This window comes from Mesorhizobium sp. P2_F5 (genome assembly GCF_056403715.1).
Genome location: NZ_JBFUEY010000014.1, coordinates 1 through 111,710 on the forward strand (window position 1 = coordinate 1; position 111,710 = coordinate 111,710).

111 protein-coding genes (1 of these 111 running past the window's edge) are annotated in these 111,710 nt (G+C 63.3%); 64 read left to right on the forward strand and 47 right to left on the reverse strand.

The window, feature by feature from the left end; genetic code table 11:
- Window positions 1-248: 248 nt before the first annotated feature.
- The 3 genes from AC1DYO_RS19240 to AC1DYO_RS19250 all read right to left on the reverse strand — a co-directional run bounded on the left by AC1DYO_RS19240 (window position 249) and on the right by AC1DYO_RS19250 (window position 3,415).
- Window positions 249-815 carry a DUF6101 family protein gene (locus tag AC1DYO_RS19240; protein WP_192256257.1) on the reverse strand — a complete coding sequence of 189 codons (567 nt, stop codon included), beginning with the start codon at window positions 813-815 and terminating at the stop codon, window positions 249-251.
- A gap of 185 nt (window positions 816-1,000) precedes the next feature.
- Window positions 1,001-2,431, reverse strand: a complete 1,431-nt coding sequence (locus AC1DYO_RS19245; RefSeq protein ID WP_477265913.1) for an FAD-binding oxidoreductase — start codon at window positions 2,429-2,431, stop codon at window positions 1,001-1,003.
- An 18-nt stretch (window positions 2,432-2,449) separates the two neighbouring features.
- Window positions 2,450-3,415 (reverse strand): L-threonylcarbamoyladenylate synthase, encoded by a 966-nt coding sequence (locus AC1DYO_RS19250; protein WP_477265915.1) that lies wholly within the window; start codon window positions 3,413-3,415, stop codon window positions 2,450-2,452.
- 161 nt (window positions 3,416-3,576) lie between these two features.
- Here AC1DYO_RS19250 and AC1DYO_RS19255 point away from each other — a divergent pair, with 161 nt between their 5' ends.
- Window positions 3,577-4,047 carry a hypothetical protein gene (locus AC1DYO_RS19255; protein ID WP_477265917.1) on the forward strand — a complete coding sequence of 157 codons (471 nt, stop codon included), beginning with the start codon at window positions 3,577-3,579 and terminating at the stop codon, window positions 4,045-4,047.
- Between the two features lie 146 nt (window positions 4,048-4,193).
- Window positions 4,194-4,586, forward strand: coding sequence for a hypothetical protein (locus AC1DYO_RS19260; RefSeq protein WP_477265919.1), 393 nt, complete (start codon window positions 4,194-4,196; stop codon window positions 4,584-4,586).
- 110 nt (window positions 4,587-4,696) lie between these two features.
- Here the strand turns inward: AC1DYO_RS19260 and AC1DYO_RS19265 are convergent, their stop codons facing one another.
- From AC1DYO_RS19265 to AC1DYO_RS19275, 3 genes are all read right to left on the reverse strand, one after another.
- Window positions 4,697-5,029 carry a hypothetical protein gene (locus AC1DYO_RS19265; RefSeq protein ID WP_477265921.1) on the reverse strand — a complete coding sequence of 111 codons (333 nt, stop codon included), beginning with the start codon at window positions 5,027-5,029 and terminating at the stop codon, window positions 4,697-4,699.
- A gap of 121 nt (window positions 5,030-5,150) precedes the next feature.
- A complete protein-coding gene (gene glyS / locus AC1DYO_RS19270) occupies window positions 5,151-7,739 on the reverse strand; it encodes a glycine--tRNA ligase subunit beta (protein ID WP_477265923.1) in 2,589 nt (862 codons plus the stop codon).
- A 69-nt stretch (window positions 7,740-7,808) separates the two neighbouring features.
- Window positions 7,809-8,210, reverse strand: coding sequence for an endonuclease domain-containing protein (locus AC1DYO_RS19275; protein ID WP_477265925.1), 402 nt, complete (start codon window positions 8,208-8,210; stop codon window positions 7,809-7,811).
- Between the two features lie 222 nt (window positions 8,211-8,432).
- On the opposite strand from AC1DYO_RS19275, the gene AC1DYO_RS19280 reads away from it, so the two are divergent.
- A complete protein-coding gene (locus AC1DYO_RS19280) occupies window positions 8,433-8,603 on the forward strand; it encodes a hypothetical protein (protein WP_477265927.1) in 171 nt (56 codons plus the stop codon).
- On the opposite strand, the gene AC1DYO_RS19285 is transcribed toward AC1DYO_RS19280, so the two are convergent.
- Together AC1DYO_RS19285 and AC1DYO_RS19290 are read right to left on the reverse strand one after the other, a co-directional pair.
- The gene (locus AC1DYO_RS19285) at window positions 8,600-9,286 is read right to left on the reverse strand and encodes a DUF4328 domain-containing protein (RefSeq protein WP_477265929.1); all 687 of its coding nucleotides are present in this window, start codon (window positions 9,284-9,286) and stop codon (window positions 8,600-8,602) included. The genes AC1DYO_RS19280 and AC1DYO_RS19285 overlap by 4 nt on opposite strands.
- Window positions 9,287-9,363: 77 nt before the next feature.
- Window positions 9,364-10,284 carry a glycine--tRNA ligase subunit alpha gene (locus AC1DYO_RS19290; RefSeq protein ID WP_454586910.1) on the reverse strand — a complete coding sequence of 307 codons (921 nt, stop codon included), beginning with the start codon at window positions 10,282-10,284 and terminating at the stop codon, window positions 9,364-9,366.
- Between the two features lie 300 nt (window positions 10,285-10,584).
- On the opposite strand from AC1DYO_RS19290, the gene AC1DYO_RS19295 reads away from it, so the two are divergent.
- Window positions 10,585-11,046: an N-acetyltransferase family protein gene (locus AC1DYO_RS19295; protein WP_477265931.1), complete on the forward strand. Its 462-nt coding sequence runs from the start codon at window positions 10,585-10,587 to the stop codon at window positions 11,044-11,046.
- A gap of 63 nt (window positions 11,047-11,109) precedes the next feature.
- Here AC1DYO_RS19295 and AC1DYO_RS19300 read toward each other — a convergent pair whose 3' ends face one another.
- The 5 genes from AC1DYO_RS19300 to AC1DYO_RS19320 all read right to left on the reverse strand — a co-directional run bounded on the left by AC1DYO_RS19300 (window position 11,110) and on the right by AC1DYO_RS19320 (window position 16,015).
- A complete protein-coding gene (locus tag AC1DYO_RS19300; protein ID WP_477265933.1) occupies window positions 11,110-12,888 on the reverse strand; it encodes a tetratricopeptide repeat protein in 1,779 nt (592 codons plus the stop codon).
- Between the two features lie 190 nt (window positions 12,889-13,078).
- Window positions 13,079-13,495 carry a DUF1284 domain-containing protein gene (locus AC1DYO_RS19305; RefSeq protein WP_477265935.1) on the reverse strand — a complete coding sequence of 139 codons (417 nt, stop codon included), beginning with the start codon at window positions 13,493-13,495 and terminating at the stop codon, window positions 13,079-13,081.
- 5 nt (window positions 13,496-13,500) lie between these two features.
- Complete coding sequence (locus AC1DYO_RS19310; protein ID WP_477265937.1) at window positions 13,501-14,088, reverse strand: biotin transporter BioY; 588 nt, start codon at window positions 14,086-14,088, stop codon at window positions 13,501-13,503.
- A gap of 151 nt (window positions 14,089-14,239) precedes the next feature.
- Window positions 14,240-14,908, reverse strand: a complete 669-nt coding sequence (locus tag AC1DYO_RS19315) for a GntR family transcriptional regulator (RefSeq protein WP_477265939.1) — start codon at window positions 14,906-14,908, stop codon at window positions 14,240-14,242.
- A 90-nt stretch (window positions 14,909-14,998) separates the two neighbouring features.
- The gene (locus AC1DYO_RS19320) at window positions 14,999-16,015 is read right to left on the reverse strand and encodes a polyprenyl synthetase family protein (protein ID WP_477266248.1); all 1,017 of its coding nucleotides are present in this window, start codon (window positions 16,013-16,015) and stop codon (window positions 14,999-15,001) included.
- Between the two features lie 199 nt (window positions 16,016-16,214).
- On the opposite strand from AC1DYO_RS19320, the gene AC1DYO_RS19325 reads away from it, so the two are divergent.
- The 7 genes from AC1DYO_RS19325 (at window position 16,215) to AC1DYO_RS19355 (ending at window position 20,557) form a co-directional block, all read left to right on the forward strand.
- On the forward strand, window positions 16,215-16,439 hold the full coding sequence (locus AC1DYO_RS19325; protein ID WP_181058375.1) for a putative signal transducing protein: 225 nt from the start codon (window positions 16,215-16,217) through the stop codon (window positions 16,437-16,439).
- Entirely contained in the window at window positions 16,439-17,233 is a 795-nt protein-coding gene (locus AC1DYO_RS19330; protein ID WP_477265942.1) for a tRNA1(Val) (adenine(37)-N6)-methyltransferase, read from the forward strand. The genes AC1DYO_RS19325 and AC1DYO_RS19330 overlap by 1 nt, the downstream gene beginning before the upstream one ends.
- Window positions 17,234-17,412: 179 nt before the next feature.
- Window positions 17,413-18,270, forward strand: coding sequence for a S49 family peptidase (locus tag AC1DYO_RS19335; RefSeq protein WP_477265944.1), 858 nt, complete (start codon window positions 17,413-17,415; stop codon window positions 18,268-18,270).
- An 83-nt stretch (window positions 18,271-18,353) separates the two neighbouring features.
- A complete protein-coding gene (locus tag AC1DYO_RS19340; RefSeq protein WP_023668475.1) occupies window positions 18,354-18,539 on the forward strand; it encodes a membrane protein in 186 nt (61 codons plus the stop codon).
- A gap of 26 nt (window positions 18,540-18,565) precedes the next feature.
- A complete protein-coding gene (locus AC1DYO_RS19345) occupies window positions 18,566-19,459 on the forward strand; it encodes a 4-(cytidine 5'-diphospho)-2-C-methyl-D-erythritol kinase (RefSeq protein WP_477265946.1) in 894 nt (297 codons plus the stop codon).
- Complete coding sequence (moaB, locus tag AC1DYO_RS19350) at window positions 19,446-20,000, forward strand: molybdenum cofactor biosynthesis protein B (RefSeq protein ID WP_477265948.1); 555 nt, start codon at window positions 19,446-19,448, stop codon at window positions 19,998-20,000. The genes AC1DYO_RS19345 and moaB overlap by 14 nt, the downstream gene beginning before the upstream one ends.
- A gap of 128 nt (window positions 20,001-20,128) precedes the next feature.
- Window positions 20,129-20,557: a GFA family protein gene (locus tag AC1DYO_RS19355; RefSeq protein ID WP_477265950.1), complete on the forward strand. Its 429-nt coding sequence runs from the start codon at window positions 20,129-20,131 to the stop codon at window positions 20,555-20,557.
- Here AC1DYO_RS19355 and AC1DYO_RS19360 read toward each other — a convergent pair.
- Both AC1DYO_RS19360 and AC1DYO_RS19365 read right to left on the reverse strand, forming a co-directional pair.
- Window positions 20,547-21,521, reverse strand: a complete 975-nt coding sequence (locus tag AC1DYO_RS19360; protein WP_477265952.1) for a hypothetical protein — start codon at window positions 21,519-21,521, stop codon at window positions 20,547-20,549. The genes AC1DYO_RS19355 and AC1DYO_RS19360 overlap by 11 nt on opposite strands.
- 154 nt (window positions 21,522-21,675) lie before the next feature.
- Entirely contained in the window at window positions 21,676-22,179 is a 504-nt protein-coding gene (locus tag AC1DYO_RS19365; RefSeq protein ID WP_477266250.1) for a glycosyltransferase, read from the reverse strand.
- Between the two features lie 148 nt (window positions 22,180-22,327).
- On the opposite strand from AC1DYO_RS19365, the gene AC1DYO_RS19370 reads away from it, so the two are divergent.
- Together AC1DYO_RS19370 and AC1DYO_RS19375 are read left to right on the forward strand one after the other, a co-directional pair.
- Window positions 22,328-23,482, forward strand: a complete 1,155-nt coding sequence (locus AC1DYO_RS19370) for a PA0069 family radical SAM protein (protein ID WP_352584514.1) — start codon at window positions 22,328-22,330, stop codon at window positions 23,480-23,482.
- 153 nt (window positions 23,483-23,635) lie between these two features.
- Window positions 23,636-24,331, forward strand: coding sequence for a ribonuclease HII (locus tag AC1DYO_RS19375; protein ID WP_477265954.1), 696 nt, complete (start codon window positions 23,636-23,638; stop codon window positions 24,329-24,331).
- A gap of 294 nt (window positions 24,332-24,625) precedes the next feature.
- On the opposite strand, the gene AC1DYO_RS19380 is transcribed toward AC1DYO_RS19375, so the two are convergent.
- From AC1DYO_RS19380 to AC1DYO_RS19410, 7 genes are all read right to left on the reverse strand, one after another.
- Window positions 24,626-25,117: a F0F1 ATP synthase subunit B gene (locus tag AC1DYO_RS19380; RefSeq protein ID WP_477265956.1), complete on the reverse strand. Its 492-nt coding sequence runs from the start codon at window positions 25,115-25,117 to the stop codon at window positions 24,626-24,628.
- A gap of 10 nt (window positions 25,118-25,127) precedes the next feature.
- Window positions 25,128-25,727: a F0F1 ATP synthase subunit B gene (locus AC1DYO_RS19385; protein WP_477265958.1), complete on the reverse strand. Its 600-nt coding sequence runs from the start codon at window positions 25,725-25,727 to the stop codon at window positions 25,128-25,130.
- Between the two features lie 92 nt (window positions 25,728-25,819).
- On the reverse strand, window positions 25,820-26,044 hold the full coding sequence (locus AC1DYO_RS19390) for a F0F1 ATP synthase subunit C (protein ID WP_006206606.1): 225 nt from the start codon (window positions 26,042-26,044) through the stop codon (window positions 25,820-25,822).
- A 66-nt stretch (window positions 26,045-26,110) separates the two neighbouring features.
- The gene (locus AC1DYO_RS19395) at window positions 26,111-26,869 is read right to left on the reverse strand and encodes a F0F1 ATP synthase subunit A (RefSeq protein ID WP_477265960.1); all 759 of its coding nucleotides are present in this window, start codon (window positions 26,867-26,869) and stop codon (window positions 26,111-26,113) included.
- A 63-nt stretch (window positions 26,870-26,932) separates the two neighbouring features.
- Window positions 26,933-27,325 carry an AtpZ/AtpI family protein gene (locus AC1DYO_RS19400; protein ID WP_477265962.1) on the reverse strand — a complete coding sequence of 131 codons (393 nt, stop codon included), beginning with the start codon at window positions 27,323-27,325 and terminating at the stop codon, window positions 26,933-26,935.
- Between the two features lie 265 nt (window positions 27,326-27,590).
- Window positions 27,591-28,775, reverse strand: a complete 1,185-nt coding sequence (locus tag AC1DYO_RS19405) for a cell wall hydrolase (RefSeq protein ID WP_477265964.1) — start codon at window positions 28,773-28,775, stop codon at window positions 27,591-27,593.
- Between the two features lie 129 nt (window positions 28,776-28,904).
- On the reverse strand, window positions 28,905-30,203 hold the full coding sequence (locus AC1DYO_RS19410) for an MFS transporter (RefSeq protein WP_477265966.1): 1,299 nt from the start codon (window positions 30,201-30,203) through the stop codon (window positions 28,905-28,907).
- A 118-nt stretch (window positions 30,204-30,321) separates the two neighbouring features.
- Here AC1DYO_RS19410 and AC1DYO_RS19415 point away from each other — a divergent pair, with 118 nt between their 5' ends.
- On the forward strand, window positions 30,322-31,236 hold the full coding sequence (locus tag AC1DYO_RS19415) for a LysR substrate-binding domain-containing protein (protein WP_477265968.1): 915 nt from the start codon (window positions 30,322-30,324) through the stop codon (window positions 31,234-31,236).
- Between the two features lie 234 nt (window positions 31,237-31,470).
- On the opposite strand, the gene der is transcribed toward AC1DYO_RS19415, so the two are convergent.
- Window positions 31,471-32,904, reverse strand: a complete 1,434-nt coding sequence (gene der, locus AC1DYO_RS19420; RefSeq protein ID WP_477265970.1) for a ribosome biogenesis GTPase Der — start codon at window positions 32,902-32,904, stop codon at window positions 31,471-31,473.
- Between the two features lie 59 nt (window positions 32,905-32,963).
- Window positions 32,964-33,626 (reverse strand): tetratricopeptide repeat protein, encoded by a 663-nt coding sequence (locus AC1DYO_RS19425; protein ID WP_477265972.1) that lies wholly within the window; start codon window positions 33,624-33,626, stop codon window positions 32,964-32,966.
- Between the two features lie 192 nt (window positions 33,627-33,818).
- Here AC1DYO_RS19425 and AC1DYO_RS19430 point away from each other — a divergent pair, with 192 nt between their 5' ends.
- Window positions 33,819-34,823, forward strand: coding sequence for a polysaccharide deacetylase family protein (locus tag AC1DYO_RS19430; RefSeq protein ID WP_477265974.1), 1,005 nt, complete (start codon window positions 33,819-33,821; stop codon window positions 34,821-34,823).
- A gap of 27 nt (window positions 34,824-34,850) precedes the next feature.
- On the opposite strand, the gene sbmA is transcribed toward AC1DYO_RS19430, so the two are convergent.
- The 3 genes from sbmA to AC1DYO_RS19445 form a co-directional block, all read right to left on the reverse strand.
- Window positions 34,851-36,131 carry a peptide antibiotic transporter SbmA gene (sbmA, locus tag AC1DYO_RS19435; protein WP_477265976.1) on the reverse strand — a complete coding sequence of 427 codons (1,281 nt, stop codon included), beginning with the start codon at window positions 36,129-36,131 and terminating at the stop codon, window positions 34,851-34,853.
- Window positions 36,132-36,246: 115 nt separating this feature from the next.
- A complete protein-coding gene (locus AC1DYO_RS19440; RefSeq protein WP_477265978.1) occupies window positions 36,247-37,401 on the reverse strand; it encodes a YbfB/YjiJ family MFS transporter in 1,155 nt (384 codons plus the stop codon).
- 85 nt (window positions 37,402-37,486) lie between these two features.
- Entirely contained in the window at window positions 37,487-37,690 is a 204-nt protein-coding gene (locus AC1DYO_RS19445) for a hypothetical protein (protein WP_477265980.1), read from the reverse strand.
- A 94-nt stretch (window positions 37,691-37,784) separates the two neighbouring features.
- Between AC1DYO_RS19445 and AC1DYO_RS19450 the strand changes: the two genes are divergently transcribed.
- The 3 genes from AC1DYO_RS19450 to AC1DYO_RS19460 all read left to right on the forward strand — a co-directional run bounded on the left by AC1DYO_RS19450 (window position 37,785) and on the right by AC1DYO_RS19460 (window position 40,420).
- Window positions 37,785-38,699, forward strand: coding sequence for a LysR substrate-binding domain-containing protein (locus AC1DYO_RS19450; RefSeq protein ID WP_477265982.1), 915 nt, complete (start codon window positions 37,785-37,787; stop codon window positions 38,697-38,699).
- A gap of 86 nt (window positions 38,700-38,785) precedes the next feature.
- A complete protein-coding gene (locus AC1DYO_RS19455) occupies window positions 38,786-40,042 on the forward strand; it encodes an aminopeptidase (RefSeq protein WP_477265984.1) in 1,257 nt (418 codons plus the stop codon).
- Between the two features lie 21 nt (window positions 40,043-40,063).
- Window positions 40,064-40,420, forward strand: a complete 357-nt coding sequence (locus tag AC1DYO_RS19460; protein WP_477265986.1) for a DUF488 domain-containing protein — start codon at window positions 40,064-40,066, stop codon at window positions 40,418-40,420.
- Between the two features lie 210 nt (window positions 40,421-40,630).
- On the opposite strand, the gene AC1DYO_RS19465 is transcribed toward AC1DYO_RS19460, so the two are convergent.
- Complete coding sequence (locus tag AC1DYO_RS19465) at window positions 40,631-40,969, reverse strand: ArsC family reductase (RefSeq protein WP_477265988.1); 339 nt, start codon at window positions 40,967-40,969, stop codon at window positions 40,631-40,633.
- A 167-nt stretch (window positions 40,970-41,136) separates the two neighbouring features.
- Here AC1DYO_RS19465 and AC1DYO_RS19470 point away from each other — a divergent pair, with 167 nt between their 5' ends.
- Genes AC1DYO_RS19470 through AC1DYO_RS19480 form a run of 3 tightly spaced genes read left to right on the forward strand, consistent with a single transcriptional unit; the run spans window position 41,137 to window position 42,538 of the window.
- Entirely contained in the window at window positions 41,137-41,706 is a 570-nt protein-coding gene (locus AC1DYO_RS19470) for a dihydrofolate reductase family protein (protein ID WP_477265990.1), read from the forward strand.
- Window positions 41,706-42,002: an ArsR/SmtB family transcription factor gene (locus tag AC1DYO_RS19475; protein WP_477265992.1), complete on the forward strand. Its 297-nt coding sequence runs from the start codon at window positions 41,706-41,708 to the stop codon at window positions 42,000-42,002. Before AC1DYO_RS19470 ends, AC1DYO_RS19475 begins: the two co-directional genes overlap by 1 nt.
- A gap of 56 nt (window positions 42,003-42,058) precedes the next feature.
- A complete protein-coding gene (locus AC1DYO_RS19480; protein WP_477265994.1) occupies window positions 42,059-42,538 on the forward strand; it encodes an SRPBCC family protein in 480 nt (159 codons plus the stop codon).
- Window positions 42,539-42,620: 82 nt separating this feature from the next.
- On the opposite strand, the gene AC1DYO_RS19485 is transcribed toward AC1DYO_RS19480, so the two are convergent.
- The 9 genes from AC1DYO_RS19485 to AC1DYO_RS19525 form a co-directional block, all read right to left on the reverse strand.
- Window positions 42,621-42,974, reverse strand: a complete 354-nt coding sequence (locus tag AC1DYO_RS19485; protein ID WP_477265996.1) for a SnoaL-like domain-containing protein — start codon at window positions 42,972-42,974, stop codon at window positions 42,621-42,623.
- A gap of 134 nt (window positions 42,975-43,108) precedes the next feature.
- Window positions 43,109-43,690 (reverse strand): 2'-5' RNA ligase family protein, encoded by a 582-nt coding sequence (locus AC1DYO_RS19490; RefSeq protein ID WP_477265998.1) that lies wholly within the window; start codon window positions 43,688-43,690, stop codon window positions 43,109-43,111.
- A 183-nt stretch (window positions 43,691-43,873) separates the two neighbouring features.
- A complete protein-coding gene (locus tag AC1DYO_RS19495; RefSeq protein WP_477266000.1) occupies window positions 43,874-45,301 on the reverse strand; it encodes an aldehyde dehydrogenase family protein in 1,428 nt (475 codons plus the stop codon).
- Between the two features lie 40 nt (window positions 45,302-45,341).
- Window positions 45,342-46,427: an ABC transporter ATP-binding protein gene (locus AC1DYO_RS19500; RefSeq protein ID WP_477266002.1), complete on the reverse strand. Its 1,086-nt coding sequence runs from the start codon at window positions 46,425-46,427 to the stop codon at window positions 45,342-45,344.
- Window positions 46,417-47,025 carry a cupin domain-containing protein gene (locus AC1DYO_RS19505; RefSeq protein WP_477266004.1) on the reverse strand — a complete coding sequence of 203 codons (609 nt, stop codon included), beginning with the start codon at window positions 47,023-47,025 and terminating at the stop codon, window positions 46,417-46,419. Before AC1DYO_RS19505 ends, AC1DYO_RS19500 begins: the two co-directional genes overlap by 11 nt.
- A 287-nt stretch (window positions 47,026-47,312) precedes the next feature.
- Window positions 47,313-48,401, reverse strand: a complete 1,089-nt coding sequence (locus AC1DYO_RS19510) for an ABC transporter substrate-binding protein (protein ID WP_477266006.1) — start codon at window positions 48,399-48,401, stop codon at window positions 47,313-47,315.
- Between the two features lie 30 nt (window positions 48,402-48,431).
- Window positions 48,432-49,256: an ABC transporter permease gene (locus tag AC1DYO_RS19515; RefSeq protein WP_477266008.1), complete on the reverse strand. Its 825-nt coding sequence runs from the start codon at window positions 49,254-49,256 to the stop codon at window positions 48,432-48,434.
- Window positions 49,253-50,140, reverse strand: a complete 888-nt coding sequence (locus tag AC1DYO_RS19520; RefSeq protein ID WP_477266010.1) for an ABC transporter permease — start codon at window positions 50,138-50,140, stop codon at window positions 49,253-49,255. The genes AC1DYO_RS19515 and AC1DYO_RS19520 overlap by 4 nt, the downstream gene beginning before the upstream one ends.
- Before the next feature lie 96 nt (window positions 50,141-50,236).
- Complete coding sequence (locus AC1DYO_RS19525) at window positions 50,237-51,520, reverse strand: NAD(P)/FAD-dependent oxidoreductase (protein ID WP_477266252.1); 1,284 nt, start codon at window positions 51,518-51,520, stop codon at window positions 50,237-50,239.
- 186 nt (window positions 51,521-51,706) lie between these two features.
- Here AC1DYO_RS19525 and AC1DYO_RS19530 point away from each other — a divergent pair, with 186 nt between their 5' ends.
- The 7 genes from AC1DYO_RS19530 to AC1DYO_RS19560 all read left to right on the forward strand — a co-directional run bounded on the left by AC1DYO_RS19530 (window position 51,707) and on the right by AC1DYO_RS19560 (window position 59,890).
- Entirely contained in the window at window positions 51,707-52,864 is a 1,158-nt protein-coding gene (locus tag AC1DYO_RS19530; protein WP_477266012.1) for a fumarylacetoacetate hydrolase family protein, read from the forward strand.
- Window positions 52,865-53,002: 138 nt separating this feature from the next.
- Entirely contained in the window at window positions 53,003-54,547 is a 1,545-nt protein-coding gene (locus AC1DYO_RS19535; protein WP_477266014.1) for a sugar ABC transporter ATP-binding protein, read from the forward strand.
- Window positions 54,544-55,572 (forward strand): ABC transporter permease, encoded by a 1,029-nt coding sequence (locus AC1DYO_RS19540; RefSeq protein WP_477266016.1) that lies wholly within the window; start codon window positions 54,544-54,546, stop codon window positions 55,570-55,572. The genes AC1DYO_RS19535 and AC1DYO_RS19540 overlap by 4 nt, the downstream gene beginning before the upstream one ends.
- A 322-nt stretch (window positions 55,573-55,894) precedes the next feature.
- Window positions 55,895-56,827 carry a substrate-binding domain-containing protein gene (locus tag AC1DYO_RS19545; RefSeq protein WP_477266018.1) on the forward strand — a complete coding sequence of 311 codons (933 nt, stop codon included), beginning with the start codon at window positions 55,895-55,897 and terminating at the stop codon, window positions 56,825-56,827.
- 117 nt (window positions 56,828-56,944) lie between these two features.
- A complete protein-coding gene (locus tag AC1DYO_RS19550; protein WP_477266020.1) occupies window positions 56,945-57,931 on the forward strand; it encodes an ABC transporter permease in 987 nt (328 codons plus the stop codon).
- A gap of 3 nt (window positions 57,932-57,934) precedes the next feature.
- Window positions 57,935-58,729, forward strand: coding sequence for an ATP-binding cassette domain-containing protein (locus AC1DYO_RS19555; RefSeq protein WP_477266022.1), 795 nt, complete (start codon window positions 57,935-57,937; stop codon window positions 58,727-58,729).
- Between the two features lie 138 nt (window positions 58,730-58,867).
- Window positions 58,868-59,890: a LacI family DNA-binding transcriptional regulator gene (locus AC1DYO_RS19560; RefSeq protein ID WP_477266254.1), complete on the forward strand. Its 1,023-nt coding sequence runs from the start codon at window positions 58,868-58,870 to the stop codon at window positions 59,888-59,890.
- A gap of 471 nt (window positions 59,891-60,361) precedes the next feature.
- On the opposite strand, the gene AC1DYO_RS19565 is transcribed toward AC1DYO_RS19560, so the two are convergent.
- Window positions 60,362-60,943, reverse strand: a complete 582-nt coding sequence (locus AC1DYO_RS19565; protein WP_477266024.1) for a TetR/AcrR family transcriptional regulator — start codon at window positions 60,941-60,943, stop codon at window positions 60,362-60,364.
- Window positions 60,944-61,186: 243 nt separating this feature from the next.
- Between AC1DYO_RS19565 and AC1DYO_RS19570 the strand changes: the two genes are divergently transcribed.
- From AC1DYO_RS19570 to AC1DYO_RS19580, 3 genes are read left to right on the forward strand one after another with little or no spacing between them, the layout of a single operon-like run.
- Window positions 61,187-61,429: a hypothetical protein gene (locus AC1DYO_RS19570; RefSeq protein ID WP_477266026.1), complete on the forward strand. Its 243-nt coding sequence runs from the start codon at window positions 61,187-61,189 to the stop codon at window positions 61,427-61,429.
- Window positions 61,423-64,608, forward strand: a complete 3,186-nt coding sequence (locus tag AC1DYO_RS19575; RefSeq protein WP_477266028.1) for an efflux RND transporter permease subunit — start codon at window positions 61,423-61,425, stop codon at window positions 64,606-64,608. Before AC1DYO_RS19570 ends, AC1DYO_RS19575 begins: the two co-directional genes overlap by 7 nt.
- A 14-nt stretch (window positions 64,609-64,622) precedes the next feature.
- The gene (locus AC1DYO_RS19580) at window positions 64,623-65,777 is read left to right on the forward strand and encodes an efflux RND transporter periplasmic adaptor subunit (RefSeq protein ID WP_477266030.1); all 1,155 of its coding nucleotides are present in this window, start codon (window positions 64,623-64,625) and stop codon (window positions 65,775-65,777) included.
- Between the two features lie 62 nt (window positions 65,778-65,839).
- On the opposite strand, the gene AC1DYO_RS19585 is transcribed toward AC1DYO_RS19580, so the two are convergent.
- Window positions 65,840-66,760 (reverse strand): LysR substrate-binding domain-containing protein, encoded by a 921-nt coding sequence (locus AC1DYO_RS19585; protein WP_477266032.1) that lies wholly within the window; start codon window positions 66,758-66,760, stop codon window positions 65,840-65,842.
- Window positions 66,761-66,861: 101 nt separating this feature from the next.
- Between AC1DYO_RS19585 and AC1DYO_RS19590 the strand changes: the two genes are divergently transcribed.
- The 9 genes from AC1DYO_RS19590 to AC1DYO_RS19630 all read left to right on the forward strand — a co-directional run bounded on the left by AC1DYO_RS19590 (window position 66,862) and on the right by AC1DYO_RS19630 (window position 79,083).
- Window positions 66,862-67,650 (forward strand): HalD/BesD family halogenase, encoded by a 789-nt coding sequence (locus AC1DYO_RS19590; protein WP_477266034.1) that lies wholly within the window; start codon window positions 66,862-66,864, stop codon window positions 67,648-67,650.
- A gap of 107 nt (window positions 67,651-67,757) precedes the next feature.
- Window positions 67,758-68,444: a GntR family transcriptional regulator gene (locus AC1DYO_RS19595; protein WP_477266036.1), complete on the forward strand. Its 687-nt coding sequence runs from the start codon at window positions 67,758-67,760 to the stop codon at window positions 68,442-68,444.
- Between the two features lie 31 nt (window positions 68,445-68,475).
- Entirely contained in the window at window positions 68,476-69,579 is a 1,104-nt protein-coding gene (locus tag AC1DYO_RS19600) for a mandelate racemase/muconate lactonizing enzyme family protein (RefSeq protein ID WP_477266038.1), read from the forward strand.
- A gap of 1 nt (window position 69,580) precedes the next feature.
- Window positions 69,581-70,765 (forward strand): mandelate racemase/muconate lactonizing enzyme family protein, encoded by a 1,185-nt coding sequence (locus AC1DYO_RS19605; RefSeq protein WP_477266040.1) that lies wholly within the window; start codon window positions 69,581-69,583, stop codon window positions 70,763-70,765.
- 310 nt (window positions 70,766-71,075) lie between these two features.
- Window positions 71,076-72,740, forward strand: a complete 1,665-nt coding sequence (locus AC1DYO_RS19610; protein ID WP_477266042.1) for an ABC transporter substrate-binding protein — start codon at window positions 71,076-71,078, stop codon at window positions 72,738-72,740.
- A 131-nt stretch (window positions 72,741-72,871) separates the two neighbouring features.
- Entirely contained in the window at window positions 72,872-75,214 is a 2,343-nt protein-coding gene (locus AC1DYO_RS19615) for a molybdopterin guanine dinucleotide-containing S/N-oxide reductase (protein ID WP_477266044.1), read from the forward strand.
- A gap of 11 nt (window positions 75,215-75,225) precedes the next feature.
- Complete coding sequence (locus AC1DYO_RS19620; RefSeq protein ID WP_477266256.1) at window positions 75,226-76,179, forward strand: ABC transporter permease; 954 nt, start codon at window positions 75,226-75,228, stop codon at window positions 76,177-76,179.
- Window positions 76,176-77,051 (forward strand): ABC transporter permease, encoded by an 876-nt coding sequence (locus AC1DYO_RS19625; protein WP_477266046.1) that lies wholly within the window; start codon window positions 76,176-76,178, stop codon window positions 77,049-77,051. The genes AC1DYO_RS19620 and AC1DYO_RS19625 overlap by 4 nt, the downstream gene beginning before the upstream one ends.
- A complete protein-coding gene (locus tag AC1DYO_RS19630) occupies window positions 77,044-79,083 on the forward strand; it encodes a dipeptide ABC transporter ATP-binding protein (protein WP_477266048.1) in 2,040 nt (679 codons plus the stop codon). Before AC1DYO_RS19625 ends, AC1DYO_RS19630 begins: the two co-directional genes overlap by 8 nt.
- A 106-nt stretch (window positions 79,084-79,189) precedes the next feature.
- Here AC1DYO_RS19630 and AC1DYO_RS19635 read toward each other — a convergent pair whose 3' ends face one another.
- Window positions 79,190-80,098 carry a LysR family transcriptional regulator gene (locus AC1DYO_RS19635; protein ID WP_477266050.1) on the reverse strand — a complete coding sequence of 303 codons (909 nt, stop codon included), beginning with the start codon at window positions 80,096-80,098 and terminating at the stop codon, window positions 79,190-79,192.
- Between the two features lie 115 nt (window positions 80,099-80,213).
- Between AC1DYO_RS19635 and AC1DYO_RS19640 the strand changes: the two genes are divergently transcribed.
- The 4 genes from AC1DYO_RS19640 to AC1DYO_RS19655 all read left to right on the forward strand — a co-directional run bounded on the left by AC1DYO_RS19640 (window position 80,214) and on the right by AC1DYO_RS19655 (window position 85,845).
- The gene (locus tag AC1DYO_RS19640) at window positions 80,214-81,869 is read left to right on the forward strand and encodes an ABC transporter substrate-binding protein (protein WP_477266052.1); all 1,656 of its coding nucleotides are present in this window, start codon (window positions 80,214-80,216) and stop codon (window positions 81,867-81,869) included.
- Window positions 81,870-81,976: 107 nt separating this feature from the next.
- Entirely contained in the window at window positions 81,977-82,861 is an 885-nt protein-coding gene (locus tag AC1DYO_RS19645) for a DUF427 domain-containing protein (RefSeq protein ID WP_477266054.1), read from the forward strand.
- A gap of 144 nt (window positions 82,862-83,005) precedes the next feature.
- Window positions 83,006-84,328, forward strand: a complete 1,323-nt coding sequence (locus tag AC1DYO_RS19650) for an NAD(P)H-dependent oxidoreductase (RefSeq protein ID WP_477266056.1) — start codon at window positions 83,006-83,008, stop codon at window positions 84,326-84,328.
- Between the two features lie 20 nt (window positions 84,329-84,348).
- Window positions 84,349-85,845, forward strand: a complete 1,497-nt coding sequence (locus AC1DYO_RS19655; protein ID WP_477266058.1) for a xylulokinase — start codon at window positions 84,349-84,351, stop codon at window positions 85,843-85,845.
- A 122-nt stretch (window positions 85,846-85,967) separates the two neighbouring features.
- Here AC1DYO_RS19655 and AC1DYO_RS19660 read toward each other — a convergent pair whose 3' ends face one another.
- Window positions 85,968-86,930, reverse strand: coding sequence for a sugar-binding transcriptional regulator (locus AC1DYO_RS19660; RefSeq protein WP_477266060.1), 963 nt, complete (start codon window positions 86,928-86,930; stop codon window positions 85,968-85,970).
- 272 nt (window positions 86,931-87,202) lie between these two features.
- On the opposite strand from AC1DYO_RS19660, the gene AC1DYO_RS19665 reads away from it, so the two are divergent.
- The 8 genes from AC1DYO_RS19665 (at window position 87,203) to AC1DYO_RS19700 (ending at window position 96,965) form a co-directional block, all read left to right on the forward strand.
- Entirely contained in the window at window positions 87,203-88,186 is a 984-nt protein-coding gene (locus AC1DYO_RS19665) for an ABC transporter permease (RefSeq protein ID WP_477266258.1), read from the forward strand.
- Between the two features lie 112 nt (window positions 88,187-88,298).
- Window positions 88,299-89,237 carry a sugar ABC transporter substrate-binding protein gene (locus AC1DYO_RS19670; protein ID WP_352584436.1) on the forward strand — a complete coding sequence of 313 codons (939 nt, stop codon included), beginning with the start codon at window positions 88,299-88,301 and terminating at the stop codon, window positions 89,235-89,237.
- 29 nt (window positions 89,238-89,266) lie between these two features.
- Window positions 89,267-90,775, forward strand: coding sequence for a sugar ABC transporter ATP-binding protein (locus AC1DYO_RS19675; RefSeq protein ID WP_477266062.1), 1,509 nt, complete (start codon window positions 89,267-89,269; stop codon window positions 90,773-90,775).
- A gap of 109 nt (window positions 90,776-90,884) precedes the next feature.
- A complete protein-coding gene (locus AC1DYO_RS19680; RefSeq protein WP_477266064.1) occupies window positions 90,885-91,649 on the forward strand; it encodes an SDR family oxidoreductase in 765 nt (254 codons plus the stop codon).
- Window positions 91,650-91,660: 11 nt separating this feature from the next.
- On the forward strand, window positions 91,661-92,446 hold the full coding sequence (locus AC1DYO_RS19685) for an SDR family oxidoreductase (RefSeq protein ID WP_477266066.1): 786 nt from the start codon (window positions 91,661-91,663) through the stop codon (window positions 92,444-92,446).
- Between the two features lie 422 nt (window positions 92,447-92,868).
- Complete coding sequence (locus tag AC1DYO_RS19690; RefSeq protein ID WP_477266068.1) at window positions 92,869-93,843, forward strand: ABC transporter substrate-binding protein; 975 nt, start codon at window positions 92,869-92,871, stop codon at window positions 93,841-93,843.
- Between the two features lie 72 nt (window positions 93,844-93,915).
- Entirely contained in the window at window positions 93,916-94,989 is a 1,074-nt protein-coding gene (locus AC1DYO_RS19695) for a quaternary amine ABC transporter ATP-binding protein (protein ID WP_477266070.1), read from the forward strand.
- Window positions 94,986-96,965 (forward strand): ABC transporter permease, encoded by a 1,980-nt coding sequence (locus AC1DYO_RS19700; RefSeq protein ID WP_477266072.1) that lies wholly within the window; start codon window positions 94,986-94,988, stop codon window positions 96,963-96,965. The genes AC1DYO_RS19695 and AC1DYO_RS19700 overlap by 4 nt, the downstream gene beginning before the upstream one ends.
- A 6-nt stretch (window positions 96,966-96,971) precedes the next feature.
- Here the strand turns inward: AC1DYO_RS19700 and AC1DYO_RS19705 are convergent, their stop codons facing one another.
- Window positions 96,972-97,562 carry a hypothetical protein gene (locus AC1DYO_RS19705; protein ID WP_477266074.1) on the reverse strand — a complete coding sequence of 197 codons (591 nt, stop codon included), beginning with the start codon at window positions 97,560-97,562 and terminating at the stop codon, window positions 96,972-96,974.
- Window positions 97,563-97,585: 23 nt separating this feature from the next.
- On the reverse strand, window positions 97,586-98,944 hold the full coding sequence (locus tag AC1DYO_RS19710) for an NAD(P)-binding domain-containing protein (RefSeq protein WP_477266076.1): 1,359 nt from the start codon (window positions 98,942-98,944) through the stop codon (window positions 97,586-97,588).
- Between the two features lie 342 nt (window positions 98,945-99,286).
- Here AC1DYO_RS19710 and AC1DYO_RS19715 point away from each other — a divergent pair, with 342 nt between their 5' ends.
- Window positions 99,287-100,003: a helix-turn-helix domain-containing protein gene (locus AC1DYO_RS19715; protein ID WP_477266078.1), complete on the forward strand. Its 717-nt coding sequence runs from the start codon at window positions 99,287-99,289 to the stop codon at window positions 100,001-100,003.
- A gap of 155 nt (window positions 100,004-100,158) precedes the next feature.
- A complete protein-coding gene (locus AC1DYO_RS19720; RefSeq protein WP_477266080.1) occupies window positions 100,159-100,530 on the forward strand; it encodes an endonuclease domain-containing protein in 372 nt (123 codons plus the stop codon).
- Window positions 100,531-100,667: 137 nt separating this feature from the next.
- Here AC1DYO_RS19720 and AC1DYO_RS19725 read toward each other — a convergent pair whose 3' ends face one another.
- From AC1DYO_RS19725 to AC1DYO_RS19740, 4 genes are all read right to left on the reverse strand, one after another.
- The gene (locus tag AC1DYO_RS19725; RefSeq protein ID WP_477266082.1) at window positions 100,668-101,708 is read right to left on the reverse strand and encodes a heme-dependent oxidative N-demethylase family protein; all 1,041 of its coding nucleotides are present in this window, start codon (window positions 101,706-101,708) and stop codon (window positions 100,668-100,670) included.
- 91 nt (window positions 101,709-101,799) lie between these two features.
- The gene (locus AC1DYO_RS19730) at window positions 101,800-102,765 is read right to left on the reverse strand and encodes a PDR/VanB family oxidoreductase (protein ID WP_477266084.1); all 966 of its coding nucleotides are present in this window, start codon (window positions 102,763-102,765) and stop codon (window positions 101,800-101,802) included.
- A complete protein-coding gene (locus tag AC1DYO_RS19735; RefSeq protein WP_477266086.1) occupies window positions 102,762-103,358 on the reverse strand; it encodes a dimethylamine monooxygenase subunit DmmA family protein in 597 nt (198 codons plus the stop codon). Before AC1DYO_RS19735 ends, AC1DYO_RS19730 begins: the two co-directional genes overlap by 4 nt.
- Window positions 103,359-103,399: 41 nt before the next feature.
- Window positions 103,400-104,533 carry an aminomethyl transferase family protein gene (locus AC1DYO_RS19740; protein WP_027041338.1) on the reverse strand — a complete coding sequence of 378 codons (1,134 nt, stop codon included), beginning with the start codon at window positions 104,531-104,533 and terminating at the stop codon, window positions 103,400-103,402.
- Between the two features lie 287 nt (window positions 104,534-104,820).
- Between AC1DYO_RS19740 and AC1DYO_RS19745 the strand changes: the two genes are divergently transcribed.
- The 10 genes from AC1DYO_RS19745 to glnT form a co-directional block, all read left to right on the forward strand.
- Window positions 104,821-105,108 carry a hypothetical protein gene (locus AC1DYO_RS19745; RefSeq protein ID WP_142869882.1) on the forward strand — a complete coding sequence of 96 codons (288 nt, stop codon included), beginning with the start codon at window positions 104,821-104,823 and terminating at the stop codon, window positions 105,106-105,108.
- Between the two features lie 12 nt (window positions 105,109-105,120).
- A complete protein-coding gene (locus AC1DYO_RS19750) occupies window positions 105,121-105,498 on the forward strand; it encodes a hypothetical protein (protein WP_023668545.1) in 378 nt (125 codons plus the stop codon).
- A gap of 45 nt (window positions 105,499-105,543) precedes the next feature.
- The gene (locus AC1DYO_RS19755; protein ID WP_477266089.1) at window positions 105,544-105,705 is read left to right on the forward strand and encodes a hypothetical protein; all 162 of its coding nucleotides are present in this window, start codon (window positions 105,544-105,546) and stop codon (window positions 105,703-105,705) included.
- Window positions 105,706-105,719: 14 nt separating this feature from the next.
- On the forward strand, window positions 105,720-107,126 hold the full coding sequence (locus AC1DYO_RS19760) for an APC family permease (RefSeq protein WP_477266091.1): 1,407 nt from the start codon (window positions 105,720-105,722) through the stop codon (window positions 107,124-107,126).
- A 42-nt stretch (window positions 107,127-107,168) separates the two neighbouring features.
- Entirely contained in the window at window positions 107,169-107,858 is a 690-nt protein-coding gene (locus AC1DYO_RS19765; protein ID WP_477266093.1) for a hypothetical protein, read from the forward strand.
- Window positions 107,855-108,172 carry a hypothetical protein gene (locus tag AC1DYO_RS19770; protein WP_477266095.1) on the forward strand — a complete coding sequence of 106 codons (318 nt, stop codon included), beginning with the start codon at window positions 107,855-107,857 and terminating at the stop codon, window positions 108,170-108,172. Before AC1DYO_RS19765 ends, AC1DYO_RS19770 begins: the two co-directional genes overlap by 4 nt.
- An 85-nt stretch (window positions 108,173-108,257) precedes the next feature.
- On the forward strand, window positions 108,258-109,154 hold the full coding sequence (locus AC1DYO_RS19775; RefSeq protein ID WP_477266097.1) for a class II glutamine amidotransferase: 897 nt from the start codon (window positions 108,258-108,260) through the stop codon (window positions 109,152-109,154).
- Window positions 109,155-109,158: 4 nt separating this feature from the next.
- Window positions 109,159-109,887 (forward strand): GltB/FmdC/FwdC-like GXGXG domain-containing protein, encoded by a 729-nt coding sequence (locus tag AC1DYO_RS19780; RefSeq protein WP_477266099.1) that lies wholly within the window; start codon window positions 109,159-109,161, stop codon window positions 109,885-109,887.
- A gap of 6 nt (window positions 109,888-109,893) precedes the next feature.
- Window positions 109,894-111,222 (forward strand): FMN-binding glutamate synthase family protein, encoded by a 1,329-nt coding sequence (locus AC1DYO_RS19785; RefSeq protein WP_181058446.1) that lies wholly within the window; start codon window positions 109,894-109,896, stop codon window positions 111,220-111,222.
- A gap of 37 nt (window positions 111,223-111,259) precedes the next feature.
- Window positions 111,260-111,710, forward strand: the beginning of a protein-coding gene (gene glnT / locus AC1DYO_RS19790) for a type III glutamate--ammonia ligase (protein ID WP_477266101.1). The gene runs 857 nt beyond the window's last position; the window shows 451 of its 1,308 coding nt (coding positions 1-451); the start codon lies at window positions 111,260-111,262; the stop codon falls past the right edge of the window.

The window sequence follows — 111,710 nt, forward strand, 5'->3', positions numbered from 1 at the left end:
GCTTGCGGCCCAGGCGACTGTTCGGGTTCGATGGAACGGCGGACGAAGAACCAAGCTCTCCCACGGGCTTCCTGGCCCAAAGATGCGTCGGCCTCTCGTCCGCCACCGCATCCGCCATCATAACGGATTCGGCAAATGACAAGTTACAAAGGTAAAGCGTCGGCGCCCGGCCCTTCGCAGGCTCAGGGCGCTCGAAGCTCGAAAAGCCAAGCAATTGGCTTTTCGTCCGCTGTCGCGGACCGCTTCTCTCACTCCCGCGAAATGATCTCTTCGCCGTCGATGACCAGTCGCAGGCCGAGATCGCCGGCCCTGCGGCGGGCGAGGAAGCGCGGACGGCGCGTGGTCGATACACGGCCCTTGCGGCGATCCTTGGCCGGCAACGCCTTGATGGCGGCGCCGAGCGATTCTTCCAGCGTGCGGGCAATGCCGTCGGATTCGATCAGCAGCATTTGCAGCCGGTAGGCATCGGCCCAGGCGCGCCAGTCGGCGGCGACATCGTCGAGATCGTCGGCCACCAGCAGCGGCACCGACAGCATCGGGTCGTTGTGCAGGAGTTCCAGGGTTACCGTGACATTGCCTTCCGGATCCTCCATCGCGCGGGCGGCGACGCCGCGAAACGCATTGGCGGGCAGCGCAATGATCGCCGGCACGCCGCTCATCTCGAGCGTGCGGCGGATGACGGCGCCACGCTGGTCGATGGTGAAGGTAACGTCGCCATAATCGTCGCGGGTGGCATAGCTGACCACTTGCGGCAGGCGGAATGGGTCGAGACGCATGTTGCGCCCGGCCCAGACGGGCTTCAGTACACTGTTCATCTACTGCCTTCCTGTGTTTCTCCTGAGAGCCGTTTTCACGGATCCCACCGGGCCAGTTTTCCCGGCCTCGTTATGCGAAACAGTAGCGCGGGCTCCTTACCGCTGCGCTTAAGAAAGTCAGTTAAATTTTGCTGATCTCAGGGGATGGTTATCGGAATGAGACCAGCCACAAGATGTTGAAAGGATCAGATAACCTTACCGGGATTCATGATCCCCGCCGGATCGAAAGCCGCCTTCACACGGCGCATCAGATCGATCGCCATTGGCGGCGCTGTCGCGATCAGTTCGTCGCGCTTCAACTGGCCGATGCCGTGCTCGGCCGAGATCGAGCCATGGAAGGAGCGCACGACATCGTGCACGGCATGGTTCATAGCGTGGTAGAGGCCGAGAAACGCTTCATCATCGCCACCTTCCGGCCGGGAGATGTTGTAGTGGAGATTGCCGTCGCCCATATGGCCGAAGCACACGACGCGCGCCTGCGGGCTGACCGAGGCGACAGCGCCGGCGGCCTTGGCGATGAAGGCCGGGATGGATGCCACCGGCACCGAAATGTCATGCTTGATCGAGGCGCCTTCGGGCTTCTGCGAATCCGGCAGCACCTCGCGGAAATTCCAGAAGGCGTCGCCCTGCGCCAGGCTTGCGGCGATCACCGCGTCGCCGACAATGCCTTGCTCGAGGCCTTCCGACAGCACTTCCTCGATCAGCCCTCTGGCGTCCTCGGCGGAGCGTCCGGAAGACACTTGCATCAGCACATACCAGGGCCAGTCCTCGGCCAGCGGCCGGTTGACGCCCTGCGCATGGCGCAGCGTGAAGTCGTAGGGGCGTTGGCCGATCAGTTCGAAGGCGGTGAGCGCGGCCCCTGCCCGGTCCATCGCCAGGCTGAACAGCGACAGGGCCGCCTCCGGCGACGACAGGCCGGCAAAGGCGACTTCGCGCCCCTTGGGCTTGGGAAACAGTTTCAGCACCGCGGCGGTGATGATGCCGAGCGTGCCTTCGGCGCCGACGAACAGGTTCTTCAGATCGTAACCGGTGTTGTCCTTCTTCAGTTTGCGCAGATCGTCGAACACCTCGCCGGTCGGCAGCACCACTTCGACGCCGAGGCAGAGTTCGCGCGCATTGCCATAGGCAAGCACCCCGGTGCCGCCGGCATTGGACGAGAGATTGCCGCCGATCTGGCAGGAGCCTTGCGCGGCGAGCGACAGCGGAAACAGCCGGTCGGCGGCGTCGGCCGCTTCCTGCAGCGTTTGCAGGATGACGCCGGCCTCCACGGTCACCGTGTTGGAGAAGACGTCGATCTCGCGGATGCGGTTCAGCCTCGACAGCGACAGCACGATCTCGCGGCCGGACGCGTCGGGCACTTGCGCGCCGACCAACCCGGTGTTGCCGCTCTGCGGCACGACAGGCGTTGCCGTCTCGCTCGCCAGCCGCATGATGCGGCTGACCTCGTCGACGCTGCCGGGACGCAGCACCAGCGCCGTCCTGCCGTGCCACAGCCCGCGCCGCTCGGTGAGGTAAGGCGCGATATCGGCCTGGTCGCGCAGCGCATATTTATCGCCTACGATTGCAGCGAAGCGGGCGATGAGGGTGGGATCGAGATCGAAGGGAGCGTCGTTCATGGGCAGAAACTATGGCGCTCAGTCGAGCTTGTCACGTGGGGCAGCGGCACGAAACAGCCGGTCGTTGATCGCCTCGCCCAGCCCATCAACCGGGATCGGCTCGACGGCGATCATCGCCGCACCGCTGCGGTCGAGCTCCTGCAGATAGGCGAAGAGATTGCTTGCCGCTTCGCGCAGGTCGCCAGACGCGGACAGGTTGCGAAAGGCGACAGCCGCTTGCCAGCCTTCCACGCGCTTGTCGCCAAAGGCCAACAAGGCCTCGCCTTCGGCCACGCTTTGCGCATTGAGCCGCACCGATGCGCCTGGCGCATAGTGCGACGCAAGCATGCCTGGCGCCTCGATGCCCTCTGTCGCGCCGCGCAGCAACTTCACGCCGACGGCCGCTTCGATGTCGGCGGCAGCAATGCCGCCCGGCCTCAGCAGCCGCACTTTATCGCCTTCAACCTTGACGATGGTCGATTCCAGCCCAACCGGGGTCGCACCGCCGTCGACCACCAACCGGATTTTGGCGCCGAGATCGGCCGCCACGGCTTGCGCGGTCGTGGCGCTGATCTTGCCCGAAGAGTTCGCGCTGGGCGCGGCCAGGGGACGGCCGAGTCTTGCGATCAACTCGCCGCCGAACCCCTTCGGCATGCGCAGCGCAATCGTGTCCAGCCCGGCGGTGACCAGCGGATGGATGCCGTTGCCGGTTTGCTGCGGCAACACAAGCGTCAGCGGCCCAGGCCAGAACGCCTCGGCCAGCCGCTTCGACAGCGGATCGAAAGTCGCGATGCGCTCGGCCATCGCCAGATCGGCGACATGGGCGATCAGCGGGTTGAAGCGCGGTCGGCCCTTGGCTTCGAAGATGCGGGCGACGCCAACGCCATTGGTGGCATCGCCGGCCAGTCCGTAGACGGTCTCCGTCGGAATGGCGACGACGTCGCCGCCCTCAAGCAGCGCCAGCGCCCGCTCCATCGCTTCGCCGACGGGTAGTATCTCAGCCAATTGCATCACCTCACAGGCGCCGGACCTAATACGGCAGCGATTTTCGAGCAAGTGCGGGCGTTGGTGAATTATCAATGCCTAAAATGCTATGTTTCCCTGCAAGCCGGCATCAATCCACTGGGGTTAAGGCTACCGGCTTGTTGGGTAAGGGGACGGTTGCGATGTCGATGCGTGTGCTTGCGGCGCTTGGTTTCACCCTGGCGGCAATGACCGGTGGGGCACAGGCCTCGTCGATCGTCTTTCTCGGCGTCTCGAAATCCACGCCATCGGTGATCAAGGTCGGCGAACCCGAACCGATGAAGATCGCCTCGACGCCATCGATCGTGGCGGTCGGCGATGCCCAGCCCGACGTCACCTATGAAAAGGTCGCGGCGATCCCCGAGAAGCCCAGGCACGGCAACCAGAACCCGATGATCATTCGCGGCGGCATCGTCGGCGGCGCCTTCGCCACACCGGCTCCCGCCAAGGCGAGCGCTGCAGCAGCGCCGGCAGCGGAGACGAAGCCTGGCGCAGAGACCGCACCAGCCGGAACTGCTACGGCATCGAACGGCAAGCCTGAGTCGCAGCCGGCGGCGCCCAAGCCGGCGGCTACACCGCAGCAGCCGATCCAGGGCGTCGGCAAAGCTGAGTAAGCCATTCAGCCAAAACAGTCGGCCAGTCCATTCCGCTTGACGCCGATCGGCGCCCCGGCGCACGATCGGCCTGTCGGCGGCGGCCCCAATTTCGCCAATCGGTTTTGGCATGAGCGCGCCGGGTTTCAAGTGAGCAAGGGGGTATCATGAACAGGGCGAAATCATTGACCGTTGCCGGCCTGTTGCTGGCGTCATTTCTGGGCGTCGGCAACGCGCAGGCCGGTGACGACATGCTGGGGTCCTATGTCGCGCGCATTTCCGATCGCGACCACCATGCCAGCGACGGCTACGAGCTGAGCAGCGCGGCACAGATGGTGCGGCAGGACCGCGCCAACTGGCACAAATTCCACCGCCGCGACGCCGACGACCAGGGCGACGACTGGTTCGGCAGCAATGATGATCGCGCGTATCTGGAACGCATGCTGAAGCGCGGCGGCGCGATGAGTTCCTCGACACGGAACGCTATCGTCAATGGCGAGCCGCTGATCCAGGTCGACGTCTATTCAGACAGCGTGCATGTCAGCATCCTTGAGGACTGACAATGTCAGCCTCGGAGAGGACTGACGGAGTCAGTTTCCGGGAGTCCTGGAAACAAGAGGGGCGGCGTGTGAACGCCGCCCTTCTTCATTGATGTCGATCGACTGAAAGCTCAGGCGGCTTCTTCCTTGTCGTCGCCGTCTTCGGACTCTTCTTTCTCGTCCTCGTCGTCGGATTCTTCTTCGTCAGCGTCGCCGGCTTCGGCCTTCACGCTGTCGTCGTCTTCTTCGTCCTCATCGTCGTCCGAAGAGGCGGTGGTTTCTTCGCCTTCTTCATCACCCGATTCGTCGCTGTCTTCGTCGTCGCCGTCCTCGTCATCCGACAGGTCGGCGGCCTCGACCGCCGTGGCGGCGGCATGGTCGAGAATGTTTTCGGAAGCGGATTCAAGCGCCTCGGGAGTGCCCGAGGTTTCTTCTGTCACTTCGATGTCGTGAGCGGAATTCATGGAAGCCTCCGTGGGGGTTGGGAACATGTCCTTTTTGCCACGGAGAGATCATCGTCATATGACTGTAAGCCGGCTCGAACGGCTGGCGGCCAAGATATTTTTCTTCGCTTTTCTCGGCCCTTTAGCCAGCTATTCTGGAGAAGTCGGCGACCTGGTCGGTGGCCGCGCGGATGCGGGCGAGCAGCGCCAGACGGTTGGCGCGCACGGCCTGGTCTTCATCATTCACAAGAACGCGTTCAAAGAATGAATCAACCGGTTCACGCAACACGCTAAGTGCCAGCATGGCGGCGGAAAAGTCTTCGTTTTGAATCGCTTCGCCGGCTTGCTTCTCAGCCTGATTCACCGCCGCAAACAGTGATTTCTCTGCCTCATCGCGAAACAGCGCCGGCTCAACAGTCTCGGCGATGACCGTTTTCTTCTTCTCCTCGGCAGCCAGAATGTTGGCCGCGCGCTTGGTGCCGGCGAGCAGGTTCTTGCCGTCCTCGGTGTCGAGGAAGGAGCCGAGCGCTTCGACGCGTCGGACGATCTGCAAGAGGTCGTCGTTCGATGATTGGCCGATCTCCCCCCTTGTGGGGGAGATGCCCGGCAGGGCAGAGGGGGGCGCGCCAGAATGAGAGGTCGACGGGACAGCGCCCCCCTCTGTCGGCTTCGCCGACATCTCCCCCACAAGGGGGGAGATTGGCGCGCTTCCGCCACCTGCCAGCWCGGCATCAATTAGATCGTGGCGGGCGCCCTGATCGCGGAGGTAGACCTTCAGGCGGTCGTGGAAGAAGGCGAGCAGGTCGGCGATGAACGGCGACAACGATGCCTCCAATTCCATCATGCGCTGGCCATCGAAGAACTCGCGTTCCTGGTCGGTCGAGCCAAAGGTTTGTGAATGTGCCTTGGCCAGGCCACCTTTCAGCAAGTCGGAAATCAAGCTTGCTTCCGACAACAGCTGACTTGTTCCCTTATAGTCGCGAATACGGGAATCGAGCATCGCGACCACTCCGCGGCTCTCCGCCCCTTCGCCTTTTTGTTCGTATGCGGCGAGTGCAGCGGAGACCGCGGCCGCAATGGCGATGCCCAAGGAAAGCTTGAGCTTGTTTTCCAGGATGATCCTCACAACGCCCAGTGCAGCGCGGCGCAGCGCATAGGGGTCTTTTGATCCCGTCGGCTTTTCATCGATCGCCCAGAAGCCGACCAGCGTATCGATTTTGTCGGCCAACGCGACGGCGATCGACACGGGATCGGTCGGCACGCGGTCGGATGGACCCTGCGGCTTGTAGTGCTCCTCGATAGCTGCGGCCACGGATGGATGCTCGCCCTGCAGCAGCGCATATTTGCGGCCCATGGCGCCCTGCAGTTCGGGAAACTCTCCGACTGCTTCGGTTGTCAGATCAGCCTTGGCCAGCACGGAGGCTCGCCCCGCGCGCTCGCGCAGGTATTTTTGCTCGGTGCTCAGGTCGTTCGCCGACAGAAGCTTGCCGTCGAAGAATTTCGGCTGCTTCGACAAGGTGTCGGCGATCTCTTCGGCCAGCCGCTTGATCCGCTCCACCCGTTCGCCTTGCGTGCCGAGCTTGGCGTGGAAGGTGACGTTGAGATGGTCGAGGCGGGCCATGCGCTGGTCGAGCGGCTTTTTCAGATCGAGCCCAAACTTTTTTGCCGATGCCTCGAGCTGCTCCAGATCGGGCAGGTCGCCCTGGTCCGTCTTCCAGAAATAGAGCGCGTCCGACAGGCGGGCGCGCACCACCTTGCCGTTGCCGTGCGCGATCTCCTTGCCGCCATCCTTCGCCTCGATATTGGCGGTGAGGATGAAGCGGTTGGAGAGGTTTTCGCCATCGCCATGCGGCCGCGTGACAAAACATTTCTGGTTGGCGCGAATGGTCAGCCGGACCACTTCAGGCGGAATGGCGAGAAATGCCTGCTCGAACTCACCCATCAGCACAACCGGCCATTCGACAAGGCCCGACACTTCTTCCAGCAGCCCTTCGTCCTCGACCAGATCGAGCCCGTTGGCGAAGGCGAGGTTTCGGGCGTCGGCCAGGATGATCTCCTTGCGGCGGTCACCGTCGAGCACGACCTTGGCCGCTTCCAGCTTGGTCACGTAGTCGTCGAACCGGCGTACGGTTATTTCACCCGGCGCCATGAAGCGATGGCCGTAGGTGACGTTGCCGGAACGAATGCCGTCGATCTCGAAATCGACCACCACCGGCTCCTCGGTCTCCGGGCCGAACGTGCACAGGATCGTCTGCAGCGGCCGCACCCAGCGCAGCGAGCCGGGCTTGGCCGAAGCCGGCCCCCAGCGCATCGATGTCGGCCAGGGGAAGCTGCGGATGATGGGCGGCACCAGTTCGGCTATGATCGCCTCAGTCGCCCTGCCCGGCTTGGAAATATGGGCGACGTAGAAATCGCCCTTCTTCGGATCGGAATGGACGTGCGCCTCGGCAACCGAGGCAAGGCCTGCCTTGCGCAGAAATCCCTGCACCGCCTGTTCCGGCGCCGTCGTCGACGGCCCCCTGATCTCCTCGTGTATGTCCTTCGAGCGCGCGGTCAGGCCCCTGATGTCGAGCGTGAGCCGCCGCGGCGTCCAGTATTCGCGCGCCGCGTCATAGGTCAGACCCGCCTCGACCAGACCGTCGGTCAGCATCTTCCTGAGATCGCCCGCCGCCTTGCGCTGCATGCGGGCCGGTATTTCCTCGGAGCGAAGTTCTAAGAGCAGGTCAGGCATGGTTGGGCTCCCCACCCTCCCCTTGATGGGGAGGGTCGGCGCGTAGCGCCGGGGTGGGGTGGCGACCTCTCAGCCGCCGATACCTTCGGCATCATCGCGCAAACGCAGGTGTGATTTTCGTTCTTCCACCGCCGCATAGATTGTATCGAGCACGGAATCCAGTTCGTTTTTGATTTCATGGTTCCAGAAGCGGATGACGCGGTAGCCTTGGCTCTCAAACCATTGCGTTCGACGTTCGTCATGGCGTTGCTGGTCATCGAAGCTGTGATGGACACCATCCACCTCAACGATCAGCTTCAGCCGGTGTGAGACGAAATCAGGGAAGTAGACCCCTACCGACGCCTGTCTGCGAAAGTGCGTGCCCTCGACTGGAATGCGCCAGAGATGCCGCCACAAGACGCGTTCCTCGTCGGTCATTGCCGCGCGAAGCCTTTGAGCAGACTGCAGCTTGAACCGATCGAGTTTTGGCATGAGAAGTCGCGCCGTCACCCCCACCCGCCGCTTCGCGGCGACCTCCCCCATCTAGGGGGAGGTAAGAGAGCATAGCAACTCGGCAGGCCGCTGTTTCCAGAAATTTTGACCGCCCTGTCGGGACGAACCGACCCTGCCCGTCCTTGGGTCAAAGATTTCCATGAACCAAACGCAGCGCTGAAGCGACCAACGCTCAGGCAGGGACCTATTGGTTGAACGACCATGAAAACGGCATCGAGACTTCTCCAGATACTCGCACTCAGCGCCTGTTTCGCCGCGCAGGTGCATGGCGCCTTCTCGATGCCGGGCGTGCGGCAGGCCATGCGGACCATGGCCGGATCGACTGGCCAGAGCACGCCTGATGTAACCTACACCGTTTCCCTTTCCACCTAGGTGGGGTCTGGCTGCTCCGAGGTCTCCTCCAAAGCTGCCGCCGGCTGGGCCGTCTGCCGTCGCGAGATCTCTTTGACGACCTCCAGAAAGGCCAGACTCAAAAACACGCTGGCGACATCGGAGGCCATCATCGCCAGACTTGCATTCTGCAGCTCCGGGATTTCCTCCGCTTTCATGGTGAGCCGAAATGCGATCCGGTCGAATATGTTGGAGGCGAGCCAGACGAACCACCAGATCGCCAATATACCCGGCGCAGACTCTGTCTTCCAGCTTTTCGATCCGCCGCTCCCTCGCCAGATCTCAGCCATCGCCTGATACGGCTTCCAGAGATTGGCGACCGGGATGAAATACCAGCCGATCGCCCAATTGGGCGTGAACTCCATATCCGTGGCGCCGAGCGCCCTGGCGTTCTTGTTGGCCAGCCTTATCCAGGCAAGGATGCTTATTCCCGCCACCAGCCAGAGAACGACCTGGATGATGCCGACAATCCTCTGCCTGTTGTCGCTCGAATCGGCCGCCGCCGAAACGTCGTAACCAAGGCTTCCAGTTCCGTTGCCGATGTCGACCAGTAGCTGGAACTCGAAATAGCCGGACACGACAGCGATGACATCGACCACTATGAGGACCCACAAAATGCGGGTCACCCAAGTGGTGCTTGCCGAAAAATCCCTAAAGATGCTCACGTCAGCCCGCTCCTCATCCGCGCCCTGAACAAGCTAGACGCGCAAAGGCCGACGCTCAAGCAGTCAGCACCGATCGGTCAGGCCGCCAGTCCGCCGGCCTGGGTCATCAGGAACGCCTCACCGCAGGCTTTCGCCAGGTTGCGCACCCGCAGGATGTAGCTCTGCCGCTCGGTGACGGAAATCACGCCGCGCGCGTCGAGCAGGTTGAAGACGTGGCTGGCCTTGATGCACTGGTCATAGGCCGGAAAGACCATGCGGTGCATCGGCAGATTGTCGTTCGAGGCCGGGGCGCCGGCGGCGAGCAGCGCCTTGCATTCGGCCTCGGCGTCCTCGAAATGCCGGAGCAGCATCGCGGTGTTGGCATATTCGAAATTGTGCCTGGAATATTCCTGCTCGGCCTGCAGGAAGACCTCGCCATAGGTGACTTTTTCGGCGCCTTCGCGGCCGTTGAAGTTGAGGTCGTAGACATTGTCGACGCCCTGCACATACATGGCCAGGCGCTCCAGGCCGTAGGTCAGTTCCCCCGCCACCGGCGCGCATTCGATGCCGCAGACCTGCTGGAAATAGGTGAATTGCGACACCTCCATGCCGTCGCACCAGCACTCCCAGCCAAGACCCCAGGCGCCCAGCGTCGGGCTTGCCCAGTCGTCCTCGACGAAGCGGATGTCGTGCAGCAGCGGGTCGACGCCGATCGCCTTGAGCGAGCCGAGATAGAGCTCCTGCAGGTTCGGCGGATTGGGCTTCAGGATCACCTGGTACTGGTAATAATGCTGCAGCCGGTTGGGGTTTTCGCCATAGCGCCCGTCCTTGGGCCGGCGCGAGGGCTGCACATAGGCGGCGTTCCAACCCCGGGGACCGAGCGCGCGCAGCGTGGTCGCCGGATGAAAGGTGCCGGCGCCGACTTCCATGTCGTAGGGCTGCAGGATGACGCAGCCATAGGCGGCCCAGTAATTGTGCAGGGTCAGGATCAGCCCCTGGAACGAGCGGCTGGGATGCATATGGTCTGGCGTCACGGCGGCCTCGCAAAGCGCGAAAAAGAAGACATTCCCTGCGCCGAATATTTCAGGTCGAATCGACCTGAAATATTCGGCTCAAATTCAAGGAGAAGAGCATGATGTCGTCCGAAAACCGCTTCACACTTTTCGGCATCATGCTCTAGTTGCCGGGCCGGCGAGCGTCAAGGCAGCGCCTTTCGCTGCCCGACCCGAGAGGTTGAATGCTTTGCTTCGGGCTGGCCCATTGCCGGACGGCGCCGGCGGCCGTTTGCTCAGCTCAGTTCCACTGACAAAGGTTCAGCCATGTCCGGCCAGTCCATCGTGCGCCCCATCACCCGCCAGGATTTCGAGCAATGGCTGCCGCTGTGGGACGGCTACAACGCTTTTTACGGCCGCTCGGGCGAGACCGCCCTGCCCCGCGAGATCACCGACATGACATGGTCGCGCTTCTTCGATGCCTATGAGCCGATGCATGCACTGGTGGCCGCGAGCGAAGGCAAGCTTCTGGGTCTCGTCCACTTCCTCTACCACCGCACCACCACGGCGATTTCGCCGAACTGCTATCTGCAGGACCTTTTCACCACCGAAGCATCGCGCGGCAAGGGCGTCGGCCGGGCGCTGATCGAAGGCGTGTACGAACGTGCGAAAGCCGCCGGCTCGGGTCGCGTCTATTGGCTGACGCACGAGACCAACCACACGGCGATGAAGCTTTACGACAAGATCGGCGAGCTTTCGGGGTTCGTGGTCTACCGAAAGCTGTTTTGATGCCGTTCTGAAACGAAAACGGGGCTCCAAGGAGCCCCGCTTAAGCGAGTATCAGCTGCCCAATCAGCCTTTCGGCGCAGGCGCCGGAGCGACAGGCTTGACCTTCGGGGTTTCCTGCGCGGTGTTGGATTCGATCGACGGCAAGCCCTTCATCAGCTTCTGCTGCAAGATGGCAAGCACATCGGGATCCGGCTTCAGGTCGCGCGCCTGGTTCCACTGGAAGGTGGCTTCGAGCTTGCGGCCGACGCGCCAATAGGCATCGCCGAGATGGTCATTGAGCACCGGATCTTCCGGCTTCAGCGACACGGCGCGCTCCATTTCGCGCACGGCGTCATCGAACCGCCCCATGCGGAAATAGGCCCAACCCAGAGAATCGACGATGTAGCCATCGCTCGGCCTGAGGTCGACGGCCTTCTGGATCATCGCAAGGCCTTCCTTGAGGTTCATGTTCATGTCGACCCAGGAATAGCCGAGATAGTTCAGCACCTGCGGCTGGTCGGGGAACAGTTCCAGCGCCTTGCGGAAATTCGGCTCGGCCTTCGGCCATTCCTTCAGCCGCTCATAGGCGATGCCGCGCTGGTAATAGATGTTCCAGTTGGCATTGGTCGGCGTCTTCAGCACCGCGGCCGCCTTGTCGTAGAGGGTGGCGGCGGAACGGAAATCTTCCTTGGAGGCATAGACCCCGCCCAGCGCCAGATAGGCGCGCATGTCGTCGGGGTGGGCGTCGACGAAGGCCTTCAGGTGGGCGATCGCCTCATCGTGACGGTTAAGATCGGCAAGGTTGAGGCCGAGCTGCAGGTCGGAAAGCTCCTTCAGCGGCGAGGAGGCCGGAATGCGGCGGTAGAGCGCAATGGCGCCTTCGCCGTCCTTCAGCTGCTCCGCAACGGCGGCAAGCTGCACCAAAGCGGCGTCGCTGTCGGGCTTCAGGGCCAGCGCATATTGCAGATAGAGGCGCACGAATGGCTCGCCGCCGCCGCGATTGAGCGCGATGGCGAGGTCAAGCAGGATTTCGGAGGCGCCTTCCGACGGGCTGGAGACGAAGGGCTCGATCTTGTCGCCCTTGCTGATCCTGTCGCGAAGCGCCTGGATGTCCAGCTTGCCCGGCGCGAACGCCTCGGCCTTGTCGAGCACGTTGAGCGCCTTGTTCTTGTCGCCCTTGCGAGCCAGGAAAGACGCATAGGCCTGGGCGTTGCGCATCCACGTCTCGGGCGCAGCACCTCCGGCCGTGATGTCGGTCAGGGTCGCGTCATAAAGCGCATCGGCCTTGTCCGACATGCCTGAGGCATCGGCGATCAGCGCGCGGTGGAAGGACTTGAACAGGCCGAACCAGTCGGGACCCTGCAGCTTGTCGATGGAGGCCATCGCCTCGGTGGCGCTGCCGGCGCCCTCTTGCGCCCAGCCGGACATGACGCCGGAAATCAGCCGGTCGAGATCGGATTCGAGCGACAGCTTGAGCCAGTACTGCGCCTTGGTGAAATCCTTCTTGTGGAAAGAATCGACCGCCAGCGCCAGCCGCGAGAAGCGCTCGACGTCGGGAACTTCCTTGAGCTGGTCAGCATAGACCAGCGATTCCTCGAAGCGGCCCTGCGCGATCAGCGACAGCATCAGGCTTTGCTGCAGCGAGGTATCGCCGGGATTGAAGGCCAGCGCCTGCTTGTAATAAGCGATGGCGTTGTCGAGGTCGTTGTCGCCTTCAGCGATGCGGGCGGCGAGATATGCGCCCGAGAAGGATGAGATCTTGACCGGGTCGGTCGATTCCTTGGCGTAGGCGGGCAGCGGAGAAATCGCCATGCCTGCCACAATTGCCAGCCCCGCGAGCCAGCGCGCACGTCCTTGCCGCATCGTATCCCTTTCAGCCAGACGCGACCCGCACATAAGCGGGACCGCCATAGACTCGATGTTTCCGGACAAAGCATGGCCTTTTTGGGGTCAGGCTTCAATCCGGGCCGAATTCACAATCGGGTCACCCGATTAACAAACCATGGCGACGCACACACTGTCGGTTGGGATAATAGCAGATCGGGGTTGGGAGCTACAGCCTGACGTCGCGATATCCGCCTGCCGCGACAGTGGTGCACAGGTCGGCCCACTCGCAACCCTGGCAGGCCTCACGCGTCACACCGGCTGCAAAGGCGGCGCGCAGGCCGGCAAGCGTTGTCGCGTCGAGGCTGAGACGAACGCCGGTCCGGATCGGCCGGGCCAGCAGTTTGCCGACATCGCGTGCCGCCAGCTCGTCCCGACCGGCGGCACTTTCGCGCAAACAGTGGGGCTCGGCTTCGCCGAGCAGCGGCTGGCAGATGTCGTCTGGGCCGGAGACGATCAGAATATCCTCGCCCCGGCCAAGACGTTTCGCGATCGCGTCGTAGTTGGCGACGAAGGCTGCGCTATACCCCTTGCCGACATAGGTCAGCAAGCAAAGCAGATGATGGGAGCGCAGCCTGACGGTCATCGGTTTTAGGCCGGGTCTGCCTTGTTGCCCGAAAACAGCTTGAGCGTCGCGGCACCGAGCGCTGACTTCAGCAGTCCGCCGAGGACGAAGGGCAGGAAACCGAAGGTGACGGCCTGTTCGAGGCCGATCATGACGGCGAGCCAGGCCGTGCCGAGAACCAGGCAGGCGAGATTGCCGAGGACCATGGCGGCGAAGGCAAGCACGACCTTGTTGCCGTTCCAGCCGCGCTCAGCCAGCCAGCCGACAAGCGCGCCGACAAGCGGGAAGGCGAAGAGATAACCACCCGTCGGCCCGACGAAATGCTGGATGCCGGCGGCACCGCCCGATAGCACCGGGAAGCCCACGGCGCCCTCAACAAGCCAGGCAATGATGGTGATGGCGCCAAGCCGCCAGCCATAGAGCGCGCCGATCAGCGTCACCGCGAAGGTCTGCATGGTTACGGGCACCGGCACCATCGGCACTTCGATGTAGGACGACAGCGCCAGAAACAGCGTGCCGAGGACGACGGCTCCGACCTGCCAGCCAAGCGAGCGGGTCTGCAGGCGCAGCGGGCTGAAGGACGGTTTTGTGGACGAGAATGCGATGTCGGTCATGGCGGCTTCCCTGCTGGTTTCAAATTATAGATAATTTTGTTATTCGATCTATTATCGAATCCATATTTACGCAGAGATGGCAACCCCTCCCCCTGAGAAAGGCTGGGAGCCATCCGAAATAGCAATGATCTTAGGGCCGCGTCTCGCGCGGCTAGCCGACGATGGCGAAGGCTTCGCGCATTTTGCCGGAGGCGGTCCTGACCGGTTTCTGGCCGATCCATTGCACGTGTCGGCCAAGGGTGGCGGCGGCCGATTCGGTGTTGCCTTGCCTAAGCGCGCTCAGGATTGCGCGATGGTCCTGGTCGGTGCGGATTTCCCATTCCGAGCGCCAGGCGGCGAACAGGAAGCGGGCGCTTGCCGCGTGCAGATCGTCGATGGTGGCGATGAGCCGCGGCATGCCGCAGGGCGCCAGGATCAGCCGATGGAAGGTGCGGTTGGCCTCCTCCCAGGAGCGGACATCGCGGGATTTGTCGCCGGCCTTGGTGGCTTCCTCGGCACGGTCGAGAATGGCCGCTGTCAGGTGTGGCGCGGCATTGCGCAGCGCCAGCACTTCGAGCGCCGCCCGCATTTCGGCGACTTCCCTGACCTCGCCGAGGTCGAAGGCGGCGACGCGAACGCCTCGCCTGGGCTCGCCGATCGCCAGCCCTTGCGCCTCCAGACGGCGGAAGGCCTCGCGCACCGGAACATGGCTGGTCTGGAATTCCTCGGCGATGTGATCCTGCCGCAGCCGAGCCCCAGGTTCGATCACGCCCGATATGATGCGGTCGGCCAGCACCTTGCTGATGCGCATGGCGATGGTGTCGTCTGCGGTCTTTGCCATGTTTTATAGATAATTTGCGGCGCAGCCGATTGTCGAGCGGTCTTTGCCCGATTTTGCGTGCAAAATTCGCGTCGGCGCACCAGGCGCCGGTCAGCTCACCCGGCTGATGCAGAAGTCGATGACATCGATCAGCGCCGATTTCTGCGGCGTCGCCTCCAGCGGCGCCAGCGCGTCGCGGGCGATCTCGCCGAAATGGCGGGCGCGGCCGATGGTGTCGGCGATGGCACCGTGGCGGGTCATCAGGCCGATCGCCTTTTCCAACCCGGCATCGTCGGTGACATTGTCCTCGATGGCGCGCTTCCAGAAGGTGCGCTCGGCCTTGGTGCCGCGGCGATAGGCGAGGATGACCGGTAGCGTCACCTTGCCCTCACGGAAATCGTCACCGACATTTTTGCCCAGTTCCTGGCTGGAGCCGCCATAATCCAGTGCATCGTCGATGAGCTGGAAGGCAAGGCCGAGATTCATGCCGTAGGAGCGAAGCGCCGCGCGATCGTTGCGGGTCGCCAATGCGATGACCGGGCCGACCTCGGCGGCGGCGGAGAAGAGCGCCGCGGTCTTGGCCTTGATGACAGCGAAATGCTCGTCCTCGGTGGTATCCAGGTTCTTGGCGGCCGCCAGCTGCATCACCTCGCCCTCGGCGATGATCGAAGCGGCACTGGACAGGATGTCGAGCGCTTCCAGCGAGCCGACATCGACCATCATGCGAAAAGCCTGGCCGAGCAGAAAGTCGCCGACCAGCACGCTGGCCTGGTTGCCCCAGATCATGCGGGCGGTCTTCTTGCCGCGGCGCATGCCGCTCTCGTCGACGACGTCGTCATGGAGCAGCGTGGCGGTGTGCATGAATTCGACCGAGGTGGCGAGCTTGACGTGGCCCTCGCCGGAATAGCCGAACATCTGGGCGGCGGCGAGCGTCAGCATTGGCCGCAGCCTCTTGCCGCCCGACGAGATCAGATGGTTGGCGACCTCCGGGATCATCTCGACGTCGGAGCCGGCCTTGGACAGGATCAGCTCGTTGACGCGCCCCATATCGGCTGATGTCAGGTCGATGAGATCCTTGATGGAAGCGGGTTCCCGCTTCCCGTTTTCGATGTTGAGAACGACACCCACCAACAAACACTCCCGTCTTGATCACGCGTGCGACGGCACCCTGGTCCCGCTACAGACTCTAGGGCGGCGCATACGGGCACGGCAAGAGGCGAATTGGCGCGGTTGCGGTGACGGCGTGTCAACCCCTAGAACCGCTTCACACGTTTCGGCATCATGCTCCAGCGTTTACATCAACGGCGCAACCTGCGAACTTCGTCCGATGATAGAACTCATCCGCACCAACGATGCCGTGATCATCTCCTTTGTCGAATCGCTGATGCGCGATGCCGGCATCGTCTTTTTCGTCGCCGACCAGAATATGAGCATACTTGACGGCTCGGTCGGCATCCTGCCGCGGCGCGTCATGGTCGACGCCGACCAGGCCGATCAGGCGCGGCGCATCCTGACCGATGCCGGCATCGCCAACGAAATCCGCCGAAAATAATGGCTGAAGCGAGCGCCTTCGCCAGTGACACGCCGGCCCACACGGTCGATGCCTTCCATCGCGGCCGCTTCTGGCTGGTGCAGCCCAGGACCGGCCATCGCGCCGGGATGGACGCCATGATGCTGGCGGCAGCGGTGCCGTCCGCCTTTGCCGGGCGGCTTGCCGATTTCGGCGCCGGCGCGGGTGCGGCGGGCCTTGCCGTGCTGTCTCGCTGCCCAGCGGCCAAGGTCGTGCTTGTCGAACGCTCGGCAGAGATGGCGGGCTTCGCCGCGACCACGCTCGCCCATCCCGGCAATGCGCATCTTGGCAATCGCGCCTCGGTGCTGACAGCCGACGTCACACTGTCGGGCCGGGCGCGCACGCAGGCTGGCCTTGCCGATAATTCCTTCGATTTCGTCATCATGAACCCGCCCTTCAACGCGGAGAAAGACCGCGCCACGCCCGATCCGCTGCGCCGGCAGGCGCATGTCATGGACGACGGGCTATTCGAAAGCTGGATCAGAAGTGCCGCCGCGGTCGCCAAGCCGCGCGGCGGCCTGGCCGTCATCGCGCGGCCTGAACAGCTTGGCGATGTCCTCGATGCGATGGCGGGCCGCTTCGGCGACGCCGAGATGCTGGCCGTCCATCCACGCCCGCAAGCAGTTGCGATCCGCATTGTCATCAGGGCAGCACTCGGCGCGCGCGGCAAACTGTCGATCCGCCCGCCACTGATGCTGCACGCCGAGACCGGCGATGGCCCGTCGGAACGCACCGAGATGATCAACAACGGACTGGCGTCGCTGTTCGACGACTGATTTTGGGGTCGAGCATGCCGTTGCCGCAAAGCAGCAGCGCGACATGCATTCGCCCCAAAACCGCGGCATTGCCGTTGGCCAGCAAATCCCTACATGCCCAGAGCAAGATCCACGCCGCCCGAGGAATTTCTTCCAAAACTGATCTATCTTGCTCTTTTGCCACTGGAGACAGCCACCTCGTGAAACGCTTTTTCAACCGCCTGCTGCCGAAATCCTGGCGCTCCAATATCGTCACCATTCCCGTCATCAGGCTGCACGGCACCATCATGGCCGGCGGCGGCCAGTTCCGGCCGAGCCTGTCGCTCGCCTCGACGGCCGCCCTCATCGAAAAGGCATTCCTGTTCGACGCGCCCGCGGTCGCCATCTCGATCAATTCGCCGGGCGGTTCGCCGGTACAGTCGCGGCTGATCTTCAAGCGCATCCGCGATCTCGCGGTCGAGAAGAACAAGAAGGTGCTGGTCTTCGTCGAGGATGTGGCGGCCTCGGGCGGCTACATGATCGCAGTGGCCGGCGACGAGATCTTTGCCGATCCCTCCTCCATCGTCGGTTCGATCGGCGTGGTCTCGGCCTCGTTCGGTTTTCCCGAACTGATGAAGAAGATCGGCGTCGAGCGGCGCGTCCACACCGCCGGCCAGAACAAGGCGGTGCTTGATCCGTTCAAGCCGGAAAAGAAGGAAGATGTCGAACGCCTGAAGGCGCTGCAGCTGGAAGTGCACGGGACCTTCATCGATCTGGTCAAGGAGCGCCGCGGCACCAAGCTGAAGGACGACCCCGACCTGTTCACCGGCCTGTTCTGGACCGGCAAGAAGGGGCTGGAGCTTGGTCTCGTCGATGCCTTGAGCGACATGCGCACCGTGCTGAAAACCCGCTTCGGCGCGAAAACCCAGCTCAGGCTGGTCACCGCGCCGCGTGGCCTGTTCGGCCGCATCGGCCTGTTCGGCTCAAGCTTTTCGGCGCCCGATATTGCCGCCGCCGCCGCCAGCGGCGTGATCGATGCGGCGGAAGAGCGCGCATTGTGGGCGCGCTTCGGGCTTTGAAAAAGCCGGGAAACCGTCTAGCATAACAGCCTGACCGACCTGATCGGCCGCCTTTGCCGCCTTGCGAGGGAGGAGTTTTGAGAATGCCACAGATCATTTTCTTCGCAGTTGTCGGCGCCGCCGCCTATTTCGGCTACCGCACCTTTGTCCGCGAGGCCGAACGCGTGACCGCCAAGGTGCGGCGCACCGAAAAGCAGGCAGCCAACGGCACCAACGGCACGCTGGTCCAGGATCCGAAGACCGGCGAATACCGCCTGGCCAAGGACTGAACATCATCCCGCTTGCAGCTGACACGGTGGATGCCGCGGCCCGGACGTGGCTTGCGCCTGCCAAGATAAATCTGGCGCTGCATATCACCGGCAGGCGTGCCGACGGCTATCATCTGCTTGAGAGCCTGGCCGTCTTTACCCGCTTCGGCGACAGGGTCGAGATCGAGCCTGCCGAAAGCGACCGGTTCTCCGTAGCGGGCCGCTACGCGACTTCCGTGCCGATAGACGACAGCAATCTGGTGGTGAAGGCGCGCGAGGCGCTGCGCGGGCAGGCAGGCCAGCAGAGCACGCCGCCGGTTGCCATCCGGCTGGAAAAGAACCTGCCGGTCGCCTCCGGCGTCGGCGGCGGCTCGAGCGATGCGGCGGCGGTGCTGCGCGGTCTTGTCCGGACATGGGGGCTCGACATAGGCGAAGCCGACCTGGCGCGGATTGGTCTCACGCTCGGCGCCGACGTGCCTATGTGCCTTGCGGCAAAACCACTGATCGCACGCGGCGTTGGTGACGAGCTGTCGCTGCTGCCGGATTTTCCCGCGCTCGCTTTGGTGCTGGTCAATCCCGGTGTCGCCGTCTCAACGCCCGACGTGTTCAATGCGCTTGGCAAGCGCGACAATGAAGCGCTGCCGCCGCTGACGCGCGCATTCGACTTCCACAGTGTCCGCAACTGGCTGGAGATCACTCGCAACGATCTCGAGGCCCCAGCGCAGGCGATCCAGCCGCCCATCGGCAGAGCGCTTTCCCTGCTGAACAGGGCCGGGTCGGGATTCTCGCGCATGTCGGGGTCCGGCGCGACCTGCTTCGGGCTGTTCGAGACCGGCAATGTCGCCAAGCGCGCGGCGGCCGAGATTCGCAGCCGCGAACCGGACTGGTTTGTCGCCGCGACGCGCAGCATCGCGTCGGAGGGGGCAGATGGCCAAAATTGACGAGAGTCGCCCGTTCATCCCGGTGCGCATCGCGGTGCTGACGGTTTCCGATACGCGCAACCTGGCCGACGACAAATCCGGCCAGACGCTGGCCGACCGCATCACCGAGGCCGGCCATGTGCTGGCCGCTCGCGACATCGTCACCGACGACCGCGAGAAAATCCGCGATACGGTCCTGGCGTGGTCGCGCGACAAGGACATCGATGTCGTCATCACCACCGGCGGCACCGGCTTCACCGGCCGCGACGTGACGCCGGAGGCGCTGGAGCCGATTTTCGAAAAACGCATGGACGGCTTTTCCGAAGTGTTCCATCGCATTTCCTACGACAAGATCGGCACTTCGACGGTGCAGAGCCGCGCCACCGGCGGCGTCGTCAACGCCACCTTCGTCTTCGTGCTGCCGGGCTCGCCCGGCGCCTGCAAGGACGCCTGGGACGGCATCTTGAAGCCGCAGCTCGACTACCGCCACATGCCCTGCAACTTCGTCGAGATCATGCCGCGCCTGGACGAGCATTTGCGGCGCGGCAAGGCCGGCTCGTAAAGCAAGGCAGATAGCGACCGAGCGCTGCCTTTGTCAGGCAGAACGCTGCTTGCGCCTTCGAAGGGTCATTTCCTGCAGGCCGCCAGGCGGGTAATCTGTCGCCAAGGTCCTTGGGACGGAAAGATGCCATGAGTGCGTACCGCGGCGGTTGCCATTGCGGCAACATTCACCTGACGTTTGAAACCGGGATCGAGCCATCCGAGATGGAGATCCGCGCCTGCCAATGCGCGTTCTGCGTCCGGCATGGCTCGCGCGCTGCCGCCGATCCGCTCGGACGGTTGAGCGTTTCGGTCGAGGATGAAGCCCGCTTGCACCGATACCGGTTCGGCTTGCGCACCGCCGACTATCTCATCTGCCGGGACTGCGGCGTCTATGTCGCGGCCGTGACCACCGATGGCGGCGACCCGAAGGCGATCGTCATCGTCAATGCGCTGGACGACCGGCCGCGGTTCAGCCGCGAGCCGGCCGCCATGGATTATGATGCCGAGAGCCGCGAGGGCCGCATGGCCCGGCGTCAGACGCGCTGGATGCCGGTCGAGATCAAGATCAGCGGATGACCGGTTCGCCGTGGAAGCGGCGGCGCGAGGGCGGCGAGACGCCGAAACCGACCTCCATCATCAGCCGCGGCGTGCGCGACGGCACCGTGCCCATGTGGAAGCCGAACGGATCCTCGACGAAGCCGAGACCGGCCTCGCCGGTCAGCGTCACCGGGCTGTCGTCGCCATAGACCTTGAGCACCTCTTGCGCCGGATGGCCGACCAGCAGCGTCAGCTGGTGCCTGAGGCTGCGCCTGTTATGGCTGCCTTTGACATAGACATGCGGGCCGGTGCCGGCATCGCAAGGCTTCAAATAGAAGAAGAATTTCAGCATGCGCCAGTCGTCGAGATCGAAATGGTATTTGCCGAGCGATGCGAGGTTCTTGTCGGCATCTGAGGCCTCGCCGGTCGGAAAGCTCCACCAGACGCGCGTCGTGATCAGCTTGGCCTGGCCGCCCAGATAGTTCTGGGCGATGTCGAGCAGCAACGGATCGTTCTGGATGGCGAGTGCCGCCTTGCAGCCGAGGATGCGCTCGAAATAGTGGCCGCTGAGCAGGGAGCGGCCGAAACGCTTCTCCGCCTCGGCATGATCGCCAGGCATGAATTCGAGCCGGCGGTCGAAATTGCCAAAGCATGGCGTGCTCTGCGCGAAGCCGGCGATCTCCTCATAGATTGCCTGCGGCAGGACCAGGCCTGAGAACAACCCATCGGTGCGCAGCGTTTCGACGATCGACTTGAGCTCGACGCCCCTGAACATCGTCGCTCCGACACTCTGCGCCGGTCGGGCGGCTTTAGCGCCCAGCCAGTGCAGTCTGCGCGCTGGCATGGTGCGGGCAAGCATGAACATCGGCAGCCAGGCCGGATTCTCGCGCATATCCTTGAGATAGGTCGGGATGCGCACGGCGATGCGGCGGAGCAGACTGCCGTTGCGGGCAATGGCTTCCAGGCTGGCGGCGCCGGATTTGTCGGGGGTCGAAAGGTTCATCGGGGTCCTCAGGTACGAACGGCAGCCGACGAAATGTCGGTTTTACCGCTCCCGCATTACCCAAACCCTGATATCCCGCATCGATGGAATGCTAACCCCGCGTCAGTTTTTGTGCAATGCACAATAGCGGGAGCCCCGACGAATTCGACCGGCGTTATTTCTTCGGCGACACCCAGATTTCGGCGTCCAGCCGCCTGGTGGCGAGACCACGCGCAAGCGCTTCGGCGCTGTGTGCGTTCTTCGACAGGGACGTCGCCTGGCGCTTGCTGATGACCAGCCCTTCGGCCAGCGCCCGGTTTCTCGAAAGCACCCGCGCCAGGAATGGCGTGCGGCTGCCCCGGGCACGGGAAAAGCGCGCCGGCATGGTTTGCCGCGCCGTATGGGCGACAACGTCGTCGATCCAGCCTTCCGAAAGCCGTGCGCCGGGTTCCAGAAACAGCAGCCAGTCGCCTTTCGCCTGACGGATCCCGGCGGCAATGCCGCCGGCGACAAAGTGGCAGCCGGCGTGGTCGGCGACACGATGCGTCTGGTCGGTCGAGCCGGTGTCGCAGACGATGACATCGCGCACCACGCCCTCCACCGCGCCGCCGATCAGCGAGGCGAGCGTGCGGGCAAGGCCCTCTTCGTCGTCACGGGTTTCGATGAGAACGCTGAGCATTTCAGCCGAATAGCGGAAAGCCTCACGAAGCGCCAGTTTTGCATCGCGCAGCAAAAAGTTCTTGCTTTGTTCTCATCGGCAAAATAGGATTATTTTCATGAACAGAGCGATTCGACAGCCGGCTGACAGTCCCTGGGAGAGGGCGAAAATGGAACATATCGTGCGTGCGGACATTGCAGCTTTCGGAGCAGGACGAGCCGAGATGGCCAATGCCATGATCGAACAGAGCGGCATGCGCGTCCGTCCGGACCGCAACCGCGGCCGTTCGGCCGGCATCAATCCGTCCGGGCGCTTCGAACCGGTCAGCCGGCATGTGTTCGACGACGGCTGGAATTCGCTGGAGGAACTGCCGCCGTTCAAGACCGAGGTTCAGGTCGAGAAGCCGCGCACCATCATCACCCGCAACGAATCGCCCGACATCTCCTTTGATCGTTCGATCAATCCCTATCGCGGCTGCGAGCATGGCTGCGTCTATTGCTTTGCACGGCCAACGCATTCCTTCATGGGCCTGTCGCCGGGGCTGGATTTCGAATCGAAGCTGTTTGCCAAGCCTGACGCCGCGCGGCTGCTCGACAAGGAACTGTCGAAGGATGGCTATCAACCGCGCACCATCGCCATCGGCACCAACACCGATCCGTACCAGCCGATCGAGAAGCAGTACCGCATCATGCGCGAGATCCTCGAAGTGCTGGAGGCGCGCGGCCATCCGGTCGGCATCGTCACCAAATCCCATCTGGTGACGCGCGACATCGATATATTGTCGCGCATGGCCGAACGCGGGTTGGCCAAGGTGGCGCTGTCGGTGACGACGATGGACCGCATGCTGGCGCGCACCATGGAGCCGCGCGCGTCGACGCCGACCAAGCGGCTGGAAGCGATAAGGCAGCTTTCGGATGCCGGCATTCCGGCCTCTGTAATGGTGGCGCCGATCATCCCCGGCCTGACCGACCAGGAGATGGAGCGCATCCTCGATTCGGCACGCGCCGCCGGCGCCCGTGAAGCGGGCTATGTCATCCTGCGCCTGCCGCTCGAAGTGGCGCCGATCTTCAAGGACTGGCTGCTACGCCATTATCCCGACCGCTACCGGCACGTCATGTCGCTGATCCGTTCGATGCGCGACGGCAAGGACTACGATTCGGAATGGGGCAAGCGCATGAAGGGCGCCGGACCCTATGCCTGGCAGATCGGCCGACGCTTCGAGATCACCGCCAAGCGGCTCGGCCTCAACGCCGAGCGGCGGACGCTCAGAACAGACCAGTTCGTCGCCGCCGCCAACGCAACCGAGCAGCTGATGCTGCTCTGAAGATCATCCCTGCCCCGCCGTCGTTGGCTGGGCAGGCAAAGAAATCCCGTCCGGCCTGTCCCCCGGCCTGCAGACGGTGCCCTCCCGGTCTTGCCCCACTCGACCCTGGAGGGACTTGCGGAGAATCGGAGCCGATGCGAACCTCGCCGCAACATGGCTCGCGCGCGTTCCGATTCTCCGCTTCTTTTCGAAATCGTCGAGAAGCCCGACTTCTCCTTCGAGACGAAGGCGATGGCTGAAGGCTTGTGGCCGGTGGCAGGCATGGACGAGGCCGGCCGCGGTCCGCTGGCCGGGCCGGTGGTGGCGGCAGCCGTGATCCTCGATCCCGCCAACATTCCCGACGGCCTCGATGATTCCAAACGGCTCAACCATTTGCAGCGCGAGGCGCTGTTCCTGAAAATCCTCGGTTCCGCGCTCGGCGTGTCGATGGCCTCGGTGAGTGCCGAAGGCATAGACGGCAGTAACATCCTTAAAGCCAGCCTCGAGGCGATGCGCCGCGCCCTTGCCGGCCTGCCGATCCAGGCAAAGCTGGCACTGGCCGACGGCCGCGACGTGCCGCCGGGCCTCATTTGCGAAGGCCGCGCGCTGATCAAGGGCGACCAGCGCTCGCAGTCGATCGCCGCCGCCTCGATCGTCGCCAAGGTGATGCGCGACCGCATGATGTGCGGCTGCGGCAGCCACCACGAACGCTATGGGTTCGAAGTCCATATGGGCTACGCCACGGTCCGCCATCGCACCGCGATCGAAGCGCATGGGCCGGTGGCAAGACTGCACCGGGCGTCGTTCGCGCCGTTCAGGCTGGGTGGCGTTGAGGTGGTGGAAGAAGAGAGTTTTGCCGGGTTGGAGTGAGCGCCGACTGCGGCGACTGCCAATCTCCCCCCTCGTGGGGGAGATGTCCGGCAGGACAGAGGGGGGCGCTGTCCCTCCAAGTCTGTCAGCCTGTAGCAGCCAGATCACCTACATGATTTGCAGCCGGCGCGGCATGAAAGCCGAACGCCGGCGATCCTTCGCGCCCCCCTCTGCCCTGCCGGGCATCTCCCCCACGAGGGGGGAGATCAGCAGCTTCGGCGCCTCGCTCACCCTCCAAACAAAAAAGCCGCCAGGTTGCCCGGGCGGCTTCGATGATGCGTTGACGGCTTCCGCTCAGTTCAGCTTGGCCTTCACGTCCTGCAGCGCGGATTTGAACAGGTCGGCGCCGGCCTTGGCATCGACTTTGGCCGCAAGCAGCGTGCGGGCTGCCTCGACGGCGATGTCGACGGCGCTGGCGCGCACTTCGGCGACAGCTTCGCGCTCGGCCTGGCCGATCTTCTGCTCGGCAAGGGCGGTGCGGCGGGTGACGTAATCCTCGGTCTTCTTGTGCGCCTCGGCGGCAAGCATGTCCGCCTCGCGCTTGGCTGCGGCGACGATGGCCGCGGCCTCCTGCTCGGCTTCCTTGCGCTTCTTCTGGTACTGGCCGAGCAGCTGCTGGGCCTCTTCGCGCAGCCGGCGGGCTTCCGCAAGCTCGTCGCTGATCTTGGCGGCACGGGCGTCGAGCGCCTTGGCGATCAGCCCGGGTACCTTGATGTAGACGGCGACGCCGAGGAAAATGATCAGGGCGACGGTGGCCCAGAGCGTCGCGAGCGATGTGGCGTCCATGATGTGCTCCTCAGCGGGCCACGGATTTGACGGCAGCCGCGATCTCGGCCTTGCTGGCCTTACCGCCGACAAGCGCATCGACGATGGCCGATGCGGTGTCCTCGGCGATCGTGCCGACTTCCTTCATGGCCTTGGCCTTGATGGAAGCGATGCTGGCCTCGGCCTCGCCGAGCTTCTTGTCGAGCGCGGCCTCGATCTTCTTGCGGGCGGTCTCGGCTTCGGCCTTGGCCGCGTCGTTGGCCTGCTGGCCGATCGCATTGGCCTTGGTCTTGGCTTCCGTCAGTTCCTGCTCGTAAGCAGCAACGGCGGCGTCAGCCTCGCCCTTCAGCTTGGCGGCCTGGTCGAGGTCCTGCGTGATGCGATCGCTACGCACGTCGATAATGCTGCCAAGGCGCGGCATCACCACCTTCTTCAGGAACAGGTAGAACAGCCCGAACGTGATCGCCAACCACAGAAGCTGCGACGGGAACGTCGCCGGATCGAATGGCGGGAACGTGCCGTGCGCCTCGGCGGGCACGCCGGTGCCGGAATGCGTGTCGCCTTCCGTGCCGGTGTGGGCGCCTTCAGCGGCGGGTGCGGACTCTTGCGCAAAGGCAGATGTCACGAACATGGACTATCCCCTGATATCAGGCATGGCCGCAGGAATGCGGCCAGCCAATTCTTCCCAATGCTTGGCCGACCAATAGCTGGCCGAAACAGGGCTCAGCCGAACAGGGCGAGAAGCGCGATGAGAAGCGAGAAAATGCCCAGAGCTTCGGTCACGGCGAAGCCGAAAATCAGACGGCCGAACTGGCCATCCGCGGCCGACGGATTGCGCAGAGCGCCCGCCAGGTAGCTGCCGAAGATGTTACCGAGGCCAATGCCCGCGCCGCCCATGCCGAGGCAAGCGATACCAGCGCCGATGTACTTTGCTGCTTCTGCGTCCATTTTAAAACTCCTTTGGATCTGTAATTCGTTGCAATTCCATCCGGCGACCAATGCCGGAAACTCTATCTAGTGCGAAGGATGCAGCGCATCATTCAGGTACATGCAGGTCAGCACGGCGAACACATATGCCTGCAAGAGCGCCACGAGCAATTCCAGCGCGGTCAGCGCCACGGCCATTGCCAGCGGCAGGATCGATCCCGCAACGCCGAGCGCACCGAGCGCACTCAGGCTGACCACAAACCCGGAAAACACCTTCAGGGTAATGTGGCCGGCGAGCATGTTGGCGAACAGACGAACCGACAGGCTGACCGGACGCGAGACAAAGGAAATCACCTCGATCGGAACGACAAGCACCATCATCAGGATGGGCACGCCCTTCGGCACGAAAAGCTTGAGGAAGCCCAGGCCGTGCTTCATGAAGCCATAGACGATGACGGTTCCGATCACCAACGCGGCCAAGCCGAAGGTGACGATGATGTGGCTGGTAATGGTGAAGAAATAAGGAAAAAGGCCAAGCAGATTGGCGACAAGGACGAACATGAACAGCGAGAACACGAAGGGAAAGAACTTCATGCCTTGGGTGCCGGCTGCATCGCGCAACATGTTTGCGACGAACTCGTAGGCCATTTCTGAAACCGACTGCAGGCGGCCGGGAATAAGGCTGCGGCTCGAGGTCGAGAGGTAAAGAAACGCCGATGCAATGGCCACGGTCGCGACCATGAACAGCGCCGAATTGGTGAAGGACAGGTCATAGCCGCCGATGTTGATCGGAATCAGCTTGACGATATGGAACTGGTGGATCGGATCGACCTTGTCAGCAGCCATTTACATCCCCGTCAAAGCCGCGAACGGCTTTAAGTGTTCTTATGCGCCATTGGCGGCGCCAGTTCATTCTTTCGGATCGCGCGACTTCTCGCTTTTTCCGAATTCCGACACAACACCTGACGAACGCAGGACATTGAGCACGCCGGCGCCAAAGCCCAGCAACAAGCCGACGATCAGACCCCATGGCGAGGTTCCCGCCACACGATCCAGAAACCAGCCAAGGCCCACACCCACCACTATCCCGGCGATGAACTCGCTGGACAGCTTGAGCGCCTGGCCATATCCGGCCGTCGCTTTCGCGCCGTCATTCCCCTCTAGCCGATCCGGCCGTCTTGTCGCAAGGGATGCTCCAAGCTCGCGCCGGCGGCGCTCGAGGTCTTCGTCGCGGATGTCGGGTTCGTGCTTGCTGCCGCGGCCGGTTTCTCCGGTTCCGTGTGGCCCGTTCTTGTCGGCCATCGTAACCCCCCTGCCCGGTCAGACCGTCACCGTCCGTCCGCTTCTAAAGTCGCCGGCAACATAGTTAGAGGGTTTGCGCCCGTCAAGCCACGGACGGGACTTCAAAGCCATGTATTTTCTCTATTGAAATCAACCACTTGGAGAGGTGCGACATCGTGCCCGGCACTACAGTGTCGGCACATGCCCCGAATCCGTCCGGCGACCGCTGTCCGTTTTCGGCGCCCGGGGCCTTTTGCGGCTCGCAACAGACGGCAGCCCGAAGGGCTCAGCTCCAGCCGCCGCCATAGGTGCGGTAGAAGATATGCAGGCCGATCTTGGTCATCTTCTGCATCGTGCGGGCCCAGCCCGGGTGAACATAGTTGGCGTAGTAATGAGTCGATGAGCCGACTTCCGGAATGAAGATCTTGCCGGCGGTGACCGCCATGGCGACATCCTGCGCCACCTTGTAGTTGGCAGGGCTCTCGATGCGCTTCTTCCTGCCGTCGCAGGCGAAGGAGAACTGGCAGCGGTTCAGCCAGTTGTCGTTCTGGTAGACGACGCCGCAGATCGAGTTCGGATAGGCCGGATTGCGGACGCGGTTGAGAATGACCTGGGCAACGGCGGCCTGCCCGCGCACGGATTCGCCGCGCGCCTCGAAATAGATGCCGTTGGCGAGGCAGGCCTGCTCCTTCGTGGAGAAGACGCTGGCCGGCAGCGGATTCTGGATCCACGAGTGATCGCCCTTGGCCATCGGCGGAATGAAGCGCCCATCGTTCGGCTCCTCATCCTGCAGCAGTGCCTCGAAGGGCGAGGCCTTGGCGTAGTCGGGTTCGGCCTGGGCATAGGCGGTGGCCAGCACGTCAGGCTTGTCGTTGTTGACGAGCGCCGCGAGCATGGCCGGCACGCCGGGATCGGGCTTCTTGTCCACATTGGTATGGAAGGCCTGGGCGATCTGGATTTCCTTGCCCTTGATGCCGGGCTTGGCGAAGGCCAGCTTCAGGCCGCTGTCCATGCTCGGCCGCAGCAGCGAGGAGGTGCGCTGGAAAATCGAACCGGCATTGAAGTTCTTCGGCGGCGCCACCGGCGAGACCTGGATGATGCGGCCCTTCTTGTCGGCGCGCATGATGCGGTCCTCGTCGGGCGTGACGCCGGCGACATTGCCCTTGCCGCGAAACGAGACCTTGCCGACGCCGGGCAGGCGCACGCCCGAGCCCGAAAGCGAACCGGTGGTGACGGAATCGATGAAAGGCATTTCGGCGGCATGGACCGAGCCCGCGACGGAGCGCTCGACATAAGAGTTCCAGCGGGTGCCCGACGCTTCGAGGCCGGAAATCAGGCTGCCTATGTCCTGGTAGGCAAGGACGGTTGGGAAGCCGATCCAGATGCCGAGCCCGATGACCAATGGCGATATGAAGGAACGTTTTTTCTCACCGGCGGCGGCGGCCAGCCGCTTCAAGACACGTCGATGCACGGGGAACTCTCCAGAAACGCCACTGAGCCACTGGAGAGCCAAGGTGAAGCATTAACCTTGATGCGGGGTTAACGCTGTCGATGGCGTTTTTTCAAACCGGCCCGAAACGGGACGCCGTTGCAGGCCCCGTCAGTTCGGCCGCAGCAAGATCGGCCAGGCGGCCAATGCACAGAGCGCCCCCACCAGCCAGACGCCAGGCCACGACCAGACCAAAAGCAATGCCGGAATGGCTGTCGGCACCACGAAGAAGGCGATGAAAACGAAACTGTTGGCGAGGCCGAGCGCGGTTCCGGCGCGGCTGGCGCCGGCAAGCGTGGCGAGCTCGGTGTAGGCGACGCCATGCCAGGCGGAGACCGAGATGCCGGCAATGACCAGCAGCACCGCGATCGCCGGCATTAGCGCGGAATGCCAGCCTGGCGTGGCGGCGGCCGCCAGGACCAGCAGGCCAAGAGCCGCGAAGCCAAGCGTGCTCGTCGTGCTGCAGAGGCGCAGGAACCAACGGCGGTTGCCATGTCGGTCGGTGAAGCGGCCGCTCCAGACGCGCATGACCATGGCGCCGGTCTGCACCGCGGCAAGGCTGGCGCTGATCTTGAGCGTGCCCATGCCGGCGAAATCGTGCAGGAAGACGGAGGCGAAGGTGAGCACCGCCACCTGCGGAAAGCAGAGCAGGCCGATGGCGGTGGCAATGCGCCAGACCTCGACATTGCGCAGCGGCGCCGGACCGGCCGGCTTGGCCGTAGCCATGCTGCCGGCATTGTCGGTTTCGGGCGGCTGGTGCAGCCAGCGCCAGGCAAACAGCGCCGAGATTGCGTTCACGGCGGCCAGCAGGCCGAAGACCGCCGCGAAGCCATGTGCTGATGCCAGCGACGGCAGGACGAGTGCACCGAGCCCGCCGCCGAGCGGCACCGCCGTCTGCCTGATGCTCATGGCGAAGCCACGCTCGCCCTCGTGGAACCAGGCCATGATGGCGCGGCCGCTGGAACCATTGACGCTGCCACCGAGCAGGCCGGTGAGCAGAAGACATGCGGCCAGCATCGCAACGCCAGGCACAGAGGTCGCCGACGGCACGATGAACAACGCCATGAGCACGAGCCACGCCGCCGTCGCGCCGAGGCCGGTCAACAGCACGCCGCGATCACCCCAGCGGTCGGTGAGCAGGCCCCAAGGCAGTTCGCTCAAGGCGACGCCCAGTCCGAGGAGGCCAAGGACCAGGCCGAGATTGCCGTTGGAGAGCTGATAGGCTGAACGCAGAAACACCGCCGCCGCCGGTATGCCGGCGAAGGTGGCCGAGAAACTGGCATTGGCGGCAACGCCGATACCAAGCACCTTCCAGCGATGATTGGCGCGAAATCGCTCAGCCTCCGAAGTGGCGGTGACGGCGGCTCGACCAACCTGGCCTGGCTCACAGTTTGCGTCGGCGATCGACATGGCGGCGACTCCTGTAATGGCCCTCTCCGGACCTTGACGCCTCGTCTCTACCGCCATAACTTCATCCCGAATATCGGGAAGTTTTTGACAATTATTCCCGAAAAGCAGGATTGTTGCGATGCGGCGCGTCACCTTCGACCTCGATGTCCTCAGAAGTTTCGTCACCGGCATGGAGCTAGGCAGTTTCGCCAAGGCGGCCGACCGGCTCGGACGATCGACCTCTGCGGTCAGCGCGCAGTTGAAGAAGCTGGAGGAGCAGGCGGCGACACCGATCTTCCGCAAGTCCGGACGTGGCCTGGCGCTGACCGAAGCCGGCGAAACCATGCTCGGCTACGCCAGGCGGCTGCTCGAGTTGAACGACGAGGCGGCTTCCGCCATCCACGACGTCGAACTGGAAGGCTGGGTGAGGCTTGGCCTGCAGGAAGATTTTGGCGAGGCGGTGCTGCCGGAGGTGCTTGGGCGCTTCGCCCGGTCGCACCCCAAGGTCAAGATCGAGGCGCGGATCGGGCGCAGCTACGAACTTGCCGAGCGGATCACATCAGGCAATCTCGACATTGCGCTGGCCTGGGACAGCGGCCAGGCACTGCCCTACAGCCGACATGTCGGCGATGCGCAGTTGCGCTGGATCGGCCCGGCAAAGGTGATCGAGACCAGCCTGCGCAAGGGCGAGGCGCTGCCGCTGGTGGCGCTCGAAGCGCCATGCCTGTTGCGCACGGTGACGACGGAAACGCTCGACCGCGCTGGCCTGCCATGGCGGATGGCTTTCTCCAGCCCGAGCCTTGGCGGCATCTGGGCGGCGGTCGCCGCCGGGCTCGGCTTGACCATCCGCACCGATATCGGCCTGCCGGCCAATGTCAGGGCAATGGCGCCGCTGGGTTTGCCCGCACTGCCGACAATGGCGCTGGTGCTGCACCAGAAGGACGCCGAACTGGATCCCGTGGCGGCGCGGCTGGCGGACATATTGTTGCAGGCGGCGATAGAGGCGCTGCCGGAAGGTGCGCGGATGGATGAGCGGCTGAGAGAAGTCGCTTAGACAGCCGGACAGGTATCCAGCGTCGCGTTCCGTCACGCCCCCCTCTGTCCTGCCGGACATCTCCCCCTCAAGGGGGGAGATTGGCTACCACGGTGGCTTTCGCCAATCTCGGACGCTTGGGAAAAGGCGCGGCGGAGACGCTGCCAATCTCCCCCCTTGAGGGGGAGATGCCCGGCAGGGCAGAGGGGGGTGCTGTCCCTCCACCGTTGCGGAAAGTTCCGCAACCGCCATCGCTCATTTGCGCTTGTTCGCCCTGCCAGCGAACGGGTTGTCCGAAGTGCGCAAGGCGATGCGGATTGGCACGCCGGGCATGTCGAAGGCTTCGCGCAGGCTGTTGGAGAGGTAGCGGACGTAGGATTGCGGCATCGCATCGGGCCGCGAGCACTGGACGACAAAGCCCGGCGGCCGGGTCTTGGCCTGGGTGACATACTTGACCTTGAGCCGGCGGCCGGCGACGGCGGGCGGCGGATGATGCGCCAATATGCTTTCCAGCCAGCGGTTGAGCTTGCCGGTGGAAACGCGGCTGTTCCACACCTTGTGCGTCTTGATGACGGCATCCATCAATTTGTCGAGGCCGCGCCCGGTCTCGGCAGAAACCGTCACCGCCTGGATGCCGCGCACCTGCGGCAGCAGCCGCCCGGTCTTTTCGCGCAGTTCAGCCAAGAGCTCCTGCGGATTGTCGATCAGGTCCCATTTGTTGAAGGCGATGACCGGCGCCCTGCCCTCGCGGATGATCAGGTCGGCGATCTGCAGATCCTGCTTCTCGAAGGGGATGGTGGCGTCGAGCACGATGATGACGATCTCGGCAAAGCGGATGGCACGCAGGCCGTCCTGCACCGACATCACTTCCAGCTTCTCGTGGATCCTGGCCTTGCGGCGCATGCCGGCGGTGTCGAACAGTTTTAGACGCCGACCATGCCAGTCCCAGTCGACGGAGATGGAATCGCGGGTGATGCCGGCTTCCGGGCCGGTCAACAGCCGCTCCTCGCCGATCAGCGCGTTGATCAGCGTCGACTTGCCGGCATTGGGGCGGCCGACGACGGCGATGCGCATCGGCTTGGTGTCGTCATAGGTTGCTTCAGCATCCGGATCGGTGATGTCCTCGCCGATCAGCACCTCGCTGGCGGCGACCTCCTCCTCGGCCTCGGCCTCTTCCTCGTCGAAAGCGCGCTTCTCGCCAAGGGCCTCGATGACAGCATCGCGCAGATCGGGCATGCCCTGGCCGTGCTCCGCCGAGACCGGGATCGGCTCGCCCAAGCCAAGCTCCCAGGCCTCCAGCATGCCGCCCTGAGCGCCCTTGGCCTCGGCCTTGTTGGCGACCAGCACGACCGGCTTGCCGGACTTGCGCACGATCTCGGCAAAGGTGCGGTCATCGGGCAAAAGCCCGGACTTGGCGTCGATGGTGAAGAAGATCAGGTCGGCCTCGCGGATGGCGATCTCGGTCTGCGCGCGCATGCGGCCGGGCAGCGTCGAGGCGGCCGCGTCCTCGAAGCCCGCGGTATCGATGACATCGAAATGCAGGTCGTAGAGTTTGGCCGCGTGGACGCGACGATCGCGGGTGACGCCCGGCGTGTCGTCGACAAGCGCCAGCTTCCTTCCCACCAGCCGGTTGAAAAGCGTCGATTTGCCGACGTTAGGCCGGCCGATAATGGCGACTTTGAAGCTCATCCGGCCCTACAATCCGTCATCCATCGCCCAAAACCGCAGCGCATTTTGGGCGATGCGTATCATGACGCGCCCGAGCCGCGGATCAGTTCCGACATCAGCGTCGCCCGCTGGCGCGCATTGCGCGGGGCGCCGTCATCGGCGGCGATCTGATCGAACAGTTTCAGCGCATCCTGGGTCTTGCCTTCCTTCCAGGCGGCAAGGCCGAGCGCTTCGCGCGCCGTGTGGCGCAGCGTGTTGTTATCGGCGGTCAGCGCCTCGACGCGGCTGGAAACGTCGGCGAAGGAGCCGTGGTCGACAAGCAGCAGGGCCGCCCGCAGGCGCGCCATGTCGCGAATGCCCTGGGGAATGGCGGTGTCGGCGGCGACGCCATCGAAATCCGCGACGGCGGCAGTAAAGTCGCCCTTGTCGGCCTTGACGGTTGCCGCACGCATGCGGGCGAGCAGCGGATAGGCGCCGTAGCCATCCTTTTCCAGCTGCTGAAGTGCTGTCAGCGCATCGTCGCTCTTGCCATCATTGGCAAGCTTGAGCGCCTGCGAGAAGGCATCGCCGGAGCGGTTGGCGCGGGTCTCGTCCCAATAGCGGTAGCCGACGAAGGCGGCGGTGCCGAGCACCACCAGGATGGCGAGGCCAAGGATCGCCGGACCGAAACGGTCCCACAGCGCCTGCGCCTGGTCGCGGCGCATCTCGTCGTTGACTTCGCGGATAAAACTGTCGTCGGACATCAATCAAAACCATTGCTGCCCCGGCAGGGGCGCTTCTTGAGCCCGCGTTTTAGCGAAATTTTGTCGGCATGGAAGGGGCTGGGCAGGAAAATCGGCTAATAGCCGGGGAGCAACAGCCTGGCGCCGACCGCACCCACGCCACATTTTGCCGATAGCCGGCTTTGACTGCCTCCGATCAAGCCCAGATTGCCGATGCCTCGTTTGTCCCGCTTCGTTGCGTTTTCCACTGCCATGCTTGCCACGGCGGGCGCTGCTTTCGCCGACCCGCCGGCACCGCCTGCCCCCGTGAAGCCGAAGCAGGTCGTCATCATCTCCTTCGACAGCGCCCGAGAGATTTCGCAATGGCAGCGCAGCCGGGCGCTGGCCAAGCGCACCGGCGCGCATTTCACCTACTTTCTGTCCTGCGTCTTCCTTTTGTCGCAGCAGACGCGCGCCGAATACACAGCGCCCGGCAAGTCCGCGGGCAAATCCAACATCGGCTTCGCCGCCTCGAAGCAGGAAGTCGCCGACCGGCTCGACCAGATCGGGCTCGCCGCTTCGGAAGGTCACGACATTGCCAGCCATGGCTGCGGCCATTTCGACGGCAAGGACTGGAGCAAGGCCGACTGGCTGAAGGAATTCGCCTCGTTCGAGCGCATTCTGGAGAACGCCTATGCGATCAATGGCATTACGCCCGAGCCCGCCGGCTGGCGCGATATTGCCCATGCCATGGTCGGCTTTCGCGCGCCCTATTTGTCGACCAGCAAGGGGCTTTATCAGGCTCTGCCTGAAGCCGGCTACCACTATGACGGCAGCGGCGTTTCAAACGGCCCGGTCGAGCCGCCGACCAGCGGTGGCCTCACCCGCTTTCCGCTGCCGCAGATCCCGGAAGGCCCGAGCGGGCGACCGGTGATCGCCATGGACTACAATCTTTATGTCCGGCATTCCGGGGGCTTCGAGCGGCCGAGCCAGGCAGCCGAGTTCAGCGAGCGGACCTATCAGGCGTTCCGCGCCGCCTTCGACAAGCAATATCAGGGCAAGCGCATTCCGCTGGTGCTCAGCTTCCACTTCACCTTGATGAACAACGGCGCCTACTGGAATGCGCTGGAGCGTTTTGCCGGCGAGGCCTGTGTCAAAGCCGATGTCGAGTGCATCAGTTTTCGCGATTATGTTTCGCGGCAGCGTGGTGGAGAGAGGCAGGCGGCTGTGGGCGGCTGAGCCGCCTCCAATCGCGGCCCTCCATCCTTAGCTTGCCGGCTGATCCTCAGGACGCAAGCCGGCTTGCTCACGCTCCAAGTAATGCTGATCGATAGTCGGCAGTGCCTCGCCCTCCAGCGTGGCCTCGAATGCCCGCAGGCGCTTGTAGATGGAGATCAGTACGACGATGTCGCTCCAGGACGTGACGAGGTATTGGAAGGACGAACTTACCTCTGAAAAAGCTGAAAGAACCTGCTGAAAGATACCCAGTGTTATCTTGCCGGCAGCAATTGTTGGGATAAGAATGGTTATCGCAAAGATACTATCTGCTTGGCCGAAGAAATACCTTGCCACGTTAAAATACGCATAGTGAAAATAAAGCCGAAAGTAGTTTTTTCGAACGTTATTGAAAAGCTCACTTACAGTAATTGGGTCAGCCCTATTTTCATAGTCTTCTCCGTAGACCAATTCCTTTCTATACGCCGCCTCAACTCGTTGGTTCCGAAATTCCAAGCCAGGAAGTTTGACCCCCACGGTAGCGAGTAGAATTGTTCCAAAAGCTGACCAGACCAACGCTGCCACCACGAGCGAATAGGGTATATGGCCGACTATTGGCAGTTCTGTTATGTGCGTGGAGAGCTGCGCCAAGACAGGCAGGAACGCGATCAGGGTCATGATCGCGTTGACGAGACTGACGCCAAGGTCCTCTACGTTTGTGGAGAACCGCATCGTGTCTTCCTGAACACGCTGCGAGGCACCCTCTATGTGCCGCAGCCTTGTCCAGTTGCTCATGTAGAAATCGTTCATCGCCGTGCGCCAGCGAAAGATGAAATGACTCACGAAAAACCGCGTAACGACGAGTACTGCAATCCACAGAAACGCAATCTCGAGGAAAATCAGCAGACCAGCGTATAGCTCACCGGGATTGACCGATCCCGGGGGCGGTGTAAGCGCCTTCTGGATCAGGTTAAAGAATGGCCCACGCCACTCATTGAGCACCACACTCGCCTGGACAGAGAAGTTCGTGCTGAAGAGGATGAAAGCCGATCCCAAGATGGACCAATTCTGCCAGGGATGAGGCCGGTAGATCGCCCAAAAGGCGTAAAATATCAGCACTACTGCAACGAAATAAATATAAAACCACAGAAATGGCGCCGACCAGAATGCCGATATTCCGATGATCGGATCCGTATCGGGAGCAGCGGGGGGCAACCCAAAAAACGCCCCCATCTGCTCTCCAACGGCGAACCAGAACAAAACTGCTGCAAGGCTCCAAACGACCACAGAAGTGAAGAAGAGCTTCGGCTGCGGGAAAAACGATACGAACACTGTGGTGAAATCCTCGGTCGATGCGCAAATCAGCTGATATCAGCGGGCATAAAGTCACACATTAGCTGGAAAGCAAATGCCCGCGCCCGGTGCCCGGCATCGAGCAAGACCACAATCATGGCGATTTTGGCACGGACCAGGTGATCCCAGCAGATACCAACAGGACTGCGGCAGCGACGATCGAGGCGAGGAAGAAGTTGCCCGACGCCTGCGCCAGCAGGCCGGCGACGACAGGGCCGACGATCTGGCCGATGCCGAAGGCGGCGGTCATCATGGCGAAGATCCGGCGCGGCGCCTGCGGGACAAGCTGCCTTGCTGTCTGCAGGCCGAGCGCGGTGACGGCGATGAAGGTGCCGCCAAGCAGAACGCCGCCGAGCAGCGGCCCGATGGCGCCGCCCATGGCGACGCTGGCGGTGACGCCGACCACTTCGACCAGGCAGCCCAAGGCATAGGCCGCGTAGAGCCCGATCCGTGCTGCCAGCTTCTGCCAGAGCCAGACCGAGGGAAAGCCGGCAAGGCCGGTGACCAGCCAGACGCTTGCCTCGAAGACGCGGCCGCCGCCGCCCTGGCGCACGATGGCGACCAGGAATGTCGCCGTCACCACATAGCCGAAGCCAAACAGGCCATAGGCGATGATGATCTTCACCAGCGACGGGTCGTTCGGCAGCGCCGGTTCGCGGCCGGCCACGCTGCTGGCGGGCACGGTGCCGCCGGCGAGCCAGGCGACGAGCACAAGGCCGCAGGCGGAAATCGCGCCCGACCACAGCCAGCCCGACGCCCAGCCGGCATGTTCGGTGACCAGCACCGCCATCAGCGCCGACGATGCCGCGATGCCGAGGCCGACGCCGCCGAAGTGCAGCGCCTGCAGGTCGCTTCTGTTGGCGGCAGCCAAATGACCAAAGACGATGCTGGCCATGAACACCATGACGAAGGCGCTGGCGAGGCCGGCAAGGAAACGGATGACGACAAAGGCCGTCATCGTCTCTGTCAGTCCCATCAGCGCGGCGAGCGCAGCACTTGCGGCAAGGCCGCCAAACATCAGCAGACGCTCGCGCCCATGCGCCCAGCCGCCGGCCGCCGCGAGCGCGCCGATGAGGTAGCCGAGATAGTTGGCCGATGCGATCCAGCCGGCATCGGCCGGCGACAGATGCAACTCTTCCATCATGCCGGGCAGGATCGGCGTGTAGACAAAGCGGCCGATGCCCATGGCGACGGCCATGGCGATCATGCCGGCGAGAGCGAGGCGAAGAGGTGACGGCGCGGCGTTCATTGCAGCGCACCATAGATTTGGCGGCCGCCGAAACAATCCGCCTTGTGTTGGGCCAGCAGGCCACGCACGGTGCGCGGCTAACGCGTCACCCGCAGTTGACCGTCGCGGTCTCATAGGCGGTGCGGCGCGCCGTCAACCGGAACGGCATGTCGCCGAGTTCGCGCTCCGACATGGTGTCGAGCACCGGATGCGATAGCGGATCGGCCACCCAGTTGACGGCATCGCCCTCAGGGCGCCGCCGCGCGTGGCCGGCGGCAAAGACTTTGAGCAATGATATTATCGTCACCATCCTCGCCTCCTCGGTCCGACTGTCCCGCTAAAATCTGCCTTGTCGGGCTGTGTTTCAATTGAGATTTCAGCCGCGCCAGTTTAGAAAAACTGAAATGGCTATGCTGAACCGCGTCCATCTCAACGGCCTGCGCGCCGTCGAAACTGTCGCCCGCCTCGGCTCGCTCGCGGCTGCCGCCGGCGAGCTCAACGTCTCGGTCAGCGCCGTCAGCCAGCAGATCAACCGCACAGAGAAACAGCTGGGACAGGCGCTGTTCGAACGAACGGCAAGCGGGCTGGTGCTGACCGAATTCGGCACGGCGTTTTCCGCACGGCTCGGCGCCGGGTTCCGCGAACTGGCGCAGGCGGTGGCGCTTGCCGACGAGGCAAGCCAGTGCACGCTGGTGGTTTCGGTGGCGCCGGCCTTCGCTTCGAAATGGCTGCTGCCGCGGCTGTCACGGCATTTCGACCGGCATCCCAATGTGCTGTTGCGCATCGACGCTTCGGTACGGTTGGCCGATCTCGAGCGTTCCGATATCGATATCGCCATCCGTCTTGGCGACGGCAAATGGCAGGGCGGACGGGCGGAGCTACTTCTGGCGCAGGAAGTGTTCCCGGTCTGCGCGCCGGTGATCGCCAAAAAACTGAAATCCATCGAAGACCTGGCGCAGACCTGCGCCATCACCGATGAGCGGGCGATGATCAATTGGGACAGCTGGTTCAGCGCCGCCGGGGTCGAACCGGTCACCTTCCGCAAGGGGGCGCGCTTCACCGATCCGATGCTGTGCCTGGAATCGGCGATCGCCGGCCATGGCGTCATGCTCGGCTGGCAATTGCTGGCCGCCGATGCGCTGGCCGACGGCCGGCTGGTCGCGCCCTTCGGCGTGCGGGCGCAGAGCGGCCTCGGCTACTGGCTGGTGACCTCGGCGACCAAAACCGAAAGCCGCAAGGTCGGCGATTTCAAGACATGGATTCGCGAGGAGATCGCGGCGACCGCGGCGCAGTTCCGGTCACTCGATAGCGCTGCGTAAACGCTGGCCATCGCGACGATGCTGGAAAGCACAGGCGCGCCGTTCTATGTTGGAAGCTTCACCCCCAGACCAAGGCAGGCAGGATCATGACCACACATTCGCGCGGCGTTTCCGCAACGATCGACCCGGTGAAGCTCGACAGGCTGGCGGAAGTCGCCATCAAGGTCGGGCTACAATTGCAGCCGGGACAGGATCTGGTGCTGACCTCGTCGATCGCGGCCCTGCCGCTGACCAGGCGCATCGTCGAGCACGCCTACAAGGCCGGCGCCGGGCTGGTGACGCCGATCTTCAATGATGACGAGATCACGCTGGCGCGCTTCCGCTACGGCGCGGATGCCGGCTTCGATCGCGCCGCCGGCTGGATGTATGAAGGTATGGCAAAGGCCTTTTCCAACAATGCGGCGCGGCTTGCGGTGCGCGGCGAAGACCCGTCGCTGCTGTCGGCGCAGGATCCGGCCAAGGTGGCGCGCGCCAACAAGGCGAACTCGATGGCCTACCAGCCGGCGCTGGAAAAGATCACCGGCTTCGACATCAACTGGAACATCGTCGCCTATCCGGATCTCGCCTGGGCCAAACAGGTTTTCCCCGGCGATGCCGACGACGTCGCGGTGGTGAAGCTCGCCGACGCCATCTTTTCGGCATCGCGAGTCGATGTGGAAGACCCCATTGCAAACTGGACGGCGCACAATGCAGCACTGCGCGGCCGCACCGAATGGCTGAACGGCCACAATTTCCATGCGCTGCATTTCACCGGGCCGGGCACCGACCTCACCGTTGGGCTGGCCGACGGCCATGAATGGATGGGTGGCGCCTCGACCGCCAAGAACGGCATCACCTGCAACCCGAACATCCCGACCGAGGAAGTCTTCACGACCCCGCATGCCAGGCGCGTCTCGGGCCATGTCTCCTCGACCAAGCCGCTGTCCTACCAGGGCACGCTGATCGACGAGATTTCGGTGCGTTTCGAGGACGGCCGGATCGTCGAGGCGAAGGCGTCGAAGGGCGAGGACGTGCTGAAGAAAGTGCTCGACACCGACGAGGGTTCGCGCCGTCTCGGTGAAGTGGCGCTGGTGCCGCATTCCTCGCCGATCTCGGCCAGCGGCCTGTTGTTCTTCAACACGCTGTTCGACGAGAACGCCGCCTGCCACATCGCGCTCGGGCAGTGCTATTCGAAATGCTTCGTCGACGGCGCCTTGCTCAGCCAGGACGAGATCGCCCAACGCGGCGGCAACAAGAGTTTCATCCACATCGACTGGATGATCGGCTCGGACAAGATCGACATAGACGGCCTCCACAAGGATGGCCGCAAGGTGCCGGTGATGCGCAAGGGGGAATGGGCTTGAGGGCCACCCACGGAGGACCCGATGGGTTTCGATCTGGTGGTCAAACGCATCTACGAGCCACCCTCGCGCGATGACGGGCAGCGGGTGCTGGTCGACCGCATCTGGCCGCGCGGTGTGAGCAAGGAGGATGCCGCGCTGACGCTGTGGCTGAAGGAGATCGCGCCGAGCGACGAATTGCGCAAGTGGTTCGGGCATGAGCCGGCACGCTGGGCGGAGTTTCGGCAGCGGTATGCGGCTGAGCTGGATGGGAACGGTGAGGCTGTGGCGCAACTGCGAGGCTTGCTCGGCAAGGGCAAGGTGACGCTGCTCTACGGCGCGCATGATGAGGTGCACAACAATGCCGTGGCGCTGGCGGGGTATTTGAGCGGGATGGAGTGAGCCGATAGGCATTCGGAAGCCGCGGGACAGCGCCCCCCTCTGTCCTGCCGGACATCTCCCCCACGAGGGGGGAGATCAGACGTCACGCGGACTTTCGCCAATCACCAGCGTTGCAGGATAGGCGAGGCGCCGAAGCCGCCAATCTCCCCCCTCGTGGGGGAGATGTCCGGCAGGACAGAGGGGGGCGCGAAGGATCGCTGCGGGGGAGGCCTACTTCCCCACCGCCCCTTCATAAACATCAGCCTTAAACCCAACCAGGATTGTGTCGCCCACCTCCAGCACCGGCCGCTTGATCATGGTCGGGTTGGCCAGCATCAGCTTCTTGGCTTTTTTCTCATCGAGACCTTGCTTGTCCTTGTCGGCCAGTTCGCGAAACGTCGTGCTCGCCTTGTTGAGCAGCGGCTCCCAGCCGACCTTGCCGACCCAGCCATCCAGCTTGCCCGCCTCGATCCCTTCGGCCCGGTAATCATGGAACCGGTAGGGCACATCGTGGCCCTCCAGCCAGGTGCGCGCCTTCCTGATCGTGTCGCAGGTGGTGATGCCGTACATGGTGATGGTCAAAACGCGCTTCCCTTGGGCTGACAGTCGAATCCGCGGACCAGCCTAAAACCGCCCTTCCCGCTTTGCTAGCACCATGGCCGCTATCTCCCGATTTTGGGGCTTGCCAATACTAAGGAATTTTCCTAAGTTTTGCGAAAATCGGAAAAGGAAAAGCCATGGCAAGGATCGTTGTGTCGGAATTGATCTCGATCGATGGCGTGATGGAAGCGCCGGGCGGCGAGCCGGGCTTCCGGCACACCAACTGGGTCGGCAAGCGCCACGGGGCCGGCATGATCGAATACAAATTCCAGGAGGTGCTGGACCACGAAGCGCTGCTGATCGGACGAGTGACCTATGAAAGCTTCGCCAGCGGCTGGCCGACCTACAAGGGGCCATTCGCCGACCGGATGAACGGCATGCCCAAATATGTCGTCTCCTCGACCCTGAAAAATCCGGCATGGAACAACACCACCGTGCTGCAAGGCGAGCCGATGGACGCGATCCGCAAACTCAAATGGGAGATGAAGGGCGATATCGTCGTTGGCGGCAGCCGCAGGCTGGTCAACGCGCTCAAGCAGCATGATCTCGTCGACGAGTACCGGCTGATGGTGTTCCCCGTGATCCTCGGCAGCGGCGCGCAGCTGTTCGACAAGACGGAGGACGCGACCGACCTCAAGCTTGTCGACACGCGTTCCTTCGACAATGGCGCGGTGGTGCTCACCTATCATGTGGAGAGGGCGTCGTGATGACCGGTCTGCAACCCGCCACCGCAACCCCTCCGCCGATCGATGGCATCTTTCGCGCACTGGCCGACCCGACGCGGCGGCGCGTGGTAGAGCGGCTGAACCGCAGCCCGGCCTCGGTCAGCGAACTGGCGCAGCCTTTCGAGATGGCGCTGCCCTCCTTCATCGAACATTTGAAAGTGCTGGAAGGCTGCGGGCTGGTCCGCTCGGAAAAGATCGGCCGCACCAGGACCTATCAGCTGGCGCCCGAACCGCTGAAGCTTGCCGAAAACTGGCTGGCCGAACAGCGCACGCTGTAGGAGCGCCGCCTCGATCAGTTAGACGCCTATGTTATGAGCCTCAAGGAGCAGGAAAAGTGAGCTATCCCTTCAAGCCCGACCCCAGACTGGACCTCGTGCTGGAGCGCGTCATCGATGCGCCGCGGGAATTGTTGTGGCGCGCATGGACGACGCCGGAGCATGTCAAGCAATGGTTCACGCCAAAGCCCTGGATGGTCACCGACTGCGAGATCGACCTTCGTCCGGGCGGGCTGTTTCGCACCCGCATGCAGTCGCCCGACGGCAAGGAGGTCAACGACCGCCATTGCTGCTACCTCGACATCGTGGAGAACGAGCGGCTGGTGTGGACGGATGCGCTGCTGCCGGGCTATCGGCCGTCGGGCGAGCCCTTCATAACCGCAGTCATTTCGCTTCGGCCGGACGGCAAGGGCACACGCTATACCGCCACCGCCATCCACCGCGATGAAGCCACCCGCAACAACCATGAAGAGATGGGTTTCTTCGACGGCTGGGGCACGGTTGCCGACCAGCTGGCGCAATATGTGAAGACCATTTGATCTTCTCATGGCGGCCAGGACATTGTCACGGCCGCCATTCTTGAATCATGCAAGTGAGCCGGAAGCCGACGGTACTCCGGCCTTAATAATAGAAGCGCTCTTCGGTGATCTTGCCGTTCTTGACCGTATACAGACCAACCTCGTCCATGGTGACACGTTCGCCGGTGGCCTTGGGCGTTATGTCAAACTTGAAGCGCACCACGAACTGGTCGCCGTTGACATAGGGACCCTCGACCGAGCCGCCATGGACTTCGTGGTTCTCTTGCCACCATTCGCCCTTTTGCCTGAGAGCCTCCTTGCCCCGGGCGATGGCCATTGGCCCCTCCATGGCTTCGAGGCTGACGATATCATCGGCATTGTATTTTGCACCAGCACCCAGGTGATCGCCCTGCTGGAGCATTTCGGTGAAATCCTTGGCAATATTTGCGATGGTCATTTGTGTTCCTCCTGTTCAGACTCACTCGAAGTAGGGAAGCGCTTGCCGGCCTGCCACCTTTGCCCGCACGTTAGCTGACAAGCCGTGTCAGGACGATCAACATAGCGCAGCTATGTGACGACGATTTGGGGCCCTTACATCGCGGGCTGGGCATCGTCCTGGCCGGTCAATTGCCAAATCGCTGGACATCTGTAATTGCCCTGGTGGCTGCGGATCAGCGCAAAACTCCGCACCGTCCAGGACATCGGCTCAACGATTCGTTCCCGCACATTCGGCACGCCCAGCCTGTCGCGAAGCAAAGTGACATGCGGCTCCACCGAGTTGGTGACGAAAGGTTTTAGCGGGCTGTCGTCAATCACGGCAGAGAGCTTGCGCCAGAAGGCTTGCAATGCTGGCGAATGGTCGCTGCTGCGAAGCACCAACGCTCCGCCGCCGAAAGCCGACAGGCGATCGAAGCAAACATCGAATGGCTTGGCCTGTATCAGCAGGCCGACATGACGTGCGATATCCACTACAGCTTCGAGTTTGCCATCACCAAGGCCGATCAGGCTTATGTGCATTTGATCGCTTGGCGTCAGCCGCCCCCGTAATCCCAGTTCCTGGTTATAATGCTCGGCCCTGCGCCTCAGCATTGCGTTGATCGGGTCGTCGACCAGAAATCCGTAGAACAGATGCGGTTCGCGGACCGGGATTGGATTGTCCCATTGGAAAAACATCTGACCGTTCTTCTCAGTCCCTAGTGAAAATTGCCCACTCACAACCGATCTCGTCTGGCAAGTTGTGCCCGATGGAGAACTCTAGAACAAAAAGAGAACAAATCAAGCGAAAATGAAACGGGCGCTGATGCTTTTCGCACCAGCGCCCGCGATTTCAATGGGTCGAGAACGCAGGCCCGAACCCTACGCCCCGTAGCCGATAATGCCCTTGACCTCGAGAAAATCGTGGATCGCCCAGTCGGCATATTCGCGGCCGTTGCCGGACTGTTTGTAGCCGCCGAAGGGGGCGAAGGTGTCCCACTCCGGATAGTTGATCGACACCTGGCCCGCGCGGAGTTGGCCCGCAACCTTCCGCGCATGCTCGATATCCCCGGACTGCACATAGGCGGCGAGGCCGTAGACGGTGTCGTTGGCGATCTTCACCGCGTCTTCGTCATCCTTGTAGGAAATGACCGACAGCACCGGGCCGAAGATTTCTTCCTTTTCGATGGTCATGCCGGGTGTGACATGGCCGAACACGGTCGGGCGGACATAATAGCCGCGGTTCAGATGCTCCGGCCGGCCGGGGCCGCCGGTGACGAGCGTAGCACCCTCCTTGATGCCGGCTTCGATCAGGCGCTGGATCTTGTCATACTGGATGTTGGAGACGACCGGACCGAGCTTGGTGTCTTCCGAGCGGGGATCGCCGACATTGTGGGCTTCTGCGGCCTTCTTGGCGATGGCCAGCGCCTCGTCGTGACGGGCGGCCGGCACCAGCATGCGGGTCGGCGCGTCGCAGGACTGGCCGCTGTTGCCGAAACAGGCGTTGACGCCCTTGCGCACCGCTCTCTCGAAATCGGCATCCGGCAGCACGATGTTGGCCGACTTGCCGCCGAGCTCCTGCGCCACGCGCTTGACTGTCTCGGCCGCCGTCTTGGCGACGATGATGCCGGCGCGGGTGGAGCCGGTGAAGGACACCATGTCGACATCGGGGTGACCGGCCATGACCTGGCCGACATCCGGGCCGTTGCCGTTGACCATGTTGTAGACGCCTTTCGGCACGGCGGCGGCCTGCATCACTTCGGAGAAGACGATGCCGCTGATCGGCGCGATTTCGGATGGCTTCAGCACCACGGTGCAGCCGGCGGCGATAGCGGGCGCCACCTTGCAGACGATCTGGTTGAGCGGCCAGTTCCATGGCGTGATCAGCGCGCAGACGCCGATCGCTTCCTTGACCACCATAGTGCCGCCGCGCTTCTCCTGGAATTCATAGTCCTCCAGCGCCTTGATGGTAGCTTCCATATGCGCGCGGCCGGCCCAGGCCTGCGCCTCGCGCGCCCAGGTGATCGGCGCGCCCATTTCCTGGCTGACCGCCTGGGCGATGTCCTCGTAGCGCTCGTTGTAGACTTCGAGGATGCGCTTCAGCAGCGTCAGGCGCTCGGCCTTGCTGGTCTGCGAGAAGGACGGGAAGGCTGCCTTGGCGGCGGCAACCGCCTTGTCGACATCGGCCTTCGAGCCGACGGAGATCTTGGTGTAGGCCTCTTCGGTCGACGGATCGATGACATCGAGCGTCGCCGGCACCACGGGCGCCACCCATTTGCCGTCGATGAAGAAATTGAGATGATTGCTCAAGGGGTGTGCTCCGATTGTCAGGGACAAGAATTGGGTTGGTTTAGCTTGGCAGCATAGGGCAGTTGGCACCACGGCGCAGGCTGATATGCGCCACATCGCCGACGCTGAATTGAAAGCCTTCGGCCTGGCGCGGGGCGTCGATCACCACCGGCAATCCCTGCCCGAGTTCGGCATGCAACCGCAGAGTGCGGCCGTGGAAGACGATCGAGTTGACGCGCGCCGGCGCCGTGCCGGCGGCGGCTGCGGTCGTCGCCAGAAGATCCTCGGGACGGACGCCAATGGTGCGTTCGGCACCTTCGCCGGGCGTGTCGCCGGTTTCGGAGGTTGCCTCCAGCGAAAGCCCACCGGCGGCAAAGCGCAGGCGGTCGCCATCGCGGCCGATGAAGCGCGATTGCAAAAGGTTCATGGTGCCGATGAAGCTTGCCACGAATTTCGTCGCCGGCCGATCATACAGCGTGGCCGGCGGCGCGATCTGTTCGATGCGACCCTTGTTCATGACGACGATGCGGTCGGAGATCGACAGCGCCTCGGTCTGGTCGTGGGTGACCATGACGAAGGTGGTGCCGAGCCGCGACTGCAGCCGTTTCAACTCGACCTGCATCTGTTCGCGCAGATGCGCGTCGAGCGCCGACAGCGGCTCGTCGAGCAACAGCACGCGCGGCTCGCAGACAATAGCGCGGGCAAGCGCGACGCGCTGGCGCTGGCCGCCCGACAGTTCGGAGACGCGGGCGCCAAGCTTGTCGGCGAGGCCGACCATGCCGAGCGCTTCGCGGACGCGCTTTGACTGGTCGGCTCCGGACAGTTTGCGCAGCGACAGGCCGAAGCCGACATTTTCCGCGACGTTCATATGCGGAAACAGCGCGTAGTCCTGGAACACGGTGTTGACCGGCCGGTCGAAGGGCCTGAGCGCGGTGATATCTAAACCGTCGAGCAGTACCTTGCCGCTGGACGGGCTTTCGAAGCCGGCAATGACGCGCAGGCTGGTGGTCTTGCCGCAGCCCGACGGTCCGAGCAGCGTGATGAACTCGCCGCTGATAATGTCGAGATCGACGGCGTCGAGCCCGACAATGCCGCCGGGAAAAACCTTCGAGACCGCCTGCAGCCGGACGAGAGGATCAGGCGCCATCGCGAACCTCGGACGGTTTCGTGGTGTTGACCCAGAGGATCTGGCAAGGCTCGGAACCGGGATTGCGGAAGGCGTGCAGAAGCGTGCTCTTGAAGGCAAAGCTGTCGCCGGCCTTCAGCACGTATTTTGTCGAGTCCACAACCAGCTCGACCTCGCCCGACAGCAGATAGCCGAATTCGTGACCGATATGCGCATAGGCTTCCGCCGTGCCGCCATCGGCCTCCACCGTAACCAGCAGGCCGGTCAGCGTTGCTCCCGGCGGTGACAACAGCGCCTTGGCGATGCCTTCCGACTTGACCGGGATCTGCCGCCTTTTGTCGGCGCGCACGCAATAGAGATCGTTGCTGGCATCATTGCCGTCGGTAATCAACGCCGAAGGCTCGATGTCGAGGGCGGCGGCGAGTGGCCAGATCACCTTGACGCGCAGCGAAGACAGGCCGCGCTCGATCTGGCTCAGCGCCCCGATCGACACGCCGGCCTTGGCGGCGAGCTCGGCCAGCGACAGATTGCGCTCCAGCCGCAGCGCCCGCACGCGCCGGCCGACGCGGATGTCAGCATCGTCCTTTGGCTTTTCGGTTGCGTCGTCGAGCATGTCCATGCGTGGGTCCTCGTTATTGTCTTGGGCGGCAAGAGGGGCCGGCTTCAAAAAACTAATCGCAATTACCGGCCGTCGGCGCCGCCCCTCATTGTCCTGCATTGTCCTGCCGGACATTTCTCCCCCGTATAGTGACGGGGAGAAAGGGGCAGCCTCAGCCTAGATGCCGCTTCCTGCTAAGCCGGTAATTGGCGAAACCGTCGATGACAGCGCCCCTCTCCCCGTCACTATACGGGGAGAGGATGCCGGCAGGCAGGTGAGGGGCAGCGCTGACGTCGGCAATTGATCCCTCAACCGCCAGCCTTCACCTTCTCGAACATCTTCGCCACATCGTCATTCTGCTTCATCGGGCCGGTGAAGATGGTGCTCTTCAGCATCACTTCGGGATCCGCCGGCAATTGCAGCTTGTCCAGTTCGTCCTTCGCCACACCAGCAAAGGCTGTCGAGAGCGAGCTGCCATAGCCGTAGGACTGGATCAGGTACTTACCCGAGTCGGCGTCCAGCCGGCTGTTGATGAAGTCATAGGCGAGGTCGACGTTCTTGGCGTCCTTGAGCATGACGAAGCCGCAGGCCCAGGTCAGCATGCCTTCCTTCGGCTTCATGAACTCGACCGGCACGCCCTGCTTCTTCAGCGAGGTGGCCGACGCGTTCCAGGTCATGGCGGCGACCAGCTGGCCGCTGGCCAGTGCCTGTTCGACCGAGGTCATGTCGGTGGTGTAGTTGGAGAGCAGCGGACGCTGCTCGCGCAGCTTTTCCGCCACCTTGTCCATCTCAGCCGGCGTCATGTCGAACGGATTAACGCCGGCGAGCAGCGCGGCAACGATCGGGGTGTCATGCACGGCATCGATGGTCGCCATGCGGCCGGCATACTGCTTGTCCCACCGAAGGTTCCAGCTCGCTTCCGGGTTCTTGACCAGATCGGTGCGGTAGAGGATCGAGGTGTTGCCCCAGTCCCACGGCACCATCCAGACCTTGCCGTCGCCGGCCTGGATGTCGGGCAGGTTCTTGAACACCGGGAAGATCGAATCCCAGTTCTTGATGCGCTTGGTGTCGATCGGCTGCAGCAGGCCTTCCTTGTTCCAGCGCGCGATCTTGTCGTAGCAGGGGTGCGCGATATCGGGGCGGAACCCCGCCTTGACCTTGGTGAAGGCATCGTCGTCGTCGCCGAAGATCGAGGCCTCGACGCCATCAGGATGCGCCGCCAGGAAGCTCTTGTTGAAGTCGGGCAGTTCATAGCCCGACCAGGTGAAATATTGCAGCTTGTCGGCGGCGAAGGCGACGGTCGACGACAGGACGATTGCAAGGGCGGCAAGCCCGGTGCGGGCTGTCTTTCCGGTGAGTGATTTCAGGCCGGTGATCGATTTCAGGTCGAATGCCATTTCGGTTCTCCTCTTTTGCTTTGTTATGGTTCAGGCTGGATTGGCGGGCGCTCGCGGGCGGGTCGCACTGAGCCCGCGATGGCGCAACAGTTCTGCGGTGCCGGCAATGATGAAAGACACCGCCAGGATCGCTGTCCCCAGCGCCATGACGGTCGGCAGCGAGCGGGGAAACCGCAGTTGGCTCCAGATATAGAGCGGCAGCGTCGGCTCGGTGCCTGCGAGGAAGAAGACGACGATGAATTCGTCGAAGGAAATCAGAAACGCCAGCATGAAGGCCGAGATGATGGCCGGCAGCGAGAGTGGCAGCATCACGCGCCGGAACGTGGTCCAGTCGGAAGCACCGAGATCGAGCGCCGCCTCGCGGATGGTTTTCGAGATGGCGGCGAAGCGACTGCGCATGATCACCACCGTCGTCGGCAGCGCCACCAGTATATGGCCGAGAACAATGGCAATGCGCGACGGGCCGAGGCCGATGAGATTGACGAGGATGAGCAGTGATATGCCGACGATAACACCGGGGATCAGGATCGGCAGTCTAGAGATGGCGCTGATGGTGGCGGCCAGCGGCGAGCGGCCATAGAGGTCCATGTAGGACACGGTGATGCCGCAGAGCGTCGCCCCGGCGGCGGCCACGACGCCGATGACAAGGCTGTTCAAAAGCGCGCCGGACAGCGCCGGATTGCCATAGAGCGTGGCATACCATTCGAGCGTGAAGCCCTGCAGCGGAAACGCTGCCTGGATCGAATTGTTGAAGGAAAACAGCGGGATCAACAGGACCGGCAGATAGAGGAACACCAAGTAGGCGATGACGTAGACGCCAAGCCAGCGACCGCCTTCGGTGCGCGCCACGCTCATGTGCGGCTGCCGAATTTGCGGTCGGCAAAGCGCACGACCAGCACCACGCACAGGATGACCAGCATCACGGCGACGGAAAGTGCTGCCCCGAACGGCCAGTCATTGGCCTTGCCGAATTGCGACTGGATCAGCGAGCCGATCATGGTGCTGGCCGGGCCACCGACCATGGCCGGCGTGACATAGTCGCCGACCGTCGGCACGAAGACGACGAGAGCGGCCGCCAGCACGCCCGGCATCGAATTGGGCAGCACGACGCGGCGGAACGTGGTGAACGGCTTGGCGCCGAGATCGGAAGCGGCTTCGAGCAGCGATTTCGGAATGGTGTCCAGCGCCACATAGATCGGCAGGATGGCGAAAGGCGCATAGGCATGCGCCAGCGTGACGACGACGGCGGCCGGTGTGTTGAGGAAGGCCAGCGTCGGCTCCGACCATATGCCGCTTTCGATCAGCGCCGAGTTCAACACACCATTGTAGGCAAGCACGATCTTCCAGGCGAAGACGCGCAGGAGATAGCTGGTCCAGAACGGCAGCGTCACCAGGAACAGCAGCAGGCCGCGGCGGCGGCCGGCATGGAAGGCGAGATAGTAGGCGACGGGATAGGCGGTGACGACGGTCGCCAGCGTCACCAGGCCGGCAATCACCAGCGAGCGCAGCGTCACCGTCCAGTAGAGCGAATCGGAGACCACGGTGATGAAATTGCCTGCCGTGAAGCCGGCGCCGAGCAGCGAACCGTCATTGCCACGCAAGGCGAGGAACAGCACCAGGCCGAGGGCAAACAAGATCAGGAAGAAGGTGACCAGCCCACCCGGCAGCAACATGGCGAAGCGGAAGCTCCGGGACGACCCGGACCCTGCTGGCGCTTCTGTTGCAACGATGGTCGACATCGGACTGCTCAATGGAAATATGAAATCGACTTAACTTTTTTCATATTCCTGAAACTGTCAAGCTGTTTCAACCGACCCTGAACGACCGGCGTGGCATCAGCGCTCGAAAGCGTCCAGCATCCGGTACCAGGCGATCGTCGCGGCGACGCCGACCTGGCGGAAGGCATGGAACGGGATCGGCCGGATCGGCGACAGCGGGAACGGCAATTGATTGACATCGCCGCTCGCGAGGTAGCCCGCCATGCGTTTTCCCAGCGCGCTCATCAGGCCGACGCCCCTGCCCTGGCAGCCCACCACGGCCAGCAAGCCCTTTTCGGGCTCGTGGATGTGCGGCAGATGATCCGGCGTCATCGCCACGCGGCCGAACCAGCGCTTCTCGATGACGACATCGGCCAAGGCCGGATAGAGCCGCAGCAGCGCGCGCTGCAGATGCGCCCAGTCGGCCTCGCTCTTCGGCAGCGCCATGCGGCCGCGGCCGCCAAGCACCAGCCGGCCGTCGGCTGTTTTGCGATAGTAGACAAGGATGCGCCTGGAGTCGGACACAGCCTGCCCTTCCGGCAGGATCATCGCCGCCAGGTTGGACGAGAGCGGCGCGGTCGCGACCTGGAAGGAATGCAGCGACACGATGGTCTCGGCGAGGCCCGGCAGCAGTCCATCGGTATAGGCGTTGGTTGCGAGGACAACCGCTTTAGCCCTTATCTCCACGCCACTTTTGGTGGAAACGCGCCAAAGACCGGCGTCTTTGCTGAGTTTCACCACCTTCTGCCGTTCGGCGATGCTGGCGCCGGCGGCAGCAGCAATGCGCGCTAGTTCCGCCGTGTAGGCGAGTGGATCGATGATACCGGCGCGGCGGTCGAGCCAGCCGCCGAGATAGCCTTGCGCGCCGGTCATAGCGGCGATCTCGCTTCCACTCAGAAGCCGGACATCGGCGCCACGTGCCCGCCATTGGCGATCCCGGTTCGCTGCCGCTTTCAAGGCGGTTTCGGTGTGCGCGGCCTGGACCCAGCCATTGCGGGTGAACGGCACCGCCAGTTTTTCGTCGCGGATGAGATCGAACACTGTATTCGCCGTCGCGGCGGCGAAATCGACCAATGCCTGGCCGCGTTCAGGGCCAAAATGCTCGAGCAGCCATTCGGGATCATATTTCAGGCCGGGAATGACCTGGCCGCCATTGAGACCCGATGCGCCCTGTCCGATCTCGCCGGCATCCAGCACCTGAACGCCGAGACCGAGCCGGGCAGCGTGCAAGGCGGTCGACAGGCCCATGAAGCCGCCGCCGACGATGACGACATCCACCGGCGTGCCATCCGGAACGAGCGATCGAAAGGAGGATGCGGTCTGCGGCTTTTGCCAGATCGGAACGGAAAACGGCGCGGGCAAGGCTTCACCTGGAGTATGGCGCAAAATGAAAATCCTAGTGGCAGTTTCATTTTTTTGAAAGAGAGGCCGTCATGTCAGCACCGACAATTGGCTGCGCCACGGGATAGACCTTTGGCGTGAATCCGGTGAAAGTGCCGCGCCCTTCGGGTCAGCTCTCATTCGCGATCATTCAAAGGACCGTAAGCCATGACGAACCCAACGCAGCTTCCCGCCGACGGACTCTTCATCGGCCGCGCCAAGGTGAGCGATGCCTCGCATCCGCTGGTGGTCACGGTCCGCGACGGCACCGTCTTCGACATCACCTCGAGTGTAGCGCCAACCGTGCGCGACATCTGCGAGATGGCCGACCCGGCCGGCTATGTCCGTTCAGCCAAAGGCAAGTCGATCGGCTCGCTCGACGCGATCGCCGCCAACAGTTTTCAGGCCACCCGTGACCCTGGCAAGCCCTATCTGGTCTCGCCTGTCGACCTGCAGGCGGTGAAAGCCTCGGGCGTCACCTTCGTCGTCAGCCTGCTCGAACGCGTCATCGAGGAGCAGGCGCGCGGCTCGGCGGAAAAGGCCGACGCCATCCGCGCCGACATTGCCGGGCTGATCGGCCACGATCTGTCGAAGCTGAAGCCCGGTTCGCCCGAAGCGATGGAGATCAAGGCAAAGCTGATCGAGCGTGGCGCCTGGTCGCAATATCTGGAAGTCGGCATCGGTCCCGACGCCGAAATCTTCACCAAATGCCAGCCTATGGCCTCGGTCGGATTCGGCGCCGATGTCGGCCTGCATCCGGTGTCGACCTGGAACAATCCGGAGCCGGAGATCGCGATGATCGCCGCCAGCAGCGGCAGGATCGTCGGTGCGACCATCGGCAATGACGTCAATCTGCGCGACGTCGAAGGACGCTCGGCGCTGCTGCTCGGCAAGGCCAAGGACAACAACGCTTCGGCTTCGCTCGGCCCGTTCATCCGGTTGTTCGACGCAACATTCTCCATCGACGACGTGAAGCGGGCCACGGTGCGCCTGAAAGTCGAGGGCGAGGACGGGTTTTCACTGGAGGGCGCAAGCTCGATGGCCGAGATCAGCCGCTCGCCGGAAGAACTCGTTGCCGCCGCCATGGGGCCGCACCACCAGTATCCGGATGGGCTGGCGCTCTATCTCGGCACCATGTTCGTACCGTCGAAGGATCGTGGTGAAAAGGGCAAGGGCTTTACCCACAAGGTCGGCGACATCGTCACCATCTCCTCGGAGAAATTCGGCGCGCTGGTCAATCGCGTGCTTCTGTCGCCGGACTGCCCGCACTGGACCTACGGCGCCAGCCATCTGATGCGCGACCTCGCCAAAGCCGATCTGATCTAATTTCGCGACCGTCTGGACGAACGAGCAGCCGGCGAACGTTTCTGTCCGGGATCCGTAGGCCGTTTGTCAGCGGAATCCGGGTTGCTGTTTCGGAAATTCGCTCCAAGATCGGGGCGCGGTCTGTGGGGGCCGAATCGCATGCTCGGTTCGCCGATAATGTCGGTGCGCAATCTCGCCATTCGATATGGCGGTGTTGCCGCACTCAGGGATATGAACCTGTCCGTCGGACAGGCGACGATCCATGCCGTGATCGGTGAAAGCGGCGCCGGCAAGTCGACGCTGGTGAAGGTGCTCGCCGGCGTGGTCCGACCCGACAGCGGCACCATCCGGATCGGCGACCAGACCGTTGCCATCGATAGCTCCGCCATTGCTCGCAAACACGGCCTCGGCGTCGTCTATCAGGATCTGAGCCTATTTCCCGACCGTTCGGTGCTGGCCAATCTGTTCGTCGGCCGCGAACCGCTGCGCAACGGTCTGATCTCCACGCGCGAGATGGAGGCGCGCAGCCGCACCTTGCTGCGGCAACTCGAACTCAACGTCGATGTCCGCGCCCCGGTACGTCACCTCGACATGGGCGAGCGGCAGCTTGTCGAACTCGCCCGCGAGCTTCTGCAAACGCCGCGGCTGCTGATCCTCGACGAACCCAATTCGGGTCTCGACCGGCGCAAGACCGAGCATCTATTCACGGTGCTGCGCGGGCTAAAGGCCAAGGGCATGAGCGTGCTCTATGTCTCGCACCGGCTGGAGGACGTGTTGGCCATCGCCGACCACATCACCGTGATGCGCAACGGCCGCGATGTGCTGACCAAGGACCGCTTGGCGTTGAGCGAAGCCGATGTCATCGACGCCATGATCGGCCAGCAGCGTGACAGGCTGTTCCCGCCCGCGCTGCCGGCCAATGCCAGCACGATAAGGCCGCAGATTACCGTGGAGGGTCTGAGCGGCGGCCGAATTTCCAGCGTCAGCTTCACCGCGCGCTCCGGCGAGATTCTTGGCTTTGCCGGGCTTGAGGGATCGGGCGTTGAAGACCTGTTCGAGATGCTGTTTGGCCTGCGCAAGGCGCAAGGCGGCACGGTGCGGCTTCCTGACGGCCATGGCTTGCCGAGAAACCCGACCGAGGCGGCACGGCGCGGCATCGGTCTGGTGCCGGCCAACCGCCTGTGCAACGGACTGATGCCCGACCGGTCGCTGGCCTTCAACATCGGAAACATCGTCGCCGGCGCCCGCAACTGGGGTTCGCGCCGCTATTCGCCCAAGGCCGCGATCGCCGGCGCGGCAAGGCAGATCGAGGCGCTGCGCATCAAGGGCCTGCCGGACGCGCCGGCGAATTCGCTGCTGGCCGGCGATCAGCAGAAAATCGTCATCGCCAAATGGCTGGAGACGGCGCCGCAAGTGCTGCTCCTGGACAATCCGGCTGGCGGTATCGAGGCGGCCGCCAAGCGCAAGATCTATGCGCTGATCCGGCAGATGGCGGCGAATGGCTGCATCGTTTTGTTGCGTTCGGTCGAGCCGTCCGAACTGACCAACCTCAGCAACCGCGTCCTTGTCTTCCATCGCGGCCGGATCGCCGGCGAGGTGTTCGGCGCCGAGATGACGCGAAGGACGGTTCTGCATCTGACCACCACCGGCGAGATGCCGGAGGCGGAACGGCCGAAGAAGAAGCCCGTGGGAACCATGGCATGACAAGACTGGATCCCACGCCGCCGCTTGCCGGATCGGTTGCCTACCCGAAGCGCAGCTTTCGCCTGCCGGCGGAACTCGGCCCCCTCGCCGGGCTCGTGGTCCTGGTGGCGATCATCGGCTTTGCCCGGCCGGGTTTCCTCGATCAGGCCAATCTGCTGTCGCTGCTGGAAACCGCCGCCTATCCCGGCATGCTGGCAATCGGCATGGTGTTCGTGCTCGCCTTGCGCGAGATCGACCTGTCCGTCGGCTGGATGTTCCATCTCGCGGCAATGCTCACAGCATTCCTTCTGGCCGCCGGCATCAACCCGTGGCTCGCCGCATTTGCCGGCGTGCTGCTCGGCGCCGGGCTCGGCCTCGTCAACGGCCTGCTGGTGGTGGCGCTGCGCCTGCCAGTCATTGTCGTCACGCTGGGCACCTTTGCCATGTTCCGTGGGCTGGCGGCGGTGGCCGTCAAGCTGCAAACCACCGCTCCGGTCAATCAAAGCGGCGAGCTTTCGGAGATCGTTCACGGCAAAATGTTCGGCGTCGTGCCGACGGCCGTCTTTGTCTTCGTCGCAATGGCGGCGGTGATGCAGTTCGTGCTCCAGCGCAGCCGCTTCGGCTACCGGGTCCAGGCCGTCGGCAGCAACCCGCAGGCAGCGCTCTATGCCGGCATCCCGACAGGCGCGGTGCGGCTGCAGACGCTGGTGCTGATGGGCATCGTCTCGGGGCTTGCGGGCGTGCTCTGGCTTGGCTTTCCCGTCACCGACGCGGACCAAGGCGGCGGCTTCGTGCTGATGGCGATTGCCGCGGCGATCATCGGCGGCACCTCGCTTTCGGGCGGCCGCGGCACCGTCATCGGTGCGGTGATCGGCATGCTGATCGTCCAGGTCATCCTGAGCGGCGTGACCTTGCTCGGCATCGACGCCACATGGAACCCCTTCGTGATAGGCGCGGTGATGCTGCTTGCCCTGGCGCTCGACCGCCTGGTCAAGGCGCTGCGCAACCGCCAGGCCCAGCGCTTTCAGGAAAATCTGCACGCCTGAGTTCCGGCACCGCCCGCCTGCCGGGAAATATCTCCGCTCCATCTCTTTGTTTGACGCAATTCCCAAGGGAAAGCGCTACGCGCTTTTCCCGGGAAAACCGCTTCGCACTTTTCCTGGAATTGCTCTAACTGATGCAATCTGATGGGATCGCTGATGGCGTGTTGCATCGCGCCACCATCCATTGGGCGGATGGAGGCTTGCCATCGGCCGCAAAAGAAGATGCTCTGAGCATCCAGGTCGGCGCTGGCAGGAGGAAATGACCGGGCATAGCCCGGATCATCGCCGGACGTGGAGGTCGTTTTTCAACATGGGAGGAAAGCAAATGCTGACGAGGCTACGATTACTCGTGCTTGGCTTGATTGTGGCGCTGGCCATTCCGGCAGCGGCGCAAGCCAAGACGTTCTACTGGATTTCGCATGGTGGACCGGCCGACCCGGTCTGGACCTACTTCCTGGCCGGCGCCAAGCAATGGGCGAAGGATACCGGCAACACCGTCAACACCTCGTTCCACAATGGCGACGTCGCCTCGCAGCAGGAGGCCGTGCGCGCCGCGATCTCGGCCAAGGCCGACGGTATCGTCACCACCAGCCCCGATCCGGGCAGCCTTGTCGAGATCGTCAAGGAAGCACGGACGGCGAAAATCCCGATCATCAATTTCAACACGCCCGATCCGAAGGCGAACTTCAATGCCTATGTCGGCGGCGACAACGTCACCTTCGGCAAGCACTGGGCGCAGTATCTGGTCGACAAGGGCCTGGTGAAGAAGGGCGATTTCGTCTGGATGCCGGTTGAAGTCCCGGGCGCCACCTATGGCGTTCAGGAAGAGGAAGGCATCAAGAGCGTCTTCGAACCGCTCGGCATCACTTATGAAATCACTGAAGCCACGCTCGACCAAGCCGAAGTGATCAGCCGCATGGTCGATTACCTTACGGCCAACAAGGCCAAGGTCAAGGCGATCATCGGCCTCGGCGATCTGGTGACCGGCTCGATCAAGCGGGTCTTCGACCAGGTAGGCATCAAGCCGGGCGAAATCCCGGTCGTCGGCTGGGGCAACTCGCTCGACACCACCCAGGAAGTGCTGAACGGCTACGTCAATGCCGGGCAGTGGCAGGACCCACAGGCAACCAGCTATGTGGCGCTTTCGCTGGCCAACATGGCCGCCGGCGGCATACCGCCCGGCTTCAACGTCATCACCGGCGCGCTCTACGAAAAGGACACCGCGCAGGTCTACGACGACATCCTGTCCGGCAAGTAAAACCCGAGACGCAACAGTCGCGACCGTATCCGCGGTCGCGGCTGTCTTGTCCATTCCGCCGAGCCTGCGCAAACATGTGCAGGTCTCAGCCAATTCCCATCATGTCGCGGGTCGCTCGTGGAAAATCGTTCGCTCATCCAACGTCTGATCGCGAGGCCGGAATTCGGGCCTTTCGTGCTGCTGCTCATCGAGCTCGCCGTGTTCTGGGGGTTCAACCATGACTTCCTGTCGCCACAGAACATCTCCAACATACTGGCCTTCACCGTTGAGCTCGGCCTTATTGCGCTGGCGATGACGCTGCTGATGACATCGGGCGAATTCGACCTCTCGGTCGGCTCGCTGTTCGGTTTCTCGCCGGTGCTGATGTGGACGCTGTTCAACAGCGGCGTCACCTCGCTCGAAGTCGGCTTCGTCGTTGCCTTGCTGGTCGCGGCCTTCATCGGGCTGGTCAATGGCTGGTTCGTGACGCAGCTCAAGATCCCGTCCTTCCTGGTGACGCTCGGCATGCTTCTGGTGGTGCGCGGCACCGCCTTGTTCGTCACCGACGGCTTTCCGCAGCGTACCTGGAGCGCCGAAGGCAGCTGGCTGGCCGAAGCGCTGGTCGGCGATTTCTTCATCGGACCGTTCCGCATCTACATGTCGCTGTTCTGGTTCATCGCCGCCGCCGTCGCGCTCGGCTACGTGCTGACACAAAGCCGGACCGGCAACTGGATCCAGGCGGCCGGCGGTAACCCAAGTGCTGCGCGGGCGCGCGGCGTCAATGTCAGCGGCGTCAAGATCGGCCTGTTCGTGCTGTCGTCGCTGATGGCCACGTTCGCCGGCGTCATCTCTTCGCTGCGCACCTCGGCGGCCAACCCCAACAGCGGCACCGGCTATGAGCTCGAAGTCATCGCCATGGTGGTGATCGGCGGCACGGCCCTGACCGGCGGACGCGGCACCATCATCGGCACGGTGCTCGGTATCCTGATCTTGCGCGTCATGCGCAACGGTATCGTGCTGATCGGCGTGCCCGGCCTTGCCTACAACATCTTCATCGGCGCCATCATTCTCGGCATGATGGCGCTCCACTCATGGCTGGAACGCCGGCATCAGGCAGGGACGTGAACCATGGCTGAACCGCTCATCCGCATGACCAATATCAAAAAGTCCTACGGGCGCGTGCAGGCGCTCGAGGACGCCAATTTCCATGTCAATGAAAGGGAGATCGTCGGCCTGCTCGGCGACAATGGCGCCGGCAAATCGACGCTGATCAAGGTGCTGTCGGGTGCCGTCCCGCTGACCAGCGGCGACATCTTCATTCGCGGCAAGAAGGTCAATCTGCGCAGCACCAGCGACGCCATCGCGCATGGCATCGAGACGATCTACCAGGACTCGGCGCTGGTCACGCAGTTGTCCATCGCGCGAAACCTGTTCCTCGGCCGCGAGCCGATCAAGCCGCCGCGCTTTCTGAACCGCATGGACCAGGAGGCGATGAATGTGGTTGCCCGCGACCTGCTGAAACAGGTCGGCATCTCCAAGAACATCCCACCGACGACGCCGATCGGCTCGCTCTCGGGCGGCGAGCGGCAAGCGGTGGCGATCGCCCGCGCCATGCATTTCGACAGCGACCTCATCATCCTCGACGAGCCGACCAACAATCTCGGCGTCGCCGAGACGCAAGGCGTGCTGAGCTTCGTGCGCAACGCACGCGATTCCGGGCATTCCTGCATCTTCATCGCCCACAACATCCACCACGTCTTCCAAGTGGTCGACCGCATCGTCGTCATGCGCCGGGGCAAGGTGGTGGCCGACGACATCGACCCGAAGAAGACCAATGTCGCCGAAGTCGAGCGCATCATCACCGGCATGTCGGACAAGGAAATCCGCGACGCCATCATCGAAGGCAGGCCATCGCACGGCTGAGGCCGTCGGCGCTGCCGACTGGTATGGAAACGCATCAGCTCTAACCCTTTGTGGAGCATGTTCTCTGGACAAAACGGTTCCCGTTTGTCCGACAAAACCGGTTCCCACTTTTCGGGATCATGCTCTATGACTGCAGCCATGAAAGCCACCGTTTCGGACATAGCCAGAAGCTGCGGTCTGTCGACGGCGACCGTCGACCGTGTGCTCAACAATCGGCCGGGCGCCAGCGCCGCCAACCGGCAGCGCGTGATGGAAGCGGCCAAGCAGCTCGGCTATTTGCCGATGGTCGACCAGGTGACGCTGCCGTCGCGGCCGGCGCATCTGGAATTCTTCCTGCCGATCGGCGCCAACGCGTTCATGGTCGATCTCGCGGGGCATATCGAGGACTATGCGGCGCGGCTGCCGCTGGTCGCCTCGTGCCGGATCCACAACCTTGCCGGCATCTCGCCCGCAGCACTCCAGGCGGCGGTCGAAAATCTGTCGCTGAAGGCAAATGGCGTCGGCGTCATCGCCGTAGATCACCCGCGAACGCGCAACATATTGCGCGACGTGGTCGAGGCCGGCATCCGCCTCGTGACGCTGGTGTCCGACGTTCCGGCAGCGCCGCGATCGGCCTATGTCGGCATCGACAACCGCGTTGCCGGGCGCACGGCGGCGCTGTTGATGGGGCGCTTTCTCAATGGCCGGCAGGGTCATCTGGCGATGGTCGTCGGCTCACGCTCCTATCGCGGGCACGAGGAACGCGAGATGGGTTTTCGCTCGGTACTGTCGGAGGAGTTCCCCAATCTCACAGTCTCGAGCGCGGTCGAAATCAATGACGAACCGGAGGGAAGCTATGCCGCGACGATGCAGGCGCTGCACAACGAGCCGGAACTGCTCGGCATCTACTGCGTCGGCGCCGGACGCTCAGGCGTGGCCAGAGCGCTGCTCGAAACCAGGCCGAAGAAGAAGCCGGTCTTCATCTGCCACGACCTGACGAAGGAAACGCGTGGCTATCTCGTCGACGATGTCGCCGATGTCGTCATCGACCAGAATGCGCGGCTGATCGCCGAGCAATCGGTGATCCGCCTGCTCGGCTCGATCGCGTCGGCCGCGCCTTATCTGACGAAGAAATTCATCGAGCCGCGGCTGATCTTCAAGGAAAACGTGCCGGTGCAGTGAATTTGCGCCGTGGCGGCTTTTCCTATTTGTACGACAAGTCGGGGTAGCTGTCGCAAATCTGCACAGCAGCTATGCATCTTTTATGGTTGCCGAATCATTAAGCAACTCGTAGGTATTGGTCGTCGGCCATCTACTCCTCCCAGATGCGATGCCGGCGCTGAACGCGGTGCACCTCCTCCCGCATCTCGTTCGAAATCGAGCCCGCTGCCACCTCCTCCCGGCAGCGGGCTTTTTTCGTTTTTGCAGAGATTCGACGAGAACGAAGACTTCGCAAGCCGGGGCGATGGCAAGGCCCCCTCACCCGGATTGCCAACCGAATTGCGAAGGACAATTCGGGGCAATCCGACCTCTCCCCAAGGGGAGAGGAGTTCGCGCCTGCGCTGGCTCCTGCCTCTTCTCCCCTCGGGGAGAAGGTGGCGGCGAAGCGGCCGGATGAGGGGGGCTTTAGTACAAACTCAGTGCGCTGGAGTTTCAGCGCGCCCGGAAAGAGCTGATCAGGCCTTCGGCCATGCGCACGAACTGTGTGCTGGGGCCTTGGCAGCCCATGGTCTGCACGCTGACACGCGCGCCTTCGAACAGCAGCGACAGCGTATCGGCGAGAAGCTCGGCCTGACCGATGCCGGCATCGCGGCAAAGCGCAACAAGGCGATCGCGCTGGGCTCCCTTGAGTTCCTTGATCACGCTTCTGGCCGGATGGTTCGGTTCGGTCAGTTCGACGGCTGCGTTGGCCATGTCGCAGCCGCGGCCGTCGGCGGCGAGCATCTCGGCTACCTTGCGAACCCAGGCATGCAGTTGCGCCAGCTTGTCGCCAGGGTGCTCAGCCTCGAATTCGTCCCATATCGCGGCGCCCTTGGCTGCCGATGCGCGCAAGCATTGGACGATCAGCTCGTCCTTGGACTCGAAATGACGGTAGAGCGTCATCTTGTTGGTGCCGGCGGCTTCCGTGATGGCGTCGACGCCGACGCCCTTGATGCCATGCTTGTGAAACATGTCCTGCGCCGTCTCCAGGATTCGATCCCGGGGGCGCACACGATCCGTAATGCCGTCTGCCATCGCAGTCTCCTTGTCTCCCTAAAATTTCGGTTCACCTCTTGACTAGGGTGTTACCGGTCTGTAACTATCCTGATGTTACTTACTGGTAACACCTATGTAGCCTTCCGTCAATAACAAGGCCGTGAACTGGTCCTGCCAGATCATAAAGGGTGAAAATTGCAGTTCATGCGGCTTCGGCCGGTGAAGAGATGAAAAAACGGTTCGTGATCATCCGATGCGAATCGCTGGAATGGAGACGCTCCAATGTCGCAGCGCAAGGATTTGACCATCGATGAAGCCATCCGGGATCCGATGATCCGGCTGGTGATGAAGGCGGATCGCGTCAACCCGCGCGCCTTCGAAGCGATGCTGAGGACCGTGGCCGATGAGCAGGGCCTCAGCGGCGCGGCGCCGTCTTCCTACTTTTTGCAGGACCCGGGCTCAGTGCGCAGCCGGCGGCTGTCCCGGTCTGCCCATTCTTTTAAAGAGGCTTGCTTGTCGTGGTAAACTTTTTCATCCATCGCCCGATCTTCGCCTCGGCGATCGCCATCATTATGGTGCTCGCCGGGACGATTTGTTATTTCCTGCTGCCGGTTTCGCAGTTTCCCGACATCACGCCGCCGCAGGTCGTGGTCAGCGCCCATTATCCGGGCGCCAGCGCGCAAGTGGTCGCCGATACGGTGACGACGCCGCTGGAGCAGCAGATCAACGGCGTCGAAGGCATGACCTACATGTCGTCGTCGAGCTCCAATGACGGCTCCTCGACCATCACCATTACCTTCGATGTCGGCTATTCGCTGAGCACCGCGGCCGTCGACGTCCAGAATCGCGTCTCGCAAGCCGCCTCGTCGCTGCCGGCGATCGTCAACCAGGGCGGCGTGACGATCAAGAAGCAGAACCCGAATTTCGTCCTCATCGTCAACCTGACGTCGCCCGACAGTTCGGTCGATCCGGTGGCGCTGAGCAACCTTGCCTATCTGCAGGTCGTCGATCCGCTGAAGCGGCTGCCAGGCGTCGGCGATGTGCAGATCTTCGGCGAACGGCGCTATTCGATGCGCGTCTGGCTCGATCCCGACAAGCTCGCCAATCTCGGCATCACCGCAGTCGATGTCCAGAACGCCATTTCGGAACAGAACGTACAGGTGGCGGCCGGCAAGATCGGCCAGTCGCCGGCGCCCGCCGGCACCGCTTTCGAGATGCAGGTCAACGCCGTCGGCCGCCTGAGCGACCCGAAGGAGTTCGGCGACATCGTCGTGCGCGCCAACACCGGCACCGGCTCGCTGGTGCGGCTGCGCGACGTCGCCCGCATCGAGCTCGGCGCGCTGCAATATTCCTCGTCTGCCTTCTTCGGCAAGGAACCGACGGTCGTGCTTGCCGTCTACCAAATGCCCGGTTCCAACGCGCTCGATCTGCAGCAGCACGTCAAGGACAAGATGCAGGAGTTGTCGGCCCGTTTCCCCAAGGGCGTCTCCTATGCCATGCACTACGACACGACGCGCTTCGTGTCGGCCTCGATGCATGACGTGCTGATCACGCTCGGTGAAGCACTGGTGCTGGTCGTGGCCGTGGTCTTCATCTTCCTGCAGAGCTGGCGCACCACGATCATCCCGACCATCGCCATTCCGGTGTCGCTGGTGGCGACGATGGTCGTCATGGAGATGCTTGGCTTCTCGCTCAACATGCTCTCTCTGCTGGGTATGGTGCTGGCCATCGGCCTCGTCGTCGACGACGCCATCGTGGTTGTCGAAAATGTCGAACGACAATTGGAGGCCGGGCTGAAGCCGCTGGCGGCGACCAAGGCCGCGATGGCCGAAGTCACCGGACCGATCATCGCCACCACCGCGGTGCTGATGGCCGTCTTCGTGCCCGTCGCCTTCATTCCGGGTGTCTCCGGCAAGCTCTACAACCAGTTCGCGCTGACGGTGGCGATTTCGGTCGGCATCTCAGCCTTCAACTCGCTGACGCTCAGCCCAGCGCTGAGTGCCGCCTTCCTGCGCCATCGCGGCGAAACGCAGTTCGCGCCTTTCCGCTGGTTCAACACCGGCTTCGACAAGCTTTCGCATGCCTATGCGCACGGTGTGCGCATCCTTATCCGGCTGCGCTGGATCATGCTCGGCCTGTTCGCGGCCGGACTGGTGGCCACCTATTTCGTCTGGCAGAAGCTGCCTTCGACGTTCCTTCCGGTCGAGGACCAGGGCTACTTCTTCGTCGTCATCCAGCTGCCTGACGGCGCTTCGCTGGAGCGCACCGACGCGGTGGCGCAGAAGGCGCGCGACATACTGCAGTCGACGCCCGGCGTCGACATTGTCGGCTCGATCAGCGGCCTGAACTTCCTGACCAGTGCGGCGCAGTCGAACTCGGCGGTCGAGTTCGCCATCCTGAAGCCTTGGGAAGAGCGCGGCCCCGACCAGAGCGCATCGAAGCTCGTCGCCGACGTGCGCGGCAAGCTGATGCAGATTCCGGAAGCCTTCGCGCTGTCCTTCGATCCGCCTTCGATCCCGGGTATCGGCACCACGGGCGGCTTCGAATTCGTCGTCGAGGATCTTACCGGGCGCGGCAGCGTTGCCCTCAACGATGCGACGCAAGCCGTGATCGCCGAGGCACGCAAGCAGCCGGAAATCAATCCGCAGCAGCTGTTCTCGCCGTTCTCGACCTCGACGCCGCAGTTCAACTACGACCTCGACCGCAGCAAGGCCAAACTGCTCGGCCTCAACCTGCCCGACGTCTTCAACACGCTGCAGATCTATCTCGGCTCGCTCTACGTCAACGACTTCAACCTGTTCGGCCGCACCTTCCGGGTGACCATCCAGGCCGACAAGGATGCACGTGCGGACGCAGCCGACCTTTCGCGGCTTTATGTGCGCAATGCGTCTGGCGGCATGGTGCCGCTCTCGACGCTGGGCAGACTGGTGCCGTTCGTCGGCCCGGAAACCGTGCCTCACTACAACAACAACGCCTCGGCCACGATCAATGGCGGTGCTGCTCCCGGCTTCTCGTCGGGCCAGGCGGTTGCCGCGATGGAACGGGCCGCTGCCACCGCGCTGCCCAGGGATTTCGGTTTCGAATGGACCGGCATCACCTTCCAGGAGCTCAAGGCAGGATCGATCGCGTCGGTCGTCTTCGGCCTCGCCATCGTCTTCGTCTTCCTGATCCTGGCGATGCAGTATGAGAGCTGGGCGATGCCGTTCATGGTGCTGCTGGCGGTGCCACTGGCCCTGTTCGGCGCCTTCGCGGCCCTGTTCCTGCGCGGCATGCAGATCGACGTCTACTCGCAGATCGGCTTCGTCATGCTGATTGGTCTGGCGGCCAAGAACGCCATCCTGATCGTCGAGTTCGCAAGGCGGCGGCGAGAAGAGGGCCTGACTATTGTCGACGCGGCGATGGAAGCCGCGCGGCTGAGGCTGCGGCCAATCCTGATGACGGCCTTCGCCTTCATCCTCGGCGTGCTGCCGCTGATGTTTGCGACGGGTGCGGGTGCTGCAAGCCGGCAGTCGATCGGCACCACCGTCTTCGGCGGCATGGTCGCAGCGACAATCCTGTCGCTGGTGTTCGTGCCGGTCTTCTACGCGGTCATCGAACGGCTGCGCGAAGGCCGCGAGCGCAGCGAACCGGCCGCACATGACCAGGACCATAATGAACCGACTGTCGAACCAGCGCCCGTGCGCCTGGCCGAAGCAGCCGAATAGAATTGGAGACCAAAATGCGTAAATGGAAAATAGCTTTGGGAACGGCCATCGCCCTGGGGGCGATCTCGGTGGCAAGCGTTCACTTCCTCGATATGGGCAATCTCAGCCTCAATGCCGGCACGGCGTCAGCGACGCCGGCGCCAGCGGCCTTCGTGATGCCGGTGCCGGTGGCAAACGTGGTCAAGAAGACGATCCCGATCTACCTCGACTACGCCGCCCGCATCGAGCCGATCCGCAGCGTCACCTTGCAGGCCCGCGTGCCCGGTTATCTTGACGAACAGACGGCTGAGGACGGCGCGGATGTGCGCAAAGGCGACCTGCTCTACAAGATCTCGCCTGACGACTTCCAGGCGGCCCTCGACCAGGCCAAGGCCGAGGTGCAGCGCGACCAGGCAACGCTCGACTATGCGCGTTCCAATCTCGGCCGCGGCTCCGAGCTCGCCAAGAGCGGCTACCTCGCCAAGGACGGGTTCGACCAACGCACCAGCACCTTGCGCCAGGCCGAGGCCTCGCTTGCCGTCAACCAGGCGGCGGTGCGGACGGCCGAGCTCAATTTGAGCTATGCCGAAATCCACGCCCCGTTCGCCGGCCGCGTCGGCCGCAACCAGGCTTCGGTCGGTACGCTGGTCAGCGTCGCCGGAACGGTGCTGAACACGCTGGTGCAGCTCGACCCGATCTACGTCACCTTCAATCCGAGCGAGACGGACCTGGCCGAAATCGAGCAGGCCCGCGCGGCCGGTCCGATCGAGGTCGAGGTGCTGCTGCCCGGCGAGACCGAAGCCAGCCAGAAGGGCGAACTCACCTTCATCGACAACACGGTCGATCACTCGACCGGCACGATTACGGCGCGCGCCACCATCGGCAATGCGAAGTTCTCGCTGCTGCCGGGCCAGTATGTCCGCGTGCGGCTGCACATCAAGCAGCTTCCCGATGCACTGATGGTGCCGCAGGTGGCGCTGGGTTCGAGCCAGCTCGGCAAATATGTCTATGTCGTCGGCAAGGGCAACACGGTCGACCAGCGCATCGTGTCGCTCGGCGCGACCAGCGGCGATCTGGTGGCCGTCCTCAGCGGCGTTGCCGAAGGCGACCAGGTGATAACGGGCAATCTGCAGAAGATCGGACCTGGAATGCCGATCTCGCCATTGCCTGCGGAAAAGCCGGCCAGCTGATAACCCCCATCAGCCCCGGTTTCTGTGGCGCCCTCGGCTCCCACGCCGAGGGCGCCGTTTTTCTATGGAACGCTGCTCACTTTCCCTGGGGTGGCAGCGAGCAGCGCGACGAGCCCGGCTATGTCGGCGCGTTCGGCTTTCGCCGGCAGCATGAAGGCGCAATAAGGCTGTCCAAGCCGTACGGAGACTGGCGAGAGCGCGATCAGGCGTCCGGCTTCGAGATCGGCATCAGCCATCGTCCTCTGGCCAAGCGCGACCCCCAGCCCCAGTCTCGCCGCCGATATCGCCAGGCTGGACAGGCCGACGCGGCGGCCATGCGAGGGATCGGGCGTGCGATTGCCGCCGGAGGCCGCGAACCAGTCCGCCCAGCTTGGATGCGAGGCATAGTTTGGGCCCCAGTTGGTGTGGATGAACTGGCTTTCATGCATATCCGCCAGGACGGAGCCTTCGTTGCCGTGGCGCTTCAGGAAATCGGGCGAGGCGACCGGCAGCACCTCATCATGCACGAGCCGCACCATCCGAAGCGCCGGATAGTGATAGTCGCCATAGGAGATGCGCAGGTCGATGTTCTGGCGCACGACATCGACGGGATCGTCCTCAACGCGGATATCGATGGCCATTTGCGGGAAGCTGTCGAGCAGTTCCGCCAGCCGGGGCGCCAGCCACAATTCGGCCAGCGAGAACGGCACGCTGACGACGAGACGCGGCCGCACGCCGCCCTCCAGCATGCGCCGGCCGACCGCCGCTATGTCGCCGAGCGCGCGGGCCGTCTGGGGATAGATGGCGTGGCCGGCATCGGTCAGCGTGATGCGGTTGCCGTTGCGCACGAAAAGCTGCTTGCCGAACCAGCTTTCGAGGTTGCGGATCTGCTGGCTGACGGCGGCGGAGGAAACGCCAAGTTCAGTGGCGGCAAGCGTGAAGCTGCCGGCGCGGGCGGCAACTTCGAAAGCCCTCACGGCGTTCAAGGGCGGTAGCTTCTCCATATCGCTTCCTCAATATTTTCTTGGGCAACCCTAATAATTTTCCACGTTGAGAGAAAGATTTTTTTGTCGTCTTCTGCTTTCGAAAACCGGAGCATTTGACGATGAAAGACATTCTCGACCTCGACCGCTACCCGCTGGACCGCGAAGGCAGCCCTGAATGGCAGCGGCTGGTGGACACCTCCGTCGCCGCACTCGAAACCGACGGCATGTTCAACCTCGAAGGGTTTTTGCGGCCCGGCGTGGCCGAAAAGGCGGTCGGCGAAATCCAGCCGGTGATGGCGGCGCGATCGCATGTGCACAGGCGCATGCACAACATCTACTTCAAGCCGGACCTTCCCGAACTTGCTCCTGATCACCCGGCGCTCCGCAAGGTCGAGACCATCAGCCATACGGTCTGCGCCGACCAGATTCCCGCCAGCACCGTGCTGGCCATCTACGAATACGAGCCGCTGCTGCGCTTCCTGGCGGCGGCGATGGGCAAGAGCAGGCTGCATGTCATGCAGGACCCACTGGCGCGCACCAATGTCATGGCCTACCGCGCCGGCGAAGCGCTGAACTGGCATTTCGACCGTTCGGAATTCACCACCACGCTCTTGCTGCAGGCGCCGGAGCGCGGCGGCGACTTCGAGTATCGCACCGATCTGCGGTCGGACGAGAACCCGAACTATGACGGCGTCGCAAAGCTGCTGGAAGGGCGCGATCCCGAAGCGAAAATCCTGCGCCTGAAGCCAGGCACGTTGAATGTATTCCGCGGCAAGAACACCGCGCATCGCGTCACCACCGTCGAGGGCGAGCGCGAGCGGATGATCGCGGTGTTTTCCTACTATGAGAAGCCGGGCGTGATGTTCAGCAACGAGGAGCGCGTCGGCTTCTACGGCCGCGCTGCTTGAGGCCAAAAGGCTGACACGCCACCCGCGCACAAGAATCCAGAAATGACCTCTTGTAGGATTGTCGACAATCTGCTTGTCTTGTTTCCGGCTCTCAATGGAGTGGCGACATGGCCAAGCTGGATTTCAGTCCGATCGCGGATACGACACGGCGGGCCGAGATCGTCGCGCTGCTCAGGCGCGCGATCCTGACCGGCCAGCTGGAACCCGGCCAGAAGCTCAATGAGCTCAGGATCGCCGAACAGATGCGGGTCAGCCGTGCGCCGTTGCGCGAGGCGATGCGCGAGCTGGTGCAGGAAGGCATCCTGACCAGCATTCCCTATGCCGGCACTTTCGTCATCGATGTCACCGCCAAGGACATTGACGACGCCTATTCGCTGAACAAGGTGCTCGATGAATTCGCCATCGAGCGGACCTGGAAGCTGCGCGACCAGCGCTTCTTCGACGAGCTCGACCGCCGCCACGAAGCGGTAAAGCAGGCGACGCGCGCGCTAGATACTACCCGCCAGATCGAGACCGCGCTGCAATTGCACGGGCTGATCTATGAGTGGGCCGACAATTCGGTGCTTCTGGAAACCTGGCAGCGGCTGACCAGCCGGCTGCAAATGTACTTTGCCCTGCACCAGCGGGCGCGCAACGAGCCGGTGCCGGCGGAAGATGTCCACGAGACCTATGTGCGGCTGCTGAAGGGCACCGATATGCGCGCCGCCCAGCGCCATGCGCGCGAGCATATCGACCTCGATTTCGAAGAGCTGCTTGCCTATACGCGCGGCCTCGAAAAACGCGCGGGCTCCTGACCCTCACCATCACAGCCAACGGACAGACAAAGTGCAGATCAAATCCATCAAGGCCTATCGTGTCGTGCAGCCTTTCGTGGACGGGCCCTACCGCATGTCCAAGGGGCGGGTCGCCGACTGCTTCGACGCGGTGATCGTCGCCATCACCTCCGACAGCGGCGTGACCGGCTGGGGCGAGATGGCGCCGCTCGGCAATTTCTACTCGGCCGCCTTTCCGGCCGGCACCCGCGCTGGCGTGGTGGAGATCGCGCCACATCTCATCGGCCAGGACCCGCGTGGCCTCGCCGGCATCGGCCGGCTGATGGATACGGTGTTCAAGGGCCATCCCTATATCAAGTCGGCGCTCGACATGGCGTGCTGGGACCTTGCCGCGCGCGCCGCCGACGTGCCGCTGGTGACCATGCTCGGCGGCCGCGAAAGCGATATGGCGGAGACCTACCGCGTCGTCACCCATGGCACGCTCGATCAGATGGCGGCACTGGCCAAAAGGATCATCGCCGAGGGCTGCCGCCGCCTGCAGGTCAAGGTCGGCGGCAACGTGCATGACGACATCGAGCGGGTGACGGCGGTCGCCTCGGCTGTGCCGAAAGGCACGGTGATTTTCTGCGACGCCAATGCGGGGTGGACGCCCTATCAGGCACGCCAGTTCGCCGACGCGACGCGCGGCATCGACTACACGTTCGAGCAGCCCTGCACCATGATCGAGGAGAACATGTCGGTGCGCCGCATGCTCGACAAGCCGATGGTGCTCGACGAGAGCGTTATCTCGCTGGAGGCGATGCTGGAAATTCACCGACTGGGCGCGGCCGACGGGCTGACGCTGAAGATCTCGCGGCTGGGCGGCGTGACCAGAACCCGGCAGATCCGCGACGTCGCCGTCGATCTCGGCTTCATGATCACGGTCGAAGATACGGGCGGCGCAGAAATCGATACGGCGGCGATGGCGCATCTGTCGCTGTCGACGCCGGCGGAACGCCGGCTGCATGCGATCGCCTTCCACGAATGGGTGACTGTGCGAACTGCCACCAACGCCCCACCGGTCACCGGCAGCCATATGGGCATTCCCGACGGCCCCGGCCTCGGCATCGATGTCGTGCCCGACCTGCTCGGGAAACCGTTCTTCGAGATCGGCTGAGATGAAGATCAAGCGCATCAAAGCAACGCCGATCAACTACCGGCTCGAAGCCCCTTACGTCTGGGTGTTCGGCGAACTCGACGGCTTCTCGCCGACCATCGTCGAGGTCGAAACCGAAGACGGGCTGATCGGTATCGGCGAGGCGCCGACGCCGGCGGCCGCAGCCGTCATCAACGATGTGCTGGCGCAGCGGCTCGTCGGCCGCGACGCTTTCGACATAGCCGGCGCCGAGGAAGTCTGCCTGCCCTTCTGGAGCGGCGTGCAGTCGATCAACGACCGCACCCGCATCATGGCCTTCGGCGCTATCGAGGTGGCCCTGTGGGACCTGCGCGGAAGGGCGTGGAAGCAGCCGCTCTACCAATTGCTCGGTGGCGCCGTGCGCAAGGACATTCCCTTCACCGACTATTTTTCGCTGCGTGGCGATGGTGCGAAGGTGAAAGGCGAGAAGACGCCCGAAGAAGTCGCCGACTATTGCGTCGAACTGCATGAGCGCTTCGGCACCACCTTCTTCGAAGGCAAGTTCTCGACGGATGATCCGAAACTCTCCCTGAAGATGGTCGAGCTGATCCGCAAAAAGCTCGGCGACGATGTGATGATCCGCATCGATTCCAACCAGGCCTACTCGCTGGCCACGGCCAGGCAGCTGGCGCGGCCGCTTGAGGAGCTTGGCGTGCGCAACTGGGAGGATCCCGTCGCGACCATCGAGGAGATGCGTGAGCTGCGGCGTCACACCTCGATCCCGTTCTCGACCCACAATATCGACATTGCGCGCGCCATGGAGCTGAAGGTGCCGGACGCCTTTGTCGGCAACCCGACCGCGCATGGCGGCATCGGCCGCATGCAGCGCTTTGTCGGCGCCTGCGAGCATGCCGGCATCGACTACTGGTGCTACAGCGGCGACACCGGCGTCGGCAGCGCCTGCTACCTGCATCTGTGCGCGGCACTTGGCTGGATCCGGGAGCCCAACCAGTCGCTGTTTCGCATGCAGCCGATGGATATTATCGAGGAAGGGCCGTTCGTGCCGAAGAACAATGTCGTGCCGGTGCCGGAAGGACACGGCCTCGGCGTCAAGCTGTCGCAGGACAGGCTTGCCGCCTGCCATCGCGACTTCGCCCTGAACGGGCCGTGCAACAAATACCACGATCCGGAAAAGCCCGGCACCTATCGCCGGCTGCCTTTGAACTAGGCGGTTTTCCGCCCGCAATTGCGTCAAAACAACGAGGAGTGATCACACAAGCCGACAAGAGACGGATACAACAAGAGAAGCCTGCGGCTGGGACAACGATCACAAGCGCGCGGGACGAACGGGTTAAAAGCATTGCCTCGTGAAATCCGGTCCCTCTTCGCCGAAGGACCGGATGGACCGCCAAAAATCGCGTGCTACAGTCCCGGTCGAGAGACTTAGTTGACGGCCGGGATAAGGAGAACTCCCAGGAATTTCGTCAGCCATAAGAACGTACCAACCAACCAAAAATGCAGGGGAAAGGGTAGAACCCATGATCAAGAATTACCGCCTTCTCGACCTCGTCCGGCGCCAGCGCACGCCGCTCGAAAACCACCTCATCGACGGGCTCGTCGACGGCCGCGTCAGCCGCCGCGAATTCATTCGCCATGGCAGCCTGCTCGGCCTGTCGCTGCCGCTGCTCGGCGGCATCACCACGGCGGCCGGCTTCGGCGGCATGCCTTCACTCGCCCGCGCTCAAGGTGCGCCGGGCGCCACCATTCGCGTCGCCAGCAGCGTGCCGGCCGCGGCGATCGACCCGGTGACCATCGCCGATGCCGGCGGCCTTGTCGTCCTGCAGCAGGTGGCCGAATTCCTCTGCGTCGACGGCCCCGATCTGGTGCTGCAGCCGGCGCTGGCGGAGAGCTGGAAGCCGAACACCGACGGCACGGTGTGGACGTTCACGCTGCGCAAGGGCGTGAAATTCCACTCGGGCGGCGAGATGAAGGCCGACGACGTGGTGGCCAGCATCGACCGCCTCGCCGATCCGGCGAATTCCTCCAACGCGCTGTCGGTCTTCAACGGCATCCTGCAGAAAGGCGCCTCGAAGAAGGTCGACGACTATACGGTCGAATTCCACCTTGACGCACCGAACGGCAACTTCCCCTACATGCTGTCGTCGGACAACTACAACGCCGTCATCGTGCCAGCCAGCTACAAGGGCGACTACGAAAAGAGCTTCGACGGCACCGGGCCGTTCAAGATCGAAAAATACACGGCAAAAGTCGGCGCCTCCTTCGTCCGCAACGAGGACTATTGGGGACCAAAGGCACTGCCGGAGCGCACCGAATTCACCTTCTTCGCCGACACGCAGCCAATGATCCTGGCGCTGCAGGGCGGCCAGGTCGACATCATCAACCAGCTGCCAGTTTTGGCCGGCGTCGGCCTGCTCAGCGATCCGAACATAGACATCATCAGCCTGAAATCGGTCGCCCACCAGCAGCTGCATCTGCAGTGCGATGCCGATCCCTTCAAGGATTCGCGCGTGCGCCGCGCCATCGCGCTCAGCCTTGATCGCGACAAACTGGTCGCCGGACTGATGAAGGGCCGCGCCGTTGTCGGTAACGACAGCCCGTTTGCCTCCGTCTATCCCTCGACCGACCCGACCGTGCCGCAGCGCAAGCAGGATATCGCACAGGCCAAACAGTTGATGGAAGCGGCGGGCGCCGGCAAGGGCTTCAAGGTGACGCTGACCACCGAGCGCTATCTGGAAATCCCTGAATACGCCCAGCTTATCCAGAATGCGGTCAAGGAAATCGGTATCGAGCTCGAGCTCAACATCCTCGATCAAGGCGCCTATTATGGCGATGCGGTGTTCGGCAAATCGAACTGGCTGGATTCAGTGATGGGCATCACCGATTACGGCCACCGCGGCGTGCCAAACGTTTTCCTAGCCGCGCCGCTGAAGAGCGAGGGCACCTGGAACGCAGCGCACTTCAAGAACAAGGACTATGACGCGCTGGCGACCAGCTACATCGCCGCCCTCGACCTCGAAGCGCAGAAGGCGGATGCCGGCAAGATCCAGAAGCTGCTGCTCGAGGAAACGCCGGTGATCTTCGGCTATTTCTACGACTATCTGACGGCGACGGCGAAGGGCGTGACGGGCGTACAGCCGACAGCGATGTCGCAGCTGTTCCTCGAAAAGGCATCGAAGGCCTGAACACGAGGAAGAGCTGATCCCACAACCGCCAGCCCCAGGCCAGGGGCTGGCACCTGATGACTAGCCGGGACAGTGCGCATGGCGCCTGCCCGGCTTGGGCCATCGTGAATGATCCCACATTGACGTGTCCAATGGAGTCCAGAACCCTGCTCACTACCATGCATTGGGGGACATACGAGGTCAGGACCGAGAACGGCAGGCTCGTCGGTGTCGAACCGTGGAGCGGCGATCGCGATCCGTCGCCGATCGGCCAGTCCTTGCTCGGCGCCGCGCAGGGAAACATGCGCGTCGCGCGACCCGCCATCAGGCGCGGCTGGCTCGAAGGGGACAGATCGGCAGTCCGCGGCCGGCGGGGCGGCGAAGCCTTTGTCGAGGTGCCCTGGGAGAAGGCGCTCGACATCGTCGCGGCCGAGCTTGACCGGGTCCGCACCGCGCATGGCAACGCCGCGATCTATGCGGGATCGTACGGATGGGCGAGCGCCGGGCGATTCCACCATGCCCAAAGCCAGGTCCACCGCTTCCTCAACACAATCGGCGGCTACACAAGCTCGGTCCTCAGCTACTCCTACGGCGCGGGCGAGATCATCCTGCCGCATGTGCTCGGTGGGACCGACGGCCTCACCGGCAATCATTCCACCTGGGACGGGATCGAGCAGCACAGCCAGCTCATCGTCGCCTTTGGCGGGCTGCCTTGGCGCAATGCGCAGATCCAGGGCGGCGGCGCGGCACGCCATGAAGCCTCGGCAGCCTTGCAAAGGGCCGTCGCCAACGGCGCTCGGCTCATCAATGTCTCACCCGTGCGCGACGACGCGCCGCGCGGTGTGGAGACCGAATGGCTGCCGCTGCGGCCGAACAGTGACACCGCCGTCATGCTGGCGCTGTGCCATGTGCTGATCAGCGAGGGCCGTCACGACGAAGCCTTCCTGGCGCGCTACTGCACCGGCTTCGAGGTCGTGCGGGCCTATGTCATGGGCGAAAGCGACGGCCAGCCGAAGGATCCGGCCTGGGCGGCGGCGCTGAGCGGCATGACAGCGGAAAAAATCATCGCGCTGGCCAGGGAGATGGCAACCAAGCGCACCATGCTGATGGTCAGTTGGTCGCTGCAGCGTGCCGACCATGGCGAGCAGCCCTACTGGGCGGCGATCACGCTCGCCGCTCTGCTCGGCCAGATCGGATTGCCCGGCGGCGGGTTCGGCTTCGGCTATTCATCGACGAACGGCGCCGGACGGCCGGAGCTCGGCTTTCGCTGGCCGTCCGTGCCGCAGGGCCGCAACGGCGTACCGGATTTCATACCTGTGGCGCGTGTGGCCGACATGCTGCTCGATCCCGGTGGGTCGTTCGAATTCAACGGCGCTGAGCTGTCCTATCCCGATGTCAGGCTGGTCTACTGGGCCGGCGGCAATCCATTCCACCACCATCAGGATCTGAACCGTCTCGTCGAGGCGTGGCAGCGGCCGGAGACGGTCATCGTTCACGAGCCCTTCTGGACGGCGACGGCGCGCCATGCCGACATCGTGCTGCCGGTCACCACACCGCTGGAAAGGAACGATCTCGCCTTTTCGAACCGCGAAAACCACGTGGTCGCCATGAAACAGGCGATCGATCCGGTCGGGGAGGCACGTGACGATTATCGTATCTTCCGCGACCTGTCGGCGCGGCTCGGCACAAGCGAAGCCTTCACTGAAGGGCGCGAGGCCGACGAATGGATTCGCCTGCTTTACGACCAGGCAAGGGACAATGCGGCCGCGGCCGGAGTCGAGATGCCGCCATTCGACCGTTTCTGGCATGACGGCCACGCCGAGCTTGCCCGCAAGGTTACGTCGCAGACGTTCCTTGGCTCGTTCCGTGCCGATCCGCAGCAGCACCGGCTGGCGACCCCGTCAGGCCGTATCGAACTGTTCTCCGCGACGATCGATTCCTTCGGCTATGACGACTGTCCGGGCCATGCCGTGTGGCGGGAGCCGCGGGAGTGGCTGGGTAGCGACCTTGCCGGCCAATTTCCGCTGCATCTTTTGTCGCCGCAACCAGCCGACAAGCTGCACAGCCAGTATGACCACGGCTCGGTCAGCCGCGCCGGCAAGGTGTCCGGCCGCGCACCGCTGCAGATGAACCCGGCCGATGCCGCGGCGCGCGGCATCCTGGATGGAGAGATTGTCGTCGTCTTCAACGATCGCGGATCGTGCCTGGCCGGGGCAATCCTGACCGACGGGGTGATCCCCGGCGTCGTGCAACTGCCGACCGGCGCATGGTTCGACCCCGTCGAACCCGGGCAATCGCCCAGCCTGGAAAAGCACGGCAACCCGAATGTGCTGACGGCGGACCGGGGCACGTCGCGCCTTGCCCAGTCGCCGACCTGTAATTCGACGCTGGTCCAGGTGTCGCGATTTGCAGGCGCCGTTCCGCCGGTGACGGCGTTCGAGCCGCCTGTCATACTGAATTTGTCCGACGTCCCCGGCATGGCCGGCCTTTCATAGGAGTCGATGCCATTCTCTCCTTCCTCGCCCGGCGTGTGTCGCTGTCGCTCGTCACCCTGTTCCTGCTCTCGATCATGGTGTTTCTGGGCGGCCAGGTGCTGCCCGGAAATGTCGGGCGCGCCATATTGGGGCCGTTCGCCGACCAGCGCGCCGTCGATGCGCTGAACCACACGCTCGGCGTCGATCGTCCGCTGCTCACCCAATATGGCAGCTGGATCTGGAATTTCATCCAGGGCGACATGGGGACGTCCTATATCTTCCGCTCGCCGGTGGCGCCGTTCGTGCTCGATGCGCTCGTCAATTCGATGAAGCTCGCCGCGGTCGCCTTCGTGCTGGTGGTGCCGATCGGCATCCTCGGCGGCGTGATTGCCGCGCTCAACCTCAACCGCCCGCTCGACCGCATCATCAGCCTCGGCGGCCTGTCTGTGACGGTGCTGCCCGAGTTCGTAACCGGCATCATCCTGATCCTGATCTTCGGTGTCTGGCTGCGCTGGCTGCCGATTTCGGCGGCATGGCCGAAGAATGCCGGCTTCTTCACGCAGCTCTACTATCTGATCCTGCCGTCGCTGCCGCTGTTCCTGGTGCTGTTCGGCTATATCGCCCGCATGGCGCGTTCCGGCATGATCGAGGCGCTCGATTCCGACTATACGCGCACCGCCGTGCTCAAGGGCCTGCCGTGGCGCACAGTGATCTGGCGCCATGTGCTGCGCAACGCGCTGCTGCCGACCATCACAGTCATTGCCACGCAAACCGGCTATCTCATCGGCGGCCTCGTCGTCATCGAGACGCTGTTTCGCTACCAGGGCATCGGCTCGCTGATCTTCACCGCCGCGCGCGGCAAGGATTTCCCGATCCTCGAGGCCGGCATCCTGACCATCGGCATCGTCTATGCGGTGGCCACCCTTGCCGCCGACTTTCTCTATTCCGTGCTCAATCCACGCATTCGCCTGGGGACAGACCAATGAGCGCCACCGAAACCATACCGGCGCCCGACACCGCCGCCCGGCGCGGCCCCTGGGCCGAAGTGTTCTTCTCGCTGCTGCGGTCGCCGACTTTTCTCGTCGGTCTTGGCATCGTGCTGTTCTGGGTCGCCTGCGCGCTGTTCGGCGAGCATTTCGCGCCCTACGACCCGCTTGCCGACGACATCATCAACGCGCTGGCACCGCCTTCGGGCGAGCACTGGTTCGGCACCGACCAGATCGGCCGCGACGTCTTCTCGCGCGTCATCGTCGGCTCGCGCGACATCCTGACGGTTGCGCCGCTGGCGACGTTGCTGGCGACGGTGGCCGGCACCGCGCTCGGCCTTTTCACCGGCTATTTCCGGGGCATTGTCGACGACATCGTCAGCCGCATCCTCGAAGCCTTCATGGCCATCCCCGTGGTCATTGTCGCCTTGCTGGCAATCGTCGCGCTCGGCACCTCCAAGGCAACCGTCATCGTCGTCATCGGCCTGAGCTTCGCGCCGATCATTGCCCGCACCGTGCGCTCGGCCGTGCTGGCCGAACGCGAACTCGACTATGTCGCTGCTGCCCAGCTCCGGCATGAGAGCGCCCTGCATACGATGTTCGTCGAAATCCTGCCCAACGTCATTCCGCCGATCCTCGTCGAGACAACGGTGCGTCTCGGCTATGCGATCTTCGCCGTTGCCACGCTTTCCTTCATGGGCTTCGGCATCCAGCCGCCCTCGCCCGACTGGGGACTGTCGATCTCCAGCAATTACGGCATGATCGGCGGCGGCTTCTGGTGGACGGTGCTGTTCGACGCGCTCGCCATCGCCTCGCTGGTGATCGGCGTCAATCTGGCGGCCGACGGCGTTCAGGGGGCGCTCAATGACTGAGAAAGCCGCCAACGCACTCGAACTCCATGACCTCTCCGTCGCCTACCGCGTCAATGGCCGCAACCGCGCGGTGCTGCGCAATCTCAGCCTGAACATCGGCCAGGGCGAGGCCTATGGGCTGGTCGGCGAATCCGGCTGCGGTAAGTCCACGGTGGCGCTCACCGTGGTGCGCTATTTGCCGCGTAACGGCTCGATCACCGGCGGGGCGATTTCGCTCGACGGCCAGGATGTGATGAAGCTCGACGCCGAAGCACTCAGGCGCGCCCGCGCCGACAGCGTGTCGATGGTCTATCAGGACCCAGGCAAGGCGCTGAACCCGTCGCTGCGCATCGGCCGTCAGCTGACCGAGATTTTCGAACTCGGCGGTGTGACCGGACAGGCGGCGGAAGACCGCGCCATCGCCATGCTGAACCGTGTGCGCATTTCCGATCCGAAGAGCGTCATGCAGCGCTATCCGCACCAGCTGTCGGGCGGCATGCAGCAGCGCGTGGCGATTGCCATGGCGCTGGCCAACGATCCGACCATGCTGATCCTCGACGAGCCGACGACCGGTCTCGATGCGACGGTGGAAGCCGAGGTGCTCGACCTGATCGCGCAGTTGCGGCGCGAACTTTCGGCCTCGATCCTGTTCATCAGCCACAATCTCGCCGTCGTCTCCAACATGTGCGACCGGGTCGGCGTGCTCTATGCCGGCATGCTGGTCGAGGAAGGGCCGACGGATCGCGTGTTCAGCGATCCGCGCCATCCCTATACGGTGGCGCTGCTGCGCTGCCTGCCGCGCGGCGGCCAGCGCAAAGACCATGGCCGCCTCGACACCATACCGGGCTTCCTGCCCGGCATCGGCGCCACCATCAAAGGCTGCGCCTTCGCCGACCGCTGCGCGCTGGCGACGGACCGCTGCCGCACCGAATTGCCACCCCTCTATGAGCTTGACGATGGCCATGGGGGTGTGCGGCTGTCGCGCTGCCACTATCACGAGCAGGCGCAGGCGCTGCCGCGCGCTACGCCAAGCGATGTCTCGGTCCCCGCTCGCAAGGAAGCGCCGGCGGTGCTGCGCGTCGAGGGGCTGAACAAGACCTATGCCAGCCATGGCCATGCGCTGCGGGCGGTGAAGGATGTCTCGGTCAGCCTGAAGCCCGGCGAGACGCTGGGCCTGGTCGGCGAATCCGGCAGCGGCAAGACGACCTTCGCCCGGCTGCTGCTCGGTCTCGTGCCGCCCGACGAAGGCGGCACCATCGAGCTCGAAGGCAAGACGCTGGCGCCCAGGCTGGAGAACCGCAGCGACGACCAGATCAAGGCGATGCAGATCGTCTTCCAGAACCCGGATTCGGCGCTCAACCGCTCGCATTCGATCCGCCATTTGATTAGCCGGGCGTTGAAGCGGCTGGCCGGCTTGAAGGGTGCTGCATTGCAGGCCCGCCTCGAAGAACTCGTCCGTTCGGTGCGGCTTACCGACCGGCATCTCGCCGTCAAGCCGCGCCAGCTGTCGGGCGGTCTGAAGCAGCGCGTCGCCATTGCGCGCGCCTTTGCCGGCGAGCCGCGTATCGTCGTCTGCGACGAGCCGACCTCGGCGCTCGACGTTTCGGTGCAGGCGGCGATCCTCAACCTGCTTGCCGACCTGCAGTCGAAGGAAGATGTCAGCTACATCTTCATCTCGCACGACCTTGGCGTGGTGCGTTACCTCTCTGACAAGATCGCCGTGCTCTATCTCGGCCGCATCATGGAGCTCGGGCCGTCCGAAAACGTCTTTGCCGGGCCGCATCACCCCTATACGGAAGCGCTGCTGTCGGCGGTGCCAAAACTCGACCAAACCGAGACGACGCGCATTCGCCTCGACGGAGAAATCCCCAGCGCCACCAATCCGCCGTCGGGCTGCGTGTTCCACACACGCTGTCCGCGCAAGATCGGCGCGATCTGCGAGGAAAAGGAGCCGCCGCTCAGCGAAGCCCAGCCCGGCCATTCGATCCGCTGCCATATTCCCTATGCGGAGCTGGCAAGGCTGCAGGCGCCGAAGCAGCCAGTGCCTGCCTGAGGCGCTAAAGCGCGTCGCGTTTGAACGGGTTCAGGCGACGCGCTTTAGCTCTTTGTTTTGTGCATGTCGTTCTCTCAAAACCGGGACCACTTTTGAGCGACATGCATTAGCCCCGATAGGTATCGGCCATGCTGAAGACGCGATCGCCTTCGGCAAACCCTTCAGCCGCGGTCCAGTCCTTTGCCAACGCGCGCAATCCGTCGAGCGCGACATTGAGCGTATCCGACGAGGCGGGGTTGGCGGGATAGGCGAGATAGATCGGCCGCTGGAAGACCGGTGCATCCTCGATGCGGCGTATTTCGCCGCGCTCGATATGGCCGCTGACGGCGCTGAGCGGCAGATAGGCGGCAGCCTGCTGCGACAGCACATGCTGCAGGCCGATGAACACCAGCCCGGCCGATATGGCCGGCTTGATCATGCCGGCAAAGGCGCGGTCGTGTTCGATGCGGAACTCCAGTCCCCAGTCCATGAAAATGTAGTTCTCGGCCCATGGTCTGGTCTGGGTGGCATGCTGGACAAGCACGACCTGATCGACGGCCAGCGTCTCGTAGACGACGCCGGGATGCGGCCGCGGCAGATAGAGGATGCAAATGTCGAGCAGGCCTTCGGCCAGCTGGTCGATCGCCTGGTCGGGGAAACTGCCTTCGAGCCGGAGCGCGACGTTGGGCCGCCTTTCGCGCATCCAGGCGATCCAGGACGAGGTGATGCGGTCCCACAGATAGGCGGGTGCGGTCAGCCGCAGCAGCGTCTCATAGCCATCGGGAACGGCGATGTCCTGCCGCGATTGTTCCCAGGTGCGGGTGATCGAGGAAGCGTGCGGCAGGAACTGGCGGCCGGCCGGCGTCAGCGTGACGCCATCGCGGTCGCGCACGAAAAGCCGGCGCCCCAGTTGCTCCTCCAGGCCCCTGATCCGCGCGCTGACCGTCGACTGGGCGAGGTTCAGCCGGCTGGCGGCGACGGTGAAGCTGCCATGGGTGGCAACCTCGAGAAAACTGCGCAGATTTTCAGTGTCCATGATTTGGCTCCACCATCGAAAATTTCGATGGCCGCCATCAAAAAATATCGCTTTCCGGTCGGGGTCAACAGTGAACTATTTAGCGGAGCCCCCCGCGAAAACAGGAATGCCGCCCATGCCGAAGCATTTCCAGACCATCGATGCCGCCCGCAAGACCTTAAGCGCCATCGAAAATTCCGCTGTCGACGAATTGCTGGCCGGCCGCATCGGCCGGCGCGATTTCCTCAGGCATGGCAGCATGCTCGGCCTGTCGCTGCCGTTCCTCGGCAGCCTTGTCGCGGCGGTGGGTTACGGCACGCAGCCTGCCCGCGCCGAGGGCAAGCCGGGCGGCACGGTGCGCGCCGGCATCGCCACGCCGGGCGGCGCCATCGACCCCGTCACCTATTATGACAGCGGCAGCTATCAGCTGGTGTTCCAGACCGCCGAGTTTCTCTGCGTCACTCAGCCGGACCTCACCCTAAGACCGGTGCTGGCCGAAAGCTGGGCGCCGAACGAAGACGGCAGCGTGTGGACCTTCAAGCTGCGCAAGGGCGTCAAATTCCACAATGGCGAAGAGTTCAAGGCCGACGACGTCGTCGCCACTTTCGACCGGCTGGCCGATCCCGCCGGCGCCTCCAACGCGCTGTCGGTGTTCAAGGGCCTGCTGTCGAAAGGCGGCACCCAGAAGGTGGACGACCACACCGTCGCCTTCCATCTCGACGCGCCAAACGGCAGCTTTCCCTATTCGGTGTCGATCGACAATTACAACGCCGTCATCCTGCCGGCGAGCTACAAGGGCGACTACGAAAAGACCTTCGAAGGTACTGGGCCCTTCCGGCTGGAAAGCTACACGCCCAAGGTCGGCGCAACCTTCGTGCGCAACCCCGACTATTGGGGCGAAAAGGCGCTACCCGACCGGCTAGAATTCAAATTCTACGGCGACGTGCAGCCGCGCATCCTGGCGCTGCAGGCGGGCGAAGTCGACCTGCTCGACGCCGTGCCGCTCGATGTCAGCCAGGTGGTGCTGAACAGCCCCGATATCACGGTGCTGCGCGTTGCCTCGACCGCGCACCGCCAGTTGCACATGCGCTGCGACATGGCGCCGTTCACCGACAAGCGCGTGCGCCAGGCGTTGGCGCTCTGCATAGACCGCTCCAAGCTGGTCGATGGTCTTTGCCGCGGCATGGCGGCGACCGGCAATGACAGCCCGTTCGCGCCGGCCTTCCCGGCTACCGACAAGTCGATCCCGCAGCGGGCGCAGGACATCGCCAAGGCCAAGCAACTGATGGAGGCCGCCGGCCTTGCCAACGGCTTCGACATCACGCTGACGACACTGCGCTATTCCGACATTCCGGGCTATGCGCAACTGTTCCAGAATTTTGCCAAGGAGATCGGCGCCCGCATCGCGCTCAACATAGAGGACCAGGACAAATATTACGGCAAGGCGGTGTTCGGCCAGTCCGACTGGCTGGACAGCCCGCTCGGCATTACCGACTACGCGCATCGCAGTGTGCCGAACGTCTTCCTGAAGAGCCCGCTGGTCAGCGACGGGCCGTGGAACGCGGCGCATTTCAAGAACACCGCCTATGACGGTATGGTCACCTCCTATCTGAAGGCGCTCGACATCGGCGCGCAGCGCAGTGCGGCCTCCGACATCCAGAAGCTGCTGCTCGACGAGACGCCGGTCATCTTCAGCTATTTCCCCGACCTTCTGGTGCCGGTGCGCAAGAATGTCAGCGGCCTGCCGCCGATTGCGGCCGGGCTGCTGCTCGATCGCGTATCCGTGGGGTAGAGGATCCCGGACTGAAGGCCCGCGTGACAAAAGCGATCAGGTTTTGCTGCGTTGACCTTCGGTTCGGGTTTGATCGTGCTCAACAAGAACCTCATCCGGCTCAAGCCATGCACCAGCGTTCAGCCACAAAAGACAAGAAGCGGGAGACTACCATTCGCAAGTCCCATCTGCGCGGTCGCGGACCGCATTTCCCGGTGCTCGACCAGATCGTCCAGTACGAGTTCGAGCCCGGCTACGTCGCCTTCACCATGCCGTCGCTGAAACGGCTGCGGGTGCAGGTGGGATCGATGACCGTCGCCGACACGACGAGAGCGCTGGTGTTCCACGAATCCGATCACCTGCCGGTCTATTATTTCCCGATAGAGGATGTGCGCGAGGAGTTCCTGCTGCCCTCGAAGACGACGACCGAAGATCCCTACAAGGGCACCGCCACCTTCTACTCGCTCAATACCGGCATCACGCTGGTCGAGGATGGGGCATGGCGCTATCTCGATCCGGCCAAGGGTTGCCCGCCGATCGCAGGCTATATGTCGTTCGTGTGGAGCAAGATGGGCCACTGGTTCGAGGAGGATGAGGAGATTTTCGTCCACGCCCGCGATCCGTTCCGCCGGGTCGACTGCCTGCCCTCGTCACGGCGGGTGCAGGTCATCCTCGACGGCGAGCAAGTGGCGGATTCGCGCCGCGGCGTGTTCCTGTTCGAGACTGGGCATCCGGTGCGCCACTATCTGCCGATCGCCGACACCAGGCTCGATATGTTCGCGCCCAGCCGCTACATCTCGCGCTGCCCCTACAAGGGCATCTCCAACTATTACCACGTGACGACCGCCACCAAGCGGCACGAGAACATGGTGTGGTACTATCCCGAGCCGGTGCACGAGGCCGAGCGCATCAAGGGGCTGGTGTGCTTCCACCACGAACTGGTCGACAAGATCCTGGTCGACGGGGCGGAAATATCGAAAGAGGCCACGGCGGCGTCGGACGGATATTTCTGAGGGGCGCGTCCCCGTCATCATCGTCGGGTGGCAGGCGGCGCCAAATGGCGGCCGCAGCGATCCGTCACGCCCCCCTCTGTCCTGCCGGACATCTCCCCCACGAGGGGGGAGATTCTGCGGCGCGTCATGACTGGAGGAAGCGATATGGCCCATCCGCAATTTGCAGCGGAACTTCTGCAGCGCGCTGAAGCCCAGGGGCCTATCACCATCGGCCTGGCCGGCGCCGGGCAGATGGGCACCGACATCGTCGTCCAGGTGGCGCTGATGCCGGGCATGCGGATCGGTGCCATTTCCGAGGTGCGGCCGCAAGCGGCGATCGATGCAGCGCTGCTGGCCGGCCATGACCGCTCCGACATCGTGCAGGCCGCCAATGCCTCGGCCATCGACCGCGCCATCGAGGCCGGCAAGATCGCGGTCACCGAAGATTTGCATGCGCTGGCTGCGGCCGGCCGCATAGACGTCATCATCGACGCCACCGGCAATCCCAACATCGGCACGCTGTTTGCGCTCGAAGTGATGAAGAACGGCAAGCACATCGTCATGCTCAATGTCGAGGCCGACATCACCATCGGCCGCTTCCTCAAGGAGGAAGCCCGCAAGGCCGGCGTCGTCTACACGGGTGCTGCCGGCGACGAACCTGCCTGCACGCTGGAGATCATCGGCTTTGCCCGCAGCCTCGGCTTCAACATCATCGCCGCCGGCAAGGGCAAGAACAACCCGCTGAAGTTCGATGCCATGCCTGACGACTATGCCAAGGAAGCGGCCGAGCGCAACATGAATGCGCGCATGCTGGTCGAGTTCGTCGACGGCTCCAAGACGGCGATCGAAATGGTGGCGATCGCCAACGCCACCGGCCTGGTGCCCGACGTGCCGGGCATGCACGGCCCGACCGCGTCGCTGAAGGAGCTCGCCAGTGTGCTCTGCCCGCGCGAAGATGGCGGCGTGCTGCACCGCAAGGGCGTGGTCGACTATTCCATCGGCAAGGGCGTGGCGCCTGGCGTTTTCTGTATCATCGAAACCAGGCACCCGCGCGTGATGGAGCGCATGATCGACCTGAAGGTCGGCAAAGGCCCCTATTTCACGATCTTCCGGCCCTACCACCTGACCAGCCTGGAAGTGCCGCTGTCAGCGGCGCGCGCCGTTGTCTACAAGCGCGCCGACATGGAGCCGCTCGACCATCCGGTGGCCGAGGCAGTGGCGGTGGCCAAGAGCGACCTCGGCGCCGGGCAATCGCTTGGCATGATCGGAGAGACCGACTATCGCGGCTTTGCCATGACCTGGGAGGACGCGCGCGCCAAGGGTGCGCTGCCGCTCGGGCTTGCCGAACGCGCCAAGGTGGTCAAGCCGATCAAGACCGGCGACTTCCTCACCTATGAAAATTGTGTACCCGACGATTCGATGGTGATAACGCAGATCCGCCGTCGTCTCGACCAGTCGGACGGACGGTTCGTGACCAACGCCGCCTGAACCCTTCGGGAATAGCTGTGATGGACGATGTCGTTATCGGGATCGATGCCTCGACGACGGCGGTGAAGGCGATCGCTTTCGCGCGCGACGGCGTGGAGCTGTTCCAGGCGCGCGAAACCTATCCGCTTTCAAACCCGAAGCCCGGCCATTTCGAGCAGGATGCCGAACATTGGTGGGCAGCCCTTGTCGGCGCGCTGAAGGAGGTCACCGACAAGATAGGAGCGGCGCGCGTAGCGGCGATCGCCATCGCTCATCAGCGCGAGACCTTCACGCTGATCGATCATGCCGGCAAGCCGCTCATTCCGGCGATCCTGTGGCTTGATGAGCGCGCCCGGCCGCAGGTCGCCAGGCTGTCGGCCGAGCTCGGCCGCGAAGAGATCCGCGACTGGAGCGGCAAGCCGCCGGACCCGACGCCGGCACTCTATGCCATTGCCTGGCTGGCGGAGCACCAGCCGCAGGTGCTCTACAGCGCCGCCGCACTCGTCGACGTGCACGGCTTCTTTGTCCATCGGCTGACCGGCCGTCTCGTCACCAGCACGGCAAGTGCCGATCCGCTCGGCCTGCTCGACGTCGCGACAGGACAATGGCACCCCGAACTCATCGCGGCCGCGGGACTTAGGCCCGAGCAGTTGCCGGCGCTGGTCGGTCCCGGTGAAATCTGCGGCGGACTCGCCGAAAGCATTGCGCAGCTGACTGGCCTGAAGGCCGGTACGCCAATCGTCGCCGGTGCCGGCGACGGCCAGGCTATGGGCCTCGGCATGGGTGTCTATGGCGCCGGCAAGAGCTATCTCTCGCTCGGCTCCGGCGTCGTCTGCGGCTGCTATTCTGGCACGGTCACCACATCGGATGCGTTTCGCACACTGGTCTCGCCGACCGGCTCCGGCTTCATGCTGGAGACCGTGCTGCGCTCGGGCATGCAATTGGTCGACTGGATCGTGCGCACCACCGGCGCGGCTTCCGCAGCGGAGTTGGAGAAGCTTGCGGTCGATGTCACGGCCGGCAGTGACGGCCTGCTGGTCATGCCCTATTGGGCCGGCGTCATGAGCCCCTATTGGGATGGCGCGGCGCGTGGCGCCGTTGTCGGCCTGTCGCTCAACCATGAGCCCAGGCATCTCTTTCGCGCAACGCTGGAAGGCATCGCTTTCGAGCAGGCCATCGCCAGCGAGGCGATGGAAGCCGAGAGCGGCGGCAAGCCGGAGGAGATGATCGCCGCCGGCGGCGGCACCAATTCGGCGCTGCTGATGAAGATCATGTCCAGCGTTCTCGAGCGGCCGCTGTTCGTGTCGCCGGTCAACGAGGCGGCCGCACTCGGCGCGGCCATACTGGCGGCCTCGGCGATCGGCTGGTTCGCCTCGCCGGAAGAGGCGGCGAAGGCGATGGCGGCCGCGTCGGCCCGGCGTGTCGATCCGGACACCGCGCTGGTGCGGGCTTACCGGGCGCGCAAGGCGATCTACCGCGATCTTTATCATGCGACGCGCGATATTCATGCGCGACTGGGTGAGGTTGGGCAGGTTTAGTCAGTGAGAGCTGGCRGGACAGAGGGGGGCGCGAAGGATCGCTACGCCACCGCCTTCTTTTGATTGTCGCGGCAGGATCCCGGGGACGTGCTTGACCTCCGCCGTGAAATCTCTGCAAAATACTACCGGCCGAGCAAGCCCTTGGCCGCATCCTCATCGGTAATGAGCACCGAAATCCTGGTGTTGGCGAGTGCCGCGCGCATGACGGCGATCTTCTCCTGCCCACCCGAAACCAGGATGATGTTGGGAATGTCGGACAGATCCTGCAGCGGATAGGCGCAGACGCGGCGGTTGACCTCATGGTCGACCGGGCGGCCCTCGGCGTCGATGAAGTGGCAGAGCAGGTCGCCAACCGCGCCGGCTGCCTGCAGCTCCTCGAGTTCGCTCGGTTTGATAAAGCCGTAGTTGGCGATCGGGCTGTCATTGGAGAATGAGCCGACGCTGAGCACGGCGATGTTGGCCCGCCGCGCTCGGAAGACGACGTCCTGGACGCTGCGCTGGCTCATGAAGGCATCGCGCTGCTCGGGCCTGTCGGCATAGACCGGCACCGGCAGAAGAAAACATTCGGCGCCGATCTTTTCGGCGAACTCCCAGGCGCTTTCTGTCGGGTTGAGCGGCTGCGCATGGGTGAGGCCGCCGAGCATCGAAACGACCGTGGTTCTGGCGATCGGCCGCCTCGGCAATTCGTTGATGGCGAATTTCAGCGTGCGGCCCCAGCCCAGCGCAATGACATCGCCGGCATTGACGTTGTCGGCGAGATAGGCGGCGGCGGCGTGGCCTATCATCAGCGGCGCGTTGCTGCGGTCGGCGGCTGATGGCACCACGACGGCCTGACTGAGCCCAAAGCGCTGCTTCAGGCTTTCCTCAAGCTGCACGCATTCGACGACACTGTCGCGAATGCGGAACTGGACAATGCCCTCCTCGCGGGCGGCGGATAGAATGCGGTGCACCTTGATGCGGCCGACGCCAAGGATCTCGGAGATGCGCTCCTGCGTCAGGCCCTCGACATAGTAGTGCCAGGCAGCGCGGGCCTTCAGCTCGGCATCGGGGAAGCGCGAGGCCTTCTCATTTTCGACGGTCGCCATGCTCGTGCTCTCCCGCGGCAGATTTCGGAAATCTTTTCCGCAAAGCGCCGCCCCCTGGCCTTCCCTAGGACAAACCGCCCGGTGGCGCAAACCATCGCCGAATGGCTCAACGGCTCTTGACAATTTTCTAATGAACAGTTTAGCTGAACAAAATTGCATATCAAAGATAAATTGTTCACAGGGAGGTGCCTGGTGAACAAGAGCGGACGGCGGGCCAGCGCCGTTTCGCTGACGGAGGAGACGAAGTGGCCGTGAGCAATGATGCAGGCGAGTTGAAAGCCGCGACCGGCGCGCAAGGCGCGACGAGCACGAGGCTTTCGGCGCTGTTCGCCGGAACCATGGGACCGTTGATCGGGCTGGTGCTTTTGTGCCTGGCGCTGACGCTGACCACCGACACATTCCTCACCGTGCGCAACATCCTCAACGTGCTCGACCAGATCACCGTGCTCGGCATCATGGCGATCGGCATGACGCTGGTCATCCTGATCGGCGGCATCGATCTCTCGGTCGGCTCGGTGCTGGCGCTGGCCGCCATGGTGATGGGCTTCGTTGCCCACCCCGATTATCTCAATCTCGGGCTTGCGGCCGGCGTCGTCGCCGCACTGGTCGTCGCCGGTCTTTGCGGACTGGTGTCCGGCCTGCTGGTGACCGTCACCCGGCTACCACCCTTTATCGCCACGCTGGCGATGATGTCGGTGGCGCGCGGTCTTGCCAACATGATCACTGACGGCTCGCAGATCGTCGGCTTCCCCGACTGGTTCACCAACCTGTCGATCATCCGCCATCTCGGCTTTCTGTCGGTCACCGTCGGGCTGATGATCGTGCTGGCGATCATCTTCGCCATCTTCCTCAACTACCGCGCCACCGGCCGCAGCCTCTACGCCATCGGCGGCAGCGCCGAAGTGGCCCGGCTCTCCGGCATTCCGGTGAAGTCGCTGACCAACTGGGTCTACGCTATCTGCGGCGTGCTCGCCGGGCTTGCCGGCATCGTGCTGGCGGCGCGGCTGGATTCGGTGCAGCCGAGCTCCGGCCTTGGCTATGAGCTCGACACCATCGCCGCCGTGGTGATCGGTGGCGCCAGCCTGTCGGGCGGCGTCGGCTCGATCGGCGGCACTGCGGTCGGCGTGCTCATCATCGGTGTGCTGCGCAACGGGCTCAATTTGCTCGGTGTCTCGCCCTTCATCCAGCAGGTGGTGATCGGCGTGGTGATCGCGCTGGCGGTCGCCACCGACACTTGGCGTCGGCGAGGTCAATGAGAAATTCGCCCGGAGCGTCCGGGCGATAGGCGGATCGGTCGATCCGAAACTGGGATGTTCCAAGGGGCGCGATGCGCAGGCGGGACAGTTTGACTATCAACGGAGGAAACACATGCTGACCAAACGTTCACTGCTGCTTGCCGCGGCCGCAATCATTCCCCTGCTCGGCCTGACCGACATGGCCTCGGCCAAAGAGGCCAAGAAGCTCGGCCTCGCCGTCGCCAACCTGCAGGCCGACTTCTTCAACCAGATCAAGCAGTCGGTCGAAGCCTACGGCAAGGAGAAGGGCATCGAGATCGTCACTGTCGACGCCAAGGGCGATTCGGCGACGCAGGTCAGCCAGGTGCAGGATTTGATCACGCAGAACATCGACGCGCTGATCTACATTCCGGCCGGCGCCACCGCCGCCACCGTGCCGACCAAGACAGCCAAGGCAGCCGGCATTCCGGTGATCAATGTCGACCGCAACGCCGACGGCGCGCCCGGCGACACCTTCATCGCCACCAACAGCGTCGCCTCGGCGCAAGCGGTGTGCGACTACATTGCCAAGCAGGCCGGCGGCAAAGGCGAGCTGATCATCATCCATGGCCAGAAGGGCACGACGCCCGAGGTCGACCGCTCGAAGGGCTGCGGCGAAGCGCTCAAGGCCTATCCCGACATCAAGGTGGTCGGCGAATTGTGGAGCGAAGGCTGGCACCAGGACGAAGGTTTCAAGCTGACGCAGGACCTTTTGCAGTCGCATCCTGATGTCTCCATCGTCATCGGCCAGGCCGATGCGCTGGCGCTGGGTGCGGCACAGGCGGTCAAGGTCGCCAATCCCGGCCACAAGGTCTGGGTCGCCGGCTTCGACGGTGACGTAGCGGCGCTGAAGGCGCTGAAGGACGGCGTGTTCGACGTCACCGCGACGCAGCAGACGCAAGGCATGGGCAGGCTCGCCGTCGATGCGGCGATCAAGCTGGTGGCTGGCGAAAGCATTCCGGCCGAACAGCTGCAGGATGCGACGCTGACCACCAAGGACAATGTCGAGCAGTTCATCGCCAAGCATCCGTAAGCTGCGGCACCGCTTAAGAGAGCGCCACGATGTCCCCTGAACCTCGCCACAGCGAAAGCCCGCACAACGGGCTCTTCGTCAACGGCCTCTGCAAGAGCTACGGACCGGTCCAGGTCCTGGCCGATGCGAGCTTCGAGGTACGGCCAGGCGAGGTCGTGGCGCTGCTCGGCGAAAACGGTGCCGGCAAGTCGACTGTGTCCAATATCATCGCCGGCTCGATCAGGGCCGATGCCGGCACCATCAGCTGGCGGGGGAAACCCTATTCCCCCGCCTCGCCCGCCGCGGCCATCGATGCCGGCGTCGGCATGATCCATCAGGAACTGAAGCTGCTGCCGGACCTGTCGGTGGCGGAAAATGTCTATGTCGGGCGGCTGCCGATGCGCGGCGGCCGCATCGACCGTGCTGAGATGAACGCCAAGGCCTCGGCGCAATTGAAGCGGCTTGGCCTCGACGTCTCGCCCGAGCGCAAGGTACGCACACTGCGCATCGCCGCCCAGCAGCAGGTCGAGATCGCCAAGGCGCTGACGCTGAATGCTGAATTGCTGATCTTCGATGAACCGACAGCAGCGCTCGGCGGTGAGGAAACGGAACTGCTGTTCCAGCAGATCCGCAAGCTCAAGGCGGAAGGCATGTCCTTCATCTACATCAGCCATCGGCTCGATGAGATCGCGCAGATCGCCGACCGCGTGGTGGTAATGCGCGACGGACGCATCGTCGCGCGCCACGAGCGCGCCGACGTGTCCGTGCGCACCGTGGTCGAGCAGATGGTCGGCCGCTCGGTCGAGCGGATGTTCCCGCATCTGTCGCCATCGCGCGAGGAAACGCTGCTTGAGGTCGAGAACTTGTCCTCGCCAGAGAAGAGTTTCAACAATGTCTCCTTCTCGGTCAAAGCTGGCGAGATCCTCGGCATTGCCGGATTGATCGGCGCCGGCCGCACCGAACTGGTGCGGGCGATCGCCGGCGCCGATCCGATCTCGTCGGGCTCGGTGCGCGTCGCCGGCAAACCGGTGCATCTCAGCGGGCCGGCGGCAGCGATCAAGGCCGGTGTCGTGCTGGTGCCGGAAGACCGCAAGGCGCAAGGCGTGGTGCTCGACCAGACCATCGGCGAAAACCTGGCGTTCGGCAATTTCGACCATGTCGCGCCGAAGGGCTGGGTATTTCCTAAAGCAGTGCAGAAATTCGCCGAGGCGGGCATCGCAAGGCTCGGCGTCAAGGGCAAGCCGAACCAGGCTGTCTCAAAACTTTCCGGCGGTAACCAGCAGAAGGTGATCATCGCCAAATGGGTGTCGCGGCCGCCGAAGGTGTTCATCCTCGATGAGCCGACGCGCGGCATCGATGTCGGCGCGCGCGCTGCGATCTACGACGTGATCGCCGACCTCGCCCGCTCCGGCATGGCGGTCGTGGTGGTCAGCTCCGACCTCGAGGAAGTGCTGGGGCTGTCGCACCGCGTGCTGGTGCTGAGCCGCGGCCGCCAGCGCGGCATTCTCGACCGCAGCGAAGCCAGCAATGTCACGGTCATGGAACTCGCGACGAGCTGAGCAAGGGGATCGGAACACAGCGCAGCAGGTGATACCCTCCCAGGCACCGGACCGCGCGGGGCGCTAACCCAGGAGTTGGCGCCCCTTCATTTCAGGGAGAGAGACACACATGAAATTATTCGATCTCAGCGGCGACGTGGCGCTGGTGACGGGCGCCGGCAGCGGCATCGGCCAATCCATCGCCATCGGGCTAGCCGAAGCCGGCGCCGATATTGCCTGTTTCGGCCATGCCTCGAAAGGCGGGCTGGAAGAGACCGCGCACAGGATCGCCGCGCTTGGCCGCAAGGCGCTGGTGCTGACCGGGACGGTAACGTCGGAGGATGACCTCGCGGCGGCGGTCGCGCGCACGGAGAAGGAGCTCGGCGCGCTGACCATCGCCGTCAACAATGCCGGCATCGCCGGCGCCGAACCGGCCGAGACGCTGCCGCTTGAGACATGGCAGAAGATCTATGACGTCAATGTCAGCGGCGTGTTCCTGTCCTGCCAGGCCGAGGCGCGCGCGATGCTTTCGCGCCGCAAGGGTTCGATCGTCAACATCGCATCGATGTCGGGCTCGATCGTCAATCGCGGCTTGACCCAGGCGCACTACAATTCGTCGAAAGCCGCCGTCATCCACATGTCGAAGAGCCTCGCCATGGAATGGGCCGATCGCGGCCTGCGCGTCAATGTGGTGAGCCCAGGCTACACGCTGACGCCGATGAACAAGCGGCCGGAAGTCGCCGAACAGATCAAGATCTTCGAGCGCGATACGCCGATGGGGCGCATGGCGACGCCGGAAGAGATGGTCGGCCCGACCGTGTTTCTGGCCAGCCGCGCTGCGAGTTTCGTCACCGGCATCGACCTGATCGTCGATGGCGGTTTTGTCTGCTGGTAGGAGAAGAAAAAGTGCAGAAGCGTTTTGAAGGCAAGACGGCAGTTATCACCGGCGCGAGCGGCGGTATCGGTGCGGCGATGGCCAAGCGCTTTGCCGAGGAAGGTGCTGCGGTCGTGGTCAGTGCCATCGATGCCCGCGTTGAAGAGGTCGCCGCCAGCCTTAAAGCGGCGGGCGCCAAGGTCACTTCGATGCGCATGGACGTGACCAAGAAGGATGAGGTCACAGCTCTTTACGACCTCGCCGAAAAGCAATTCGGCCGCGTCGACATTTCGGTGCAGAATGCCGGCGTCATCACCATCGCCCGGATCGAGGCGATGACCGAGGCCGAGTGGGACAAGGTGATGGCGGTCAACACCAAGGGCGTGTTCCTGTGCTGCCAGGAAGCGATCACCCGCATCCGCAAGCATGGCGATGGCGGCCGCCTGATCAACACGGCGTCTGGCCAAGCACGGCAGGGCTTCATCTACACGCCTCACTACGCGGCGTCAAAGTTCGGCGTCGTCGGCATCACCCAGAGCCTCGCCAAGGAAGTGGCCAAGGAGAAAATCACCGTCAACGCGATCTGCCCCGGCATCATCGACACCGACATGTGGGCCTACAATGACGCAGCCTGGGGCAAGCTGATGGGCGACTACAAGCCCGGCGAGCTGATGGCTGAATGGGTGAAGAACATCCCCATGGGCCGCGCCGGCAGCGGCGAGGACGTCTCCGGCCTGGTCAGCTTCCTCGCCAGCAACGACGCCACCTACATCACGGGCCAGACCATCAATGTCGATGGCGGTTTGATCATGTCGTGAGGTCCGACCTGACGGCTGGCAATCGACCAGTCTGAAATTCCGCAGTGCACAAGGCATCAGCCGTTGCGCCGCATGAACGTTGGTATATATAATTTCATCCCATGAAACGACCTTGGCGGGGATGGGGCTCGCCGGCCGAGATCATGGGACCTTGATGGCTCGCACCTCTCAGAGCGCCGCCAGAGCGGCGATCGATCCGTTGACGATTGCTCGCGCAGCAATCCATGCGATGCCATGACGCGGGCCCGTCCAGCATCATACCACCACCAGATTGAGCACCATCTCGCCTGCGTCGGCTCTCGCCGCGGCAATGGCATGGTGCGAACGAGCTTGCGCAACGACCCGCCTTTCCAACACAATCAAGAAAAGACGCAAGAAGGGAACGACTAAGAATTTCCACATGGTTTGACAGGAGAACAAGCATGTCATTTCGCAGTGTGATTTCGAACCTATCAATGGGAGCCCTCGCACTTGCTGCGGCAAGTGCACTGACACCGGCCGCACAGGCCGCAGCACCGGAATCCAACGACCCGATCAAGATCGCGCTGTTCGACTGGACCAGCGTCAACCTCAACGCCAAGATCCTTGGCGGCATTCTCGAAAAGCTCGGCTACACCGTCGAATATCCGACCGCCGACTACCTCTCCAGCCTGACTACCGGCCTCACCAATGGCGACCTCGATGTCGGCCTGGAATTCTGGGACACGACCGCCGGCGAGGCGATGAAGGCTTCCGACGCTACGGGCCAGACCGAGCGGCTCGGCAAGCTCGGACCGAAGGCCAAGGAAGAGTGGTGGTTTCCCGAATACATGAAGGAAAAGTGCCCGGGCCTGCCCAACTGGGAAGCGCTGAAGGACCCGAAATGCGCCGAAGCCTTCTCGACTGCCGAAACGGCGCCGAAGGGCCGCTATCTCGGCGGCCCGGTGACATGGGAGGGGTTTGACGACGAGCGCGTCGAGGCGCTGAAGCTGCCCTTCACCGTCATCCATGCCGGCACCGACGCGGCGATGTTCGCCGAACTCGACTCGGCTTATCAGCGCAAGGCGCCGATCATGCTGTGGATCTATTCGCCGCACTGGGCGCCGGCGAAGTACAAGGGCGAGTGGGTGCAATTCCCGGAATATACGCCCGAGTGCTACACCGATCCGAAATGGGGCACCAACCCCGACGCCAAATATGATTGCGGCAAGCCGCATGGCGAGATCTGGAAGTACTCGTGGTCCGGCATGAAGGACAAATGGCCGGTCGCCTACAAGGTGGCCAAGGCCTACACGGTCGACACCGACGAGCTCAACAAGATGAGCGGCGAGATCGATCTCGGCGGCAAGACGCCGGAAGACGTCGCCGCCGCCTGGATCGCCGCCCACGAAGCCGACTGGAAAGCCTGGGCACAGTGATCGTTCCGACTGGAAGCCAGACCCGGCCGTAACGGCCGGGTCTATATCTCCATTTTCCAGAAGGACCATTGGATGACGGAAGCGACTGAACCGCAGGCAGTTGGCGTGCCAAAGGATGCGCGGCCGATAAAGCTTGCCTGCCGCAATGTCTGGAAATTGTTCGGGTCGAACGCAGCCAGTTTCATTCGCGAGCGCGACGGCAAGGCCAGCATGGCCGATGTCGCCGCCGCCGGGCTGGTCGGCGCGGTGCGCGCCGTCGATCTTGAAATCCGCCAGGGCGAAATCTTCATCATCATGGGGCTTTCCGGCTCCGGCAAGTCGACGCTGGTGCGTTGCATGTCGCGGCTGGTCGAGCCGACCCACGGCAAGGTCGAGTTCGAAGGCAAGGACCTCTTGAAGATTTCCGACGCGGCGCTGATCGAACTCAGGCGCCATCGCATGGGCATGGTGTTCCAGAATTTCGCGCTGCTGCCGCATCTCAACGTGCTGGACAACATCGCCTTCCCGCTCAGCATTCAGGGGCAGGATCGGCCGACACGCGAAGCACGGGCCCGCGAAGTCATCGAGCTCGTTGGCTTGCGGGGTCGTGAGCATTTCTATCCGCGCGAACTCTCCGGAGGCCAGCAGCAGCGCGTCGGCATTGCCCGCAGTCTCGCGACCAAGCCGGAAATCTGGTTTCTCGACGAACCGTTCTCGGCACTCGATCCGTTGATCCGCCGCGAGATGCAGGACGAGCTGATGCGGCTGCAAACCATGCTGCACAAGACCATCGTCTTCATCACCCATGATTTCGATGAGGCGATAAGGCTGGCCGACCGCATCGCCATCATGAAGGATGGCGAGGTCATCCAGATCGGCACGCCGGAACAGCTGGTGGTCAATCCGGCGACCGACTACGTCGCCGAGTTCACCCGCGACGTCGACCGCGCCAAGGTGATTTCGGCGCGCAGCCTGATGCGCGCCTGCGATGGTTCGGAGCATGGCGGCACGGTCTCGCCGGATGCCAAGATCGCCAGCTTCTCCGCCAGCATCGTCGCCTCAGGCAAACCGTTCGCGGTGGTCAACGGCACCGGCAAACCGATCGGCGAAGTGACGCCGCAAGCCGTGATCGGGCTGCTGGCCGGCCTGGACAGGGCCGGCGCATGACGGTGACGGCAAGCGCCAGCGAAACGAGGCCGCCGGTTCAGCGCTGGCTGCTGGTCTGGGCGCTGGCACTTGCCGCCGTGCTGCTGGTGTTCCTGCTGCAGGAGAGGCTGCCCTGGGCGGTCAATTATCCGGCCGAGGCGGTCGTTCCCGTCGCCGACTGGGTCAGCGCGCTGATGCGCTGGATCAAGTCGAACCTTTCGTGGCTGACGCGCTCGATCACCGCGGTGCTCGGTGTGCCCCTCGATTTCGCGCTCAATCTGCTCGCCAAGAATTTCAAGATCGGCCACGGCGCCGATGCCTATGTGCTGCCGCGTCTGTCCTGGGTCGGCGTCTGCGCTGTCGCCTTCATCGCCGGTCATGCAGCCGGCGGCCGCAAGCTCGGCCTGCTGGTCGGCGGCTGTTTCCTCTACATCGCGCTGTTCGGCCAGTGGACCAGCGCCATGTTGACGCTGGCGCTGATCTCCATCGCGGTGCCGTTCTGCATCGTCACCGGGCTGTTCGCCGGCATCTGGGCGTGGCGCAAGCCGTGGGCCGAGAGGCTGATCGTCTCCCCTGCCCTCGATCTGATGCAGACCATCCCGACCTTCGCCTATCTCATTCCGATGCTGCTTCTGTTCGGCAACAGCCCGGTCTCGGCGATGATCGCCACCGCCATTTTTGCCACGCCGCCGATGGTGCGGGCGACGATGCTGGGTCTGTCGCGGGTGCCGTCCGAGATCGACGATTTCAGCGAGATGGCCGGCTGCACGGCAAGGCAAAAATTATGGCGCGTGCTGTTGCCCTCGGCGCGGCCGACACTGATGGTCGGCGTCAATCAGGTGATCATGCTGGCGCTGAACATGGTGATCATCGCCTCGATGATCGGCGCCGGCGGCCTCGGCTACGACGTGCTCTTGGCGCTGCGCGCACTGAAGGTCGGCGAAGCCATGGAAGCCGGCCTCGCCATCGTCGCGCTGGCCATCGCGCTCGATAGGCTGAGTCAGGCGATCGCGCACAAACAAGCGAAGGGCCACGTTCAACAGCAAGCGAACCAGAGTTTCTGGCGGCGCTATCCCAATCTATCACTGGCCATCGCCATCCTCATCGTGACGACGCTGCTCGGTCTGTTCGTGCCGGCCTTCGCGGCGGTGCCGAAGGCGATCACCTTCACCACCGCACCTCTATGGAAGGCAGCGGTGAGTTGGGTGACGATCAACTTCTTCGACGTGATCGAAGCGTTTCGCGTGGCGCTGATCCTCAATGTGCTGAACCCGCTGCGCGCATTCTGCGAAGGCTTTCCATGGCTGGGCGCCGTGTTCCTGCTCGGTCTCGCTGGCTATCAGCTCTCGGGCCTGCGTCTCGCCGCCCTCGTCGCCGCCTTGACCGCCTTCTGCGCTGTCACCGGCCTTTGGGAAAAGACCATGGCGACGGTCTATCTCTGCGGCATCTCGGCCTTCATCGCTTGCCTGATCGGCATCCCGATCGGCCTGATGGCCGCGCGCAGCGACCGCTTCGAAAAGATCGTCACGCCCGTCATCGATACGCTGCAAGTGCTGCCGTCTTTCTGCTTCATAATCCCGGTGGTGATGCTGTTCCGGGTCGGCGACGTCACCGCCATGATCGCAACGATAGCCTTCGCCGTGGTGCCGGCGATCCGCTACACCAATCACGGCATCCGCCAGGTGCCGCCGGCGCTGATCGAGGCCGCTAAGGTCTCGGGCTGCACGCCGCGCCAGACTTTCTTTCGCGTGCAACTGCCGCTGGCGCTTCCGGAAATCATGCTCGGCGTCAACCAGACCATCCTGATGGCGCTGGCGATGATCATCATCTGCGCCATGGTCGGCACGCGCGATCTCGGCCAGGAGGTGTTCATCGCGCTGTCGAAAGCTGATTCCGGGCGCGGCATCGTTGCGGGTCTCGCCATCGCCTTCATCGGCATCGTTGCCGACCGGCTGTTCAATGCCTGGACGGCGAAGGCACGGGCGAGATTGGGATGATTGTTCTTAAGGACCAACTTCAGCACCCAACCGAAAGGCAGGCAACGCTAGCAGGCGCACAGCCATGCTGATTGCGAAAGAAGCGTCACTCCGTAAATGGTCCTCGGCTGGCGACATCGTATTCAGAACACGTCTCGAGAGATTCGAAGGGTCGTCAATACTTCGATAGTGGGAAAGAGGATTGCGCAATTCCATCAGACGACGAAGATCGTCTGAGTCACTTTGCGTAATCACCTTTCGTGTGACACATCTGCGCAGCGTATCCTGAAACGAAATTCGATTTGGCAGTTCCTCCCCGTTGATACCAAGGGCGAGATATGCGGCCAGCATATGCTCTGCAAGACCTTGGCACAGTAGAACCGTTGCCACAAAATTTCCGTGCACGAAGCTTGTCCGAGCTTCAGTCCAAGCTGCGTAAGTTGTTTCACCGCCGGGCAGCATCGTCCCACTTGAACCAAGTGCAGCGGAGAGGTCGGAAAGCTGGCGAAATCTCGCGACCTTGGCTGGAAGATCGTCATGTAGATCGGCTATCAGCAGGCGCACGAAGCCCAGATCGCTGACGGAAGATAAGAGCTCCGATTGATCTTCGTCAGCCAAGAATAACCTCTTGTCGGCTGGAGCTACTCGGCCGCCACACCTTTGACCTCGAGATAGCTCTCCATCGAATCGTCCAGCGCCTGCAGCCAAGGCGTATGATGCAATGGTGCCATGGTGCCGGTCATCAGCGATCGGTAGGCGTGGTCGCGGAAGCTCATAATGTCTTCGCCCTTGTGGTGCTCCCACTCCATAAAAGTCTGGTTGACCGCCTCGACGTCGAAGCCGGGATAGTCGGTCTGGTCCATCAGCTCCTTGGTGTAATCGCCCTGGAACCAGATCATCTGCTCGGCGTCTTCGAGCGTCTCCTCGCGAGCACGCCATTTGGCGCCGTGCTCGGCCATCGCCTGCACCGACGGCAGCTTGATGCGGCCCATGATGACGTCGCGGGCAAACCACGCCTGCGCGTCGAACATGTTGAAGGTGTAGAACTGATCCTGCATGCCGATATAGGACAGTTTCGGGTTCTTTTCCCAGACGACGCCCTCATAGAGGTCGAGCGGCCACATGCGGTTGGCGGTCTTGAGTTTCAGATCGTCGGTGAGGAAGGGGAAGGAATGCAGATAGCCGGTGCACAGGATGATGGCGTCGACATCCTTGGTGGTGCCGTCCTTGAAGTGCGCCGTCTTGCCGACGACTTTTTGCAGCAGCGGCACCTCTTTCCAGTTCTCCGGCCATTTGAAGCCCATCGGCTTGGAACGATAACTGGAGGTGATCGATTTGGCGCCGTATTTGTAGCATTGCGAGCCGATGTCCTCGGCCGAATAGGAACGGCCGATGATCAATATGTCCTTGCCCTTGAACTCCATCGCGTCGCGGAAATCATGGCTGTGCAGGATGCGGCCGTTGAAGGTCGAGAAGCCCTCGAAATAGGGAACGTTTGGCACCGAGAAATGGCCCGAGGCGACGACGACATTGTCGAACTCTTCGGAATAGGTGACGTCGTTGGTGCGGTCATGCGCGGTGACGGTGAATTTCTTCGTGACATCCGAGAAGGTGACCATGCGCACCGGGCTGTTGAAGCGCACCCATTTGCGCAGGCCTGATTTCTCGACCCGGCCCTTGATGTAGTCCCACAAAACCGCGCGCGGTGGGTAGGAGCCGATGGGACGGCCGAAATGCTCCTCGAATGAGTAGTCGGCGAATTCCAGGCATTCCTTCGGCCCGTTCGACCAGAGGTAGCGGTACATCGAGCCGTGGACGGGATCGCCGTGTTCGTCGAGGCCGGTGCGCCAGGTGTAATTCCACAGGCCGCCCCAGTCGGACTGCTTTTCGAAGCAGACGATTTCGGGAATCTCGGCGCCCTTATCGGCGGCCGATTTGAAAGCCCTGAGCTGGGCCAGACCGGACGGCCCGGCTCCGATGACGGCAACACGCGTTTTCATGGCAGGCCTCCCGGTCTCATTTCGACTTTGTCTCGACGCAATTCCCAAAGGAGAGCGCTATGAGCTTTTCCCGGGAAAGCTGTTCCACACTTTTCCCAGAATTGCTCTTACGAAACAAATTTCACTCACAGTCACACTAATTGCCTCTTCGATGCTGTCAACAGGCCTTGTGGCGAAACCGCGTTTCGCCCCAACGGATTTCCGGCAAAAACCGATGACAGCGCAAATCCTGTGCGGACACCATTCGACTTAAGGGGCTTGCTGTCGAGGTTGCGTTTCTGTATCGGCACCGAATATGTTCACCTTGAGTGAAATAAATCTGCGATTCTTCGGAGCGGCGACATGGCGAAGACAGCATCCGATCTCAAGTCCGGCGCCGTTCCCGCCAAGGCCAAGGCCTTGCCGAAGGCTGCCGACGGGCGCGCGATCCGCACGCCGCTGACGCAGAACCCGCATGCCATTCGCGACACCCGCGAAAAGGTGCTGGAAGTGGCGATCGGCCGTGAAGTCAGGGCCTTCCGCAAAAAGCTCGGCATCACTGTCGCCGATCTCGCCGTCGCCACCGACATTTCGCTCGGCATGTTGTCGAAGATCGAGAACGGCATCACTTCGCCGTCATTGACCACATTGCAGGCGCTGTCGCGGGCGCTCGGCGTTCCCGTCACCGCCTTCTTCCGCCGCTTCGAGGAGGAGCGCAGCGCTGTCTTCGTCAAAGCCGGCGAAGGCCTCGATGTCGAGCGCCGCGGCACCCGCGCCGGCCACCAGTACAATCTGCTCGGCCATATCGGCTCCAACACCAGCGGCGTCGTCGTCGAGCCCTATCTGATCACGCTGACCGAGGACTCGGATGTGTTCCCGACCTTCCAGCATGAGGGCATGGAGTTCCTCTATATGCTGGAGGGCGAGGTGGTGTACCGGCACGGCAGCAACCTCTACCCGATGAAGCCGGGCGACAGCCTGTTCTTCGACGCCGATGCGCCACATGGGCCGGAGCAGCTGACAAAACTGCCGATGCGCTATTTGTCGATCATTTGTTATCCGCAGAACAGCGCGGGCTAGGAGCTCGATCTCCCTTGGTCCCCTCGTGGGGAGATCGGCAGCTTCGCGACGGCTCCCCCTTTTTGCAGCATTGGCGATTGGCGAAAGCCGAAGTGACATCCGATCTCCCCACTTGAGGGGGAGATGTCCGGCAGGACAGAGGGGGGCGAACCGCGATGACGCATAATCCAGTATCCGCCAACAACCGCCGCAATGCGCGCAGGATGCGCAAGGTGATGACCGATGCCGAACTCAAGCTCTGGAATGAGATCAGGGCACACAGGCTGATGGGACTTGGGTTCCGGCGCCAGATGCCTATCGCCGGCTATATCGTCGATTTTGCATGTGCGGACAAAAAGCTGATCGTCGAGCTTGATGGTTCCCAGCATGGCCAAGCCGAAACGTCGGAATTGGACTCTGCAAGAACCGCCAAGCTCGAGGCGCTAGGCTGGACCATTCTGCGCTTCTGGAACGACGATGTTATCCGCGATGTCGACAATGTCTGCCAGCATGTAGTGATTGTGGCTAGATTGGGGGGCGCGTCGTGAGCTTCGCCGAAGCACTGGGGCGGACATTGGGCAAAGGCCGGCGCTCTACGGCGCCCCCCTCTGCCCTGCCGGGCATCTCCCCCTCTTGGGGGGAGATTGGCTGCTTGAGGGGCAGCGCCAACATCAGCAGGAGAAATTCAATCCGGCCCAAACCCCGGTGATGTCGCGCTGCCATCATCCAGCCTCGACAGCCACTCGACCAGCGTCGGCCGATACCGCGTCAGACCCTTGTAGGTGGCCAGTTCCTCCGGCAGGTCGCGGATCACCCGGTGCAGGCGCCGGGCCCATTTCGGCTGCGTCACCAGCTCGTCCATCTTGATGAGATAACAGCGGATCGGGAAGACGATGCCGTTCGAGCGCGGCAGGCGCCAGAAGCTCTGCAGCTCGACGCGCAGATGCACCTTGTCGCCGACGTTCTCCGGCGTCACCGTCGCGCGGTCTGGTCCCCATTTGTGGTAATTTTCCGGGCTGGTGTCGAGGCGCGGATTGATGGTCATCGTCCAGTTCAGCCGCCGTGCCGGCTTGCCTTGCTGGATGTTGGTGAGGAATTTCAGCGCCCTGACAAAGATCCCCTTCTCATGCGCCAGCGGCACCGGCGCGTGCCACTCGAAGAAGTTCATGCCGATGTCGAAATCGAGCGACCAGTCTGCCTGGGTGGTGACCATGCCGGCATCCATCCACAGATTGCCGTCGCGCTGGTCGAGGATGCAGAAATCGCCCTGGCTCTGGCGGGTGATGTATTCCATCGGGCCATAAGGCAGTGTCGAGGTGTCGCCGAAGGTGAAGGTGTCGTCGATGCCGAGCGGCCGGTTGATCCAGCGCCAGCGGTCGCCATCACGCGTCAGCGTGAAATGCTCTGGATAGCCAAGCGCCTGCTGCTCCATCAAAAGCTCGAGCAGGTCCCAGCCGGCGAGCGTCATGTGCGGCAGCGACTGGCAGCGCAGCGGGTCCTCAGCCAGCACTAGAGCACGGTCCTGCATTTCGGCGACATAGTGCTCGTCGACGTCGATCAGGTTCTCCAGCACGGAGCCCTTGGGACCGACGACATGCGGCTCGATGTTGACGGCATACATGTAGGCGTCTTCGTGGAACGGGAACGGAAACCGCCTGATGTGCTCCGGGCTGTTCTTGAAGGTGAAATCGTCGCGGAACGTTTCCTTACGAAAGGTGATGCCCATGATTTCCTCCTAGAGCGGCATGCCCGCTCTATCTCTTTGTTTTAGCCGCATTTCTGCGACGCCAAGTGTATCCACTTGGCTGCAAAATGCTCTACCGCTCCAAGACCAGCGACTTGCCCTCGAAGCGCGACACGCACGGCATGATCTTGCAGCCGGAACGGTGGTCTTCCTCGCTCAGCCAGTGGTCGTTGTGGATGAACTTGCCGTCATACGAGATGACATTGGTTTCGCACTGGCCGCAGACGCCGCCACGGCAGAGATAGGGCGGATCGACGCCGGCGGCTTCGATGGCTTCGAGCAGGCTCTGCTGCTCGCCGACGCGGATGGTCTTGCCGCTGACGGCCAGCGTCACGTCGAAGGGCAGACCGGGTTGCGGTGCCGCGAAATGCTCGTAATGCACGGTCTCCGGCGGCCAGCCAAGGCTTGCCGCGCGGTCGCGCACCCAGTTGATCATGCCGGCGGGGCCGCAGACATAGAGGTGCGTGCCGAGCGGTTGCGAGGACAACAGACGGTCGAGCTCGATGCGTTCCTCCAGGTCGTCGTGGTAGAGCCGGATGCGGCGGCCGTAGCGCTCCTGCAAAACGTCGGCATAGGTGCCGAGCGAGGCGGTGCGGCAGGTGTAGTGCAGTTCGAAATTGCCGCCGGCTCCGGCGAGCTGCGTGGTCTGCGCCATGAACGGCGTGATGCCGATGCCGCCGGCCAGCATCAGATGCTTCTTTGCCCTGAGGTCGAGCGAGAACAGATTGACGGGATAGCTGACCACCATTTCCAGGCCGGGCTTGACCGACCGGTGCATGAACAGCGAGCCGCCGCGGCCGACATCGTCGCGGCGCACCGAGATGGTGTATTCGCGGGTGTCGAGCGGCGAGCCCATCAGCGAATAGGGATTGAGCCTTGTCAGGTCGCCGTCGCGCATCTCGACCACGACATGGGCGCCGCCGGAGAAGGTCGGCAACAGCTCGCCGTCGCGGCGGCGAAAATGGAATCGGGTGACGAGGTCGTTGACCGGGACGACATCGCTGACCACGACATCGAGCTTGGTGGTGCCGGTGCTCATGGGAAGGCCTCCTCGACAGGAGGAATTTCCGAGCGGTCCTCGGCATTGATGCAGACGCCCTGGAAGGCGGCGAGGCGCCTGGAATAGTGATCGCGCACCAGAAGCAGCAGGCCGCAATGCGCACAGGTGGCCGGCTGCGTCGTCACGTTCTCGGTGATGCCCTTGCAGTGCACGCACTGCATGCGCCGCGCCAGCGAACCGCGATGCTCGGTTTGCATCGAGGTGTGGTCGATGCCGGCTTCGAGAGCGACCTGCATGGCCTGGCCGATCAGCCCTTCGGTGCCGGCGAGATAGAGGCGCAGGCCCATATGGGCGTTGGTCAGCGTCTGCTTCAGGCGCGGCAAAAGGCTCGCGAAGGATGGCGCAACGTGAAATTGCGCCGACTTCAGCGCTTCGAGGGCTTCGACATACTTGCCGTCGGGACCGGGAATGAAGACGATCTCGGCGCCGTCGAAGAAGCCGGGCGGAGCTGTCTTTGCCATATCAACGATCGCCAGCGCGCCTTCCGCATCCGCCACGAAAAGATGATGCTTGCCGGGCTGCGGAGACAGGGTTCCGTAAATGGGCCGGCTGATGATCGTCTTGGCTGCCATTCTCTCTTTGTGCCTTAAAACCCCTCGCTGTCGACTATGCCTCAACCCTTGGCGGTGCGCTTGGTCTTCTTCGGATCATCGAACGGCAGCGGCTGCGCCGTCGCCTTGATCGAGCCGCTCTTGTTGCGGATCTCGAGCTTGGTGTCCTTGACCGCGCAGTCGACGTCGAGACGGGCGATGCCCATCGATTTCTTGACCAGCGGCGAATACATGGCGCAGGTCACCACGCCGACCTTTTTGCCATCACGGTAGACCGGTGCGCCCTCGTCGGCCGGTTCCTTGCCGTCGAGCAGAACGCCATAGATCTTGAAGCGTTCCTTGCCCTTCAGCCGATAATGCTCCTCCGCGCCGCGGAAGCCGGTTTTCCCTGGACTGACGGTGAAGTCGAGGCCGAGCTCCCACAGCGTGTCGCCGGGGCCTTCATTCTCGAAGGGATATTTCTGCGAGTTGTCGTAGGGATAGAACAGCAAATAGCTTTCGACGCGCAGCATATCGAGCGTGGTGAAGCGGCAGGGAATGATGCCGGCGCTCTTGCCCTCGTCGAGGATCCTGTCCCAGATCGTGCCGGCATCCTGGCCGCGGCAGAAGATCTCGTAGCCGCGCTCGCCGGTGTAGCCGGTGCGCGAGATCATCACCGGGAAGCCGAACAGCTGCGTCTGCATGTGATGGAAGTAGTTGAGGTCGCGAATACCGGGCACGTGCTTGGCGAGGTAATCGACAGCGGTCGGCCCCTGCAGCGACAGATCGTGCAGATTGTCGTCGAAGCGCAACGACACGTCGCGGCCGACGGAAGCGCGCTGCAATTCCTCATGGCCGGTGCCCGAGCCGTGCACCACCATCCAGGCGTTCGGGCCGGTGCGGTAGAGGATGCAATCGTCGGTGAATTTTCCGGCCTCGTTCAGCATGCAGGCATAGGCCGACTTGCCGGGATAGATCTTTTCGACATCGCGCGTGGTGGCGAGGTCGATGAGATGCGAGGCGTGCGGCCCGGTGATGTGGACTTTCTTCAGGCCCGACACATCCATCAGCCCGGCCTTGGTGCGGATGGCGGTGTATTCCTCGTCGGCATCCTTGTCGTAGGTCCAGGCGGTGCCCATGCCGCTCCAGTCTTCGAGCTTCGAGCCGAGCGCGCGGTGGCGATCCGCCAAGGTCGAAAATCTCCAGGATGCCGTCATCCGCTAGTCCTCCGTTCGAAAATTCTATTGTGTTCCCTGCCCCCTGCGCTGCGGCGGGAGCTTTGGGTGAATATTGACCGCAAACTTGCCGATGTCGCAATACCCATAAGCAAATAATTTCATTGTCAGGCAAAATTTGCCACGCCAAAATGACCGGTTAACCAAACGTAAATTCGCCTTGACAATTTCGCAAATCGGTCTGAATTTATGAAAAAAATTTCACTCTCTTGAAAGAGGGCAGCGACCGGCCAATTCGGAAGCCGGCGTTGGAATAAAGGGGAAAACCGATGTCAGACCTGCAGCAGCGCATCGAAGCGCTGTATCGTTCCGACGTGCGCGGATCCGCGCTCCTGATCGTCTGCCTGTGGGCGACGATCCTCTTCGTGCTCATCATGACATGGCCCTACATCCCGGACACCGGGATCAAGATCGTCGTCGCCATCGCGGCGGCCGCCGTGCTGATCTTCAACACGGCCGCCATCCTGGCGATGGTCAATCACTACAAGGAAGACAAGGACTTCATCTACGGTCTCGACATCAAGAACGCCGACGCGGCCCGCAACCGCAAATCCTGAGGGGTAGAAGACATGTCGCGCTACACGCCGCCGGAACAAGGCAAGGCCGGGCAGATTTTCGATATCGTCGTCGTCGTGGTCGCCATCTTCGTGGCGCTGTGGCTGCCGCTGAAACTCGGCCTGGCAGGTGCCGCAAAATCCATCGATGCGCTCGATGCCAAGACCTGGGAAGCGCTCGGGCAGAACCCGACCATGGCGTCGATCTGGGAAAAGCTCGGCTATACGCCCGAGACCGCGCACGACATCATCCAGAACCGCTTCCACTACATCATCGACTGGCCGACGCTGATCATCATGGCGGCGGTGCTGATCGGCTATTTCGTCTTCCTGTTCCGCGCCTCCGACCGCGAATATCGCGACGTCATCAACGAAAAGTTCGACGACAAATAACGCAAGAAATTCAGACAACGCCAGAGATTTTGGGGAAGCACGCTCATGTGGATAGCTCTGTCTTATGCATGCTGGGGTATCTCGGTCGTGCTTGCGCTGTGGATGCTCTACGACTGGTTCAAGATCGACACGACCTACTCCGAGGATGTGCTGACCTCCTCGCGCGAAGGCGAGCTTGAAGCCGTTTCCGAAAAACACCGGATCTGAGTGGGGATCGATCAATGACCGCCGCGGTTGAGAATACCATCACCACCACCATTCACGGCGACCGGGTATCGCTGCTGAGGGTACTCGGCCCAGCCCATGTCTGGGCGCTCGGCGTCGGCATCGTGCTGGTCGGTGAATTCACCGGCTGGAATTTCTCGGCCGACAAGGGCGGCGCACTCGCAGCCCTGATCGTCTGCTGGGTGGTCGGGCTGCTGTACACTTCGGTCGCCATGATCGACTCCGAAGTCACCTCCACTGTCGCCGCCGCCGGCGGCCAGTACGCGCAGGCCAAGCACATTGTCGGACCGCTGATGGCGTTCAACGTCGCGCTGTTCCTGGTCTTTGCCTACACCATGCTGGAAGTCTCGGACGCCATCCTGCTCGGCGACACCATTGTCGCCAAGGCGGGGGTCGAGGGGCTCACCCACAATTCCTTCATTGCCGCCACCATCGTCGTGCTGGCGTGGCTCAACTATCGCGGCGTGCTGATGACGCTCAACGTCAATTTCGTCATCACCGCGATCGCCTATGTCTCGATCGTCATCCTGTTCTTCTCGGTCAGCCCGTGGACACAGGGTGCTGTGCTGAAGCTCAACGAACTGGTCACGCCAGGTAATGCGCTGCCCTATGGCTGGATCGGCGTCATCGCCGCCTTCCAGTTCGGCATCTGGTATTATCTCGGCATCGAAGGCACCACGCAGGCGGCCGAGGAAGTACGCTCGCCGGCCCGCTCGCTGCCCTACGGCACCATGGCCGGCATGATCACACTTTTGATCGCCGCCGCCATGACCTGGTATGTCTGCGCCTCGCTGATGCCCTGGGAATATCTCGGCATCACCTATTATCCCCTTTGGGACGCCGGCAAGCTGACGGGGAGTGCGCTGCTGGAAAACCTGCTGTTCATCGCCACGCTGCTGGCGGCACTCGCCTCAGCGAATGGCTGTATCAATGATGCGGCCCGCGCGTGGTTCTCGCTCGGACGCGACCGTTATCTGCCGACCTGGTTCTCGGCCGTGCACCCGAAATACCGCACGCCCTATCGCTCGATCCTGTTCCTGCTGCCGATTGCGCTCGCCTTCGCCTTCATCGCCGACCTCAACCAGGCGATCACCTTCTCGATCCTGTCAGGCGTGCTGCAATACACCTTCATGAGCATCAACATCATGATGTTCCGGAAGAAGTGGCCGCTCGGCACCATCCGCCGCGGCTACACGCACCCCTTCCATCCGCTGCCGGCCATCGTGCTGTTCTGCCTGTGCGTGGTGACCTTCTTTGCCATCTTCCTCGGCTTCGGCTCGCAGCTGATCGCCATGGTGGCCTTCTACTTCCTGATCTCGCTGTGGTTCCACTTCTACCGCTACCGCTATGTGCGCCGCGGCGACCAGTTCACCATGCCGTGGCCGAAGCCACAGGGCTATTGACAGGAGAGGGCCTGCCGGTCTGGGCGGGCATGGCGGGACGAGGTGTCTGACGTGACGACAGCATTGCTGGCCGGGGCGATCGCCCTGGCTCTCGTCCTGCACCTCGCCTGGCATGCGCGCGCCAGCCGCAACAGGGCCAAGGCTGCTCTTGCCGCCGAGGCGGCGAGCATCCGGACCGTCATCCCGGATGCCGCCGACATCTCCGACGGCACAGTTGGCGTCGTCACCTGGGTGGGTTCGTGGAACGAACGGCGCGTGCAGGTGCGCACCATCGTCGACACGCTGGCGACGCGAAAACTGCCGGCGCGCTGGCTGAGCGTCTCGATCACCGAACCGGTCGCGGTGCCGGCGACCTTCGACATGATGATGCGGCCCGGCTCGCCGACGACCTTCTCCAATTTCGACCATCTCCAGCACACACTGCCGAAGGCGCCGGGATTTCCGGCCGAGGCCGTGCTGCGAACCGACCTCAGGGCGTCGCGCTTTCCGCAGAACCTCATCGCCAGTCATCTCGACGTCTTTGCTGAAGGCCGCGCCAAGGAACTCTTGATCACCCCGAACGGCGTGCGCATCGTCTGGCTGCTGGCCGAGGCCGAGCGGGCGCGCTACGGCGTGTTTCGGCAGGCTGCCTTCGGGCGCGCAAGGCTCGATCCGGCGCTGATCGAGAGATTGCTCACCTCGGCATCGACGCTGCGCGATGCCATCAACCGCCAGGAAAGGCAGGTGGCATGAGCGCACCCGCACCGACCAATCCCTATCTCGTGCTCGGCGCCGCGATCGTCCTGCCGGCAAGCGGCCATGTCATACTCGGCGTGCCGGTGCGTGGCCTGCAGTTCCTGTTCTTCATGGTGATCCTGGCCTGGGTGACGGCCAAGATCGCCCCTGCCGACGCCAGCCTCATCGGCCGCCATGCCGGCGGCTTCCTGATCTATGCGCTGTCGATCCTCGATGCCTACAAAATCGCCCGCATCCGCGCCGCCACATGGGTTCACAGTGCCCGCGCGGGCGGCGATAGTGGACAGGGCGGCATTGAGCCGCATACGTAACTACAGGAATATTTTTTTCATACGATTGAATTCGGGCAGCGCATTCGGTACATCATCTCTTAGTGGTAAACGCCGGGAGGCTGACATGTGTGGAATCGTCGGACTTTTTTTGAAGGACAAGTCGCTTGAGCCGCAGCTCGGCTCGATGTTGTCGCAGATGCTGATCTCGCTCAGCGATCGCGGCCCCGACAGCGCCGGCATCGCCATCTACGGCGCACCTTCGAAGAATGAAGCCAAGATCACCATCCAGTCGGCGAAGCCCGAGCGCGATTTCCGCGGCCTCGACGCCGAACTCGCCAAGGCGATCGGCGCGCCGGTGAGCATTGCGGTGAAGTCGACGCATGCGGTGCTCAGAACCGTGCCAGGCAAGGTCGACGCCGCGCGCGAGGCACTGCAGTCGATCCGCCCCGACGTGCGCATCATGGGCGCCGGCGAAGCGGTGGAAATCTACAAGGAAGTCGGCCTGCCGGAAGCAGTCGTCGACCGCTTCGACGTGCGCTCGATGACCGGCACGCATGGCATCGGCCATACCCGCATGGCGACGGAATCGGCCGTCACCACGATGGGCGCGCATCCATTCTCGACCGGCGCCGACCAGTGCCTGGTGCACAATGGCTCGCTGTCCAACCACAACAATGTGCGGCGCGAACTGCGGCGCGAAGGCATGACCTTCGAGACCGAAAACGACACCGAGGTCGCGGCCGCCTATCTCTCCTCGCAGATGGCGCATGGCAAGAACCTCGGCGAGGCCCTGGAAGGTACTCTGTCCGACCTCGACGGCTTTTTCACCTTCGTCGTCGGCACCAAGAACGGTTTCGGCGTGGTGCGCGATCCGATCGCTTGCAAGCCGGCCGTCATGGCCGAGACCGACCAATATGTCGCCTTCGGCTCGGAATATCGCGCGCTGACCAAGCTGCCCGGCATAGACAATGCGAGGGTCTGGGAACCGGAACCCGCAACCGTCTATTTCTGGGAGCATTGAGCCCATGCCGGCAACCAAACTTTCGAAGGCGGCGCAAGACCACGCCTCCCGGGTCTTCGATCTCGATGTGTCGTCGCTGCGAGAGCTCAACCAGGCGCTTCACGATCTGACGCCCGGTTCCAACGAAACGGCGTGGGAAGTGGTGAACCCGAAGGGCAGTCATTCGGTTGCTGTCGGCGTCGACCAGCCGGTCAGCATCGATGTGCGCGGCAGCGTCGGCTATTATTGCGCAGGCATGAATGACGGCGCCGCGATCACCGTGCACGGCTCGGCCGGTCCCGGCGTCGGCGAGAACATGATGTCGGGTTCGATCGTTATCAAGGGCGATGCCAGCCAGTATGCCGGCGCCACCGGCAAGGGCGGACTTCTGGTCATCGAGGGCAACGCTTCGTCGCGCTGCGGCATCTCGATGAAAGGAATCGACATCGTCGTGCATGGCAATATCGGCCACATGTCGGCCTTCATGGCGCAATCCGGCAATCTGGTGGTGCTGGGTGATGCCGGCGATGCATTGGGCGACTCCATCTACGAGGCGCGGCTGTTCGTGCGCGGCAAGGTCGAGAGCCTGGGCGCCGACTGCATCGCCAAGGAGATGCGGCCCGAGCATATCGAACTCTTGCAAGGCCTGCTCGACCGCGCCGGCGTCACCGGCGTCAAGCCGTCGGAGTTCAAGCGCTACGGCTCGGCGCGCACGCTCTACAATTTCAATATCGACAACGCCGACGCGTATTGAGGCAGCATGACCTACAAGAACCCGCCGACGACACCGCGCAAATCCGCGACCTTCGACGACTACACGCTCTCCGAAATCCGCCGCGCCGCGGCGACCGGCATCTATGACATCAGGGGCGCCGGCGCCAAGCGCAAGCTGCCGCATTTCGATGACCTGCTGTTCCTCGGTGCCTCGATCTCGCGCTATCCGCTGGAAGGCTATCGCGAGCGCTGCGACACATCAGTCGTGCTTGGCTCGCGCCATGCCAAGAAGCCGATCGAGCTGAAGATACCGATCACCGTCGCCGGCATGAGCTTCGGTTCGCTGTCCGGTCCGGCCAAGGAAGCGCTCGGACGTGGCGCCACGCTCTCCGGCACTTCGACCACCACCGGCGATGGCGGCATGACCGAGGAAGAGCGGGGACATTCGAAGACGCTGGTCTACCAGTATCTGCCGTCGCGCTACGGCATGAACCCGCGCGACCTGCGCCGCGCCGATGCCATCGAAGTGGTCGTTGGACAAGGCGCCAAGCCCGGCGGCGGCGGCATGCTGCTGGGCCAGAAAATCTCCGACCGCGTCGCCGAAATGCGCACGCTGCCCAAGGGCATCGACCAGCGCTCGGCCTCGCGCCATCCCGACTGGACCGGGCCCGACGATCTCGAGATCAAAATCCTCGAACTGCGCGAAATCACCGACTGGGAAAAGCCGATCTACGTCAAGGTCGGCGGCGCCCGGCCCTATTACGATACAGCCCTTGCCGTGAAGGCCGGCGCCGATGTCGTCGTGGTCGACGGCATGCAGGGCGGCACCGCGGCGACCCAGGAAGTGTTCATCGAAAATGTCGGCCAGCCGACGCTTGCCTGTATCAGGCCGGCGGTGCAGGCGCTGCAGGATCTCGGCATGCACCGCAAGGTGCAGCTGATCGTCTCCGGTGGCATCCGCAACGGCGCCGATGTCGCCAAGGCGCTGGCTCTTGGCGTCGACGCGGTGTCGATCGGCACGGCAGCCCTTGTCGCGCTCGGCGACAATGATCCGCGCTGGGAGGCGGAGTACAATGCGCTCGGAACCACGGCCGGCGCCTATGACGACTGGCACGAGGGTCGCGACCCTGCAGGCATCACCACGCAGGACCCGGAACTGATGAAGCGGGTCGATCCGATCGCCGCCGGGCGCCGGCTGGCAAACTATCTCAAGGTGATGACGCTGGAGGCGCAGACCATCGCGCGTGCCTGCGGCAAGAACAGCTTGCACAATCTCGAGCCCGAGGATCTCGTCGCGCTCACCATCGAAGCCGCCGCCATGGCCGGCGTGCCGCTTGCCGGCACCAACTGGATACCGGGGAAGAACGGCTTCTAGACCAAGACTAGCCAGATCACATAAGCGAGGAACTATAATGGGGAACGATCTCGCCGCATTCGCCAAAGAGAACGGCGTCAAATATTTCATGATTTCCTACACCGACCTGTTCGGTGGCCAGCGCGCCAAGCTGGTGCCGGCGCAGGCGATATCAGACATGCAGAAGGACGGCGCCGGCTTTGCCGGTTTTGCCACCTGGCTTGACCTGACGCCGGCGCATCCCGACATGCTGGCGGTACCGGATCCGGATTCGGTCATCCAGCTGCCGTGGAAGCCCGATGTCGCCTGGGTCGCCGCCAATTGCATCATGGACGACAAGGAAGTCGAGCAGGCGCCGCGCAACACGCTGAGGCGGCTGATCGCGGAAGCCGCCACCGACGGCATGCATGTCAAGACCGGCGTCGAAGCGGAGTTCTTCCTGATCTCGCCGGACGGCAGCGTGATTTCCGACAAATACGATACCGCGTCGAAGCCATGCTACGACCAGC

Excerpts from the sequence above, each read along its gene's own strand:
- AC1DYO_RS19240 (WP_192256257.1), bottom strand. The coding sequence starts at position 815 with ATGAACAGTGTACTGAAGCCCGTCTGGGCCGGGCGCAACATGCGTCTC.
- AC1DYO_RS19245 (WP_477265913.1), bottom strand. The coding sequence starts at position 2,431 with ATGAACGACGCTCCCTTCGATCTCGATCCCACCCTCATCGCCCGCTTC.
- AC1DYO_RS19255 (WP_477265917.1), top strand. The coding sequence starts at position 3,577 with ATGTCGATGCGTGTGCTTGCGGCGCTTGGTTTCACCCTGGCGGCAATG.
- AC1DYO_RS19260 (WP_477265919.1), top strand. The coding sequence starts at position 4,194 with ATGAACAGGGCGAAATCATTGACCGTTGCCGGCCTGTTGCTGGCGTCA.
- AC1DYO_RS19265 (WP_477265921.1), bottom strand. The coding sequence starts at position 5,029 with ATGAATTCCGCTCACGACATCGAAGTGACAGAAGAAACCTCGGGCACT.
- AC1DYO_RS19275 (WP_477265925.1), bottom strand. The coding sequence starts at position 8,210 with ATGCCAAAACTCGATCGGTTCAAGCTGCAGTCTGCTCAAAGGCTTCGC.
- AC1DYO_RS19280 (WP_477265927.1), top strand. The coding sequence starts at position 8,433 with ATGAAAACGGCATCGAGACTTCTCCAGATACTCGCACTCAGCGCCTGT.
- AC1DYO_RS19290 (WP_454586910.1), bottom strand. The coding sequence starts at position 10,284 with ATGCATCCCAGCCGCTCGTTCCAGGGGCTGATCCTGACCCTGCACAAT.
- AC1DYO_RS19295 (WP_477265931.1), top strand. The coding sequence starts at position 10,585 with ATGTCCGGCCAGTCCATCGTGCGCCCCATCACCCGCCAGGATTTCGAG.
- AC1DYO_RS19300 (WP_477265933.1), bottom strand. The coding sequence starts at position 12,888 with ATGCGGCAAGGACGTGCGCGCTGGCTCGCGGGGCTGGCAATTGTGGCA.
- AC1DYO_RS19305 (WP_477265935.1), bottom strand. The coding sequence starts at position 13,495 with ATGACCGTCAGGCTGCGCTCCCATCATCTGCTTTGCTTGCTGACCTAT.
- AC1DYO_RS19310 (WP_477265937.1), bottom strand. The coding sequence starts at position 14,088 with ATGACCGACATCGCATTCTCGTCCACAAAACCGTCCTTCAGCCCGCTG.
- AC1DYO_RS19315 (WP_477265939.1), bottom strand. The coding sequence starts at position 14,908 with ATGGCAAAGACCGCAGACGACACCATCGCCATGCGCATCAGCAAGGTG.
- AC1DYO_RS19325 (WP_181058375.1), top strand. The coding sequence starts at position 16,215 with ATGATAGAACTCATCCGCACCAACGATGCCGTGATCATCTCCTTTGTC.
- AC1DYO_RS19330 (WP_477265942.1), top strand. The coding sequence starts at position 16,439 with ATGGCTGAAGCGAGCGCCTTCGCCAGTGACACGCCGGCCCACACGGTC.
- AC1DYO_RS19340 (WP_023668475.1), top strand. The coding sequence starts at position 18,354 with ATGCCACAGATCATTTTCTTCGCAGTTGTCGGCGCCGCCGCCTATTTC.
- moaB (WP_477265948.1), top strand. The coding sequence starts at position 19,446 with ATGGCCAAAATTGACGAGAGTCGCCCGTTCATCCCGGTGCGCATCGCG.
- AC1DYO_RS19355 (WP_477265950.1), top strand. The coding sequence starts at position 20,129 with ATGAGTGCGTACCGCGGCGGTTGCCATTGCGGCAACATTCACCTGACG.
- AC1DYO_RS19360 (WP_477265952.1), bottom strand. The coding sequence starts at position 21,521 with ATGAACCTTTCGACCCCCGACAAATCCGGCGCCGCCAGCCTGGAAGCC.
- AC1DYO_RS19365 (WP_477266250.1), bottom strand. The coding sequence starts at position 22,179 with ATGCTCAGCGTTCTCATCGAAACCCGTGACGACGAAGAGGGCCTTGCC.
- AC1DYO_RS19370 (WP_352584514.1), top strand. The coding sequence starts at position 22,328 with ATGGAACATATCGTGCGTGCGGACATTGCAGCTTTCGGAGCAGGACGA.
- AC1DYO_RS19375 (WP_477265954.1), top strand. The coding sequence starts at position 23,636 with ATGGCTCGCGCGCGTTCCGATTCTCCGCTTCTTTTCGAAATCGTCGAG.
- AC1DYO_RS19380 (WP_477265956.1), bottom strand. The coding sequence starts at position 25,117 with ATGGACGCCACATCGCTCGCGACGCTCTGGGCCACCGTCGCCCTGATC.
- AC1DYO_RS19385 (WP_477265958.1), bottom strand. The coding sequence starts at position 25,727 with ATGTTCGTGACATCTGCCTTTGCGCAAGAGTCCGCACCCGCCGCTGAA.
- AC1DYO_RS19390 (WP_006206606.1), bottom strand. The coding sequence starts at position 26,044 with ATGGACGCAGAAGCAGCAAAGTACATCGGCGCTGGTATCGCTTGCCTC.
- AC1DYO_RS19395 (WP_477265960.1), bottom strand. The coding sequence starts at position 26,869 with ATGGCTGCTGACAAGGTCGATCCGATCCACCAGTTCCATATCGTCAAG.
- AC1DYO_RS19400 (WP_477265962.1), bottom strand. The coding sequence starts at position 27,325 with ATGGCCGACAAGAACGGGCCACACGGAACCGGAGAAACCGGCCGCGGC.
- AC1DYO_RS19410 (WP_477265966.1), bottom strand. The coding sequence starts at position 30,203 with ATGTCGATCGCCGACGCAAACTGTGAGCCAGGCCAGGTTGGTCGAGCC.
- AC1DYO_RS19415 (WP_477265968.1), top strand. The coding sequence starts at position 30,322 with ATGCGGCGCGTCACCTTCGACCTCGATGTCCTCAGAAGTTTCGTCACC.
- der (WP_477265970.1), bottom strand. The coding sequence starts at position 32,904 with ATGAGCTTCAAAGTCGCCATTATCGGCCGGCCTAACGTCGGCAAATCG.
- AC1DYO_RS19425 (WP_477265972.1), bottom strand. The coding sequence starts at position 33,626 with ATGTCCGACGACAGTTTTATCCGCGAAGTCAACGACGAGATGCGCCGC.
- AC1DYO_RS19430 (WP_477265974.1), top strand. The coding sequence starts at position 33,819 with ATGCCTCGTTTGTCCCGCTTCGTTGCGTTTTCCACTGCCATGCTTGCC.
- AC1DYO_RS19440 (WP_477265978.1), bottom strand. The coding sequence starts at position 37,401 with ATGAACGCCGCGCCGTCACCTCTTCGCCTCGCTCTCGCCGGCATGATC.
- AC1DYO_RS19445 (WP_477265980.1), bottom strand. The coding sequence starts at position 37,690 with ATGGTGACGATAATATCATTGCTCAAAGTCTTTGCCGCCGGCCACGCG.
- AC1DYO_RS19450 (WP_477265982.1), top strand. The coding sequence starts at position 37,785 with ATGGCTATGCTGAACCGCGTCCATCTCAACGGCCTGCGCGCCGTCGAA.
- AC1DYO_RS19455 (WP_477265984.1), top strand. The coding sequence starts at position 38,786 with ATGACCACACATTCGCGCGGCGTTTCCGCAACGATCGACCCGGTGAAG.
- AC1DYO_RS19460 (WP_477265986.1), top strand. The coding sequence starts at position 40,064 with ATGGGTTTCGATCTGGTGGTCAAACGCATCTACGAGCCACCCTCGCGC.
- AC1DYO_RS19465 (WP_477265988.1), bottom strand. The coding sequence starts at position 40,969 with ATGTACGGCATCACCACCTGCGACACGATCAGGAAGGCGCGCACCTGG.
- AC1DYO_RS19470 (WP_477265990.1), top strand. The coding sequence starts at position 41,137 with ATGGCAAGGATCGTTGTGTCGGAATTGATCTCGATCGATGGCGTGATG.
- AC1DYO_RS19475 (WP_477265992.1), top strand. The coding sequence starts at position 41,706 with ATGACCGGTCTGCAACCCGCCACCGCAACCCCTCCGCCGATCGATGGC.
- AC1DYO_RS19485 (WP_477265996.1), bottom strand. The coding sequence starts at position 42,974 with ATGACCATCGCAAATATTGCCAAGGATTTCACCGAAATGCTCCAGCAG.
- AC1DYO_RS19490 (WP_477265998.1), bottom strand. The coding sequence starts at position 43,690 with ATGTTTTTCCAATGGGACAATCCAATCCCGGTCCGCGAACCGCATCTG.
- AC1DYO_RS19500 (WP_477266002.1), bottom strand. The coding sequence starts at position 46,427 with ATGGCGCCTGATCCTCTCGTCCGGCTGCAGGCGGTCTCGAAGGTTTTT.
- AC1DYO_RS19505 (WP_477266004.1), bottom strand. The coding sequence starts at position 47,025 with ATGGACATGCTCGACGACGCAACCGAAAAGCCAAAGGACGATGCTGAC.
- AC1DYO_RS19510 (WP_477266006.1), bottom strand. The coding sequence starts at position 48,401 with ATGGCATTCGACCTGAAATCGATCACCGGCCTGAAATCACTCACCGGA.
- AC1DYO_RS19515 (WP_477266008.1), bottom strand. The coding sequence starts at position 49,256 with ATGAGCGTGGCGCGCACCGAAGGCGGTCGCTGGCTTGGCGTCTACGTC.
- AC1DYO_RS19520 (WP_477266010.1), bottom strand. The coding sequence starts at position 50,140 with ATGTCGACCATCGTTGCAACAGAAGCGCCAGCAGGGTCCGGGTCGTCC.
- AC1DYO_RS19530 (WP_477266012.1), top strand. The coding sequence starts at position 51,707 with ATGACGAACCCAACGCAGCTTCCCGCCGACGGACTCTTCATCGGCCGC.
- AC1DYO_RS19535 (WP_477266014.1), top strand. The coding sequence starts at position 53,003 with ATGCTCGGTTCGCCGATAATGTCGGTGCGCAATCTCGCCATTCGATAT.
- AC1DYO_RS19540 (WP_477266016.1), top strand. The coding sequence starts at position 54,544 with ATGACAAGACTGGATCCCACGCCGCCGCTTGCCGGATCGGTTGCCTAC.
- AC1DYO_RS19545 (WP_477266018.1), top strand. The coding sequence starts at position 55,895 with ATGCTGACGAGGCTACGATTACTCGTGCTTGGCTTGATTGTGGCGCTG.
- AC1DYO_RS19555 (WP_477266022.1), top strand. The coding sequence starts at position 57,935 with ATGGCTGAACCGCTCATCCGCATGACCAATATCAAAAAGTCCTACGGG.
- AC1DYO_RS19560 (WP_477266254.1), top strand. The coding sequence starts at position 58,868 with ATGAAAGCCACCGTTTCGGACATAGCCAGAAGCTGCGGTCTGTCGACG.
- AC1DYO_RS19565 (WP_477266024.1), bottom strand. The coding sequence starts at position 60,943 with ATGGCAGACGGCATTACGGATCGTGTGCGCCCCCGGGATCGAATCCTG.
- AC1DYO_RS19570 (WP_477266026.1), top strand. The coding sequence starts at position 61,187 with ATGTCGCAGCGCAAGGATTTGACCATCGATGAAGCCATCCGGGATCCG.
- AC1DYO_RS19580 (WP_477266030.1), top strand. The coding sequence starts at position 64,623 with ATGCGTAAATGGAAAATAGCTTTGGGAACGGCCATCGCCCTGGGGGCG.
- AC1DYO_RS19585 (WP_477266032.1), bottom strand. The coding sequence starts at position 66,760 with ATGGAGAAGCTACCGCCCTTGAACGCCGTGAGGGCTTTCGAAGTTGCC.
- AC1DYO_RS19590 (WP_477266034.1), top strand. The coding sequence starts at position 66,862 with ATGAAAGACATTCTCGACCTCGACCGCTACCCGCTGGACCGCGAAGGC.
- AC1DYO_RS19595 (WP_477266036.1), top strand. The coding sequence starts at position 67,758 with ATGGCCAAGCTGGATTTCAGTCCGATCGCGGATACGACACGGCGGGCC.
- AC1DYO_RS19605 (WP_477266040.1), top strand. The coding sequence starts at position 69,581 with ATGAAGATCAAGCGCATCAAAGCAACGCCGATCAACTACCGGCTCGAA.
- AC1DYO_RS19610 (WP_477266042.1), top strand. The coding sequence starts at position 71,076 with ATGATCAAGAATTACCGCCTTCTCGACCTCGTCCGGCGCCAGCGCACG.
- AC1DYO_RS19615 (WP_477266044.1), top strand. The coding sequence starts at position 72,872 with ATGGAGTCCAGAACCCTGCTCACTACCATGCATTGGGGGACATACGAG.
- AC1DYO_RS19625 (WP_477266046.1), top strand. The coding sequence starts at position 76,176 with ATGAGCGCCACCGAAACCATACCGGCGCCCGACACCGCCGCCCGGCGC.
- AC1DYO_RS19630 (WP_477266048.1), top strand. The coding sequence starts at position 77,044 with ATGACTGAGAAAGCCGCCAACGCACTCGAACTCCATGACCTCTCCGTC.
- AC1DYO_RS19635 (WP_477266050.1), bottom strand. The coding sequence starts at position 80,098 with ATGGACACTGAAAATCTGCGCAGTTTTCTCGAGGTTGCCACCCATGGC.
- AC1DYO_RS19640 (WP_477266052.1), top strand. The coding sequence starts at position 80,214 with ATGCCGAAGCATTTCCAGACCATCGATGCCGCCCGCAAGACCTTAAGC.
- AC1DYO_RS19645 (WP_477266054.1), top strand. The coding sequence starts at position 81,977 with ATGCACCAGCGTTCAGCCACAAAAGACAAGAAGCGGGAGACTACCATT.
- AC1DYO_RS19650 (WP_477266056.1), top strand. The coding sequence starts at position 83,006 with ATGGCCCATCCGCAATTTGCAGCGGAACTTCTGCAGCGCGCTGAAGCC.
- AC1DYO_RS19655 (WP_477266058.1), top strand. The coding sequence starts at position 84,349 with ATGGACGATGTCGTTATCGGGATCGATGCCTCGACGACGGCGGTGAAG.
- AC1DYO_RS19660 (WP_477266060.1), bottom strand. The coding sequence starts at position 86,930 with ATGGCGACCGTCGAAAATGAGAAGGCCTCGCGCTTCCCCGATGCCGAG.
- AC1DYO_RS19670 (WP_352584436.1), top strand. The coding sequence starts at position 88,299 with ATGCTGACCAAACGTTCACTGCTGCTTGCCGCGGCCGCAATCATTCCC.
- AC1DYO_RS19675 (WP_477266062.1), top strand. The coding sequence starts at position 89,267 with ATGTCCCCTGAACCTCGCCACAGCGAAAGCCCGCACAACGGGCTCTTC.
- AC1DYO_RS19680 (WP_477266064.1), top strand. The coding sequence starts at position 90,885 with ATGAAATTATTCGATCTCAGCGGCGACGTGGCGCTGGTGACGGGCGCC.
- AC1DYO_RS19690 (WP_477266068.1), top strand. The coding sequence starts at position 92,869 with ATGTCATTTCGCAGTGTGATTTCGAACCTATCAATGGGAGCCCTCGCA.
- AC1DYO_RS19695 (WP_477266070.1), top strand. The coding sequence starts at position 93,916 with ATGACGGAAGCGACTGAACCGCAGGCAGTTGGCGTGCCAAAGGATGCG.
- AC1DYO_RS19700 (WP_477266072.1), top strand. The coding sequence starts at position 94,986 with ATGACGGTGACGGCAAGCGCCAGCGAAACGAGGCCGCCGGTTCAGCGC.
- AC1DYO_RS19710 (WP_477266076.1), bottom strand. The coding sequence starts at position 98,944 with ATGAAAACGCGTGTTGCCGTCATCGGAGCCGGGCCGTCCGGTCTGGCC.
- AC1DYO_RS19715 (WP_477266078.1), top strand. The coding sequence starts at position 99,287 with ATGGCGAAGACAGCATCCGATCTCAAGTCCGGCGCCGTTCCCGCCAAG.
- AC1DYO_RS19720 (WP_477266080.1), top strand. The coding sequence starts at position 100,159 with ATGACGCATAATCCAGTATCCGCCAACAACCGCCGCAATGCGCGCAGG.
- AC1DYO_RS19725 (WP_477266082.1), bottom strand. The coding sequence starts at position 101,708 with ATGGGCATCACCTTTCGTAAGGAAACGTTCCGCGACGATTTCACCTTC.
- AC1DYO_RS19730 (WP_477266084.1), bottom strand. The coding sequence starts at position 102,765 with ATGAGCACCGGCACCACCAAGCTCGATGTCGTGGTCAGCGATGTCGTC.
- AC1DYO_RS19735 (WP_477266086.1), bottom strand. The coding sequence starts at position 103,358 with ATGGCAGCCAAGACGATCATCAGCCGGCCCATTTACGGAACCCTGTCT.
- AC1DYO_RS19740 (WP_027041338.1), bottom strand. The coding sequence starts at position 104,533 with ATGACGGCATCCTGGAGATTTTCGACCTTGGCGGATCGCCACCGCGCG.
- AC1DYO_RS19745 (WP_142869882.1), top strand. The coding sequence starts at position 104,821 with ATGTCAGACCTGCAGCAGCGCATCGAAGCGCTGTATCGTTCCGACGTG.
- AC1DYO_RS19750 (WP_023668545.1), top strand. The coding sequence starts at position 105,121 with ATGTCGCGCTACACGCCGCCGGAACAAGGCAAGGCCGGGCAGATTTTC.
- AC1DYO_RS19755 (WP_477266089.1), top strand. The coding sequence starts at position 105,544 with ATGTGGATAGCTCTGTCTTATGCATGCTGGGGTATCTCGGTCGTGCTT.
- AC1DYO_RS19760 (WP_477266091.1), top strand. The coding sequence starts at position 105,720 with ATGACCGCCGCGGTTGAGAATACCATCACCACCACCATTCACGGCGAC.
- AC1DYO_RS19770 (WP_477266095.1), top strand. The coding sequence starts at position 107,855 with ATGAGCGCACCCGCACCGACCAATCCCTATCTCGTGCTCGGCGCCGCG.
- AC1DYO_RS19775 (WP_477266097.1), top strand. The coding sequence starts at position 108,258 with ATGTGTGGAATCGTCGGACTTTTTTTGAAGGACAAGTCGCTTGAGCCG.
- AC1DYO_RS19780 (WP_477266099.1), top strand. The coding sequence starts at position 109,159 with ATGCCGGCAACCAAACTTTCGAAGGCGGCGCAAGACCACGCCTCCCGG.
- AC1DYO_RS19785 (WP_181058446.1), top strand. The coding sequence starts at position 109,894 with ATGACCTACAAGAACCCGCCGACGACACCGCGCAAATCCGCGACCTTC.